Here is a 115,343-nt window from a genome sequence, read left to right as displayed (position 1 = left end):
GAACGACACCGTGCTGGATGGTCGTGACGTGACCAAAACCAACACTACCGATGTAGCGACCTTCAAGTCTGTTAACTTCGGTCCACTGGGTTACATTCACAACGGTAAAATCGACTATCAGCGTACTCCGGCGCGTAAGCACACCAGCGATACGCCGTTTGATGTCTCTAAGCTGAATGAACTGCCGAAAGTTGGTATCGTTTATAACTATGCTAACGCATCCGATCTTCCGGCAAAAGCACTGGTAGATGCGGGCTATGACGGCATCGTTAGCGCCGGTGTGGGTAACGGTAACCTGTATAAAACCGTATTCGACACCCTGGCAACCGCGGCGAAAAACGGCACTGCGGTAGTGCGTTCTTCTCGCGTACCGACGGGCGCAACCACTCAGGATGCCGAAGTGGATGATGCGAAATACGGTTTCGTCGCCTCTGGTACGCTGAACCCGCAAAAAGCGCGCGTTCTGCTGCAACTGGCGCTGACGCAAACTAAAGATCCACAGCAGATCCAGCAGATTTTCAATCAGTACTAATCGCCTCGCCCCGGTATCGTGCCGGGGCTTTCTCACTTCAGACTCACGTCCATTGTCAATCATAATTATCATGATGATAATCACGGGAATAAATTATTCCACACGAGACTTTCACTGTGAAAAAACAATGGATTGTAGGTACGGCGTTGTTTGTGTTGATGTCAGGTTATGGCTGGGCCGATGGTGAACCGCCAACTGAAAATGTCTTAAAAGATCAATTCAAAAAGCAATATCACGGCATTCTCAAACTGGATGCCATCAATTTAAAAAACCTTGATGCGAAGGGGAATCAGGCCACCTGGTCTGCGGAAGGTGATGTCTCTTCTAACGATGATCTCTATACCTGGATCGGTCAGTTGGCAGATTATCAACTTCTGGAACAGACCTGGGTGAAAGATAAACCCGTAAAATTCTCAGCGATGTTAACCAGTAAAGGAACGCCCGCGTCTGGCTGGACGGTGAATTTTTACTCTTTTCAGGCAGCAGCCAGCGATAGTGGGCGGTTTGTTGATGATATCAAAACGAATAATAAGTACCTGATTGTGAATAGCGAAGATTTCAATTATCGCTTTAGTCAGCTTGAGTCAGCGCTGAATGTGCAGATGAATTCGATTTCGGGGCTGGAAAAGGAAGTGAAAGAGCTTGATAAGCAAATGGTTGCGGCACAGAAAGCGGCGAATGCTTATTGGGGAAAAGGGGCAGATGGCAAGCAAATGACTCGTGAAGACGCTTTTAAAAAAATACACCAGCAACGGGATGCGTTTAATAAACAGAATGATAGCGAGGTGTTCGCGGCTAAATATGACAAAGAGGTCTATCAACCGGCGATTGCGGCATGTCATAAACAGAGTGAAGAGTGTTATGAAGTGCCGATTCAGCAGAAACGGGATTTTGATATCAACGAGCAGCGGCGACAGACTTTTCTGCAATCACAAAAACTCAGCCGTAAATTGCAGGATGACTGGATAAAGCTTGAAAAAGGGCAATATCCGTTAACGATGAAAGTTTCGGAAATAAACAGTAAAAAAGTCGCGATTTTGATGAAGATTGACGATATCAACCAGGCTAATGAACGCTGGAAAAAAGATACCGAACAACTGCGGCGTAATGGGGTGATTAAGTAATTTTTGCGATGATGCATGGCTTGTAGCCGGATGTGGCGTTTACGCCGCATCCGGCAGAACAAGTTTACTCGGCCAGAAACAGTTCCAGCAGTGAATTTAAAAACAACTTCCCATGTTCCGTTATCTGCCAGTAATCCGCACATTCGGTGAGATAACCCTGAGCGATAGCCTCGTCTAACTGAGAGCGAATCACTTCTTCGCAAAGGCCGGTATACTGGCTAAACTCCACGCGTGGCGCGGCCTCCAGCAAACGGAAGCGATTCATAAAGAACTCGAACGGCTTATCAGCGGCTTCTACATCACGCTGGCTTTCCAGATAACGCCCCTGCATAAAACCACGCGGGTGACGCGTTTTGGTGGTACGCAGAATGCGCCCGTCCGGGAAGGTCACTTTGCCATGCGCGCCGCAGCCGATGCCGAGGTAGTCACCAAATCGCCAGTAGTTGAGATTGTGTTGGCATTGATAACCCGGTTTGGCGTAAGCGGAGGTTTCATATTGCTGATAACCCGCTGCGGTTAATAACTGATGCCCCTGTTCGAAAATATCCCACAGTGCGTCGTCGTCCGGTAGCACCGGTGGCCGCGAACCAAACAACGTATTGGGTTCGATGGTCAACTGATACCAGGAAAGATGCGGCGGATTCAGTTCAATGGCCTGTCGCAGATCGCCAAGCGCCTCTTCCAGTGATTGATCAGGCAACCCGTGCATCAAATCAAGGTTAAAACTACGCAGCCCCAGCCCGCTTGCCAGATTCGCTGCCCGTTTCGCTTCTTGCGGGCCATGAATGCGTCCAAGTCGTTTCAGCTTTTCTTCGCTAAAACTCTGCACACCAATAGAGATGCGGTTCACACCGGCACGCTGATAATCAACAAAGCGATCGGCTTCTACCGTACCAGGATTCGCTTCCATAGTAATTTCTGCATCCGCTGCCAGCGGCAAACGCGCACGCACGCTGTCCAGCAGCGTTTGCATCGCCGGGCCAGAAAGCAGGCTCGGCGTACCACCGCCAATAAATATTGTCTGCACTTCACGACTCTGAGCATAAGCCACATCATTGTCCAGATCGTTAAGCAGATGCTGAACATAATCGTCGTGCGGCACTTCTCCTTTCAACGCGTGAGAGTTGAAATCGCAGTACGGGCATTTCTGCACACACCACGGGATGTGAATGTAGAGACTGAGCGGCGGTAACTTAACCATTACGTAGCGCGTCCAGCAGCAGTTTCAACGCCTGACCACGGTGGGAAATGGCACTCTTCTCTTCGCGAGTCAGTTCGGCAGCGGTTTTGCCTTCAGAAGGCACGAAGAAAATCGGATCATAACCAAAGCCACCAGTACCAGCAGGTTCACGGGTAATCACGCCAGGCCAGCAACCGTGGCACACCAGCGGAGTCGGATCTTCCGCATGACGCAGATACACCAGCACGCAGTGGAAACGTGCCTGGCGTTGGTCGTCCGGTACGTCTTTCAGGGTTTCCAGCAGTTTTTGCAGATTCTTTTGATCGGTTGCGTCTTCACCGGAATAACGAGCGGAGTAAATCCCCGGCGCTCCGCCAAGCGCATCAACCGCCAGACCGGAATCGTCGGCAATCGCCGGTAAACCGGTCGCTTTGGCCGCGTGGCGCGCTTTCAGGATCGCGTTTTCGATAAAGGTCAGGCCGGTCTCTTCGGCGGAATCGACGCCAAGTTCCGTTTGGGCCACGATATCAAGACCGAAGTCGCTAAGCAGCGACGCCAGCTCACGCACTTTACCGGCATTGCCGGTTGCGAGGACAACTTTTTGCATAGGATACCTAATTAATTAACGCCGCGATTTCTGGCGGGATTTGTTGCGGATTAATGATTTTAATTTGTTTGTGGCGGCCAAGTTCGCCTTTTTCAATCACCACCTGGCTTTTCGCGACCCGGAACTGCTTACCGAGAAACTTCACCAGATGGTTGTTGGCCTGGCCGTCGACCGGCGGTGCGGTAATGGCGACTTTTACTTCGTCGCCATGTAAACCGACAATAGAATCACGGCTGGCTTTCGGCTGGATATAAAGCCGTAATACCAGACCGTCATCGTTTACTGTTACGGCACTCATAACGCCATCCACAGCCCCGGCAGCAGCATGTTTCCGGTTGCCTGTAATACTTCTGCGACACCCATATTGATGACATACAGCAGCAGTACGAGGATCATTGGTGAGAAATCAATCCCTCCCATTGCCGGTAGCAGGCGGCGAATCGGACGCAGTAGCGGATCGGCAAGCTGGATCAGCACATATTCAATTGGGCTGCGACCCTGACTTACCCAGCTCATTATCGCCATCACCAGCAGTACCCAGAAGATCAGCAGGCCGATAGTTTTCAGCAGAATCAGCAAACCGGCAATCCAGATGATCGGCAGGAAGGTTACGACTTTGAACAGGACGATGGCTTTGATGAAACTCAAAATGTACGCCACCAGCAGTGAGGCGCTGTCAATCGGCCCCATTGCCGGAATAACGCGGCGCAGTGGCCCGATAATCGGCTGCGTCACCTTCACCACAAACTGTGAGAAGGGGTTATAAAAATCACAATGAGCCCACTGCATCCAGATGCGTAATAACAGCACCATGGTATACAGCTCAATGACCGTTGAAAGCAGGAAAGTCAACGTATTCATGGCGTTCCTTTAATTCCTTATTTTTTAGAGTAATCACGTGCACCAAAGATAGCAGTGCCGATGCGAACCATCGTGCTACCTGCCGCAATGGCGGCTTCCATATCATCTGACATCCCCAGAGAGAGGGTGTCGACATGCGGGTAGCGCGTTTTCAGTCCGGCAAATGCTACAGCCATTTGGCGTGCAACTTCAAACTGCCTTACATATTCTGACTCTGGCGCGGGGATCGCCATTAGCCCGCGCAGGCGTAAACGCGGTAGTTCTGCGACCGCTGCTGCCAGCTCGTCCAGCTCTGCCAGTTGAATGCCTGACTTACTGTTTTCATCGCTAATGTTGATTTGAATCAGTACGTTAAGAGGGGGAAGTTCTGCCGGACGCTGATCGTTAAGACGGGTGGCGATACGCAAACGGTCGATGGTATGACACCAGTCGAAATGCTCTGCCACCAGGCGGCTTTTATTAGACTGCAACGGGCCAATAAAATGCCACTCTAATCCTGTTACGCCCAGTTCCTGAAAGTGGCGAATTTTATCTACCCCTTCCTGAACATAGTTTTCACCAAATTGACGCTGCCCGGCGTCGATGGCTTCTGCGATGGCGCTCGCAGGTTTTGTTTTACTGACTGCAAGCAGCGTAATTTCTTCTGGAGAACGGCCGCAACGCGTTGCAGCCGTTGAGATTTTGTCCCGAACCTGTGCCAGGTTATGCGCAATATCGTTCATTTTCCGAGGATCTTAGTATGAATATGGAAGAAATTGTGACCCTTAGTGTAAAGCATAACGTCTCGGATCTACACCTGTGCAGCGCCTGGCCAGCACGATGGCGCATTCGAGGGAGAATGGAGGTCGCGCCGTTTGACGCGCCAGACGTCGAAGAGTTGTTGCGGGAGTGGCTGGATGACGATCAACGGGCGATATTGCTTGAGAATGGCCAGCTTGATTTTGCGGTATCGCTGGCTGAAAAGCAGCGGCTACGAGGCAGTGCGTTTGCGCAGCGGCAAGGCATTTCTCTGGCGTTACGGTTGTTACCTGCGCATTGCCCGCAGCTCGAACAACTTGGCGCGCCGCCGGTATTGCCGGAATTACTCAATAGCGAGAATGGCCTGATTCTGGTGACGGGAGCGACGGGGAGCGGCAAATCGACCGCACTGGCGGCGATGGTTGGTTATCTCAATCAACATGCCGATGCGCATATTCTGACGCTGGAAGATCCTGTTGAATATCTCTATGCCAGCCAGCGATGCTTGATCCAGCAGCGAGAGATTGGTTTGCACTGTATGACGTTTGCATCGGGATTACGTGCGGCATTGCGGGAAGATCCCGATGTGATATTGCTCGGAGAGCTGCGTGATAGCGAGACAATCCGTCTGGCGCTGACGGCGGCAGAAACCGGGCATCTGGTGCTGGCAACCTTACATACGCGCGGTGCAGCGCAGGCGGTCGAGCGGCTGGTAGATTCATTTCCGGCACAGGAAAAAGATCCCGTGCGTAATCAACTGGCCGGTAGTTTGCGGGCGGTGTTGTCACAAAAGCTGGAAGTGGATAAGCAGGAAGGGCGCGTGGCGCTGTTTGAATTGTTGATTAACACGCCAGCGGTGGGGAATTTGATACGCGAAGGGAAAACCCACCAGTTGCCACATGTTATTCAAACCGGGCAGCAGGTGGGGATGTTAACTTTTCAGCAGAGTTATCAGCAGCGGGTGAAAGAAGGGCGCTTGTGAGGCTAAAGCGGCTGATTAGCATCGTAAATATGCCTGATGCGACGCTGACGCGTCTTATCAGACCTACAATCGCTGCCAAATGTAGGCCGGATAAGGCGTTTACGCCGCATCCGGCAAGACGGACGATGACGCTATCTACAATTTGCCAGGCTTGCAAATCGCCTTAATATCCCTGCTCAAAATAACTTTCGAGAATGATAACCGCAGAGGCAGAGTCGACTTTGCCTTTGTTGAGCGCCCGATAACCGCCCTGTTCAAACAGGCCGGAACGCGCTTCCACGGTGCTAAGACGTTCGTCATGTAGCTTTACTTCAACACCGAAACGACCATGAATACGGTTGGCGAATTTACGCGCCCGGGCGGTTAGCGGTTGTTCGGTGCCGTCCATGTTCAGCGGCAAACCGACGATGATTTCGTCTGGCTGCCACTCTTTCAACAAACGCTCGATAATATTCCAGTCCGGCGTACCGTCCTGCGCTTTAATCGCAGGCAAAGGGCGAGCGGTGCCAGTAATGCGTTGACCAACCGCTACGCCAATGCTTTTGGTGCCGAAGTCGAAGGCAAGTAAAGTCCCGCTCATCAGGCGTGTCCCGCCACATCAGGCATGGTAAGAATATCAACACCAATCAGCCTTGCCGCATCGCGCCAGCGGTCGGCTATCGGTGTTTTGAACAGAATATTCAGATCTGCCGGAGCGGTTAGCCAGGCGTTGTCGAGAATTTCTTGTTCCAGTTGGCCTTTATCCCAGGAGGAGTAACCCAACGCAACCATCACGTCAGAGGGTTGTTTATCGGTGCCGAGCGTTTCCAGCACATCACGGGAAGTGGTCATCACCGTGTTGTCTGAAATGCGAATACTGGAAGTAAAATTTGATGGTGGAGTATGCAAAATAAACCCACGATCTTCAGCCAGTGGGCCACCGAGCATAACAGGCTTGTCCAGACGGATTGACTCATCACGCGGCTCCGGCGTGATCTTTAATTTTTCCAGAATCCCTTCAATTTTAAGATTTTCCAGAGGCTTGTTAATGATAATCCCCATTGCACCCTCTGGATTATGTTCGCAAATGTAGACCACCGAACGACGGAAAATCGGATCCTGGAGAGCAGGCATGGCAATAAGAAAGTGATGCTGTAAATTCATTGTCAGAGGTTCTGTTTCCTGGTTCAAAAAAGCAACAGCGCCCAGTATGCGTGGAAAGACGGGCGCTGTCACTCATAGTCTCAACGAGATCCCTCTCGTTAAGCTGGGTTATCGTTGCTGTAAACGTGCTTCGATGGCATCCATTAGCATTCCGGTGATCGAGACCGGAAACTCTGCTTCAATCTCACGAATACAGGTTGGGCTGGTGACGTTAATTTCAGTCAGGCGGTCTCCGATAATATCCAGGCCAACAAAAATTAGCCCTTTTTCTTTCAGCGTCGGCCCTACCTGGCGGGCGATTTTCCAGTCACTTTCAGTTAGCGGACGAGGTTCGCCGCGACCACCGGCAGCCAGATTGCCACGGGTTTCGCCACCCTGCGGAATACGCGCCAGGCAGTACGGTACGGGCTCGCCATCCACCACCAGAACGCGTTTGTCGCCATCTTTAATGGCAGGCAGGTAATTTTGCGCCATACAGTAGCGAGTACCGTGCTCAGTCAGGGTTTCGGCAATCACGCCGAGGTTCGGATCGCCTTCTTTCACGCGGAAAATCGACGCGCCACCCATGCCGTCCAGCGGTTTAAGGATAATGTCAGTGTGCTTTTCCCAGAACGCTTTCAACTGTGCTTTATTACGCGTGACCAGCGTTTCTGGTGTTAAGTCAGAGAACCAGGCGGTAAACAGTTTTTCGTTACAGTCGCGCAGGCTCTGTGGCTTGTTAACGATCAACGTTCCTTTCTCTTCAGCACGTTCCAGAATATAAGTGGCGTAGATAAACTCGGTATCAAACGGCGGATCTTTACGCATCAGGATCACGTCGAGATCGGCCAGTTGCAGATCCTGCTCACCCGTGAACTCGTACCATTTATCGTAGTTCTGTTCGACGCTCAAAGTAAGGGTACGAGCGCGAGCCTCACCATTGATCAAATAGAGATCGCCCATCTCCATATAGTGAAGTTCGTAACCACGACGTTGTGCTTCCAGCAACATAGCGAAACTGGAATCTTTCTTGATGTTGATGCTTGCGATGGGGTCCATCACGATGCCGAGCTTGATCATTATTTTTCTCCGTTAGCCCAGATCACCAAAACGTACTTGTAGCGCAGTTATGGCGGTGAGCGCAGTTGTCTCTGTACGCAAAACGCGAGGTCCCAGCAGGATATCAGTAAATTGATAGCGGGCAGTCATGGCAATTTCATCTGCTGATAATCCGCCTTCCGGGCCAATCAGCAGGCGGATGCGTTCGACCGGCAACGGCAGCGTGTTAATGCTGTTACTGGCGCGCGGGTGAAGATTCAGTTTCAGTCCTTCATCTTGCTCTGCACACCAGGCTTCCAGATCCATTGCAGGACGGATCTCCGGCACCCGGTTACGACCACACTGCTCGCAGGCGGCAATCGCAATTTTCTGCCACTGCTGGAGCTTCTTGTTCAGACGTTCGCTATCCAGTTTAACGCCGCAGCGTTCAGAAAAAAGTGGCGTAATGAGGCTTACTCCAAGTTCGATCGATTTCTGGATAGTGAATTCCATTTTTTCACCGCGTGACATTACCTGACCGAGATGAATATGCAGAGGCGATTCACGATCGTCGAGCTGACCTTCCAGCACGTTAACTTCCACGCTTTTTTTGCTGGCGCTGGTAATCTCTGCGTCAAAGACCTGGTTGCTACCGTCAAATAACTGTAACGCCTGACCAGGCCCCATACGCAGTACACGACCGATATGGTTAGCGGCATCTTCGCAAAGTGCAATGTGCGAGTTGCTGATTAATGGTTCAGGATGATAAATGCGGGGGATACGCATGGTTAAAAATCCGCGTCGTCTCCCCACGCAGTTGCCTGCGTGGGGTAGGGGTTTAACAAAAAGAATCCCGCTAGTGTAGGTTAGCTCTTTTGCGCCTGGCAAGCGCGTTGCACATACGGGTTATGATTGCCTTGCACCTTTGCAATGCGTTCGTCGCGCTCGCACTCCCAATCGGTGACCGGATACATCTTGTTCCAGGCGTTAAACAGTTGCGTTTGCTGGCGTGAGAGTGTCAGGTTGTACTGGTCACGCATATAGAAATAAGTTCTGGCAATGATGCCTCGCGTATGAGCTGGTGGTTCCGCCACTTTTTCTTTGAAATCCACCTTCATGGCGCACTGTCCATACTGACCCTCGCCACCATTCCACTGACTGTACATAAAGTTGCCGCGATCGCCGTTCACTTCGCCTATCGAGGGCTGCAGGTTATGCATATCGCTTTCCATTTTGCGATAAACCGGATCTTTGGCGCAGTTTTTACGTCCGCCGTCTTGCCAGCATTGACGCTGGTGGCCGAACTGCCAGGCGGGAACCACGTGTTCCCACTCCACACGACTGGCGCGATTTTCATTTTTGCGTACCTGATATCCGCATGACTCCAGATCCACAACGCCTTTTTTACCCTGCCAGTTGATTTTACAGCCGCAGTAAAATGTTCCCGGTGCGTCAGCATAGACTTTTACTGCCGCATTTTTCGCCTGGGAAAAACTATTGATGCCTTCGGCCAATACCTGGCCGGAAAATGCTGCGCTCAGTATCACCGCAGCAACAGACAAATAACGGTACATCATTTACTCCGTGTTAAAACGAGCCAGCAACGTAGCGAAAGTTGTTTTACTATGCAATCAGCCAGATCAGGAAAGTTCCTGATAGTTCAGGTGGTTATTTCGCAACCAGTTGTTCGCCGCAATGAACGCAGCGATAGACGGCCTCTCCACGCACCACACGGTTATGGCGGCGCACGGTAAGCTGATGCTCCTGGCATTTACAGCGGTAGGGGAAGGTGTTGCGGCGTACGGATTGTAGCTCAAATTGATGCGTGCGGCGGGCGGGAACACCCAGCACACTTTCCATCATCCATTTCCACTCTTTGCCATGCGGTGCCACGCGACCAAAGTGTTTCCACACCAGTAAATGCGCCAGCTCGTGCGGTATGACTTCTTCTATAAAAGCTTCGCTGTTTTCCATCAACAGCACCGGATTGAGACGAATTTCATAGCTGTCCAGCCAGGCAGTACCGGCGGATGTACCACGCTGGGTGTAAGCGATTTTTGGCTCCGGGTAATTACGCTCCAGCTTCAGGTTGGCCTGGGCGAGTTTTTCCCGCAGACGACGCATAACGGCCTGTTGGATGGCGATAGGGAGACGGGGCGTTTTCATAGCGGCTGAGGATAAAGCGAAGAAAAGATGACTGCAAGAGGTGGCTTCCTCCGCGACGGGAGGAAGCCAGAGACGATTAATCGTGAGCGCCGATTTCGCGCAGTTTACGACCCTTCATCAGATTACGTTCAATGTGTTCCAGCGAAACGTGTTTGGTTTCCGGTACCAGCCACAATGTCAGCAGGATAAACAACACGTTCAGAGCCGCATACACCCAGAAGGTGTTGGCGTTGCCCAGCGTGTTGAGCATAGTCAGGAACGTTGCGCCGACGATCATGTTGGCAATCCAGTTGGTGGCGGTGGAGCAGGTGATGCCAAAATCGCGGCCTTTCAGCGGCTGAATTTCAGAACACAGTACCCAAATCAACGGACCTGCGCTCATGGCAAAACCGACAATAAACATCAGCAGCATGGCAATGGCAAAATACTGCGCCGACGGTGAGTGGATACCGATATGCATCATCGTACCCAGTATGCCCATGCCAGCAGCCATTACCATGAAGCCCAGCGTCAGCGTCGGTTTCCGTCCCCAGCGGTCAACCAGACCAATAGCGATAAAGGTGGCGAGTACGTTGGTCAGACCAACGATCACTGTCCCCCACATTTGCTCGGTAGTATTGGTATAACCCGCCAGTTCGAAGATTTTGGGCGCGTAATACATGATGACGTTCATCCCGGTGAATTGCTGCATCACCTGTAACAGCACGCCAAGGAATACCGCACGACGGAAGTTGCTGTTTTCTTTAAACAGTGCCCAACCGCTCTGTTTGACCTGCAAACTTTCACGGATTTCATCCAGTTCGCGTTTCGCTTCCGCGCTGGTGTCGCGCAGGCGCAGCAGCACGCGTTCGGCATCAACAAAACGGTGTTTGGCGGCAAACCAACGTGGGCTGTCTGGCAGGAAGAAAACACCAATCAGTAGCAGAATTGCCGGGATGATAATCACACCCAGCATCCAGCGCCATGCGCCGGTGTAGCTGAAGGCGGTATCAGAAAGATAAGCGCCGAGAATGCCGATGGTAATCATCAACTGATACATCGAGATCATACTGCCACGAATTTTCTCTGGCGCAATTTCGGAGAGGTATAGTGGCGCGGTATAGGAAGCAACACCCACCGCCAGACCCAGCAGAACGCGAGAAAGAATCAGTACTTCAACGTTTGGCGCTGCGGCTGAGAACAGCGAACCAGCAACAAACAGAATAGCGCCGATCATCAGGCTCTTTTTACGTCCGAGTTTAAAAGAGAGCCAGCCGCTACCCACCGCACCGACTGCCGCACCAAACATCATGGAGCTTACGACCCATTCTTGCGTGTGCGAGGTAATCTGGAATTCATCTGCAATAAACGGCAGTGCGCCAGCAATTACACCGATATCTAGGCCAAAGAGTAATCCCGCCAGAGCGGCAAGGAAGCAGACGAAAAACGTCATTGCCTTGTTTGACCGCCCCTGTTTTTTAGCGTCAGGCATGATGCCCTCCAATATGTTATTTTTTATTGTGAATTAAGATAGGTGAGTACGACGCAAAAAGATGTGAAGCATGTCACATCAGTGTAATCGATTACACTAACATTTATAGTGGTTATAATTTAAGTACATGAAAAAAATTGAGTTATAACATCATAGATTAAGCGAAGTTATCTGCAATTAAGACTTTGCTGAAAAGAAATGTAACAATCATGAAAACTGAATAATATGATGAAAATATTATAAATACTGGGTTGGTGTGGTTGGTGTAATCGGTTTCAGTTGTTGTGATGAACTACGGATAAACGTGTTCAGCAACGGAATGTTGCTATCGTGTGGGCGGCTTTTGCCGGATGCGGCGTGAACGTTTTAGCCAGCCTACATGTAGCAATGGTTGTAGGCCTGGTAAGCGTAGCGCATTGGGCATTTTTTAGAAAAGAAAAAGGCCAGTGCGAGGCTGGCCTTAGAAAGTGGGGATGAAAGATTATTTCAGACCGGCGGCATCGCGCAGTAGCTGCGCTTTGTCGGTTTTTTCCCACGGGAAATGCTCGCGACCAAAGTGACCATATGCAGCGGTATCTTTATAGATTGGGTGCAGCAGATCCAGCATCTTAATCAGACCGTATGGACGCAGGTCGAAGAACTCGCGCACCAGCAGGGTCAGTTGTTCAGTAGGGACTTTCTCAGTACCGAAAGTTTCTACCATGATGGAAGTCGGTTCAGCCACGCCGATCGCGTAGGAAACCTGAATTTCACAACGGTCAGCCAGACCCGCTGCCACGATGTTTTTCGCAACATAGCGTGCTGCGTAAGCTGCGGAACGGTCCACTTTGGATGGATCTTTACCAGAAAACGCGCCGCCACCGTGACGAGCCATGCCGCCGTAGGTATCAACGATAATTTTACGCCCCGTCAGACCGCAGTCACCCATCGGGCCGCCGATAACAAAACGTCCGGTCGGGTTGATGAAGAATTTGGTTGCGGAAGTCAGCCATTCTGCTGGCAGGATCGGCTTAATGATCTCTTCCATTACCGCTTCTTGCAGGGATTTCTGATCGATATCTTCAGAGTGCTGGGTGGAAAGCACTACTGCATCGATGCCAACGATTTTGCCGTCGTCATACTGGAAAGTAACCTGGCTTTTTGCGTCCGGGCGCAGCCACGGCAGAGTGCCGTTTTTACGCACTTCAGCTTGACGTTGTACCAGACGGTGTGCATAGGTGATTGGCGCTGGCATCAGCACATCGGTTTCGTTGGTGGCATAGCCAAACATCAGACCCTGGTCGCCAGCGCCTTGTTCCAGCGGATCAGCACGATCAACGCCCTGGTTAATGTCAGGGGACTGTTTGCCGATAGCGCTCAGAACCGCACAAGAGTTAGCGTCAAAGCCCATGTCGGAATGCACATAGCCAATTTCGCGAACGGTGTTACGGGTGATCTCTTCAATGTCCACCCAGGCGCTGGTGGTGATTTCACCGCCAACTAAAACCATGCCGGTTTTTACGTAGGTTTCGCAAGCAACACGTGCTTTCGGATCCTGTTCGAGGATCGCATCTAAAACGGCATCAGAGATTTGGTCAGCAATTTTGTCAGGATGCCCTTCAGAGACGGACTCGGACGTAAAAAGGTGTTTTGCCATATTTAATATCACCTAAAGAGAATTTAGTTAGCTCAAACTGTTGTGTGGATTTTCTGTGGTAGTGGCTCCTTCCACGACTCTGCAGGTTAAAAACACTGGCAGTCTGAGTGTTAATCAGTATGGATGGATTAACATCTGGATGGCTATTTTAGGTCAAGACGTCATCCGATTTCCACTTTTTTTTGAAGCGTATCTCATTCCGTTAAAAACGTAGCTGGAAATTTTTCCTGACAATGCTGGCATTCTGTGTATTTATCTTTTGCAATTTTCTGCCATTGTGGGGTATAAAACGCGGCGCGCGGCTTAAATAAAAAGCACACGACGTTCCTTTCGTGTTGCCACTTCCAGCCGGGTTGAAATCAGTGTTTTAGCTTGTTGGTTCGTCTTCGCAGGCGGCCGTGGAGGTGATACGAAATAATGAATCGTTGTCTGCTGCTTAATCTGTCGCACCGTTCTGGTGTAGATTCGTTCCCCGCACTCTGCATCTCTGCATTGCATACCTGCCGATGTTATACCCATCTCGGCGCTTCTCAGGATTCAAGAGCTGGCAACAGTTACTGATGACTGAACAAGGGCGCTCTTGTAAATACAAGAGTTTTCTCGTGGTTTCGCCGGACTGTCACACTTACGTTCGGTTATGTGCTTAATAATGTTATGAAAAAGAAACCGGTTGCGCAGTCGGAGCGTCAGCATACGCTGCTGGAAAATCCGTGTGCTTATGGGTTGTTATCGCAGTTTCAGGCTGCGATAGTGGTTAACTGTTTTACACTTAATAAAATAATTTGAGGTTCGCTATGTCTGACGACATGTCTATGAGTTTGCCTTCGTCAGCGGGCGAACACGGTGTACTACGCTCCATGCAGGAGGTTGCAATGAGCTCCCAGGAAGCCAGCAAGATGCTGCGTACTTACAATATTGCCTGGTGGGGCAATAACTACTATGACGTTAACGAGCTGGGTCACATTAGCGTGTGCCCTGACCCGGACGTCCCGGAAGCTCGCGTTGATCTCGCGCAGTTAGTGAAGACCCGCGAAGCGCAGGGCCAGCGCCTGCCTGCACTGTTCTGCTTTCCGCAGATCCTGCAGCACCGTTTGCGTTCTATTAACGCCGCGTTTAAACGTGCGCGGGAATCCTATGGCTATAACGGTGACTACTTCCTCGTTTACCCGATCAAGGTTAACCAGCACCGCCGCGTGATTGAGTCCCTGATTCATTCTGGTGAACCGCTGGGGCTGGAAGCAGGTTCAAAAGCTGAGTTGATGGCGGTGCTGGCGCATGCTGGCATGACCCGCAGCGTCATCGTCTGTAACGGCTATAAAGACCGCGAATATATCCGCCTGGCGCTGATTGGCGAGAAGATGGGCCATAAGGTTTATCTGGTTATCGAGAAGATGTCTGAAATCGCCATTGTGCTGGATGAAGCGGAACGTCTGAACGTGATCCCTCGTCTTGGTGTACGTGCGCGTCTGGCCTCGCAGGGGTCTGGTAAATGGCAGTCTTCCGGTGGTGAAAAATCGAAGTTCGGTCTGGCGGCAACCCAGGTACTGCAACTGGTTGAGACACTGCGTGAAGCCGGACGTCTCGATAGCCTGCAACTGCTGCACTTCCACCTCGGTTCGCAGATGGCGAATATTCGCGATATCGCGACAGGCGTTCGTGAATCTGCGCGCTTCTATGTTGAGCTGCATAAGCTGGGCGTCAACATTCAGTGCTTTGACGTTGGCGGTGGTCTGGGCGTGGATTATGAAGGCACCCGTTCGCAATCCGATTGTTCGGTGAACTACGGCCTCAATGAATACGCTAATAACATTATCTGGGCAATTGGCGATGCCTGTGAAGAGAATGGTCTGCCACATCCGACGGTGATCACCGAATCGGGTCGTGCGGTGACTGCGCATCACACTGTGCTGGTTTCCAATATTATCGGTGTGGAACGTAACGAATACACCGTTCCAACCGCACCAGCAGAGGATGCGCCGCGCGCACTGCAAAGCATGTGGGAAACCTGGCAGGAGATGCACGAACCGGGAACTCGCCGCTCTCTGCGTGAATGGCTGCATGATAGCCAGATGGATCTGCACGATATCCATATTGGTTATTCTTCTGGCACTTACAATCTGCAAGAACGTGCATGGGCAGAACAGCTCTATTTGAGCATGTGTCATGAAGTGCAGAAGCAACTGGATCCGCAAAACCGCGCCCATCGCCCGATTATCGACGAATTACAGGAGCGTATGGCGGACAAAATGTACGTCAACTTCTCGCTATTCCAGTCGATGCCGGATGCATGGGGTATCGACCAGTTGTTCCCGGTTCTGCCGCTGGAAGGGCTGGATCAAGTGCCGGAACGCCGCGCTGTGCTGCTGGATATCACCTGTGACTCTGATGGAGCCATCGACCACTATATCGATGGTGACGGCATTGCTACGACAATGCCAATGCCGGAGTACGATCCGGAGAATCCGCCGATGCTCGGTTTCTTTATGGTCGGTGCCTATCAGGAGATCCTCGGCAACATGCACAATCTGTTTGGTGATACCGAAGCGGTTGACGTGTTCGTCTTCCCTGACGGCAGCGTAGAAGTGGAGCTGTCTGACGAGGGCGATACCGTTGCGGATATGCTGCAATATGTGCAGCTCGATCCAAAAACGTTGTTAACCCAGTTCCGTGACCAGGTGAAGAAAACCGATCTTGATGCCGAACTGCAACAACAGTTCCTTGAAGAGTTCGAGGCAGGTTTGTACGGTTATACCTACCTTGAAGATGAATAATTAAGATTATTCTGCTGGCGGACCGATTTAATTGATTAATTCGGCCCGCTTTTTATTTATATATTCTTAAAAATAATCTGGTTACTTTCCTTCTAATATAATCTCCCTACAATCGCTGCATTAATTAAATGCAGAGGGATCGGTTATGAAAAAATGGAAAGTACGCGTTGCGCTGGTGGGATTGTTCGTACTGCTTGCAGGTTGTTCCAGTAATGCGCAGTATAATAGTAGTGCATCTGGCAATGTCGGCACTGCCTGGGGCGGGGATGTGCACTCAACGGTTCAAGGCGTATCTGCTGAACGCGCCTGGCGCGATCCGGCAGAGATGATCGTTATTAGTTATTCGACTAACATTCCTTCCGGATACGACCGCGTTTATAGCATTCGGATTAACGAACTGGAATATGCTATTCGCGATGCTAATTTTAATTCGCTTCCTATTACTCGGGTATATGATTCATCGAATAATAAACCTCGATATATTGTTCATGCCAGAGTGGGAATGAATTATCAATTATATGTTCGTAACTATAGCCGTAACACTAACTATGAGATCGTTGCCACAGTTGATGGGCTGGATGTTCTGAACGGCAAGCAAGGTTCGCTGAATAACAATGGCTATATTGTGAATGCCGGTGATTCGTTAGCGATTAAAGGTTTCCGTAAAGATAAACATACCGAAGCTGCTTTTCAGTTTGCCAACGTTGCTGATTCCTACGCCGCCAATTCGGCGCAAGGCGATGTACGTAACACAGGGGTGATTGGTTTTGCCGCTTTTGAATTACAAGGCTCAGCGAAAAATGCGCTACCGCCGTGCTCTGGACAAGCCTTTCCGGCAGACAACAATGGCTATGCTCCACCACCGTGTCGTAAATAGCAACCCCGCTTGATGCTTCACCCATTTAGGGCGATAATTAGCACAAACTTGTGTTTCGCAAATCCAACCCTTCCTCGTCGGGCCTAACGACGCGGAAGGGTTTTTTTATATCGACTTTGTAAAAGGAGTCCATCCATGAGCACCTTAGGTCATCAATACGATAACTCACTGGTTTCCAACGCCTTTGGTTTTTTACGCCTGCCGATGAACTTCCAGCCGTATGACAGCGATGCTGACTGGGTAATTACCGGCGTGCCGTTCGATATGGCTACTTCTGGTCGTGCGGGGGGGCGTCACGGTCCGGCAGCTATTCGCCAGGTTTCGACTAATCTGGCCTGGGAACACAACCGCTTCCCGTGGAATTTCGACATGCGTGAACGTCTGAATGTCGTCGACTGTGGTGATCTGGTATATGCCTTCGGTGATGCCCGTGAAATGAGCGAGAAACTGCAGGCGCACGCTGAGAAGTTGCTGGCTGCCGGTAAGCGTATGCTCTCCTTCGGTGGTGACCACTTTGTTACGCTGCCGCTGCTGCGTGCTCATGCTAAACATTTTGGCAAAATGGCGCTGGTACACTTTGACGCCCACACCGATACCTACGCGAACGGTTGTGAGTTTGACCACGGCACTATGTTTTATACCGCGCCGAAAGAAGGTCTGATTGACCCGAATCATTCCGTGCAAATTGGTATTCGTACTGAGTTCGATAAAGACAACGGCTTTACCGTGCTGGACGCCTGCCAGGTGAACGATCGCAGCGTGGATGACGTTATCGCCCAGGTGAAGCAGATTGTTGGTGATATGCCGGTCTACCTGACTTTTGATATCGATTGCCTGGATCCTGCGTTTGCGCCGGGAACGGGTACGCCGGTAATTGGCGGCCTGACCTCCGATCGCGCCATTAAACTGGTACGCGGCCTGAAAGATCTCAACATCGTTGGGATGGACGTAGTGGAAGTGGCTCCGGCATACGATCAGTCGGAAATCACTGCTCTGGCAGCGGCAACGCTGGCGCTGGAGATGCTGTATATTCAGGCAGCGAAAAAGGGCGAGTAAGCGCCGGATGTGATGCCATCCGTAGGCCGGATAAGATGCGCCAGCATCGCATCCGGCGATGTGCTCTGGCCATATATGTCAGATGCGGCCTAAACGCCTTATCTGACCTACGTTCGGCACCACCAGGTCTTACTTAACCCCATCAGCGCTCATACGGTCGCGAATATGCTGGGCGCGCTCCGCGGATGCTGGATGGTCGTCAAACATTGAGCTTTGACGGCCTTCTTCCAGCTTCGCCAGTTTTTCAAAGCTGGTGGCAAGGCCTGCCGGACTGATGCCGCGTTGGCGCAGCAAGTCATAGGAGTAATCGTCCGCCTCAGCTTCCTGACGCTGGGAGAATTGCGAATTGACTAATTTCTCGCCCAGATCGCCTAGTTGTGATTGAGATAAACTACCGACAATCCCGCCCGCCGATGCCGCAGCTACTCGCACTGCGTTTGTTCCAAGCGCGACCTGCATCCCTTTCTTCACATGGCCTAACGCCACGTGTCCCATTTCGTGACCGATCACCGCTTCGACTTCGTTATCAGTCATCATATCCATCAGTCCGCTATAAACACGGATGCAGCCGTTGGCCATCGCAAAGGCGTTCACATCCTTTGCCATATACACTTTGTAATTTACCGGCTGACCGTTGATATTGTTGCCCAGCGCGTTGGCAATAGTGGCCAGACGTTTAGCATATTCGCTACTGGCTGGCGCAATCGTCGCCTTACTGTCCATCTCCTGACATGCCTGATCGCTCAGGGCTTTGACCTGCGCATCACTCAGAGTGTAAGCCTGAAAAGCTTCCGCTCCTGATGAGAGCAGCCCACTGGAGTCCATATTCTGGCAACCGGTCAATACCGTTGCCACGCTCATTGCTATCAATAAGGCGCGAATTTTCATGTTTTCTCTTCCGCACAAAGTCAGGATTATTCTAAAAATGCGCCGTTTGCAGGTGAATCGACGCTCAGTCTAAGTATAAGGAAAAGCGCAGCGGACGGGCGAGCAGATTGCGCAACATGCGAGCATGATCCAGAGATTTCTGAACCGGCAAAAGGATGTTCCATGTACATGACGCGTGGCTTGCGGTAAATTGTTGGCAAATTTTCCGGCGTAGCCCAAAACGCGCTGTCGTCAAGTCGTTAAGGGCGTGCCCTTCATCATCCGATCTGGAGTCAAAATGTCCTCACGTAAAGAGCTTGCCAATGCTATTCGTGCGCTGAGCATGGACGCAGTACAGAAAGCCAAATCCGGTCACCCGGGCGCCCCGATGGGTATGGCTGACATTGCCGAAGTCCTGTGGCGTGATTTCCTGAAACACAACCCGCAGAATCCGTCCTGGGCTGACCGTGACCGCTTCGTGCTGTCCAACGGCCACGGCTCCATGCTGATCTACAGCCTGCTGCACCTCACTGGTTATGATCTGCCAATGGAAGAGCTGAAGAACTTCCGTCAGTTGCACTCCAAAACTCCGGGCCACCCGGAAGTGGGTTACACCGCAGGTGTAGAAACCACCACCGGTCCGTTGGGTCAGGGTATTGCTAACGCAGTCGGTATGGCGATTGCAGAAAAAACGCTGGCGGCGCAGTTTAACCGTCCAGGTCACGACATTGTCGACCACTACACCTACGCCTTCATGGGCGACGGCTGCATGATGGAAGGCATTTCCCACGAGGTTTGCTCTCTGGCAGGTACGCTGAAGCTGGGTAAACTGATTGCGTTCTACGATGACAACGGTATCTCTATCGATGGCCATGTTGAAGGCTGGTTCACCGATGACACTGCAATGCGTTTCGAAGCTTACGGCTGGCACGTAATCCGCGGTATTGACGGTCACGACGCTGCCGCTATTAAACGCGCAGTAGAAGAAGCGCGTGCAGTGACTGACAAACCGTCTCTGCTGATGTGCAAGACTATCATTGGTTTCGGTTCCCCGAACAAAGCCGGTACGCATGACTCCCACGGCGCGCCGCTGGGCGATGCGGAAATTGCACTGACTCGTGAGCAGCTAGGCTGGAAATACGCGCCGTTCGAAATCCCGTCTGAAATCTATGCTCAGTGGGATGCGAAAGAAGCCGGTCAGGCGAAAGAGTCTGCATGGAACGAGAAGTTTGCGGCTTACGCGAAAGCTTACCCGCAAGAAGCGGCTGAATTTACCCGTCGTATGAAAGGTGAAATGCCGTCTGACTTCGACGCGAAAGCGAAAGAGTTCATTGCTAAACTGCAGGCTAATCCGGCTAAAATTGCCAGCCGTAAAGCGTCTCAGAATGCCATCGAAGCATTCGGTCCGCTGTTGCCGGAATTCCTCGGCGGCTCCGCTGACCTGGCTCCGTCTAACCTGACCCTGTGGTCTGGCTCTAAGGCAATCAACGAAGATGCTGCCGGTAACTACATCCATTATGGTGTTCGCGAATTTGGTATGACCGCGATTGCCAACGGTATCTCCCTGCACGGTGGCTTCTTGCCGTACACCTCCACCTTCCTGATGTTCGTGGAATACGCACGTAACGCTGTACGTATGGCTGCACTGATGAAACAGCGTCAGGTGATGGTTTATACCCACGACTCCATCGGTCTGGGCGAAGACGGCCCGACTCACCAGCCGGTTGAGCAGGTTGCTTCTCTGCGCGTGACCCCGAACATGTCTACATGGCGTCCGTGTGACCAGGTTGAATCCGCCGTTGCGTGGAAATATGGCGTTGAGCGTCAGGACGGCCCGACCGCGCTGATCCTCTCCCGTCAGAACCTGGCGCAGCAGGAACGTACGGAAGAGCAACTGGCAAACATCGCGCGCGGTGGTTACGTGCTGAAAGATTGTGCCGGTCAACCGGAACTGATCTTCATCGCCACCGGTTCTGAAGTCGAGCTGGCGGTTGCAGCATACGAAAAACTGACTGCTGAAGGCGTGAAAGCGCGCGTAGTTTCCATGCCGTCTACCGACGTGTTCGACAAACAGGACGCGGCTTACCGTGAATCCGTACTGCCGAAAGCCGTCACCGCACGCGTTGCAGTGGAAGCAGGTATTGCTGACTACTGGTACAAGTATGTTGGCCTGAACGGTGCTATCGTCGGTATGACCACCTTTGGTGAATCTGCTCCGGCAGAGCAACTGTTCGAAGAGTTCGGCTTCACCGTTGAAAACGTGGTAGCGAAAGCGAAAGAACTGCTGTAATTAACACTATGGTGTGTGAAGAGCCGCAAATGCGGCTCTTTTTTATTTGGTTGAGATAAACGGAACGGTACTGCCAGGGATCATGGTATCGGGCAGTTTTCCGTCCCAGCGTTCGGCAGTGGTAAGGGCAACAAGCCCTGGGTTATCTCGCAGAGCTTCACCGCGCAGGCGGATAGCTTCTGCTTCAGCCCCACTTTTTAAACGAATAGTTTCTGCTTCTGCCGCGCCTCTTACGCGAATCGTCTCTGCTTCTGCTTTGGCTGCCGCCAGTTTACTGTCTGCTTCTGCCTGCGCCTGAGTTACCGCAATTTGTGCCTGGATTTTCTCTGTTTCCAGATTTTGTTTCCGTGTGGCAATGGCGACTTCCGCTTTCATACGATCTTCAATTGATTTTTCATAAGCGTCCGAAAAATCAATATTTTCAATCTGGACCCCGTCAATCACCACCGGACCAACAACGGCTTTGCGCATTGCATTTTGCAGATCCTGAACCAGTTTCGTGCGATCCTGTACAGCGCTGATGGCCGTATATTGACCGAAAACGTTCTCCAGTTGGGTTGGCAACTGGCGAACAATCAGGCGATCTTTTAATGCTTCAATGGTGTTGTAGGTGGTATAAACCGCGCCTGCTTCCGAAGGCTTAATATGGAAACTGACTGACACAGTCATTTGTGCGGGTTGCTGGTCGCGGCTGTATGCCTGTAATCCCTGATAGACAACAGCCTGATTACGCGTGGAAATTTTCTCTACGCTTTCCATAAACGGGATCTTAAAACCCAGCCCCGGATCGGCAACTTTTACTATTTTTCCATAGCGCAACAAAATACCACGTTCACCTTCATTCACGGTGTAATACGACAGAAATGGCAGCACAATAACGGCAAGCACGCCAATGGCGATGGCAAGCGATTTTTGTGGGCGGAATGAGGTTATTGAAACAGGTGCTTTCATGTGAGTCTTCCTTGAGTGAAGTGTGGAAATATGTCACATGAGGTGAGAAGAAAACAGCCAACAGTCGAGAATTCAGAATCTATAAAGGGGGAATGGCGGAAAACCAACGAATGAAATAAGTATGTTTTCGAACATTCAATAAATAAATGGTGATATGCATCACGAATGTAATAACGTATAAAATATCTATTATGTGACATACACAGCAAATATATAGTTGACTTACGTAAAATTATTTTTATGTCATTGTTATTTAATGCTTTGCTATTTTAGCTCGTGGAGTTTGTGTTTTCACGTGCACAATTGCTTTCATTAAGTCGCACGAGTATTTTATTTTTACCGCCGGACAGTACCCTAAAAATAAAATAAGGATAATTTATGCGGCTTATTGATTATTTCCCGGAATCATCAATCTCAGTTATATCTTCAGCAAAAGACTGGCAGGATGTTATCGATTTTTCGATGGCGTCATTGTTAGCAAAAAATTATATCAACGAGAATTACATTCAGTCTATTAAAGACTCAACTACCCGCAACGGGCCTTATTATATTCTCGCGCCGGGCGTAGCAATGCCCCATGCACGACCGGAATGTGGGGCGCTTAAAACCGGGATGTCACTGACATTACTCGAACAGCCAGTTTGTTTCCCCGGAAGTGATGAACCGATCAAATTACTCATCGGGCTTTCTGCTGCCGATGCTGATTCGCACATTGGTGCTATTCAGGCGTTAAGTGAATTACTGTGCGAAGAAGAAATACTCGAACAACTATTAACAGCAACATCAAAAAAACAATTAGCGGACATTATCAGCCGCGGATAATTACTCTCTCCTCTACAGGATAACATTATGGAAAACAAGTCTGCTCGTGCAAAGGTCCAGGCTTTTGGTGGCTTTTTGACTGCAATGGTCATCCCCAATATCGGTGCTTTCATTGCCTGGGGTTTTATTACTGCTTTATTTATTCCTACGGGTTGGATGCCTAACGAACACTTCGCCAAAATTGTTGGCCCCATGATTACCTATTTATTGCCCGTGATGATTGGTTCTACCGGTGGTCATCTGGTCGGCGGTAAACGCGGTGCGGTCATGGGGGGAATAGGGACGATTGGTGTGATCGTCGGTGCGGATATTCCGATGTTTCTCGGTTCGATGATCATGGGGCCGTTAGGTGGTCTGGTCATAAAATATGTCGATAAAGCACTGGAAAAACGCATACCTGCTGGTTTTGAGATGGTTATCAATAACTTCTCATTAGGTATTGCCGGGATGATCCTCTGCCTGTTGGGCTTTGAAGTCATCGGTCCGGCAGTGTTAATTGCCAATACTTTCGTCAAAGAGTGTATTGAGGCGCTGGTACATGCGGGTTATCTACCTCTGCTGTCAGTCATCAATGAACCGGCAAAAGTGCTTTTCCTTAATAATGCGATCGATCAGGGCGTCTATTACCCGTTGGGAATGCAGCAGGCATCGGTTAACGGTAAATCTATCTTCTTTATGGTGGCGTCCAATCCTGGGCCGGGTTTAGGCTTGCTGCTGGCATTCACTCTGTTTGGTAAAGGGATGAGCAAACGCTCTGCGCCTGGTGCGATGATTATTCACTTCCTCGGTGGCATCCACGAGCTGTATTTTCCGTATGTATTGATGAAGCCGTTGACCATTATCGCCATGATTGCAGGCGGTATGTCTGGCACCTGGATGTTCAATTTGCTGGATGGCGGCCTGGTGGCAGGTCCTAGCCCGGGTTCTATTTTTGCTTATCTGGCACTGACGCCGAAAGGCTCGTTCCTGGCGACAATTGCCGGTGTTACGGTCGGTACTCTGGTGTCCTTTGTCATCACATCCCTGATACTGAAGATGGAAAAAACGGTGGAAACGGAGAGCGAAGATGAGTTCACCGAGTCAGCCAATGCGGTAAAAGCTATGAAGCAGGAAGGTGCATTTTCATTAAGTCGTGTGGAACGTATTGCCTTTGTTTGTGATGCGGGAATGGGCTCCAGCGCAATGGGGGCAACCACCTTCCGCAAACGTCTGGAAAAAGCCGGACTGACCATTGAAGTAAAACATTACGCCATAGAAAACGTGCCTTCGGATGCTGATATCGTCGTCACTCACGCCAGTCTGGAAGGACGAGTGAAACGTGTGACGGATAAACCGCTGATATTGATTAATAACTACATTGGCGATCCAAAACTCGACACTTTATTTAATCAATTAACCGCCGAACATAAAAACTGATTGCAGAGGTAAAAATGAAAACCAAAGTTGCTGCTATTTATGGCAAGCGGGATATCCGTCTGCGTGAATTTGAGTTACCCGAAATTACTGATAATGAACTGCTGGTCAGTGTAATTTCTGATAGTGTTTGTTTATCCACCTGGAAAGCGGCGTTGCTTGGTAGCGAACATAAACGGGTGCCGGACGATTTAGAAAATCACCCGGCGATCACCGGGCATGAATGTGCCGGAGTCATTGTTGAAGTGGGTAAAAATCTTACCGACAAATATAAAAAAGGTCAGCGATTTGTTTTACAGCCTGCGATGGGGTTACCCAGCGGATATTCTGCGGGATACAGCTACGAATATTTTGGTGGTAATGCCACCTATATGATTATTCCTGAAATCGCGATTAATTTAGGCTGCGTATTACCGTATCACGGCTCTTATTTTGCTGCGGCGTCGCTGGCGGAGCCGATGTGCTGCATTATTGGCGCTTATCATGCTAATTATCACACTACGCAATATGTTTATGAGCATCGAATGGGCGTCAAATCTGGCGGCAATATTGCGCTACTGGCGTGTGCTGGCCCGATGGGAATTGGCGCTATCGATTACGCCATTAACGGCGGCATTCAACCATCACGGGTGGTAGTGGTCGACATCGATGAAAAACGGCTGGCACAAGTACAGAAGCTGCTGCCGGTGGAGATGGCGGCCAGCAAAGGGATTGAGCTGGTATACGTGAATACCAAAGGGATGAGCGATCCGGTACAGATGCTGCGGTCGCTGACAGGAGATGTCGGGTTCGATGATGTTTTTGTCTATGCGGCGGTGCCTTCGGTCGTTGAGATGGCTGATGAATTGCTGGCGGAAGATGGTTGTCTGAACTTCTTTGCCGGGCCAACGGATAAAAACTTCAAAGTGCCGTTTAACTTTTACAACGTGCATTACAACAGCACTCACGTCGTTGGGACGTCCGGTGGTTCTACGGATGATATGAAAGAGGCGATTGCCCTTAGCGCCACGGGGCAGTTGCAGCCGTCGTTTATGGTGACCCATATCGGTGGCCTGGATGCGGTGCCAGAAACCGTACTCAATTTGCCGGATATTCCCGGCGGCAAAAAACTCATTTATAACGGCGTCACCATGCCGCTGACCGCCATTGCCGATTTTGCCGAAAAAGGGAAAACAGATCCGCTGTTTAAAGAGTTGGCGCGACGGGTTGAGGAAACGCACGGCATCTGGAATGAACAGGCCGAGAAATATCTGCTGGCACAATTTGGCGTTGATATCGGGGAGGCCGCGCAATGATGTCCCTTGCGTGGCCATTATTTCGCGTTACGGAACAGGCCGCGTTGGCTGCCTGGCCGCAAACCGGATGTGGCGACAAAAATAAAATTGATGGCCTGGCGGTTACCGCGATGCGTCAGGCATTAAACGACGTCGCTTTTCGTGGGAGAGTGGTTATCGGTGAGGGGGAAATTGACCATGCGCCGATGCTGTGGATTGGCGAAGAGGTTGGTAAAGGTGATGGGCCAGAAGTCGATATCGCGGTTGATCCGATTGAAGGCACCCGGATGGTGGCGATGGGGCAGAGTAATGCCCTGGCGGTAATGGCCTTCGCCCCACGAGATAGCCTGTTACACGCGCCCGATATGTATATGAAAAAACTGGTCGTTAACCGACTGGCTGCAGGAGTGATTAATCTGTCTTTGCCCCTGACGGATAACTTGCGCAATGTGGCAAAAGCATTGGGCAAACCATTGGATCGATTACGCATGGTTACGCTGGATAAACCCCGTCTTCATGCCGCGATTGAAGAAGCGACGCAACTGGGCGTGAAAGTATTCGCCCTGCCGGATGGCGATGTTGCTGCCAGTGTGCTGACTTGCTGGCAGGATAATCCTTACGACGTGATGTACACCATCGGTGGTGCGCCAGAAGGCGTTATTTCTGCCTGTGCAGTCAAAGCGTTAGGTGGAGATATGCAGGCAGAGCTTATTGATTTTTGTCAGGCCAAAGGTGATTACACGGAAAATCGGCAGATTGCACAACAGGAGCGCCAGCGTTGCAAGGAAATGGGGGTTGAGGTCAACCGTGTGTACTCGCTCGACGAACTGGTGAGAGATAAAAATATCCTCTTTAGCGCCACGGGTGTGACGGGCGGAGAGCTGGTGAACGGTATACAACAGACGGCGAATGGGGTGCGGACGCAGACATTACTGATCGGTGGCGCAGACCAAACGTGTAATATAATAGACTCCCTGCATTGATGGTGATCTATCGGAAGACGAATGGCGACGCTGACAGAAGATGATGTGCTTGAGCAACTGGATGCACAGGACAATTTATTGTCATTTATGAAAACTGCGCATGCCATTTTGCTCCAGGGGATACGCCAGTTTCTGCCGTCGCTGTTTGTCGATAACGATGAAGAGATCGTGGAATATGCAGTGAAGCCGTTGCTCGCCCAAAGCGGCCCGCTTGACGATATTGATGTTGCGCTGCGTTTGATTTATGCGCTGGGGAAAATGGATAAATGGCTGTACGCCGATATTACGCACTTTTCTCAATTCTGGCATTACCTGAACGAGCAGAATGAAACGCCCGGATTTGTCGATGACATTACCTGGGATTTTATCAGCAACGTTAATAGCATAACCCGTAATACTTCCCTCTATGATGCGTTGAAAGCGATGAAGTTCGCTGATTTCGCGGTCTGGTCAGAGGCGCGTTTTAGCGGAATGGTCAAAACGGCGCTGACGCTGGCAGTAACGACAACTTTAAAGGAATTAACGCCGTGAAAATCGAACTGACGGTGAATGGACTAAAGGTACAGGCGCAGTACTCTGATGATGAAATTGAAAATGTACATAAACCGCTACTGCGTATGCTGGCGGCCTTACAGGCGGTAAACCCGCAGCGGCGTACGGTGGTATTTCTGAGTGCTCCACCAGGGACGGGTAAATCTACCTTAACTACCTTCTGGGAATATCTCGCACAACAAGATCCCGAATTACCCGCTATTCAGACGCTCCCGATGGATGGTTTTCACCATTACAACATCTGGCTGGATGAGCATCAGCTTCGCCCTTATAAAGGCGCGCCGCAAACGTTTGACGTGGCGAAACTGGCGGAAAATCTGCGTCAGGCCGTGCAAGGCGACTGTACGTGGCCGCAGTATGATCGACAAAAACATGATCCGGTAGAAGATGCGTTGCACGTTACCGCGCCGCTGGTCATCGTCGAAGGAAACTGGCTATTGCTGGATGACGAGCAGTGGCGCACGTTAGCGCAATTTTGTGATTTCTCGATATTTATCAACGCGCCCGCATCTGTGTTACGGGAACGACTGGTGGGGCGCAAGTTGGCGGGGGGATTATCGCAGGCAGATGCTGAAGCTTTTTATGAACGTACCGACGGGCCGAATGTTCGTCGGGTGCTGGAACAGAGTCGGCCTGCAAATTTGACCTTAATGATGACGCCTAACGGTGAATACTGTCTGGCAGATTGACCTCCCTCACTACACCACCTTCCAGTCGCATGACGCGAGAAAAATGACGCCGGGTAAATGCGGCGTCATGACTGATTGCCACCACACTCGTGCCACGAAGGCGGCACTTTTCCAGCCAACTTTCAAATACTGCCAGCCATTGGGCATCAAAATCCCGGCTCGGTTCGTCAAGTAATAACAGCGGCGGGGCGAGAGCTTCCAGGCAGGCGACGGCCACCATCCGTCGCTGGGCGCTATGCAGATCTAACGGATGAGCGCTGGCAACATCTGTTAACTGACAGCATTGCAGGACAGCGTCGGTGCGTTGAGCAATTTCATCAGTTGGGCATTTTTGCAGTTTCAAACCAAATGCGATCTCTTCCGCGACGGTACTGTGAAATAACTGGTTTTCCGCTTCCTGAAACAGCACACCAATGTTTGCCGCGCGTTGGCGGTTCTTGAGTGTATGTAGCGCCAGATGTTGCAACATTACCGTGCCGGACGAAGGGGGTAGAAGACCCGCCATGATACGCAACAGGGTCGATTTTCCCGCGCCATTGTCGCCGGTCAGCGCCAGCCATTCACCTTTTTTGAGTTGTAGAGAAATGTTGCAAAGACAATACGTTGCTGCGTCAGGCCAGCGATAAGTTACCTGATTTAACGTTAACATAATGGCTGGAGTGCTCCGTTTTGCAGTTGCCACGCTTGCTGGCAGTAGTTCAGGAAAGGTGTTTGATGGCGTTCAAAAAGAATAATCAGCGAATCACGTTTCAACGCCCAGTGTTGTAAGCGCTGCAACAGCATTTCGCTGGCCTGCGACGTCAGTCGGCTAAAGGCTTCGTCGAGAATTAAAATCTTAGGTAGCATCGCGATAGCACAAGCGATGACCACGCGTTGGGTTTCCCCGCCGGAGAGTGTTGCCGGATGGCGATGACGCAATGGCTGGCACCCGGTCAGAGTCAGAGCGGCGTCAATACGCGCCATAATCTCTGCTTCAGCAAGACACAGATTTTCTGGCCCAAACGCGACTTCTTCTTCCACGTTGAAGGTACAGCCAGAAAGCTGCAAGTAGGGGGATTGCTGGACGAGTTGAATGGTCGCAGATTGTTCGTTGAGTGAGCGTTGCCCAATGGGCGTATCGAGGAGCATTCCCGTACCTGCTATGTCACCCGGCAAGAAGTCGGGATACCACCCCGCCATCAGTTGCGCCAGCGTGCTTTTGCCACTGCCGTTGTCCCCAAAGATGGCGATCATCCCTGGTTCGTCATAGTAAAAGTCATAACAGAACGGAGGAATTGTTGAGTGTGTCGGGCAATAGCGAAACTGTTCTAACGTAACCATATCCACGCTCCGAATTCTGCCAGCATCAGCAAGATCATGGTGTAACGCGCCACTTTTTCCAGGTTACTGTCAGGTGGTGCCCACAGCGTAGTGCGCCGGTTGTGGAGTCGAAATGCCCGCATATCCAGCGCCGCGCCGCGGATCGCCAGATCGTTAAGCGCATTATGAGTTAGCGGAATAATTAACGCGGGCATCGCACGTAAACGTTGATACCAGCCTTCATCCAGCGGCACGCCGCGAGCGCGTTGTGCTTCATAAATAATCGCTAATTGTCGTTTTAACTGCTCAACGACCAATAACGGCCCGGCAAACAGATAAGCGACGCCCGGCGGCAGGCGAGAAGCAAACAAAGCGCGGATAAAACCTTGCACGGGGACGAATTGCATCCACAACTGTGAAGTTGAGACAATAGCCAGAATACGCAACCAGAGCGTAATGGCATGTGCCCACCGTTCTGGAGAGCGTGGCGCGTCACTTATCCATTCTGTCAGCCAGCCACCGTGCACCAGCCACAGACCGACGCCCAGCGAAAACATCAGCCAGGTGACATATTTTGCCCGCCGCCGCGTGGCCTTTAGCGCGATAAGGCAGAAAAAGGTCGCCGCGCTATAGATCGGCAAAATGCTCTGCGCGGGCAGGATAAGCGTGGTGCAGGCAGCCAGCGCCCACAACGTTAATGAGGTAAACGGATGCATTTAGCGCACGGCGGCCATCATTGGAAAATGGCGTGTGGTGCGAATCGGTAGTTGTCGCAGTAAAAGCCAGACAATCACCGCCGTGAGAATTTTATCGACCAGGTTAGCGCCTATCACCGTAATCGCCACTGATTCCACCAGGTTTTGCCCCATTGAATGTATCCAGGCGACGAACAAATCCGCTCCGCTACCGGTTACTCCGCCAAACAAGGCTGTACGCAGCGGCACGGCAACAATTGTCACCGCAAGAGTAATAATCACCCCGCTGACAATGACTTTCGGCAGAGTACGGAACCAACCCGCTCGCGCCAGCCAACCCGCGACCAGACCGATGACCATCGCCACGGGGGCAAAAGCGGCGGCGATCGGGTCAGTCAGTAACCCCCAGAGTAAATTGGTCAGTAAGCCGGTCAGCATACCGATCACTGGACCAAGCAGTACCGCGCTAATAAGCGTGCCGATGGAGTCGAGAAAAATAGGCAATTTGACTATGCTGGCCAGTTGACCGCCGATCATATTGATGGCGATAGAGATAACGATCAGCACCAAAGCCTGACTGGAAAAGTGGCGACGCGCCATAAGAAAACCTCTCTAAAGGGTGTTATTTAACAGGGGAAATATGCAACTCGTCGTAACCAGAAAGCGCGCAAGGCTGGCGACTGAATGCCAGTTCTTCCAGGCTACCGATCACCAGTTCAAGGGTGGTGCGCACGGTACAGCCAGGCATCATATGACCGCCGAGCATTGCGCCGTGTGGGTCTGAAATGCAGAGATGAAGATGTTCACCTGTCTGTTCCAGTGTGCCGTTCAGTGCGATTACTTCAAACTTACCGCGAAGATGAGTGGTGTTTTCTTGCCCGGCATAGCGTAAGGCGACGTCAGTCAGACTGCCGGTACAACCCGCAATCCACGCGGCGTGAAGTTGTTGCTGTCGCGCGAAGGTGCGTAATTGAGAGAAAACTTCCTGATCGGGAAGCAGGCGCAGCGCGTAAAAGCGCGCAGTTGAAGAATAAAGGTGGGGCAATGTCATCATTGAAGTACTCCGAAACTCGGACGTATTGCGGATGATATCGACGCGACATCAGTCATATTCTGATATAAATCAGGGTTTATGACGGCACAGCGAAAAGATTTTGCTACGCTTATTCGTGATTCTGCAAAGTGGAATAATTCCTGGCATACCATGGCCAAAAACGTGACGTAAGTCAGATAATTGTCTTCTTTGACTGGACAATCATTCCTTTTATTCCGCGTTTCGCTTATCCTAGCTGAAGCGTTTCAGTCGATTAAATGTTCGACAATTAACCAATCAGTCGCAATTTGCGACAGGTAAGGTTTTCCCGAACGATTTGCTGGACTACTCTGTCTGGCAAATTTGCTTTGAGAAAGCCTTGCAGGAGACCTATGACCGTACGCGTAGCGATAAATGGCTTCGGTCGCATCGGGCGTAATGTGGTTCGTGCTGTGTATGAATCCGGACGCCGGGCGGAAATCACCGTGGTGGCAATCAACGAACTGGCGGATGCTGCGGGCATGGCGCATTTGTTGAAATATGACACCAGTCATGGCCGTTTTGCATGGGAAGTGCGTCAGGAACGCGATCAACTTTTTGTTGGTGATGACGCCATCCGCGTATTGCATGAACGTTCACTGCAATCGCTCCCCTGGCGTGAACTTGGCGTCGATGTGGTGCTCGATTGCACCGGCGTGTATGGCACCCGCGAGCATGGCGAAGCGCATATTGCCGCCGGGGCCCAAAAAGTGCTCTTTTCACATCCTGGCAGCAACGATCTCGACGCAACTATTGTTTATGGCGTCAATCAGGATCAACTTCGCGCGGAACACCGCATTGTTTCTAACGCTTCCTGTACCACGAATTGCATAATTCCCGTCATCAAATTGTTAGATGATGCGTACGGCATTGAGTCCGGCACTGTGACCACAATTCACTCCACCATGCACGATCAGCAGGTTATTGATGCGTACCATCCCGACCTGCGCCGCACTCGGGCCGCCAGTCAGTCGATCATCCCGGTCGATACTAAACTGGCCGCCGGTATCACGCGTTTTTTCCCGCAGTTTAACGATCGCTTTGAAGCGATTGCGGTACGTGTGCCAACCATTAATGTGACGGCAATCGACCTGAGCGTGACGGTGAAGAAACCTGTAAAAGCCAATGAAGTCAACCAGTTGTTGCAAAAGGCAGCACAAGGTGCATTTCATGGTATAGTTGACTATACGGAATTGCCGTTGGTCTCTGTAGATTTTAACCACGACCCGCACAGTGCCATTGTCGATGGCACCCAAACCCGGGTCAGTGGCGCACACCTGATCAAAACGTTGGTCTGGTGCGATAACGAATGGGGCTTTGCTAACCGAATGATCGACACGACGTTAGCGATGGCCGCTGTTGCTTTCAGGTAAGACGCAAGCAGCGTCTGCAAAACTTTTAGAATCAACGAGAGGATTCACCATGTCTGTAATTAAGATGACCGATCTGGATCTTGCTGGGAAACGTGTATTTATCCGTGCGGATCTGAACGTACCAGTAAAAGACGGGAAAGTAACCAGCGACGCACGTATCCGTGCTTCTCTGCCGACCATTGAACTGGCCCTGAAACAAGGCGCGAAAGTGATGGTAACTTCCCACCTGGGTCGTCCTACCGAAGGCGAGTACAACGAAGAATTCTCTCTGCTGCCGGTTGTTAACTACCTGAAAGACAAACTGTCTAACCCGGTTCGTCTGGTTAAAGATTACCTCGACGGCGTTGACGTTGCTGAAGGTGAACTGGTTGTTCTGGAAAACGTTCGCTTCAACAAAGGCGAGAAGAAAGACGACGAAACCCTGTCCAAAAAATATGCTGCACTGTGTGACGTATTCGTAATGGACGCATTCGGTACTGCTCACCGCGCGCAGGCTTCTACTCATGGTATCGGTAAATTTGCTGACGTTGCGTGCGCAGGCCCGCTGCTGGCGGCTGAACTTGACGCGCTGGGTAAAGCACTGAAAGAACCTGCTCGTCCGATGGTGGCTATCGTTGGTGGTTCTAAAGTTTCTACCAAACTGACCGTTCTGGATTCCCTGTCTAAAATCGCTGACCAGTTGATCGTTGGTGGTGGTATCGCAAACACCTTTATCGCGGCACAAGGCCACGATGTAGGTAAATCTCTGTACGAAGCAGACCTGGTTGACGAAGCAAAACGTCTGCTGACCACCTGCAACATCCCGGTTCCGTCTGATGTTCGCGTAGCAACTGAGTTCTCTGAAACTGCTCCGGCTACCCTGAAATCTGTTAACGACGTGAAAGCTGACGAGCAGATCCTGGATATCGGTGATGCTTCCGCACAGGAACTGGCTGAAATCCTGAAGAATGCGAAAACTATTCTGTGGAACGGCCCGGTTGGCGTGTTCGAATTCCCGAACTTCCGCAAAGGTACTGAAATCGTGGCTAACGCTATCGCAGATAGCGAAGCGTTCTCCATCGCTGGCGGCGGCGACACTCTGGCAGCAATCGACCTGTTCGGCATTGCTGACAAAATCTCCTACATCTCCACTGGTGGCGGCGCATTCCTTGAATTCGTAGAAGGTAAAGTACTGCCTGCAGTAGCGATGCTCGAAGAGCGCGCTAAGAAGTAAAAAATCACAGGGCAGGGAAACCTGCCCTTGTTTCAGCGCGCTCATGTAGCACGCACTTTTTCTCAAGCCCGACGATACAGGACAAAGAAACATGTCTAAGATTTTTGATTTCGTAAAACCTGGCGTAATCACTGGTGATGACGTACAGAAAGTTTTCCAGGTAGCAAAAGAAAATAACTTCGCACTGCCAGCAGTAAACTGCGTCGGTACTGACTCCATCAACGCCGTACTGGAAACCGCTGCTAAAGTTAAAGCGCCGGTTATCGTTCAGTTCTCCAACGGCGGTGCTTCCTTTATCGCTGGTAAAGGCGTGAAATCTGATGTTCCGCAGGGGGCTGCAATCCTGGGCGCTATCTCTGGTGCGCATCACGTACACCAGATGGCTGAACACTACGGTGTTCCTGTAATCCTGCACACTGACCACTGCGCGAAGAAACTGCTGCCGTGGATTGACGGTCTGCTGGACGCAGGTGAAAAACACTTCGCAGCTACCGGTAAGCCGCTGTTCTCTTCTCATATGATCGACCTGTCTGAAGAATCTCTGCAAGAGAACATCGAAATCTGCTCTAAATACCTGGAGCGCATGTCCAAAATCGGTATGACTCTGGAAATCGAACTGGGTTGCACTGGTGGTGAAGAAGACGGTGTGGACAACAGCCACATGGACGCTTCTGCACTGTACACCCAGCCGGAAGACGTTGATTACGCATACACCGAGCTGAGCAAAATCAGCCCGCGTTTCACCATCGCGGCTTCCTTCGGTAACGTACACGGCGTTTACAAGCCGGGTAACGTGGTTCTGACCCCGACTATCCTGCGTGATTCTCAGGAATATGTTTCTAAGAAACACAACCTGCCGCACAACAGCCTGAACTTCGTATTCCACGGCGGTTCCGGTTCTACTGCTCAGGAAATCAAAGACTCCGTAAGCTACGGCGTAGTGAAAATGAACATCGATACCGATACCCAATGGGCAACCTGGGAAGGTGTTCTGAACTACTACAAAGAAAACGAAGCTTACCTGCAGGGTCAATTGGGCAACCCGAAAGGCGAAGATCAGCCGAACAAGAAATACTACGATCCGCGCGTATGGCTGCGTGCTGGTCAGACTTCGATGATCGCTCGTCTGGAAAAAGCATTCCAGGAACTGAACGCAATCGACGTTCTGTAAGATATTCCTTTCTGCTTATCTCAAGGCCCGCTCTGCGGGTCTTTTTTTCGCCAAAAGCAAAATTGCCTGATGCGCTACGCTTATCAGGCCTACACGCATCCTGCAATATATTGAATTTGCAGGTTTTTGTTGGCCGGGTAAGGCGTTCACGCCGCATCCGGCATGACAAAGCGCACATTGTCATATGTCTGAGCCCCACTCTGCGGGGCTTTTTTTCGCCAAAAGCAAGGTGATGTACTTAAGAAATTTGTGATCTATTTGGCAAAATTATACTTTATTGTTTACCCTTGTCAGACTGCCCGTCATAAGGCGGCGGAGTGTATTTCTCCATTTTGAGTCAGTTGAAAAGGAATATTGAATGGAAGATTTGAATGTTGTCGATAGCATACACGGTGCAGGTTCCTGGTTGGTGAATAATCAGGCGCTGTTGCTGAGTTATGCTGTAAACATCGTGGCGGCTCTCGCGATTATCATCATTGGTTTGATTGTCGCGCGGATGATTTCCAATGCGGTGAATCGCCTGATGATCTCCCGTAAAATTGATGCCACCGTTGCTGATTTTCTTTCTGCATTAGTCCGTTACGCAGTTATTGCCTTTACGCTAATTGCTGCACTGGGTCGCGTGGGCGTACAAACCGCATCGGTTATCGCCGTACTGGGTGCCGCAGGTTTAGCTGTAGGTTTGGCGTTGCAGGGTTCGCTGTCTAACCTGGCCGCTGGCGTGTTGCTGGTAATGTTCCGCCCGTTCCGTGCCGGTGAATATGTTGACCTCGGCGGTGTTGCCGGTACTGTGCAGAGCGTGCAGATTTTCTCTACGACTATGCGCACCGCAGACGGTAAAATTATCGTTATTCCGAACGGTAAAATTATTGCCGGTAATATTATTAACTTCTCTCGCGAGCCGGCGCGCCGTAACGAATTTATCATTGGCGTGGCGTATGATTCTGATATCGATCAGGTTAAGCAGATCCTGACTGATATTATTCAGTCCGAAGATCGTATTTTAAAAGATCGTGAAATTACCGTGCGCCTGCATGAACTTGGCGCATCCTCGGTTAATTTTATCGTTCGTGCCTGGAGCAACAGCGGTGATCTGCAAAACGTGTACTGGGACGTGCTGGAACGTATTAAACGCGAGTTTGATGCTGCTGGTATCAGCTTCCCATATCCGCAAATGGATGTGAACTTCAAGCGGGTGAAAGAGAATAAAGAGAGCGATGCGGTAACGCGTTAATCATGTAAAGCGCCCATAAGATTCATGGGCGCACTAACAATTCAATGGATTGTTCTATCAAGAAGATTGGCAACTTTTTGCATCACTTCCCTGGCATTGTCTATACCTTCAGCTTTCTGCTTTGCTACCCACTGAGCTTGTTCTTGCTGATAACCAATCGCTTTCCGCCAGGCCTCCAGTTCTGCTTTTGTCAGATAGCGAACATGTGTGCCTTCCTGTTCAAGCGTTTTTACCATGTTGATCAGATTGTTATCTAATGCCTGGCCCAGCGCCTTCTGGGTTGTAATAGCAGCTCGCTGAATCGCCTCGCGATCTTGAGTACTGAGGCTTTCCCAGGTGTGTTTATTCATCGTCAAAAGATAAACATGGCCGAGCCAGAGCGAAGGAGAGAGCAACACATTCGGCGCAGCACGTTCAGCATGGATGTCATACCCGCTATCGAGATTGACCATTAAGCCATCGAGTTTCCCGTCGCGGAGTGCTGTCGTAATTTGCTCATTCCACGGTAAGGTTACGGTTTTTGCTCCTGTATTAACTAAATAAGCCCGATGCCAGAAACTGGCTGTTCGCCAGGAAGTTCCCTGAAGAGCGGTTAATTTCATAATGGGTTTGGTAGAAAAAAAGCCTACCGGATAGCCAAGTAAAAATTGTAAGTTCACGACATTGTTACGCTCAATTTCAGCGTTAAGTTCGGGAATTTCTGCATATACGCGACGAAAGAATTCTACCTGACTGGCTCCATGCTCCGGGCCAATAGCAAAGCTCTTGAATATTTGATGAAGCGGTAATTGTTTCGCTGTGTATTCTGGCACCACTATACCCATATCAGCTTTGCTGCCATCACTTATCGTCGCCAGTGCGTCATAGCTGATGGCGATTTCACCGTTCCAGTGAGGTTCAATTTTCAAACGTCCTTGTGACTCTTTTCCAATTTCTGCAAATAATACCTCTTTAATGAGTTGTGTACGCATTCCACCATAAGGTTCATGATCGGTATAGCGAAGTATTTTTTCAGCAGCAATGTTGGGGAAAGATACCAGAAGTAACCCTGATATCAGAGAAAATAAAAAGTGTTTGAATGTCATATCAGTTCCTTCTGTAATTTTGTTGGTCGTCGTTAATATTAAAAGCAGTGAACTTTAACAACTAAAATCAAACTTCATATTTTTAAAGTCCAGCCAGGCATTACCTGTGCCAAAATTATACCCGTCGAAATACTCTTCAAACTCAATATAATAAGGCGACATTCCGTCTGGTATAGGCTGCACGAGCGCCATCGAACCACCGAGATGATCGGGCAGATGTGCGCTATGCCACTGGAGAGGTTCACATTTGCTCTTTCCCTCTGCATCTTTAGAAAAATAATGAATGGACTGATATTCCGTATCATTTCTTTCTGAGGGGCTAATTCCCGCATTAGGATCAAAAGCGCGCGGCTCGCATGAAATCGCCAGATTGAACGCCAGCGACTGCTCAGGAATGGTGCCCAATTTACGGTAAATAAAATTGCTTTCAGGCGTATCTTTTGGTCTGACGTTAGCCTGAAAATAACTAAATGCACTGCCAATAGTCATCCATTCTGGCGTATCTTGCTGGTCGCGATAGTGGTCAGGTATAAGTTCAGGTGGCTCGCAAAATGGGCCGTTGAACTCGTACTGGGTTAGTAAAATTACCGCATAAGAACAACCTAATATATCTGCCATCCGAAATAGCCGTGGATGTCGTTGCTTTTCTGCCAGCCAAAAAACATAAAGATTTGGATCTTCTGGGGGCGTGCAGGATTCAAAATTTTCAAACACATCTAATATTTCTTCTGTACACGGAGTTCCGCCATCGTTGTGTTCTGGCGCAACTGCAAAGAAAGATAACGCGGCAACCTCTGGTCCATAAATCCGATAGTCCTCTGGCAATAGTAGGGTAAATCCATGATTCAATGGGAAACCATTATTTGGATCCAGCGGCCACTGTTCGGGTGTTATGCCTGGTGGTAGTCCAAAGCACCAACCTTGTTGTCGCGGCATATTTTCGCGAATAGGGTAGGGGAGCAGAGTGAGATCATATGATTGCATTGTGTTAGTCCTTTACAACGCGAGCAGGGAAGCGAGCCATAACGTCGTTTACGCCATGGGGAATGTTGAGATTGTTATTCTAAAATCAGTCACCGAGTAGAATTATTTAAATTAATATTAAAATTATTTCTATGCTATTAGAATTATCAATTTTATCTAATAACAATCCCGCGCTATAGTCTCTGCATCAGGTAATTAACTCGGAATTTTTAACGTGTTTTCTTATTATTTTCAAGGTCTTGCGCTTGGTGCGGCTATGATCCTGCCGCTCGGTCCGCAAAATGCTTTTGTGATGAATCAGGGCATTCGCCGTCAGTACCACATAATGATTGCCTTACTTTGTGCAATCAGCGATTTAGTCCTGATTTGCGCCGGGATTTTTGGCGGTAGCGCGTTACTGATGCAGTCTCCGTGGTTATTGGCATTAGTGACCTGGGGTGGTGTTGCCTTTTTGTTGTGGTATGGCTTTGGCGCTTTTAAAACTGCGATGGGCAGTAATATTGAACTGGCGAGTGCCGAAGTGATGAAACAGGGGCGATGGAAAATTATCGCCACCATGCTGGCGGTGACCTGGCTGAATCCGCATGTCTATCTGGATACCTTTGTGGTACTGGGCAGCCTGGGCGGTCAACTTGATCCTGACCCAAAACGTTGGTTTGCATTCGGGACGATTAGCGCCTCTTTCCTGTGGTTTTTTGGCCTGGCGTTATTAGCCGCCTGGCTGGCACCGCGTTTGCGTACCGCCAAAGCGCAGCGCATTATCAATTTCGTGGTGGGCTGCGTGATGTGGTTTATCGCTCTACAACTGGCGAAAGAGGGGATTGCCCATGCACAAGCCTTGTTCAGTTAGGTGCTATCTGATGGAAAATTAAAACAGAGACGCTAAGCTTGCCTCCAGAGGTCCTGAATTTTGGGCAAGTCAATTAACACGGAGAGACTAACGTGAAGTTCAAAGTTATCGCCCTGGCGGCATTGATGGGTTTCAGCGGAATGGCAGTACAGGCCAATGAACTACCGGATGGTCCGCATATTGTCACTTCAGGAACAGCAAGCGTGGATGCGGTGCCAGACATTGCCACCCTTGCGATTGAAGTCAACGTGGCAGCGAAGGATGCCGCGACCGCCAAGAAGCAGGCGGATGAGCGTGTGGCGCAATATATCTCTTTCCTTGAACTCAATCAGATCGCGAAAAAAGATATCAGCTCTGCAAATTTACGCACCCAGCCTGATTACGATTACCAGGATGGTAAAAGTATTCTGAAAGGCTACCGGGCGGTGAGAACGGTGGAAGTAACGCTTCGTCAGTTAGACAAACTGAATTCTTTGCTGGATGGCGCGCTGAAGGCCGGGCTTAACGAAATTCGTTCTGTTTCCTTGGGTGTGGCGCAACCTGATGCCTATAAAGATAAAGCGCGTAAGGCGGCGATTGATAATGCGATTCATCAGGCACAGGAGCTGGCGAACGGCTTTAATCGCAAGTTGGGTCCGGTATATAGCGTGCGCTACCATGTTTCCAACTATCAGCCCAGCCCGATGGTTCGAATGATGAAAGCTGATGCCGCGCCGGTTTCCACTCAGGAAACTTACGAGCAGGCTGCTATTCAGTTTGATGATCAGGTTGATGTGGTCTTCCAGTTAGAACCTGTTGATCAGCAACCTGCAAAAACACCTACCGCACAATAATACTTTTAGCCCGACGCCTTTGTCGGGCTAATGTCTTCACCTGATATCGCCTCCTTTTTCTGTAATTTTCTGTAAAACCATGATGCAATCACCTATCTTTGCACGCGATTTCATCAAAGATTGAATAACTGAAACGGTTAAGCGGACAGTGATGTTTGGGGAGAGGGTATGGATATTTTTATTTCAAAAAAGATGCGCAATTTTATTTTATTAGCGCAAACTAATAATATTGCCCGGGCAGCAGAAAAAATACATATGACGGCGTCGCCGTTCGGCAAAAGTATTGCCGCGCTGGAGGAGCAAATTGGTTATACATTGTTTACCCGTAAAGATAACAATATTAGTCTTAATAAAGCTGGACAGGAACTTTATCAAAAACTTTTTCCGGTTTACCAACGAATTTCTGCTATTGATAATGAAATTCATAATTCCGGGCGTCGTTCTCGTGAAATTGTAATTGGTATAGATAATACCTATCTGACGATTATTTTTGATCAGCTAATCAGCCTTGGTGATAAATATGAAGGGGTGACAGCCCAGCCGGTTGAGTTTAGCGAAAATGGGGTTATTGATAATCTCTTCCACCACCAGTTTGATTTTATTATCTCTCCGCAGCATGTCTCCGGGCGTGTAAAGGGGTTGGAGAGCCTGACTATCAGCGAACTTTCGCCGCTGCGACTGGGGTTTCTCGTTTCTCGCCGTTTTGAAGAACGCCAGGAGCAGGAGTTATTACAGGAGCTGCCGTGGTTACAGATGCGCTTTCAGAACCGCGCTAACTATGAAGCGATGATTGATGCGAACATGCGTCCTTGTGGGATTAATCCAACAATCATTTATCGTCCCTACAGTTTTATGGCCAAAATAAGCGCCGTTGAGCGCGGACATTTCCTGACAGTCATTCCACATTTTGCCTGGCGGCTGGTGAACCCGGCAACGCTGAAATATTTTGATGCGCCGCATACGCCAATGTATATGCAGGAATACCTCTATTCACTGAAAAACCATCGCTATACCGCCACGATGCTACAGCAAATTTCTGAAGATCGTGACGGTACGAGCAATTAACTCAGCATCGAGCCAGTTTCGATCAAGTTACGATGCAGATCGAAAACGTGGCTAAGATCGTGGTGAATATGCCCACCAGGTGCATTTTCCAGATAGTGATGCAGATAGTCACGGTACATGGGATGGGCACAGTTATCGATGATAGCGCGTGCGCGCTGAAGTGGGGAGAGGCCGCGCAGGTCGGCAATCCCTTGTTCAGTGATGATCACTTTCACGCTGTGTTCGCTGTGATCGACATGGCTACACATTGGCACGATAGTTGATATCTTGCCTTCTTTGGTGATCGACGGTGCCATAAAGATCGACAGGTAAGCATTGCGTTCAAAATCGCCGCTGCCGCCGATACCGTTCATCAAATTAACTCCGGCAACATGCGTTGAGTTGGCATGTCCGTAAATATCAAACTCCAGACCCACGTTCAGAGCGATAACACCAAGGCGGCGGATAATTTCCGGGTTATTGGAAATCTCCTGCGGACGTAACACAATGCGGCTGGAGAAGTAGTCCATATTGTCGTAAATCTTACGCAGTGAATCGGCAGAGATTGTCAGACTGGAGGCGCTGGCACCGGTGATTTTGCCGGTTTCCAGAAGATGAACCACCGATTCCTGTAGCACTTCCGAATACATCATAAACGGTGGAATATCCGGGTTATCTCCGAGACGTGCCATTACCGCATTATTGATGTTGCCAACCCCACTTTGCAATGGCAAAAACTCCGGTGGAATACGCCCCTGTGCCATTTCACGTAACAGAAAGGTGACTACATTGTCAGCGATTTGCTGGCACATGGGATTTTGCTTATCCAGGATATTACCTGCATCAGGTAAGTTGGTTTCCACGACCGCAACAATCTTTTTCGGATCAATGTGCACATAACGAGTACCGACGCGATCCATTGCATGGAAGATCGAAACGCTATTGCGCCGCGGTGGTGCTCCTGGAATCACAATATCTGCCAGTTCCGCAACGCGCGGATCGTGATAGTGATTGAGTTCAATGATCACTTTCTTTGCCTGCAGTAACCAGGTCGGCGCGTTACCGATCCCACTGGTCAACCAGACACGTCCATCCGGTGCGATCTCTGAAGCTTCAATTACCGCAACATCAATGTCACCGAAGAAGCCGTAGTTGACCATTTGCGCTACTTCGCTCAAATGTAGATCAACAAAACTGACCGCACCCTGATTGATCTTTTTGCGTAATCCAGATGATGTTTGATACGGAGCGCGCCACGAAACAGCGTCAGCTTCAGAGAGTACATCATCGGCGGCGGCGCTAATTGACGCTCCGGTTAGCAGGCGAATTTGGTACGGTTTTTTCGCCTCATGCTGTTCATTGGCACGACGGGCAATAGCAGCAGGCAGGGCTTTAGGTGAACCCGCAGGGGTAAAGCCGCTGAATGCCACCATATCGTTGTGTCGGATAATTTCCGCCGCTTCATCGGCGGTCATCCTTGCCCAGGTCATACTCATCCTTTACTCCTTTGTTCGCAGATCATTAATGACCGACGAAATTAGGTTTACGTTTTTCCAGGAAGGCGTTCATACCTTCCTGATAATCCTCGCTGTCATAAACCTCCCGGCGCATCCCCTGAATACGTTCAAACTCATCTGAATTCATGGTGTGTGCTTCGCCCAACACGCGCAGTTCTTCTTTGATTACCGCAATCGCCAGCGGTGCTTTTTCGGAAATGTGGTGAGCCATTTGTAAGGTGAAATCTTCCAGCTCGTTGATGTCAACAACGTGGTTGAGAATGCCAACAGCCAGCGCGCGTTGGGCTGTGATTGGCGAAGCGGTAAAAATCAGCTCTTTGACAATGTGGAAACCCGCGTCACGGGTCAGGTTGTGAATGCCGACCAGGTTATATGGGACGCCGAGGTTAACTGGCGTCATTGAGAAGGTGGAGGTGCTGGCGGCGATGATCAGATCGGAACTCATGATCATTTCAAATGCGCCTCCCCAGACGCTCCCTTCAACCATCGAAATTACCGGTTTGGGGCATTTTTGGATCATGCGGGTGATTTGGCGTAGCGGATCATCGTAGGAGAGTGGATCGCGGCCGCCTGATGGCAGTTCATGAATATCGTGACCTGCGGAGAACACTTTGGAACCACTCGGGGCACGCAGAATGATACAACGGATTTCCGGACGGTTGAGATCGCTTAATGCCTGGAGCAGGTCATCAATAAAGACTTTACTTAATGCATTGAGTTTGCGGCCATAGTTAAACTCAATTACCGCAACTTTGTTGATGGTGACAACATTAACATACTGGTAAGACATAAAAATTCCTTTAATCAAAATATTGAGTCTGGATAAATTCACTGAGTTGCCGCAGGGCGGTGCGCGGCGAAAGCGTGTTGTTTTTGACTGCTAATAGCGTCTGGCGGTAATAGCGATCGAAATCTTCATTAGCGAACAGGTGGTGCAGCACTTCTTCCTCGGTTTGCTTACGCAGCCATTCCACCGATTGTTGCTGCCGCATCAGGGGCAAACGACCGCTGGCGGTAAGCGCGGTTTTGAAATCGATAATCGCGTGCCAAATCTCATCGATACCGCATTTTTCCAGTGCGCTACAGGTGAGGACTCGTGGTTGCCATTCTTCATATTTGCGACGCAGAATATGTAGGGCGCTTTCGTACATATGGCGGGCAATGGCGACATTCGTGTGGTTATCGCCATCGTCTTTGTTGATGACAACCAGATCTGCCACCTCCATTAGCCCCTTTTTAATGCCCTGGAGATCATCACCACCACCGGCAATTTGTAGTGAGATAAAACAGTCGACCATGCGGGCTACTTCCGTTTCCGACTGTCCGACGCCGACGGTTTCAACGATCACCACGTCATAACCCGCCGCTTCGCATAACAGCATTAACTCCCGTGCTCGTTGGCTGGCACCGCCCAGATGACCAGATGACGGAACCGGGCGAATAAACGCCGCATCGGCACGAGCCAGTTCGGTCATACGTGTCTTGTCACCAAGGATGCTGCCACCGGTTACCGGGCTGCTGGGATCAACGGCAATCACCGCGACCTTCAACCCCTGGCGAATTAGCTGCATGCCGAAGACTTCAAGAAAGGTACTTTTCCCCGCGCCGGGTGTACCGGTAACGCCCAGCCGCAGCGCATTTCCACAGAATGGCATGATGGCATCGAGCAACAGGTTACTTAGCGCCTGATGACGCGGATGGCGGCTTTCTACCAGCGTCATGGCTTGGGCAAGTGTGGCTCGTTCACCCTCACGTAAGCGGCGAATGTTGTCTGCTAGTGTGGTTTCGTTAATCATGATGCTGGCTAATTCGGTTCAGCACATCACGTACACTGTCGAGCATGGGAGTACCCGGGCCATAAATCGCCGCCACGCCACGCTCTTGCAGGAAGGCATAATCTTGCGGTGGAATAACGCCGCCAGCGACTACACAGATATCTTCGCGCCCCCATTTTTTAAGGGCTTCGACCAGTTCCGGGATCAGCGTTTTGTGTCCAGCCGCGAGAGAGGATGCGCCCACCACATGAACGTCGTTTTCTACCGCCAGTCTGGAGATCTCTTCTGGCGTCGAGAACATCGGGCTGAGATCAACGTCAAAACCCAGATCGGAATAGGCGCTGGCAATGACTTTCGCTCCGCGATCGTGCCCATCCTGACCCATTTTTGCGATCAGAATACGTGGGCGACGACCATTGTTGGCGAGGAACAGCTCCGTTTGCGCAACAATGGCATCAAATTCGCAGGCTGATTTTTCCGACTGGTGATAACTTTGCGCAATCACGCCGGTAACACACTGACTCGGCACCAGATAACGGTCAAAAGCGGCCTCCAGTGCATCGGAAATCTCACCCAATGTCGCGCGAACGCGTGCTGCATTAACAGCGGCAGCCAGCAGGTTTTCGTTTTGCAGCGCAGCGTTAGTCAGGGCGTTCAGCGCGGCGGTTACGGCTGCATCATCACGGGTGGCACGAATGCGTTCCAGCGAAGCAATTTGCTCGTTACGAACCATCACATTGTCGATCTCCAGTACATCGGTTTTGTCTTCGTGATCCCGTTTGTACTTGTTCACGCCAACTATCACCCGTTTGCCCTGGTCGATCAGCGATTGTTCACGCGCAGATGCTTCTTCGATCATTCGTTTTGGCAAGCCCGCTTCGATCGCTTTCGCCATGCCACCTGCTTCGTCGATCTGATCAATGATGGCTCTGGCCTGTTTCACGATCTGATCAGTTAGTGACTCAACGTAATAAGAACCGGCTAGCGGATCGACGGTGCGGCAGAGTTCTGACTCTTCCTGAATAATGATCTGAGTGTTGCGGGCAATACGTGCCGAGAAATCGGTCGGCAGACCAAGAGCTTCATCAAAAGCGTTGGTATGCAGCGACTGAGTACCGCCCAGAGTCGCGGCCAGTGCCTCAATGGTGGTGCGGATAACGTTGTTATAGGGATCTTGCTCGGTGAGACTCCAGCCGGAGGTTTGACAATGGGTACGCAGCGCCAGTGATTTCGGATCTTTGGCTCCAAATCCGCTTACCGCTTCGCTCCAGAGATAACGTGCGGCACGCAGCATGGCGATGTTCATAAACAGATCCATGCCAATACCGAAGAAGAACGACAGACGTGGGGCAAAGTCGTCAATTTTCAGACCAGCAGAGAGTGCAGCTTTGATGTATTCAATCCCATCAGCCAGGGTGAATGCCACCTGCTGCACGCAATTTGCACCCGCTTCGCCCATGTGGTAGCCGCTAATACTGATGGTATTAAAGCGCGGCATATTGCCGGAACACCAGGCGATGATATCAGCGATAATGCGCATAGACGGTTTCGGCGGGTAAATATAGGTATTGCGGCAGAGGTACTCTTTCAGGATGTCGTTCTGGATGGTGCCAGTAAGTTTATCGGGGGGAACTCCTTGCTCTTCAGCGGCCACGATATAAAACGCCAGTACTGGCAGGACTGCGCCGTTCATGGTCATTGACACCGACATTTTATCCAGTGGAATTTGGTCGAACAGCACCTTCATATCTTCTACGGTGTCTATAGCAACGCCCGCTTTTCCGACATCGCCAGCAACACGCGGATTGTCGGAGTCGTAACCGCGGTGGGTGGCGAGGTCAAAGGCAACGGAAAGACCTTTTTGCCCGGCCGCGAGGTTACGGCGATAAAAGGCGTTAGACTCTTTGGCCGTTGAGAAACCGGCATATTGGCGGATGGTCCATGGCTGGGCTGTGTACATGGTGGCGCGGGGACCACGAACGTAGGGCGGCAAGCCAGGAAGGGTGCCTGTCACTTCCAGATTGTTGAGATCGACTTCGGTATACAGCGGCTTGATGGCGATCCCTTCCGCCGTTTGCCGTACCAGTGAGTCGACGGTTTTTTCCCGACGGCTCAACTCCTTGTTGGCAAGCTGTTGCCACTCCTGCACGTTTGACATTATTTGCTCCATAAAGCGCAATAAAAATAGGGGATTTGCGCTTACGGTGAGCTTTTTAAACGGGTTTGTCGCCAGCAAAAAAAATGCATTGAGGCGTCGTTTTTTGCCGTGTGAGATTTGTCTCTTTTGTGACGTTGTTCAAAGAAGGTAAAAAGAAAGAAGGAAAATGCCTGATATGTGCTATCAGGCATTAATTGATTGATTAATCCTGACGAAGTACTTTGTGACCATAGTCGAGCAAAGCATCAGTGACTTTACGCATCATGCGGCTTTCTGGGGCAAAGCGATGCCAGTAGAGCATTCGCCGTTGAAACAGCCCCGGTGTCAGGTCTATCAACTCGCCGCTAGCCAGTTCTTTCTCAATTTGTAGGTGTGGGATCATACAGCAGGTTGTTCCCTGGCGAGCGAGTTGAACGAAGGCTTCTGACGAGTTAACGATATGGCACGGTACGCTACCTGGCGGCAGATCGAAGTTTTGCTGCAAAAATGCCTGGTGCATATCGTCAAGATGGTCAAACGCCACCACCGGTGCCTTGAGCAGCGCGGAGCGGCTTACTCCGTTGGGGAAGTATTTCTCAGCAAACGGTTTGGAGCTGACGAACAGATAGTCAAGCGCGCCAAGTTTATCGACAAGACAGCTTGGTAGCGCCTGATGTTGAATACTCACCGCGCCGACCACTTCGCCACGACGCAGGCGCTCCTGGGTACGGGTTTCATCTTCCACCTGTAAATTCAGACGGATAGGAGAGTCAGCCAGCACAGGAGCGAGCGCCGGAAGCAGCCAGGTTGCCAGACTGTCGGCGTTGACTGCAAGCGAAAGCAGTAGCGGGGTTGAACCGGTTTGTTCATCGCCCAGCCACTCCTCTTCCAGCAACTCAACCTGGCGAAGCAGTGCCAGCAGTTTTTGCCCTTGCTCAGTAGGCCGCGGCGGGACAGTGCGCACCAGTAACGGCTGCCCGAACATATTTTCTAGCTGCTTAATGCGCTGTGAGACGGCTGATTGCGTAATGCACAATTTCTGTGCCGCACGCTCAAATCCTCGTTCACGTATCACCGCATCCAGTGCCTGTAATGTCCTGTAGTCCGGGCGTTTCATTGCTTTAACCTACTCCTCAAATTTTCTTATGCCGAACTATGACATAATTTTGCTTTGGGTACAGAGCATTTAGCGTATGAAAAAGTAGCTATAATGGAAATTTTGGGTGGCGTTACCGTGTCTTTTTGTCTTTGTGGAGACCCGGGAAAAGTTCTGTAGAGCTTCACTTTTATCGGTGCAGCTTCAGATATGCACGCTGGTTGATAAAAGGGGTCACCCGATGCCTGCTGATATCCAGGCTTGCAGGGACGAAAGAGAATTCCCCCTATTGCCTGTTATTCATGGATGAGTTAGTCGCACGACTTGCTGACGGGGTCTGAACCGCGTTTTTTGTATATAATGCGTGTGAAATTTCATACCACAGGCGAAACGATCATGACGCAGGATGAATTGAAAAAAGCAGTAGGATGGGCGGCACTTCAGTATGTTCAGCCCGGGACCATTGTTGGTGTAGGTACAGGTTCCACCGCCGCACACTTTATTGATGCACTCGGCACGATGAAAGGTCAGATTGAAGGGGCAGTTTCCAGCTCCGATGCATCCACTGAAAAACTGAAAAGCCTTGGCATTCACGTTTTTGACCTCAATGAAGTGGACAGCCTTGGAATTTACGTCGACGGAGCAGATGAAATCAACGGCCATATGCAGATGATCAAAGGTGGCGGCGCGGCGCTGACCCGTGAAAAAATCATCGCTTCAGTCGCGAAGAAGTTTATCTGTATTGCAGATGCTTCCAAGCAGGTCGATATTCTGGGTAAATTCCCACTGCCGGTAGAAGTTATCCCGATGGCGCGTAGTGCAGTAGCTCGTCAGTTGGTGAAATTAGGCGGCCGTCCGGAATACCGTCAGGGCGTGGTGACTGATAACGGCAACGTGATCCTCGACGTTCACGGCATGGAAATTCTTGACCCGGTGGCGATGGAAAACGCAATTAACGCTATCCCTGGCGTGGTTACTGTTGGTCTGTTTGCCAACCGTGGTGCGGATGTCGCGCTGATTGGCACACCTGACGGCGTCAAAACCATTGTGAAATGATCTGACGGGGGAGTTCTCTCCCCCGTTAAAAATTTTTTTCATTGTTAAATTTGGTGACATCTGTCACGTTTTTAACCCTCTGTTACCTAACGCTCTAAACAAAGTCTTATCTCCAGCATTTTCTTCTGTTAATCAACCTTGTGTGATATTTCCTCAACATCGCGACGCAAACGTTCATATTGCCGCAATATTATTTTTTGATATGTTGAAAGGCGGATGTAAATCCACACACAACATTTCAAAGACAGGATTGGGTAAATGGCAAAGGTATCGCTGGAGAAAGACAAGATTAAGTTTCTGCTGGTAGAAGGCGTGCACCAAAAGGCGCTGGAAAGCCTTCGCGCGGCGGGTTACACCAACATCGAATTTCACAAAGGCGCGCTGGATGATGAACAATTAAAAGAATCCATCCGCGATGCCCACTTCATCGGCCTGCGATCCCGTACCCATCTGACAGAAGACGTGATCAATGCCGCAGAAAAGCTGGTCGCTATTGGTTGTTTCTGCATAGGCACAAACCAGGTTGATTTAAATGCTGCGGCAAAACGTGGGATCCCGGTATTTAACGCACCGTTTTCGAATACGCGTTCCGTTGCTGAGCTGGTGATTGGCGAACTTTTGCTGCTATTGCGCGGAGTGCCGGAGGCCAACGCTAAAGCGCACCGTGGCGTGTGGAACAAACTGGCGGCGGGTTCTTTTGAAGCTCGCGGCAAAAAGCTGGGTATCATTGGCTATGGTCATATTGGTACGCAGCTTGGCATTCTCGCGGAGTCGCTGGGGATGTATGTTTACTTCTATGATATTGAAAACAAACTGCCACTGGGCAACGCGACTCAAGTGCAACATCTTTCCGACCTGCTGAATATGAGCGACGTGGTAAGTCTGCATGTGCCAGAAAATCCGTCCACCAAAAATATGATGGGCGCGAAAGAGATTGCGCTGATGAAGCCCGGTTCGCTACTGATTAACGCCTCGCGCGGTACTGTAGTCGATATTCCGGCACTGTGTGACGCGCTGGCGAGCAAACACCTTGCTGGTGCGGCAATTGACGTATTCCCGACGGAACCGGCGACCAACAGTGATCCGTTTACCTCTCCGCTGTGCGAATTCGACAACGTCCTGCTGACGCCACACATTGGCGGTTCGACTCAGGAAGCGCAGGAGAATATCGGCCTGGAAGTTGCAGGAAAATTGATCAAGTACTCTGACAATGGCTCCACGCTTTCTGCGGTGAACTTCCCGGAAGTATCGCTGCCGTTGCACGGTGGTCGTCGTCTGATGCACATCCATGAAAACCGTCCGGGCGTGCTGACTGCGCTGAACAAAATATTTGCCGAGCAGGGCGTTAACATCGCCGCGCAGTACCTGCAAACGTCTGCTCAGATGGGCTACGTAGTTATTGATATTGAAGCCGATGAAGACGTTGCCGAAAAAGCATTGCAGGCCATGAAAGCTATTCCTGGCACCATTCGCGCCCGTTTGCTGTACTGATTCCCCTTCTCTGACAAACAACGGGCAGGTCGCTGACTTGCCCGTTTTTTTGTCCCTTTTCCCCATGCTTCTCACCACATTTGCAGGGTTGTGCAATCGCCTTTGTGAGCCTGCTCGAAGAAAGAAATCAAAGCCAGATCAATACGTTGTGTTTACTCGAAGAAGATTTACGATGGCGGTGCAGCATGGCGCTGTAACGGTAAAGCCCTCACCGAAGCGAGGGCTTAAAGGAGAAGGGGTATGATGTGACTTGTCATCATACTGATTGTACTGTTACTGATAAATTTGCCAGCTTATTAACAGTCAGTCTCAGGACCCTTACTCACTAAATTAGGTTAAAAAATAAACGATGTCAATCAGGGCGATGCAGGTGTGTCGTTTTGAGCCAATATAAATCTATATAAACAGTATCAGTCGTATTCTGGGGCGCTGGGGAAAAGTACTATATATGATCTATTCACATAATGAATATAGGTAAATTACATATATCAGAATATGTGATTTCAATCGCACATTTCATCACAATTGTGGACAACTTGCTGCCGAAAATTTGTGAGCAAATAATCTTGTGGTTTTTTAAATGAGATTTATTATTCCGTTATTACGATTTAATGGGGTGTTATTATGAAAGGAATTAATCAGAATTTTACTAATGTCATTAGATTCACGGATGACCTGGTTTTTCTTCGCCAGCGTTTTATCGACTCTGATGATTTCTTTCATACTGTAAATGAAAAACTTCTGGCTGCTAATTTGGTAACAATTGACTTTCTTCAGAATATTCGTTTGCGAGAGAGAGAATATCCTACCGGATTGGCGTTGGAATCGTTTTCAATTGCTATTCCTCATACAGATATTAAATTTATAAAAGAACCATTTGTCGCTTTTTATCAACTTGCCGAAGAGATGCCATGGAATGAAATGGGGGCAGACGAAAATAAACTTAAAATCAAATTTATTATATTGTTAGGACTGGTAGATACTTCCAGTCATATTGATTTTCTACAAAATCTGATCACCTTATTTTCAACTGAGAATCATGCAGATTGGTTAAGCAAAACCCAAAGTAGCCATGACGCTACTAATTACCTTAATAAATACATTTAATTAAATTATAAGGAATTATCATGAAAAAGATTGTTGTAGCCTGTGGTAGTGGCGTAGCAACTTCACAAACAGTAGCAAGTAAAGTGGGACGTTTGTTAAAAGAAAAAGGATTTGAAGATATCAGAATTGAGGTTGTCGATCTCAAATCTCTGGATAATCATCTCCGGGATTCTGTTGCTTATGTGGCGATTACAAAAATAGATAAGGAATATCCGATCCCTGTTATAAACGGCATCGCGTTTTTAACAGGGATCGGTATGGAACAAGAATTACAAAAAATTATTAATCTTTGCCAATAGACAATTATCACGTCTACAAGGAATAAATACTATGGATTTTCTTGCGCAAATAATTAATTACATCCTGAATTTAGGGGCTCCGGTTTTCGTGCCATTTATTATGCTGTTAGCTGGGCTTTGTGTCAAAATGCGTTTTAAAGAAGCCTGTTCGGCTGCAATAACACTTGGTGTGGCTTTTGTGGGCATGAGTATGCTTATCGGCTTTATGGTTGGAGCCATCGGTGTTGCTGCTGAAGCAATGATGAAACGAACAGGACTTGAACTTAGCATCATTGATGGTGGCTGGACCACAATGGCAAATATTTCATGGGCCTGGCCATATGCGTTTTTAATGTTCCCATTGCAGATTGGCATCAATATCCTGATGCTGATGTTAAAAAAGACCGATACTTTCAATGCAGATTTATGGAATGTCTGGGGGAAAATATTTACCGCATTTATCGTTATGGGGACGGTAACGCCACTGTTTGGCTCAACCTGGGCATTAGTGATAGCATTTATCATCGCCTCTTTGCAAATTATCCTCGAACTAAAGTCTGGTGACTTACACCAGTATCGTATCGAGAAAATGACCGGGATCCCGGGAATTACCTGCACGCACCGGATGATGTTTCTCGGTGCTATTTATTATCCCTTTGATGTGTTGTTACGCAAAATTCCTTTGTTGAATAAACCAATGGATGCGGCAACGTTACGTAAGAAAGTCGGGATCTTTGCGGAAAACCATGTTATTGGTTTCATCCTCGGGATACTTTTTGGCATCGTAGCGGGTTACGATGTGGCGAAAACCTTGATGTTGGGAATACAGGCGGCTACGGCGTTACATCTATTTCCTGTCATTTCGAAGTTTTTTATGCAGGCACTATCGCCACTCTCTGAAGCGATTAGTGATTACATGAATAAACGGTTTTCAGGACGTAAGCTCTTTGTTGGTATTGACTGGCCATTTCTTGGCGGGGCGAGTGAAATTTGGTTTGTTATTATTGTCGCAATTCCTCTTACCTTGCTCTGGGCTATAATCTTACCGGGGAATAAAATTCTTCCTTTTGCCGGCATTATTAACATAGTGTTAGTGGTTCCGGCCTATCTGTTAACGCAGGGTAATACTTTACGAATGGTCATTCTTAGTTTTATTGGTATTCCATTCTTTTTATTTGTGGGGACTGAGTTTGCACCCATAATTACTGAGCTGGGGAATGTGACCAAAGCGATAGACATTCCTGTAGGTAAGCTCATATCAAATAGCTGTATTGATGCACCAGTGTTTACCTATGCGTTTTCTCATTTATTTCAGTTTATGCAAGGGAATTTTGTTCCATTAGTAATGGCAATAATCTGGAGTATTGGCTTTTACTTTTATTGTCGAGAGTTATCACAGGACGCGAAACAAGTAGAGTAAAAATCCTAACCCGCAATACTTATAATAAAGAGGTTGTTACTATGATTGATAACCGTATTTATGCAGTGCTGAATGCCATAGTACGTGAACCTCTTATTACCAGTGGAGAGTTGTGTAAGAAATTTGTATTAACCAGGAAACAACTCAGTTATACATTGCTTAAAATAAATGACTATCTGGCGACGAAAGAACTTTTGCCAATTTCCCGTCAACGCAGCGGTGGTTTCAGTGTTGATGCTAATGTATTAGCACTTTTTTACAGCGATATTGAATATCAGCTTAACGAGCGTTATGTCTATAGCGAAAAAGAGCGACATTATATTATACTGTTTTTATTATTGTGTCGTAATGAGAGAATTAAACTTTTTCACTTTACTCAAACATTACGTGTAAGCCAGAATACTATTCTTAATGATATTAAGAAAATTAATTCAATAACTGATCGCTACGAAGTTCTGATCGTTTATGAAAGGAGGCAGGGCTATTTTATTGAGGGCAGTGAAATCCAAAAAAGATACTTATTACTGGAGGTTGTGACTTATTGTCTTTCCAGACCATTTTTTGAGGATTTCACTGTAGAAATTACTAAAAATGTTGAACTGCACCGGAGAGTGTTTGCTGATGCACTGACCTTAATTGAACATGAGTTTAAAATATTTCTGACCGATGAGAAAATCCAGCAACTGACTTTATACATGAGTCTGGTCATGCTACGAATTAGTGCCGGGAAAATTCTACATGCTTTGCCAGAACATCTCCATGAGGTCTACCGGACTCGTGAGTTTTTAATTATAGGTGAGATTTTAAATAAAGTAGGTATTAACCAGGTTTCTGAACAATCATTTTTAACGGCGATAATTCGTAGTGCAAATATTCAGACAATTTCAGATCGTTATTTTAATCTTGAGCCATTATTGCTAGAAGGGATAGTTGCTGTTGTTAATAATTTTGAGAAATTATGCTGTATTGCCTTTCGTGACAAGGATGAGTTGATTAACAAAATCTATCAACACTGGAAGCCAGCTTATTATCGCATTATTTATAATTTTACTTATGATTCTGGAGTTTATGAATTAATTGCTCAGGAGTTTAACTATCTTCATCAACTTGTCATTCGCTCAATTAGCCCGCTGGAGAGTTTGCTGCAGCAAGGACTACCGGAAGAGGAAGTTGCCTCATTGACGGTAATATTTGGGGGATGGTTAACGCGTGAGGGGTTGCTGCATAAGGTTAAAGTGAAAAAGTCTGGAGTTGTGGTGAGCTCAGGTAATGTCACGGTTTCTACATGGATTTTCTTGACGTTACAATCGCTGCTGCCTGAAATCTACTTTCAGGATATCTTGTCATTTCGCGAGTATGAAAAATATACTAAAGAGCATGACGTTATTTTTAGCACCAGCCTTTTTTCGACCCATCGCCCTTTGTTGCTAATTAATTTACCTTTTGATAATGGACAAAAAATACGCTACGCGGTCAGGCTCTTTCGTTATTGGGATATCAGGATAATGAATCTGTACAGGTTGAGAATGTTTTAGCTATCGTTGAACGGTATGGCACTATCCAACAACGAAAGGATCTTCGGACTGCTCTTGAAGATTACCTCTATAGCCATTCAAGACCCGTTAACAATTTAGTGGCAGCCCATCCGTTACCCTCTTTGGGCAGCTTGCTGCAGAAAGATTTTATCACTCTTGAGATGGATATACCAAAGACATGGCAAGAAGTTATTCATCAGGCAGCATTACCATTACTGAAAAATGGTGTAATCGAGTCATGTTATATATCTGCGATTATTAATAAGATTATTAACGAGCGGCCATATATTATGTTAGGGGAAGGGGTGATAATTGCTCATGCCGGAGTTGATGAAGGCGTTAATAAAATTGGCTTTTCATTATATCGATTACCACATCCGGTTCTGATAAATGATTATATATATGCAGATATTATCATTACATGTGCAACCCATAATACGCAGGGGCATTTAAAAGCTTTATCGCAGTTAAATAATTATCTTGAAGAATGCAATGGCGCAAAATTTATTCGTGACGCAGTAGATAAAGAAGTGATCATACGAGCGTTACAATACTACTCGTAATCAACAGAAGGAACGTTATTATGTTAGAAATACTAAAGCAGCAAGTTGTAGAAATGGCAAAAACGACCCAACAGTGGGGGATGTGTAAGCACAAAGCCGGGAATACCAGTGTCCGGGATCCAGAAACGGGGCTTATCTGTGTTACACCAACCACCGTTGACAAAAATGAATTAACCGTTCGGGATATCGTTGTCCTTTCTCCAGAGGGAGAAATTGTCGAAAACCTTTCCGGGCTGCGACCCACCAGTGAATGTATGATGCACCTACAGGCCTACCGGACACGGCAGGATATTCACGCTGTTTGTCATACGCATTCACGTTTTGCTTCCATTTTTGCAGTACTGGAAAAAAGTATCCCCGCGGTTATTTATGAATGTGCAATTTTAAATCTGCAACAGGGGATTGTACCCGTTGCACCATTTGCATTACCTGGTACTCAAGAGCTGGCATTAAGTATCATTGAGCCCCTACAACAAGCCGATGCTATTTTATTAGGTCGCCATGGAGCGATGACCGTTGATGTGTCGTCTTATGATGCTGTATTAAAATCCGCCTACCTGGAAGAACTGGCTGAAATTTATTATCACACACTACTGGTAAATGGTCTGCAGGAACCGAAAGTATTTAGTGGTGAGGAACTGGCATGCTGGTCGTATCCACAGGTTATTAGATGAGCCACTATTAGCTATAGAGAAATTAGGTGGCCTATGATTAAAGAAATAGTGTGGGTGACAAACAAAACGGGGCTTCATGCCCGACCTGCAAGTGTACTAGCGAAAACTATAAGACAATTTCAATGTGTGACAACCTTAAACTATAAGGGAAAAAATATCAAACCACACAGTGCGATGGCGTTATTAACGGCAGGTATCAAAGCTAACTCTCAAGTTGAACTGATTTGTGAAGGTGTTGATGAACAGCAAGCAATTTCGGAGTTGAAAAGATTATTTGCTATTGGTTTTGGTCATGATTAAACGAAAAATTTATTAATCCATTTATAACACAACATCCGTTGAATAAGGAAATCATTGTGACAAACAGAATCGTACTTAATCCCATTGCCTATTTTGGTAATGGGGCGATAAAACGCATCCTTGATGAAGTAAAAAAACGAAAATTAACAAAAGCATTTATTGTAACGGACTCAGAGATTGTCCGGTGCGGTGTAAACGAAAAAATAACTAACTTATTAAAGCACAACGATCTCACTTACACAGTATTCGATGGCGTTGAAGCGAATCCAACAATAGAAAATGTACAAGCTGGCGTCAGGGCGTTTAAGTGCAGTAATGCAGATTATTTGATTGCGGTAGGGGGCGGTTCTTCAATCGATACGGCTAAAGCAATTGGAATAATTATTGCTAATCCTGGTTTTGCCGATGTTCGTTCTCTGGAAGGGGGCGCAGCCACAGAGAACCCTGCGATACCGACTATTGCTGTTCCAACTACAGCGGGGACTGCGGCAGAAGTGACCATTAACTATGTCATCACAGATGTGGAGAATAGGCGCAAATTTGTTTGTTACGATCCACATTCTGTACCAGTGGCTTCAATTATTGATGCAGACATGATGTCTTCTATGCCGCCATCATTAAAAGCGGCAACCGGGATTGATGCACTCACACATGCGATTGAAGGTTACACCACTCTCGGCGCATGGACGTTGACAGATATGTTCCATATACAAGCGATTGGACTCATTGCCGATGCGCTAAGAGCTTCCGTGGCAGGAGATACACAGGCGAGCGAAGATATGGCGCTGGGACAATACATTGCCGGGATGGGCTTTTCAAATGTTGGGTTGGGGTTGGTGCACGGCATGGCGCACCCGTTGAGTGCATTTTACGGTACGCCTCATGGCGTGGCGAATGCTGTTTTGCTACCGTCTATCATGGAGTGGAATGCGGAATTTACCGAGGAGAAATATCGCAATATAGCGGCAGCGTTTGATATACCGCAAGCGTATACCATGCCATTATCCGAAGCGCGTAGAGAGGCAGTGAACGCGGTTCGAAGACTTAATCAGGATATCGGTATTCCATCACGCTTACGCGAAATTGGGATGAAAGAAGAGGATGTGATGGCTTTAGCGACTGCCGCTATGGCTGACATTTGTACAGGGGGCAATCCTCGGCCTGTAACCTTGACGGATATCCAGCAGCTTTATCGTCAAATGTATTAATTACTCTATGGGAGTGTGTCGTCCTCACCACTCCCAGACTTTTGACGGTGTAACCACCGCAGGTAGCGGAATATCCCACTCTTCGACAGGAAGTTTTTCTACTAACTGACAATCATGTGCATAACCAACTGGCTGCATTTTATAGTGCTGCCAGTTTTGCAATGTCCGATCATAAAAACCGCCACCCATTCCCAGGCGTTGACCGTTCTTATCAAAGGCTACCAGCGGCGTTATGAGGACATCTAATTGGGAAAGGGGAAGTACATCGCGCACGTCCAGTTTCGGCTCGTGGATTTTTAATCTGTTCACCACCAGTTCACTTTGCGGATGGTAATTCAGGAACAGTAAGTTACCGACACTAAAGGGATGCAAAACTGGAAGATATACGCGCTTACCGGCATGCCAGAGCTGTTCTATGAGCGGTTGGGTGTCGAGTTCGCCATCAAATGAGAGAAAAACGGCAACCGTATGCGCCATTACAACAGGGAGGTAGTTCATCATCCGGGTTGCGGCCTGCTGACCCATTTCGCGTTGTTGCTCCGGCGTTAAGGCACGACGGCGATGCCGAATCATTTTACGGATTTCTTGTCGGGATAATGTAAGTGGAAGTTCTGGTAGTTGTGTCATGGCTGGTGCCAGATAAGAAGGGAATCTCCGAGATGCCGCCGCAGGCTGTAACCCTTGAACCCTTGGTTCAAGGTGAATGTGTCGTCGCAGTTTTAAGGCTTCTCGGACGAACCGAGCATGCTCACCAACCACGGAGCGCCACATTCTTGTGGTATGAAATATCGGCTCAGGGGACTGGCCCGCTTGCGAACATCTCAGAGAAATTTTGTCTTCACGTTTACTCTACCACAGTAAACCGAAAAGTGTCATTCAAAGTTTTGGTTCGTTTTTTCGGTGATGCGACCTTGTTCAAGTAACGCTTGTTCTATGGTCTGTTGCAGCATCCGAATACGCTGTTCCATACTTGCCGCGTAGTCACGAGTCTTCGCTTTTTCTTGCGCTAACTCATAGCTGATGTTCAATGCAGCAATGAAAACCAACTGTTCTGTATTTGTGACTCTAGTGCGTTCTTTCAGATCTTGCAACCGTTGGTTCAGATCGTCCGCAGCCTGATTCAACGCATCCCTTTGGTCAGGCGGGCAGTTCACACGCAGTGAACGGCCAAAAATTTGGATATCGACGGGTTGTGCAGACATGCCACCTTCCTGCTGATTGACTGCGCTGCCTTCGCCTTCAGACCTTTGGTCTGCGAAGGGGCGAAACTATAGCTACCCTGGTGCAATGAGACAAGCCCTTTTCTGGTTCACCAGGGTCCAAAGTGATAGCATATCATGAATCTTCCTCCCTTTGATGTCGAATGCTTATGTCTATACAGAACGAAATGCCTGGTTACAACGAGATGAACCAGTATCTGAACCAACAAGGGACAGGTCTGACCCCTGCTGAAATGCATGGTTTAATCAGCGGGATGCTTTGCGGTGGCAATGATGACAGCTCATGGCTACCGCTGCTTCATGACCTGACGAACGAAGGCATGGCTTTCGGTCATGAGCTGGCACAGGCATTGCGTAAAATGCACTCTGCTACCAGCGATGCCCTGCAAGATGACGGCTTCCTTTTTCAGCTTTATCTGCCTGATGGCGATGATGTCAGCGTTTTCGATCGCGCTGATGCACTGGCAGGCTGGGTAAATCACTTCCTGCTTGGTCTTGGCGTCACACAACCGAAGCTCGACAAAGTGACCGGTGAAACCGGTGAAGCTATTGACGATTTGCGTAACATTGCACAACTGGGCTACGACGAAGACGAAGATCAGGAAGAGCTGGAAATGTCCCTCGAAGAGATCATTGAATACGTTCGTGTTGCTGCGCTGTTATGTCACGACACCTTTACCCATCCGCAACCGACCGCGCCAGAAGTACAAAAGCCGACTCTACACTAAAAACAAAAAACGTAAGGAGAGTGTTATGAGTGAGATATCTCAGCAAGAATTTCAGCGCCGCCGCCAGGCTTTACTGGCGCAAATGCAACCTGCCAGCGCCGCGCTGATTTTCGCAGCGCCAGAAGTGACCCGTAGCGCCGACAGCGAATATCCCTATCGTCAAAACAGCGACTTCTGGTACTTCACTGGCTTTAATGAGCCAGAAGCAGTGCTGGTGCTGATTAAAAGCGATGACACTCATAACCACAGCGTTCTGTTTAACCGCGTTCGCGACCTGACGGCAGAGATCTGGTTTGGCCGTCGCCTGGGGCAAGATGCCGCACCGGAAAAACTAGGCGTTGACCGCGCACTGGCGTTCAGCGAAATCAATCAGCAACTTTATCAACTACTTAACGGTCTGGATGTGGTTTACCATGCCCAGGGCGAATATGCGTATGCTGATGAAATAGTGAACAGTGCACTGGAAAAACTGCGTAAAGGCTCGCGGCAAAATCTCACCGCTCCGGCAACGATGATCGACTGGCGCCCTGTTGTTCATGAAATGCGCCTGTTCAAATCGCCAGAAGAGATTGCCGTACTTCGCCGCGCTGGTGAAATCACCGCACTGGCGCACACTCGGGCGATGGAAAAATGCCGTCCAGGAATGTTTGAGTACCATCTGGAAGGCGAAATTCACCACGAATTTAACCGCCACGGCGCACGTTATCCTTCCTACAACACCATTGTCGGCAGCGGTGAAAATGGCTGCATTTTGCATTACACCGAAAACGAGTGTGAACTGCGCGACGGCGACCTGGTGTTGATTGACGCGGGGTGTGAATATAAAGGTTACGCTGGCGATATTACCCGCACCTTCCCGGTCAATGGCAAATTCACTCAGGCACAGCGTGAAATCTACGACATTGTGCTGGAGTCTCTTGAAACCAGTTTGCGCCTGTATCGTCCGGGAACCTCCATTCAGGAAGTCACGGGTGAAGTGGTGCGTATCATGATTAGCGGCCTGGTAAAACTGGGGATCCTGAAAGGTGACGTCGATGAACTGATCGCCCAAAATGCCCATCGTCCTTTCTTTATGCATGGCCTTAGCCACTGGTTAGGTCTGGATGTTCATGATGTGGGTGTTTATGGTCAGGATCGCTCGCGCATTCTTGAACCGGGTATGGCTTTGACCGTAGAGCCGGGGCTGTATATCGCGCCGGATGCAGATGTGCCGGAACAATATCGCGGTATCGGCATTCGTATTGAAGACGATATTGTGATTACTGAAACCGGTAACGAAAACCTCACCGCCAGCGTGGTGAAAAAGCCGGAAGAAATCGAAGCATTGATGGCGGCCGCGAGAAAGCAATGAGCGTAATCATCGTCGGTGGCGGCATGGCTGGCGCGACGCTGGCGCTGGCTATTTCCCGGTTAAGTCACGGGGCGCTGCCGGTACATCTGATTGAAGCGACTGCACCGGAATCACATGTTCATCCTGGCTTTGATGGCCGAGCTATTGCGCTGGCGGCGGGCACCTGCCAGCAACTGGCGCGCATCGGCGTCTGGCAATCTCTGGCTGATTGCGCAACTGCCATCACCACTGTTCATGTCAGCGATTGCGGTCATGCTGGATTCGTCACCCTCGCCGCAGAAGATTATCAACTGGCGGCACTGGGGCAGGTTGTTGAGTTGCACAATGTCGGGCAACGGCTGTTTACATTGTTGCGCAAAGCGCCTGGCGTGACGCTGCACTGTCCGGATCGCGTTGCTAACGTTTCTCGTACTCAGGATAACGTTGCCGTAACGCTGGAGAGTGGCGAGACGCTGACGGGGCGTGTGCTGGTTGCGGCTGATGGTACGCATTCAGCATTAGCGACCACCTGCGGCGTTGACTGGCAGCAAGAGCCTTACGAACAACTGGCAGTGATTGCTAATGTTGCTACCTCTGTTGCGCATGAAGGCCGTGCTTTTGAGCGCTTTACGCAATATGGCCCGCTGGCGATGTTGCCGATGTCTGGCGGACGTTGTTCGCTGGTCTGGTGTCACCCGCTGGAACGGGGCGATGAGGTCATGGCGTGGAGCGACGAGACGTTTTGCCGTGAACTCCAGTCCGCTTTTGGCTGGCGTCTGGGGCAAATTACCCACGCCGGTAAACGCAGTGCTTATCCGCTGGCGTTAACCCGCGCCGCTAAACCCATTACCCATCGCACCGTGCTGGTGGGTAATGCAGCGCAAACCCTGCATCCGATTGCCGGACAAGGATTTAACCTCGGTATGCGTGATGTTATGAGCCTTGCAGAAACCCTGACTCAGGCGCAAGAACGTGGTGAAGACATTGGTGATTACGGCGTATTGTGCCGCTACCAGCAGCGTCGGCAGAGCGATCGCGAAGCGACTATCGGCGTTACGGACAGTCTGGTGCATCTTTTTGCCAACCGTTGGGTGCCGCTGGTTGTCGGGCGCAACCTCGGGCTGATGGCGATGGAATTATTCACTCCGGCACGCGATGTGCTGACGCAGCGCACCCTCGGTTGGGTGGCGCGTTGAAGGCGGTTTTAAGGAATAAACAATGCAAAGTGTTGATGTAGCCATTGTTGGCGGCGGCATGGTGGGGCTGGCGGTTGCCTGCGGCTTACAGGGGAGCGGCTTACGCGTCGCCGTACTGGAACAGCGTGTACCGGAACCTCTGGCGGCGGATGCACCACCACAACTGCGCGTTTCGGCTATCAATGCCGCCAGCGAAAAATTACTTACCCGTCTTGGCATCTGGCAGGACATTCTCTCCCGTAGAGCCAGTTGCTATCACGGTATGGAAGTGTGGGATAAAGACAGTTTTGGTCACATCTCTTTTGACGATCAAAGCATGGGCTATAGCCATCTTGGGCATATTGTTGAAAACGCAGTGATTCACTACGCGCTGTGGAACAAAGCGCAACAGTCGTCAGATATCACCCTGTTTGCCCCTGCAGAATTACAGCAAGTCGCCTGGGGGGAAAACGAAACCTTCCTGACGCTGAAAGACGGCAGCATGTTAACGGCGCGTCTGGTGATTGGCGCGGACGGGGCAAATTCCTGGTTGCGCAACAAAGCCGATATCCCGCTGACTTTCTGGGATTATCAGCATCACGCGCTGGTAGCGACCATTCGTACTGAAGAACCACATGAAGCGGTGGCGCGCCAGGTTTTCCACGGTGAAGGCATTCTGGCTTTTTTGCCGCTGAGCGATCCGCATCTTTGCTCGATTGTCTGGTCATTACCTCCTCAGGAGGCGCAGCGGATGCAGCAGGCGAGCGAAGATGAATTTAATCGCGCATTAAATATCGCTTTTGATAATCGCCTGGGCTTATGCAAGGTTGAGAGCGAGCGTCAGGTGTTCCCGTTGACGGGGCGTTATGCCCGCCAGTTTGCCGCTCACCGTCTGGCGTTGGTGGGCGACGCCGCACATACCATTCACCCGCTGGCGGGGCAGGGGGTGAATCTCGGCTTTATGGATGCCGCAGAGCTGATTGCCGAACTGAAACGTCTGCACCGTCAGGGCAAAGACATCGGGCAGTACATTTACTTGCGTCGCTATGAACGCAGCCGCAAGCACAGTGCGGCGCTGATGCTGGCAAGTATGCAAGGATTCCGCGATCTCTTTTCCGGAGCTAATCCGGCGAAAAAACTGCTGCGCGATATTGGTTTGAAACTGGCCGACACGCTGCCTGGCGTTAAGCCGCAGCTTATTCGTCAGGCAATGGGGTTAAATGATTTGCCTGAATGGTTGCGTTAAAAAGTTCTCCTCTGTTGTTTATTTGATACCCATCACACTTTAATCTCCCGGTTTTTCTGTCGGGAGATTTTCCTCATTTGAAATAAACTAATTTCACCTTCAATTTCGCATTATATTTTCTAATGTTACGATTTTTTGATTTAGTGATTTTTGACATATTTTCAGTTCTTAATATTGCTTTATCCAAATTCAATTTCTTAATGCATTGTATTTATATAAAAATAAAATCAATTTTTGGTTTTTTATTCTGTTGAGATTTTTTCGTTTTTTAACCATAAGCTAATGTGATGATCAATTTTACCTTATGGTTAACCGTCTATTTCGGTGGTAAGTTCAGAGAAAAGAGAACGATTGCGTTGGGGACCGGGAGTGGCTCCGATGCTGGGTTTCGTGGTGATAATTTCACTGTGAAAAAGTTGTCAGCCCCGCTTATTCAATGAGGACAAGATGGCACAACAGACTCCTTTGTACGAACAACACACGCTTTGCGGCGCACGCATGGTGGATTTCCATGGCTGGATGATGCCGCTGCATTACGGTTCGCAAATCGACGAACATCATGCGGTACGAACCGATGCCGGAATGTTTGATGTGTCGCATATGACCATCGTCGATCTCCGCGGCAGCCGCACCCGGGAGTTTCTGCGTTATCTGCTGGCGAACGATGTGGCGAAGCTCACCAAAAGTGGCAAAGCGCTCTACTCCGGGATGTTGAATGCCTCTGGCGGAGTGATAGATGACCTGATCGTTTACTACTTCACTGAAGATTTCTTCCGCCTCGTTGTTAACTCCGCCACCCGCGAAAAAGACCTCTCCTGGATAACCCAACACGCTGAACCCTTCGGCATTGAAATTACCGTTCGTGATGATCTTTCCATGATTGCCGTACAAGGGCCGAATGCTCAGGTAAAAGCTGCCACACTGTTTAATGACGCCCAGCGTCAGGCGGTGGAAGGCATGAAGCCGTTCTTTGGCGTGCAGGCGGGCGATCTGTTTATTGCCACCACCGGTTATACCGGCGAAGCGGGCTATGAAATTGCGCTGCCAAATGAAAAAGCAGCAGATTTCTGGCGTGCGCTGGTGGAAGCGGGCGTTAAGCCATGCGGTCTGGGTGCGCGTGATACGCTGCGTCTGGAAGCGGGCATGAATCTTTATGGTCAGGAGATGGACGAAACCATCTCGCCGCTGGCAGCCAACATGGGCTGGACCATCGCCTGGGAACCGACTGACCGTGACTTCATCGGTCGTGAAGCCCTGGAAGTGCAGCGTGAACATGGCACAGAGAAACTGGTTGGTCTGGTGATGACCGAAAAAGGTGTGCTGCGTAATGAACTGCCGGTGCGTTTTACCGACGCGCAGGGTAATCAGCATGAAGGCATTATTACCAGCGGGACTTTCTCCCCAACGCTGGGTTACAGCATTGCGCTGGCGCGTGTGCCGGAAGGCATTGGCGAAACGGCGATTGTGCAAATTCGCAACCGTGAAATGCCGGTAAAAGTGACTAAACCTGTTTTTGTGCGTAACGGCAAAGCCGTCGCGTGATTTACTTTTTTGGAGATTGATTGATGAGCAACGTACCAGCAGAACTGAAATACAGCAAAGAACACGAATGGCTGCGTAAAGAAGCTGACGGCACTTACACCGTTGGCATCACCGAGCATGCTCAGGAACTGTTAGGCGATATGGTGTTTGTTGACCTGCCGGAAGTGGGCGCAACGGTAAGCGCGGGCGATGACTGCGCGGTTGCCGAATCAGTAAAAGCGGCGTCAGACATTTATGCGCCAGTAAGCGGTGAAATCGTAGCGGTGAACGACGCACTGAGCGACTCCCCGGAACTGGTAAACAGCGAGCCATACACTGGCGGCTGGATCTTTAAAATCAAAGCCAGCGATGAAAGCGAACAGGAATCACTGCTGGACGCCACCGCATACGAAGCATTGTTAGAAGACGAGTAACGGCTTTATCCCTCTTCTTTGGGAGAGGGGCAGGGTGAGGAAAATTTACGCCTCACCCTTACTCTCTTCGCAAGAAGGGAGGTTCACAATTCACTGCACGTTTCAGGAACCATCGCTCATGACACAGACGTTAAGCCAGCTTGAAAACAGCGGCGCTTTTATTGAACGCCATATCGGACCGGACGCCGCGCAACAGCAAGAAATGCTGAATGCCGTTGGCGCACAATCGTTAAACGCGCTGATCGGCCAGATTGTGCCGAAAGATATTCAGCTTGCGACCCCGCCGCAGGTTGGCGCACCGGCGACCGAATACGCCGCGCTGGCGGAACTCAAGGCTATTGCCAGTCGCAATAAACGCTTCACGTCTTACATCGGCATGGGTTACACCGCCGTGCAGTTGCCGCCGGTTATTCTGCGCAACATGCTGGAAAATCCGGGCTGGTATACCGCGTATACCCCGTATCAGCCTGAAGTCTCCCAGGGCCGCCTCGAAGCCCTGCTCAACTTCCAGCAGGTAACGTTGGATCTGACCGGGCTGGATATGGCTTCGGCGTCTCTGCTGGACGAAGCTACTGCTGCCGCTGAAGCAATGGCGATGGCTAAACGCGTCAGCAAACTGAAAAATGCCAATCGCTTCTTCGTTGCTTCTGACGTTCATCCGCAAACGCTGGATGTGGTTCGCACCCGTGCAGAAACCTTTGGTTTTGAAGTGATTGTCGATGACGCGCAAAAAGTGCTCGATCATCAGGAAGTGTTCGGCGTGCTGTTACAGCAGGTTGGCACTACCGGTGAAATCCACGATTACACAACGCTTATCAGCGAACTGAAATCACGCAAAATTGTGGTCAGTGTTGCCGCTGACATTATGGCACTGGTGCTGCTTACTGCACCGGGCAAACAGGGCGCGGATATTGTCTTTGGTTCGGCGCAACGCTTCGGTGTGCCGATGGGCTACGGTGGCCCGCACGCGGCCTTCTTTGCGGCGAAAGATGAATATAAACGTTCTATGCCGGGCCGTATTATTGGTGTATCGAAAGATGCCGCGGGCAATACCGCGCTGCGCATGGCGATGCAGACTCGCGAACAACATATTCGCCGCGAGAAAGCGAACTCCAACATTTGTACTTCCCAGGTACTGCTGGCAAACATCGCCAGCCTGTATGCCGTTTATCACGGTCCGGTTGGCCTGAAACGCATCGCTAACCGCATTCATCGTCTGACCGATATTCTGGCTGCTGGCCTGCAACAAAAAGGTCTGAAGCTGCGCCATGCGTACTATTTCGACACGTTGTGTGTAGACGTAGCCGACAAAGCAGGCGTGCTGGCGCGTGCCGAAGCGGCTGAAATCAACCTGCGTAGCGACATTCTGAACGCCGTGGGGATCACCCTTGATGAAACCACGACGCGTGAAAACGTGATGCAGCTTTTCAGCGTGCTGCTGGGCGATAATCACGGGCTGGATATCGACACGCTGGACAAAGACGTGGCTCACGACAGCCGCTCTATCCAGCCTGCAATGTTGCGCGACGATGAAATCCTGACGCACCCGGTATTTAATCGCTACCACAGCGAAACCGAAATGATGCGCTATATGCATTCGCTGGAGCGTAAAGATCTGGCGCTGAATCAGGCGATGATCCCGCTGGGTTCCTGCACCATGAAACTGAACGCCGCCGCCGAGATGATCCCGATCACCTGGCCGGAGTTTGCTGAACTGCACCCATTCTGCCCACCGGAGCAGGCCGAAGGTTATCAACAGATGATTGCGCAACTGGCTGACTGGCTGGTCAAACTGACTGGTTATGACACCGTCTGTATGCAGCCGAACTCCGGTGCTCAGGGTGAATACGCGGGCCTGCTGGCGATTCGTCATTACCATGAAAGCCGCAACGAAGGGCATCGTGATATCTGCCTGATCCCGGCATCTGCCCACGGGACTAACCCAGCTTCTGCGCATATGGCGGGAATGCAGGTGGTGGTCGTGGCATGTGATAAAAACGGCAATATCGATTTGACTGACCTGCGCGCGAAAGCGGAACAGGCTGGCGATAATCTCTCCTGCATCATGGTGACTTATCCATCCACCCACGGTGTGTACGAAGAAACAATCCGTGAAGTGTGTGAAATCGTGCATCAGTTTGGCGGTCAGGTTTACCTTGATGGCGCAAACATGAACGCCCAGGTCGGCATCACTTCACCGGGCTTTATTGGTGCGGACGTTTCGCACCTCAACCTGCATAAAACTTTCTGTATTCCGCACGGCGGTGGCGGCCCGGGTATGGGGCCGATCGGTGTGAAATCGCATCTGGCACCGTTTGTGCCGGGTCATAGCGTGGTACAAATCGAAGGCATGTTAACCCGTCAGGGCGCGGTTTCTGCGGCACCGTTCGGTAGTGCATCCATTCTGCCAATCAGTTGGATGTACATTCGCATGATGGGCGCAGAAGGGCTTAAAAAAGCAAGCCAGGTAGCAATTCTTAACGCCAACTATATTGCCAGCCGCCTGCAGGATGCCTTCCCGGTGCTGTATACCGGTCGCGATGGTCGCGTGGCGCACGAATGTATTCTCGATATTCGTCCGCTGAAAGAAGAAACCGGCATCAGCGAGCTGGATATAGCCAAACGTCTGATCGACTACGGTTTCCACGCGCCGACAATGTCATTCCCGGTTGCGGGGACGCTGATGGTGGAACCGACTGAATCCGAAAGCAAAGTGGAGCTGGATCGCTTTATTGACGCGATGCTGGCTATCCGTGCGGAAATTGACCAGGTGAAAGCCGGAGTCTGGCCGCTGGAAGATAACCCGTTGGTAAACGCGCCGCACATTCAGAACGAACTGGTTGCTGAGTGGGGGCATCCGTACAGCCGTGAAATTGCGGTGTTCCCGGCAGGCGTGGCAGACAAATACTGGCCGACGGTGAAACGTCTGGACGATGTTTACGGCGACCGTAACCTGTTCTGTTCCTGCGTACCGATTAGCGAATACCAGTAATTAACTGATTTGACTATCTTCTAAAGGCGCTTCGGCGCCTTTTTAGTTTGTTAATAAGGTGCGCTTTGTGTGTCGGATGAAGCGTAAATACAAAATCCTGGAGTTCAATATATGACAGGAGCTCCAGGCCTGATGAGCGGGGCGCATCAGGCACATCGGCTAATTAAAGTTTCTCGCCGTTGCTGGCGATCACCTCTTTGTACCAGTTAAAGCTCTTCTTACGTGAACGCGACATATCACCAGTACCGTCGTCATGCTTATTCACATAGATAAAACCGTAGCGTTTGCTGTACTGCCCGGTGGTGAATGATACGCAGTCGATGCAGCCCCACGGCGTGTAGCCCATCAGATCGACGCCATCGTAAGTCACCGCTTTTTTCATCTCTTCAATGTGGGCGCGCAGGTAATCAATGCGGTAGTCATCGTTGATGCTGCCGTCCTCTTCTACTTTATCGTAAGCGCCAAAACCGTTTTCGACGATAAATAGAGGCTTCTGATAACGCTCATACAGTTCGCAGAGCGCGTAACGCAGACCCACCGGATCAATCTGCCAGCCCCAGTCAGAGGCTTTCACATATGGGTTCGGCACGCTGCCTTCGAAACCAGAAATCGCATCACCGGTGCCGCCTTCGGCTTTTACCGCGTTGGTCATGTAATAGCTGAAGCCGAGATAATCGCAGGTGCCTTCGCGCAGTACATTCAGATCGCCATCTTCCATTTTGATGTTAAATCCGCGACGCTCCCACTCGTTCAACACATAGGACGGGTAATAGCCGCGCAGTTGCACATCGGTAAAGACATAACGTTCGCGCATCGATTCCTGGGCGAACATCACATCGTCCGGGTTACAGGAGTAAGGATAAAGTGGCACCATTGCCAGCATACAACCGACTTTCATCTCCGGGTTGATGCGACGTGCCGCTTTCACCGCCAGGGCGCTGGCAACAAACTGATGATGCAGCACCTGGTACATCGTCTCTTCTGGATTTTCATGTTCGGTATAAACCACGCCAGAGCAGCAATAGCCAAACAGCGGTGCGCGCCAGTTACGCTGGTTGTTAATCTCGTTGAAGGTCATCCAGTATTTGACTTTGTGCTTATAGCGTTCAAACACCACTTCAGCAAAACGTACAAAGAAATCAACCACCTTACGGTTGGTCCAACTGCCGTATTGCTGCACCAGATGTAGCGGCATTTCAAAGTGAGAAAGGGTGATCACCGGTTCAATGTTGTATTTCAGCAGTTCATCGAACAGGGCGTCGTAAAACTTCAGCCCTTCTTCATTAGGCTGGGCTTCATCGCCTTTCGGGAAAATGCGCGTCCAGGCGATGGAAGTACGAAAACATTTGAAGCCCATTTCGGCAAACAGCTTGATGTCTTCCTTATAGTGACCATAAAAATCTACCGCTTCATGGTTCGGATAGTATTTGCCTGGCAAGACTTCTTTGGTGATTTCGCGCGGTACGCCGTGTGCGCCGCCGGTCAGAACGTCACAAATGCTTGGCCCTTTGCCGCCTTTGTTCCAGCCGCCTTCGACCTGATGGGCGGCAACTGCGCCGCCCCATAAGAAATCTTTCGGTAAGGTGAGTTTTTTCACTATCATAGGCTCCAAATGAGTCAATTCTTACAGGAAATATTACCATGCAGCCAAACGACATCACTTTTTTTCAACGTTTCCAGGATGACATTCTGGCTGGGCGTAAAACCATCACCATCCGTGACGAATCTGAATCGCACTTTAAAACGGGCGATGTACTTCGCGTCGGGCGCTTTGAAGATGATGGCTATTTTTGCACTATTGAAGTCACCGCAACTTCAACAGTGACGCTGGATACTCTCACAGAAAAACATGCGCAACAGGAAAATATGACTCTGGCTGAACTGAAAAAGGTCATTGCTGACATCTATCCCGGTCAGACGCAGTTTTATGTAATTGAATTTAAATGCCTTTAAGTTGAACTAACGCCTGTTAGCTGAAACTTTATATTTAATTTCATGATTTTTCGGAGATTACTCTCAAATCAGAATTTATTTTAGCTAACAGGTGTTCACTGGAACTATTCTCAGTTACGCTGGAGTTGCAATCACGCGCGTGGACGTTCTCCGGAGTAAGTTATGGTTCAGAAGCCCCTCTCTAAACAGGGATATTCGCTGGCAGAGGAAATTGCCAATAGTGTCAGTCATGGTATCGGACTGGTGTTTGGCATTGTCGGGCTGGTGTTACTACTGGTTCAGGCTGTTGATCTCAACGCCAGCGCCACGGCGATAACCAGTTATAGCCTCTATGGCGGTAGTATGATCCTGCTGTTTCTGGCCTCGACGCTGTATCACGCTATTCCCCATCAACGGGCAAAAATGTGGCTGAAGAAATTTGACCACTGCGCCATTTATCTGTTGATTGCCGGAACTTACACACCTTTTTTGCTGGTGGGGCTGGATTCACCGCTGGCGCGCGGGCTGATGATTGTTATCTGGAGCATGGCGCTGCTGGGGATTCTGTTCAAGCTGACCATCGCGCACCGATTTAAAATATTATCGCTGGTGACCTATCTGGCTATGGGCTGGTTGTCGCTGGTGGTTATTTATGAAATGGCAGTGAAGCTCGCGGCGGGCAGCGTTACCTTACTGGCGGTAGGCGGCGTGGTTTACTCGCTTGGCGTAATTTTCTACGTCTGCAAACGCATCCCATACAACCATGCCATCTGGCACGGATTTGTGCTCGGCGGCAGCGTGTGCCATTTCCTGGCGATCTATTTGTATATTGGGCAGGCGTAATTGGCGCACAACCGCCGGATACGGCGGTTGTGCGCCTTATCCGGCTTACGGGTAGCGTGCCCATTGTGAAAACAGATACCCACTCCCATGCCTGATAAGACGTGTCAGCGCCGCATCAGGCAATAGATGCCAGGAGCGATACAGAGATTTACTCTTCCAGCGAATAAGGTAGCGGCTCGATATGCAGCGTATTCGCATCGTCACGAACGCGGAAGATGCTGTCCGGCTCCATATCGTTATTCATGACTACCTGAACCACGACATGACCATCGTCCAGTTTTACCGCCGCCAGTACGGTTCCGGTACGACGCCAGTTCTCGCCCATTTTCAGTTCTAAGTCTTCACCCACTTCCGGCACACGACTGGCACTACCCGCCAGCAACCAGAGTGCACGTTTGTTGGCCCCGCGGAATTTAGCTCGTGCCACCATCTCTTGTCCGGTGTAGCAACCCTTCTTAAAGCTGATCCCACCCAGCGCCTGAATATTCGTCGCTTGTGGGATAAACTGCCCACTGTTGGCCGCGTCAATCACCGGGAAACCCGCTTCAATATTCAACGCCAGCCACTGTTGGCTATTGTTCAACTCCGCTTCACCGCGAAGTTTATCGGTCAGCATATTGGCGGTGGCTTCATCGGTGACGATCAGAAAACGCTCTGCCGGATGTTCAAACCAAAGTAGGGTTGTCGCGCCTTCTCTGACTACCTGTTTTTCCTGAGTCGGCAGCTCACTGAAAAGATTCGCTAACGCGGCGCGCGCCTGGAACCCGGCAACACCGAGCAGTACACGTTCATCGTCCGGGACGATAGTCACTTTAGAGAAGACCGCATATTTTTTCAGTTCGGTAAGCTGGTTGTCGCGCACGCTGCGACGTTCAATCCAGGCAAAACCGTCGCCGTCGCGGAACAGACGTAAATTGCTCCACATCTTACCTTTGGCATCGCAGTGCGCGGCAAGCAGATGCTGGTCTTCGGTCATCTGGCTGACATCTGCCGTTACCTGGCCCTGCATATATTTTTCGCTATCTGCGCCGGTAATGGTGGCAAGCGCCCAATCATCAAGCGTCATCAACGTCAGCGGTAAACGGGCAGAAGCCGTGGGCTGACGGGGAGGAAAAGGTGTAAAAGCCATAATGGAGTCCTGTTTTACAAACGGCGTAATTAATGACTAATGGTAAAAGAGCTATGGGGCATTGCAAGTGCTTTCACTACGCGATCCGTGCCTTCTGATTCGCTTTGCGAGATGACTTCCAAAAAAATGAAGCCATTGAATTGTTGTGGATTAATTTCGCGATCGCGATTGTGTTTACCGATATTCCCGCAAAAGAAGTCGAAAAACACGTTACAATATCCTGGTACTGGATTTTCGTGAGACAGGAAGAAAATGGATATTAACAACAAAGCCCGCATTCATTGGGCATGCCGCCGCGGTATGCGTGAACTCGATATTTCAATCATGCCGTTTTTCGAACATGAGTACGACAGCTTAAGCGATGACGAAAAACGCATCTTTATTCGTCTGCTGGAATGCGACGATCCGGACCTGTTCAACTGGCTGATGAATCATGGTAAACCTGCCGATGCAGAACTGGAAATGATGGTCAGACTCATTCAGACACGGAACCGGGATCGTGGTCCTGTGGCAATCTGAATTACGCGTCTCCTGGCGCGCGCAGTGGCTTTCCCTGCTGATTCATGGGCTGGTTGCCGCAGTTATTTTACTCATGCCATGGCCACTTAGTTACACCCCGCTATGGCTGGTGTTGCTTTCGCTGGTGGTGTTTGATTGCGTTCGCAGCCAGCGACGCATTAATTCCCGTCAGGGAGAGATTCGCCTGCTGATGGATGGGCGTTTACGTTGGCAAGGACAGGAATGGAGCATCGTCAAAACGCCGTGGATGATTAAAAGCGGCATGATGTTACGTTTACGTTCTGATAGCGGCAAACGTCAGCATTTGTGGCTGGCAGCAGACAGCATGGACGAAGCCGAATGGCGTGATTTACGGCGAATTTTGTTACAGCAAGAGATACGATGACGGCGAAGCAAATACGCTAAGCCGTCAGGGAAATCAGGCGTAGTGTTCCGCCATTTCATTAAGAATTTGCTCGCACCAGCTCTGAATACGCTCATCGCTGAGGTCATACTGGTTGGTTTCATCCAGCGCCAGGCCGACAAACAGTTGTCCGTCAGCAATAACGGGTTTCGGGCTGGTGAATTCATATCCTTCCGTTGGCCAGTAACCGACGAACTTCACGCCTTTGGTTGAGAGTTTGTCATGCAGCATTCCGAGCGCATCGAGGAACCACTCGCCATACCCGAGTTGATCGCCCAGCCCATATAGCGCAACAATTTTACCTTCGAGGTTCAGGTCGTCGAGCTGATCCCAGACGGCCTCCCAATCCTCCTGGATTTCACCAAAATCCCAGGTCGGAATTCCCAGAATGAGCACATCGTATTGCTCCATTAATTTAGGGGAGTCGTCCTTGAGGTTATGTAAGGTCACCAGTTCTGGACCGATAATATCGCGGATTTTTTCCGCCGCCATTTCGGTGTAACAGGTGCTGGAACCGTAAAAAAGACCCATATTCATAACGTAAGCTTCTCGATTCTGCTGTGGCTTTTGCGGCTAGTGTATCAGAATCGTTTTAGTCACGGCACAATAAGGCATAATGCATCAAACGAGAAATGTAAGGGGCGCAAGTGAAACAAGATTTGGCACGCATCGAGCAATTTCTTGATGCCCTGTGGCTGGAAAAAAATCTGGCAGAAAATACGTTGAACGCATATCGCCGCGATCTGTCAATGATGGTGGAGTGGTTGCATCATCGTGGGCTAACGCTGGCAACGGCGCAAAGTGGTGACTTACAGGCATTATTGGCAGAACGGCTGGAGGGCGGGTATAAAGCCACCAGTTCAGCCCGTTTATTGAGTGCGGTGCGCCGATTGTTCCAGTATCTTTACCGCGAAAAGTTTCGTGAAGACGATCCCAGTGCGCATCTTGCTTCACCGAAATTACCCCAGCGCTTACCGAAAGATTTAAGTGAAGCGCAGGTCGAAAGGTTATTGCAGGCACCGCTGGTGGATCAGCCACTGGAACTGCGTGACAAAGCGATGCTCGAAGTGTTGTATGCTACCGGGTTGCGCGTTTCTGAACTTGTCGGTCTGACGATGAGTGATATCAGCTTGCGTCAGGGGGTGGTGCGGGTAATAGGTAAAGGCAACAAAGAGCGACTGGTGCCGTTAGGTGAAGAGGCGGTCTACTGGCTGGAAACCTATCTGGAACATGGGCGACCGTGGTTGTTAAACGGTGTGTCGATTGACGTACTGTTTCCCAGCCAGCGCGCGCAGCAAATGACGCGGCAGACTTTCTGGCATCGCATTAAACACTATGCTGTGCTGGCGGGGATCGACAGCGAAAAGTTATCGCCGCACGTGTTGCGTCACGCCTTTGCCACCCATTTGTTAAATCATGGTGCGGATTTACGTGTGGTGCAGATGTTGCTGGGTCACAGTGATCTCTCCACGACTCAAATTTATACGCATGTCGCCACTGAGCGTCTGCGGCAACTTCATCAACAGCATCACCCGCGGGCGTGATAGCTGAAAAGAACAGGATGATTTATGAAGAAAGGTTTTATGTTGTTTACTTTGTTGGCGACGTTTTCTGGCTTTGTTCAGGCGGATGACGCGGCAATACAACAAACGTTAGCTAAAATGGGCATCAAAAGCAGCGATATTCAGCCCGCGCCCGTTGCTGGTATGAAAACAGTGCTAACTAACAGCGGCGTGCTGTATATCACCGATGACGGTAAACACATCATTCAGGGGCCAATGTATGATGTTAGCGGCGTGGCACCGGTCAACGTCACCAACCAGATGCTGTTAAAGCAACTGAATGCGCTGGAAAAAGAGATGATTATCTACAAAGCGCCGCAAGAAAAGCACGTCATCACCGTGTTTACCGACATTACCTGCGGTTACTGCCACAAACTGCATGAGCAGATGGCTGACTACAACGCGCTGGGGATCACCGTGCGTTATCTCGCGTTCCCGCGTCAGGGGCTGGAAAGCCAGGCGGAGCAACAAATGAAAGCCATTTGGTGTGCAAAAGATAAAAACAAAGCCTTTGATGACGTAATGGCAGGCAAAGCCGTTACTCCGGCAAGTTGCGATATCGATATTGCCGACCATTACGCACTTGGCGTACAGCTTGGTGTTAGTGGTACTCCGGCGGTTGTGCTGAATAACGGTACTCTGGTGCCGGGCTACCAGCCGCCGAAAGAGATGAAAGCATTCCTCGACGAACATCAAAAAATGACCAGCGGTAAATAATTCGCGTGAAACAACAGATACAACTTCGTCGTCGTGAAGTCGACGAAACGGCAGACTTGCCCGCTGACCTGCCCCCCTTGCTGCGCCGTTTATACGCCAGTCGGGGCGTGCGCAGCGCGCAGGAACTGGAGCGCAGTGTTAAAGGTATGTTGCCCTGGCAGCAACTGAGCGGTGTCGAAAAGGCTGTTGAGATCCTTTACAACGCTTTTCGTGAAGGAACGCGGATTATTGTGGTCGGGGATTTCGACGCCGACGGAGCCACCAGCACAGCCCTTAGCGTGCTGGCGATGCGTTCTCTCGGCTGTGACAACATCGACTATCTGGTGCCAAACCGTTTTGAAGACGGTTATGGTTTAAGTCCGGAAGTGGTCGATCAAGCTTATGCGCGTGGTGCGCAGTTGATTGTAACGGTTGATAACGGTATTTCTTCCCACGCAGGTGTTGAACACGCTCGCTCGCTGGGCATTCCGGTTATTGTTACCGATCACCATTTACCCGGCGAAACGTTACCCGCGGCGGAAGCCATTATTAATCCCAATTTGCGTGACTGCGAGTTCCCGTCAAAATCACTGGCAGGCGTTGGTGTGGCCTTTTATCTGATGCTGGCGTTACGCACCTTTTTGCGTGATCAGGGATGGTTTGATGAGCGTGGCATCGCAATCCCCAATTTGGCGGAATTGCTGGATCTGGTCGCTCTGGGGACTGTGGCGGATGTTGTGCCACTGGACGCCAATAACCGCATCCTGACCTGGCAAGGGATGAGCCGTATTCGTGCCGGGAAGTGCCGACCGGGGATTAAAGCTCTGCTGGAAGTGGCAAATCGCGATCCGCAAAAACTCGCTGCCAGCGATTTAGGTTTTGCGCTGGGGCCGCGTCTCAATGCTGCCGGGCGACTGGATGATATGTCCGTTGGCGTGGCGTTGCTGCTTTGCGACAACATCGGTGAAGCGCGCGTTCTGGCCAATGAGCTTGATGCGTTAAACCAGACACGTAAAGAGATCGAACAGGGAATGCAGGTCGAAGCATTGACCCTGTGTGAGCAACTGGAGCGTAGTCGCGATACACTGCCCGGCGGGCTGGCAATGTATCACCCTGAATGGCATCAGGGCGTCGTTGGTATTCTGGCTTCGCGCATCAAAGAGCGTTTTCATCGTCCGGTTATCGCCTTTGCGCCTGCAGGTGATGGTACGCTGAAAGGTTCCGGTCGCTCCATTCAGGGACTGCATATGCGCGATGCGCTGGAGCGGTTAGACACGCTCTACCCTGGCATGATGCTCAAGTTTGGCGGTCATGCGATGGCGGCAGGATTGTCGCTGGAAGAGGATAAATTTGAACTCTTTCAGCAACGCTTTGGCGAGCTGGTTACCGAGTGGCTTGATCCTTCTTTATTGCAAGGCGAAGTTGTGTCAGACGGCCCGTTAAGTGCAGCGGAGATGACAATGGAAGTCGCGCAACTGCTGCGTGATGCCGGTCCGTGGGGGCAGATGTTCCCGGAACCGCTGTTTGACGGCCATTTCCGCCTGCTGCAACAGCGCCTGGTGGGGGAGCGCCATCTGAAGGTTATGGTTGAACCGGTCGGCGGCGGCCCGCTACTGGATGGTATTGCGTTTAACGTTGATACGGCTCTTTGGCCAGATAACGGCGTGCGCGAAGTGCAACTGGCTTACAAACTGGATATCAACGAGTTTCGCGGCAACCGCAATCTACAGATTATCATCGACAATATCTGGCCAATTTAGCGTCATCTTCTCTATAAAAAAGAGTGTGGATTGGGTACAATCCCGCTCTTATCACCGCATTTTGACTAGCTCAATAAAAGAAATCAGACCATGTTTGAAATTAATCCGGTAAAGAATCGCATTCAGGACCTCACGGAACGCTCCGACGTTCTTAGGGGGTATCTTTGACTACGACGCCAAGAAAGAGCGTCTGGAAGAAGTAAACGCCGAGCTGGAACAGCCGGATGTCTGGAACGAGCCTGAGCGTGCGCAGGCGCTGGGTAAAGAGCGTTCCTCCCTCGAGGCTGTTGTCGATACTCTCGACCAAATGAAACAAGGGCTGGAAGATGTTTCCGGTCTGCTGGAACTGGCAGTAGAAGCCGACGACGAAGAAACCTTTAACGAAGCCGTTGCTGAACTCGACGCCCTGGAAGAAAAACTGGCGCAACTTGAGTTCCGCCGCATGTTCTCCGGCGAATATGACAGCGCCGATTGCTACCTCGATATCCAGGCGGGCTCCGGCGGTACAGAAGCGCAGGATTGGGCGAGCATGCTTGAGCGTATGTATCTGCGCTGGGCAGAATCACGTGGTTTTAAAACTGAAATTATCGAAGAGTCGGAAGGTGAAGTGGCGGGTATTAAATCCGTGACTATCAAGATCTCCGGTGATTACGCTTACGGTTGGCTGCGCACAGAAACCGGCGTTCACCGTCTGGTGCGTAAGAGCCCGTTTGACTCCGGTGGCCGTCGCCACACGTCCTTTAGTTCCGCATTTGTTTATCCAGAAGTAGATGACGATATCGATATCGAAATCAACCCAGCGGATCTGCGCATTGATGTTTATCGCGCATCCGGTGCGGGCGGTCAGCACGTTAACCGTACCGAATCTGCGGTGCGTATTACCCACATCCCGACAGGGATTGTGACTCAGTGCCAGAACGACCGTTCCCAGCACAAGAACAAAGACCAGGCCATGAAGCAGATGAAAGCGAAGCTTTATGAGCTGGAGATGCAGAAGAAGAACGCTGAGAAACAGGCGATGGAAGACAATAAATCTGACATCGGCTGGGGCAGCCAGATTCGTTCTTATGTCCTTGATGACTCCCGCATTAAAGATCTGCGCACCGGGGTGGAAACCCGCAATACGCAGGCAGTGCTGGATGGCAGCCTGGATCAATTTATCGAAGCAAGTTTGAAAGCTGGGTTATAAGGAACCAACATGTCTGAACAACACGTACAAGGCACTGACGCGGTAACCGATCTTAACAATGAACTGAAAACCCGTCGCGAAAAGCTGGCGAACCTGCGTGAGCAGGGGGTTGCTTTTCCGAACGATTTTCGTCGCGACCATACTTCTGACCAACTGCATACAGACTTCGACGGCAAAGAGAACGAAGAGCTGGAGGAGTTGAACATCGAAGTGGCTGTTGCTGGTCGCATGATGACTCGTCGAATCATGGGTAAAGCCTCCTTCGTTACCCTGCAGGACGTCGGTGGCCGCATTCAGTTATATGTCGCTCGTGATGATCTGCCGGAAGGCGTTTATAACGATCAATTTAAGAAATGGGATCTTGGCGATATTATCGGCGCAAAAGGTAAGCTGTTTAAAACCAAGACCGGCGAACTGTCGATCCACTGCACCGAGCTGCGTCTGCTGACCAAAGCACTGCGTCCACTGCCGGACAAATTCCACGGTTTGCAGGATCAGGAAGCGCGTTATCGTCAGCGTTATCTGGACCTCATCTCTAACGATGAATCCCGCAACACCTTTAAAGTTCGCTCGCAGATCCTTGCTGGCATCCGTCAGTTCATGGTGAACCGCGGCTTTATGGAAGTTGAAACCCCGATGATGCAGGTGATCCCTGGCGGTGCGGCAGCGCGTCCGTTTATTACCCATCACAATGCGCTGGATCTCGACATGTACCTGCGTATTGCGCCGGAACTGTACCTCAAGCGTCTGGTGGTTGGTGGCTTTGAACGTGTGTTCGAAATCAACCGTAACTTCCGTAACGAAGGTATTTCCGTGCGTCATAACCCAGAGTTCACCATGATGGAACTCTATATGGCTTACGCGGATTACAAAGATCTGATTGAACTGACCGAATCGCTGTTCCGCACTCTGGCGCAGGATATTCTCGGTAAGACTGAAGTGACTTACGGTGATGTGAAGCTGGACTTCGGTAAGCCGTTCGAAAAACTGACCATGCGTGAAGCGATTAAGAAATATCGTCCGGAAACTGATATGGCGGATCTGGATAACTTCGACTCTGCGAAGGCGATTGCTGAATCTCTCGGCATTCACGTGGAGAAGAGCTGGGGTCTGGGTCGTATCGTCACTGAGATCTTCGACGAAGTGGCAGAAGCGAATCTGATTCAACCGACCTTCATTACTGAATATCCGGCAGAAGTTTCTCCGTTGGCGCGCCGTAACGACGTCAACCCGGAAATCACCGATCGCTTTGAGTTCTTCATTGGTGGTCGTGAAATCGGTAACGGCTTTAGCGAACTGAATGATGCTGAAGATCAGGCACAGCGTTTCCTCGATCAGGTTGCAGCAAAAGATGCAGGCGACGATGAAGCAATGTTCTACGATGAAGATTACGTTACTGCACTGGAACATGGTCTGCCGCCGACAGCAGGTCTGGGAATTGGTATCGACCGTATGGTTATGCTGTTCACCAACAGCCACACTATCCGTGACGTGATTCTGTTCCCGGCGATGCGTCCGGTAAAATAAGCCTTACGCGTAAGCACACAGCCCCGGCATTTGTCGGGGTTTTTTATTTTTGTTGCGCGAAGGCTGACAACATTTTTCTGGCTTCGCTGTTTGTCGCCTGCATGACCATCCACGGACTGAACGCCCACGGTGTGGCATCAATACTGCGTAATACTTCCGCTAAATCACACCATTGATAATCGATCACTTCATCATCGTTGAGCTGTAACGTACTGGTAATTCGTGCGGCAAATACCGGACATACTTCATTTTCGACAATGCCATTCGGGTCAGTGGCGCGATAGTGGAAGTCTGGATAAACCGGTTCGGGTGGTGTTATTTCTACGCCCAGTTCATAGCGGCAACGGCGGATCACCGCCTCTTCATTGCTTTCACCCAGTTGCGGATGACCGCATACCGAGTTGGTCCACACACCTGGCCACGCTTTTTTGTTTAGTGCACGGCGAGTAACCAGCAATTGTCCTTTGGCGTTAAATAGCCAACAGGAGAACGCGAGATGTAAGGGGGTATCAGCCGTGTGTGCAGCATATTTTTCCAGTGTTCCCGAAGGGACTCCCTGTGTATTCAGTAAAATGACGTGTTCCGTTGGCATAATTTCTCACATGTAATTCTAATCATTCGTCATTATAGATAACTAAAATGTTAAATGATTAACCAAGTGAGTGTTATCGGCAACCGCCCGTTTTGAGCGGATGCCGACAGAGGAATGTCAGCTAAAAAAGCAGCATCATATATTTGAAGCGACTTTCAATAGCCATTGCAACACAGTCAGAAATGACAGGAATGGAGATCATAAAGAGCAATAACAGGCTGAATATAGCGCGCATTACAAGATTCATATTATTCACCATGCTCATTTTTCTTCAGCTTGCGCATCAGAAGCCACATGCGTACTGTCCTGACTTTTAAATCTTTATCAGAGACAGATTCTTTCACCAAATCGGCATGATGCTGATAGCCATTAAAGAAAACGTTCAGCACAACAGCGCTAAGGGTTGCCAACATAATGCCGCTATGCAGCAATGGTTGTAGTACGGCTGGTAACTTAGAAAAGAAATCGTGAGAAAGCGTTGGGGTCATGCCCACGCCAAGGCTGATTGCCACAATATAGAGGTTGTAACGGTTGGTGGTGTAGTTACAACGCGACAGAATACGGATCCCTGTCGCCAGCACCATGCCGAACATGACAAGCCCTGCGCCACCAAGTACAAATTGCGGAATGGAAGCTACCAACACTGCCATTTTGGGCACCATACCGAACAGAATAAGAATGATCCCGGAAGAGATACACACCCAGCGACTGTGAACGCGTGTTACGCTGACCAGACCGACGTTCTGCGAAAATGAGGTATGCGGGAAGCTGTTAAATGTACCGCCAATCATTGTTCCGACACCATCTACGCGCAGCCCGCGAATAATGTCTTGTGAAGAAAGTTTTCGACCAACAATTTCCCCCAAAGCCAGGAACATCCCCATCGACTCAATAAATACGATGATTAACACGGCGGTCATGGTCAGAATGGAAACAGGATCGAAAACTGGCATACCAAACGACATTGGCGTGACAATGGCAAACCACGATGCATCATATAATCCGGACAGATTTACTTCGTTCATCATCCATGAAAGGAAGAAGCCAAATACAATCCCCAGTAATACGGCGACGTTGGACATAAATCCTTTCGCATAGCGAGTAATGAGCAAGATAAAAATTAAGACTGCGAAAGAGATGCCTAAATAAACGGGATTGCCATATTGCGGATTGCCCTTACCACCAGCAGCCCAGTCAATACCAACCTGAATAATACTCAGCCCGATAGAGGTAATAACTACACCGGTAACCAGCGGTGGGAACAAAGGCATTAAGCGACCAATAAGTGGTGCTAATAATGTTGTGATAAACCCTGCTGCGATAGTCGCGCCAAAAATCCCCAGCAGGCCGATATCGGGGTTCATCCCAATGGCAATCATTGGCGTTACAGCCGCAAAGGTCACCGACATAATCACCGGCAGGCGGATCCCCATAAAGCGGCCGACACCGATACATTGCAATAACGTGACGATCCCGCAGCAAAAGAGATCCGAGCTAATAAGCATTGCTATTGCTTCTTTGGAGAGGCCGAGTCTGTCACCAATCATCAGTGGTACAGCGACCGCGCCTGCGTACATAACAAGGACGTGTTGCAGACCGAGTATGATCAACTTTCCTGGTGATAATATACGGTCAACCTCATCAGTGGGGCAGTCTTGCCCTGAAGATGAGGGTAATTGGGAATCTATGGCGCTCATCAGTCATTCTCCTTTCGCTCGCCAGAGTAAAAAGCAACCGTTTACGTTAATAAAACTGTCTAATGACATGCTCGTGGGATGCCAGTTTTAGCGATGAGAGGGAGTTATAGAATGGAAATGCGGAGGCAATCACATAATCGCGGTTAAACCGAAAAAGTGAGAAAATAAATGGGCAGTGAAATTATCTCTAATTTTCTCATATTGATATTTCTTTAATCATTCTGGCATGTCGGACTCTCGCATTTAATGTTTTTGAGTCGGATACTTCTGTTTTTTGTAATGATGTTTAATGAATGAAAGCAGCATATATTGGGGGGCAATAATTTGATCTCAGTAGCAAAATGATTATTAAATCGGGCATGTTCTATAATATATGCCCGTTTATTGCATCGCGACATTTGAGAAGACATAACTCATCAAATGAAAGGGATGCAAATGAATAAGTTTATCGCTGCTGATGCTGCGGAATGTATAGGCTGCCATGCCTGTGAAATTGCCTGTGCGGTGGCACACAATCAAGAACTCTGGCCGCTGAGTCATCGTGACTTTCGACCCCGTATCCACGTTGTTGGGAAAGGGCTGGCGGCTAATCCGGTGGCCTGCCATCATTGCAACAATGCTCCCTGCGTTACGGCTTGTCCGGTAAACGCTCTGACTTTTCAGCCCGATAGCGTACAACTGGACGAACAAAAATGTATTGGTTGTAAAAGATGCGCAATCGCTTGCCCCTTTGGGGTCATTGAGATGGCCGATACTATTGCGCAGAAATGTGACCTTTGTAACCAGCGCAGTTCCGGCACGCAAGCTTGTATTGAGAGTTGCCCAACACAGGCGTTACGGCTGATGGATGATAAAGGGTTACAGCAGATAAAAATGACCCGCCAACGCAAAACGGCACAAGGAAAAGCGTCAGAGGGAACTCCTCCATCCCGCCACGCGGCGTTGCTCCCTGTTAACCCACGCAAAGGCGCAGATAAAATTCCAGCGAATGAGCGGAAAAAACATTTTGGCGAAATTTATTGCGGGCTGGATCATCAACAAGCGGCTTATGAAAGCGAGCGATGTGTTTATTGTGCCGGGAAAGCCAACTGTAACTGGTTTTGCCCACTGCATAATGCGATTCCCGACTATGTTCATCTGGTACAGGAAGGGAAGATTATTGAAGCGGCAGAACTCTGTCACCAGACCAGCTCCTTACCAGAAATTTGCGGCCGGGTATGTCCACAGGACAGGCTTTGTGAAGGCGCATGTACGTTAAAAGATCACTCTGGCGCTGTATCGATCGGGAATCTGGAACGCTACATCACCGATACCGCGCTGGCGATGGGCTGGCGTCCCGATGTCAGCCTGGTTGCTCCCCGCGTGGAAAAAGTGGCGGTGATTGGCGCAGGGCCAGCGGGGCTGGGGTGTGCTGATATTCTGGCACGCGCGGGCGTTCACGTTGATGTCTTTGATCGTCATCCAGAAATTGGCGGTATGCTAACGTTTGGCATTCCTCCGTTCAAGCTCGATAAAAGGGTATTAAGCCAGCGGCGTGAGATATTCACCGCAATGGGAATCGACTTTCATCTCAACTGTGAAATCGGCCGCGATATCTCTTTCAACGAATTAACGGTGGAATATGACGCAGTTTTCCTCGGTGTGGGGACTTACGGGATGATGCGTGCAGATCTGCCGCATGAAGACGCTCCTGGTGTCATTCAGGCGCTACCGTTCCTGACCGCCCATACCCGCCAGCTTATGGGATTGCCGGAGTCTGGAGAGTATCCGCTGACGGAAGTTGAAGGTAAGCGAGTCGTGGTATTGGGCGGGGGCGATACGACTATGGATTGTTTGCGTACTTCCATCCGTCTGAATGCCGCCAGTGTGACCTGTGCTTATCGTCGTGATGAAGTCAGTATGCCGGGTTCTCGCAAAGAGGTGGTCAACGCGCGCGAGGAAGGCGTTGAGTTTCAGTTCAATGTTCAGCCGCAATATATCGCCTGTGATGACGATGGGCGTTTAACTGCGGTGGGTCTGATTCGTACTGCAATGGGGGAGCCTGGGCCAGATGGTCGCCGTCGTCCACGTCCGGTGGCAGGGTCGGAGTTTGAGCTGCCCGCCGATGTTCTGATTATGGCCTTTGGTTTCCAGGCACATGCGATGCCGTGGTTGCAGGGCAGCGGAATTAAACTTGATAAATGGGGCCTGATTAAAACCGGCGACGCGGGATACTTATCTACTCAGACGCATCTGAAAAAAGTCTTTGCGGGTGGTGATGCCGTTCACGGCGCGGATCTGGTTGTTACTGCAATGGCCGCAGGAAGGCAGGCGGCGCGCGATATGTTAACTCTGTTTGATACAAAGGTATCGTGATGAAATCGTTAATTATCGTTAATCCGGCTGACTGTATTGGCTGCCGTACCTGTGAAGTTGCCTGTGTAGTCGCTCATCCGTCTGAACAGGAGTTGAATGCCGATGTCTTTTTACCCCGGCTGAAGGTACAGCGGCTGGACAGCATTAGTACGCCAGTGATGTGCCACCAGTGCGAAAACGCTCCTTGTGTTGGCGCTTGTCCCGTGCAGGCGTTGAGCATAGGGGAGCTGATGGTGCAGGCAAACTCTGCCCGCTGCATTGGTTGTCAGAGTTGTGTTAGTGCATGCCCATTTGGGATGATCACTATTCAGTCGTTGTCCGGTCATACCCGGCAACAAATCGTGAAATGTGATCTCTGTGAACAGCGGGAAGAGGGGCCAGCCTGCGTTGAATCTTGCCCGACGCAGGCTTTGCAGTTGCTGACCGAGAGAGAGCTCAAGCGAGTTCGCCAGCAGCGTATTGCAGCCAGCGGTGCGAATCCTCTTTGATAAAAACCTCCGCGCTGAAAGGCGCGGAGAATCGTTTAGATTGCCCAACCACCCGCGTAAAACGCGACCAGCGCGGCGGTAATGATAACAGTGCCGATATTCAGCTTGTGCCATTCGCGAGCAAAGACGCGACCTACGACCAGCGTCACAAACCCCAGCATAATACCGGTGACGATATTACAAGTCAGGACGATGAATACCGCGCAAACCAGCCCTGCCATTGCATCAATAAAGTCATTGAAGTCCAGCTTTGAGACGTTGCTCAACATCAGTAGCCCAACGTACATCAGCGCGGGGGCGGTGGCATAACCGGGGATCAGAAACGACAGCGGAGATAAAAACAGAATCAACAGAAACAGAACGCCAACCACGGTTGCGGTTAAACCGGTTTTACCCCCGGCTGCGGTCCCGGCCGCTGATTCGATATAAACTGCCGCAGGTGCTGCACCCACCAAACCGGAGAATATTGAACTTACCGAGTCACTGGTCAGGGCTTTGCCCCCGTTGATAATCTGGTTGTCTTTATCCAGCAGATTCGCCTGGCCGGCTACGGCACGGATGGTGCCAGTGGCGTCAAACACGGCGGTCATCACCAGCGCCAGTACACTCGGAAGTACGGTTGGCTGGAGCGCGCCCATAATATCCAGACTGAAAATCAGAGACTTACCATCTTCGCCAGTCAGGCTCGGCATTGCCACCAGACCGTGGTATTTCACCGCCGGATCAAAGATTAAGCCGATGATCGAGATGGCGATAATAACCAACAAGATCCCGCCTGGTATGCGGCATTTTTCCAGACCGAAAATCACCGCTAATCCCAGCAAGCTCATCAGCACCGGGAAGGAGGTAAACGCGCCGAGCGCAACCGGTAAGCCTTCAATCGGGTTTTTGATAACCATACCAACACCGTTAGCGGCAATCAGTAGCAGGAAAAGACCAATACCGATACCTGTACCGTGTGCAATACCCATCGGTAAATTACGCAAGATCCAGGTACGAATACCTGTTACGGAGATGGCGGTGAATATCAACCCCATCAGAAAGACCGCACCCAGTGCTACCGGAACGCTAATTTGTTGCCCGAGCACCAGACTGAATGCGGTAAATGCCGTTAAGGAAATGGCGCAACCAATCGCCATTGGCAGGTTAGCCCATAACCCCATCAGCAGGGAGCCAAAGCCTGCGACCAGACAGGTGGCAACAAAGACCGCTGCGGGAGGAAAACCTGCTTTACCCAGCATTCCTGGCACTACGATAACGGAGTAAACCATCGCCAGGAATGTGGTCAGGCCTGCCAGAACTTCCTGGCGAACGGTACTGCCACGAGCGGTAATTTTAAAATAATTATCCAGGGCGCCCTGTGGCTTTGATGCGTCCGGTGTTTGTAGGATGTCTCCAGACATAATGATGTCCTCACGAGGTTTATTATTAGTTACGTTCGTACACCAGACGACCATCAACGTAGGTGCGGTAGATCGAACGATCATCGCCCAGCGTCATCATCACGAACAATTTATCGACTAAAGATACAGAGTTGTCATAGCGCAGTTGCTGTAGCGGTGTGGCAGTGGGTTCCATCACCACAAAATCAGCCTCTTTGCCTGGTAAAAAATTGCCAATCAGGTTGTCAAGGCCCAGAGATTTCGCGCCGCCGAGCGTGGCAAGGTAAAACGCTTCATAGGCTGAGAGACGATAGCCCTGTAATTGCAACACTTTGTAGGCTTCGTTCAGTGTTTGCAGCATGTTGAAGGTGGTTCCGGCACCGATATCGGTTCCCATGCCCACTTTGACTTTCTTCTGCCATGCTTTTTGCAGATTGAATAAGCCGCTACCGAGATAAAGGTTGGAGGTCGGACAGAAAGCGATGCTGGATTGAGTTTCGCTAAGGCGATCCCACTCTTTTTCTTCCAGATGGACGCAGTGAGCAAAGACGCAGTTTTTACCGGTCAGACCGTACTGGTGGTAAACATCCAGATAACCATCATGTTCAGGATAAAGTGATTTCACCCAGGCAATTTCATCTTTGTTTTCACAGAGATGGGTATGTACCCACGTATCGGGGTACTCTTTTTTCAGGCGTTGCGCCATTGCCATCTGTTCGGGCGATGAAGTGGGGGCGAAGCGTGGCGTAATGGCGTACAACAGACGACCATTTTTGTGCCAGCGTTTGATCAGCTCTTTGCTTTGCAGGTAGCTGCTTTCGGCGGTATCAAGCAGATAATCCGGCGCGTTGCGATCCATCATCACCTTACCGGCAATCATGCGCATATTGATATGACTGGCGGCTTCAAACAGTGCATCAACGGATTGCGGATGAACCGTACCAAACACCAGTGCCGTGGTTGTGCCGTTACGTAAAAGTTGCTTGATGAAGAACGCCGACATTTCACGGGCGTACTCTAAATCCTCATAGCGACGTTCAGTAGGGAAGGTGTGTTTATTCAACCATTCCAGCAATTGTTCGCCATAGGCACCGACCATTTCACTTTGCGGGTAATGGATATGCGTATCGACAAAGCCCGGTACTATCAGTTTGCCGCGATAGTCGCGAACGCGAATGGTGTCAGGAATTTGATGCTTGCCGTCTTCCCATTCGCCAAACCATTCCACCTTCCCCTGTTTAATGAGTAATAAACCGTCCTCAATAAAACGCAGCGCAGAGGCAATCTCTTCCGGGTTATCGACTGTACGGGTGACATCAATAAAACTGCCTCGTACTGCTTTTAACGTGTGTTCTCCTGACATCATTGACTCCTTTATTGTTAATCCATCTCTTCCGCTGAGGTAATACCCGGCAGAACGCTTTCCTGTCGGTAGCCACCAGGGAGGATAATATTTAATAAAATCGCAGTTAACCCGCCTGCACAAATAGGGTTTTCAACTAATACATAAATTGAGGCAGGTAATATTTTAAAAATTTCGGGGTCGTAGGAGACGCCAAGCCCTAAACCTAAAGAAGTGGCGACAATAAGTGTTTCACGGCGTTTTAATCCGTTGGTGATAATAATGCGGATACCGGCGATGGCAATCATGGAAAACATCAGCGTCATTGCCCCACCCAGAACTGCTGAGGGAATGGTAGTGAAGAAGCCGCCGATCATCGGAAATAACCCGAGGATAACCAACATTACCGCGATGGTTCGCCCGACATAACGTGAGGCGACGCCGGTCATCTGAATAACACCGTTATTTTGCGCAAAGGTAGTTAATGGTAATGAGCCGACTGCGGAGGCGATAACAGAAACCAGACCATCAGCCAACACGCCGCCTTTCAGACGTGATTGATATTCTTCCCCCTGAATGGGTCGGCGGGAAACCATTGCCGTGGCGGTGATATCGCCTACTGCTTCCAGTACGCTAAGTAGATAAATCGTGCCGACCACCAGGAACTGATGAAAGTTGAAACTAAATCCGTATTTGAAGGGATGCGGGACGGTGATTAACGGCAGATTGCGCATACTGCTGAAATCTACCATTCCCAGGCATAAGGATGCGATATAGCCGACACATAGCCCAATGGCGATCCCGCCCATGCGTAACAACGGACTGCGGCAGCAGTTAAAGCCGATCACCACAATCAGAACCAATAATCCAACGCCGAGGTGTTCGTAATTGCCGAACGTACCGCTGCTTTTGGCTGCAAATCCACCACCAAAATCAATAATGCCGACTTTAATCAGACTTAAGCCGATCATCAGCACCACAATACCGCTGACGGTGGGGGAGATAACCCGACGTAAATAGGGCAGGATAAAAGAAGAACCGACAACCAGAAATGCGCCAACGAAGGAGACGCCGAGTAGCGACGACATGATTAATTCTTCGTGAAAACCGTCACTTTTCATGCTGCTGCCTAGCGCAATCATGACCGTAACAAATGAAAAATTAACGGATTGAATTGAGAGCAAACCGGAACCCACAATACCGTAACGGTTTACCTGTAACCAGGTGCCAATGCCAGAGGCAATCATCGCCATAGAAACCAGATAGGCGGTCGTTTCTGCAGAAAGCTGTAAAGCCGCACCAACAATTAATGCGGGGGTCACCATCGGAACAAAAATTGCCAACAGATGGGTAATGGCACCAACAATAGCCTGATGAAAGGGAGGGCGATCCTCCAGTTCAAATATAAGGTCGGAGCCTGCATGGTTTATATCAGACATCCCTTCACTCCTTTTAAAGTAAATTTGATCATCTGAATCAGTAAAATAAATACCCACGAATTTGGGGCGCAGGACGCCTTGAGAACGGCTTATCTCATTTTCGCAGTTACTAATTAGTTATCTTTAATACAAGGGAAACAGGCCGCCGAAGCGGCCATTAATTACTTATATTTTTTTCAGCGCGGTAAGTATTTTCTCCGGTGTGAAATGCCATTCGCGTAGCCAGATGCCGCAGGCATCGTGAATTGCGGTGGCAATTGCTGGTGCTGCACCATTTACGCCAATTTCTGAGATCGATTTTGCTCCGAATGGACCGACTTTATCGTCGCTCGGCACCAACACGGCACGGAAATCACGCGGGATGTCACCAATTTTGGGAGCACCGTAGCTACGTAAATCACGTGTTAACGGGTGTCCTTCGGCGTCATAAATGATTTCTTCGCTCATACTGTGTCCGATAGCACGCAGGGTAGCCCCATAGATCTGTCCCAACGCTAACTCTGGGTTAACTGGCGTACCGCAATCCAGCAATGCGTAGAATTTGTCCAGGCGGATTTCACCGGTACGCGTGTTGACGGCAACTTCAGCAAAGTTTGCGCCATACGGAAAGGCGAAATCAGGCGTGATGTAGCAGGCTGTTCCCACCAGCGAACCAAAACCAGTACCGGTTTCGCCTTTATGGGCAATATCCCCGAAACTGACTTCGCCTTTCTTGCCACGAACGACACCTGGCGTTGCCAGTTGGACATCTTCCAGTGGTTCATCAAGCATTTGTGCGCCATGAAAGAGAATTTTCTCGCGCAGATTTTCTGCCGCCATACGCGCCGCGTTGCCTGAGAAGCAAGTACCAGACGAGGCATAAGCGCCTTTGTCAAACAATGCATGGTCAGTATCACCGGAGATAACATGCACATCCTGAGGTGGACAGTGCAGCACTTCTGCTGCCAGTTTTGTCACTACGGTATCCAGGCCGGTTCCGATATCAGCACCACCAGAATGGACAATAAAGGTGCCATCAGATTCCAGTTTGATCATGCAGTTAGCCTGATCGATATCCGGGATCCCCGATTTCTGCATGATAATGGCGACGCCACGACCTGTGCGCCAGTCACCTTCCTGTGATTTCGGTGAAGACCATTGGATCATTTCACGACCCTGACGCAGGATCTCTTCCAATGCGCAACTGGCAGCAGAAGGAACGGAGGTTGGCGCTTTACCTTCACCAATCGCACCGAGGATCTTCAGCTCTTGCCCTTCATGTACCCGGTTACGTTCGATAATTTCCAGTTGATCAATCTGTAATTGTTCAGCAAGTTCTGCTAACGCCATGGTGATAGCAAAGTTACCTTTTGGCGCGCCATAGCCCTGATAAGCACCATTTGGACAAATGTTGCTGTAGTAGGTGGTGACCTGAAAATCGACGTTATCGCACGGGTACAGCGGCAACGACAGCGCCGGTCCGTTACACGGTACGGTGAGTGAGTGGTTGCCATAAGGGCCCGTGTTGGCGCGGAAATCCATTTTCACTGCCGTCAGGCGACCATCTTTTTTTGCCCCCAGTTTGACAGTGACTTTCGCGACGTGACGAGAGGTGTTAGCAATAAACTCTTCTTCACGGGTGTAGTGGAACAGTACCGGACGCCCGGTCACACAGGTTGCCCAGGCGCACACTTCCTCCAGCAGGATGTCCTGTTTGGAGCCGAAACCGCCGCCCACGCGTTCTTTAATGACATGAACTTTATGCTGTTTCATACCAACGAGACGCGCTACCTGACGGCGCAGGTGCCACGGTACTTGGGTGGAGGCGTGGATCACCAGCCGATCGCCATCCATACGGGTAAAGCAGATATGTGTTTCAGTCGGGCATTGTTGTGCCTGAGTTGAATTATAGGTTCGCTCAATGATCACATCAGCATCAGCGAAGCCTTTGTCCATATCACCGATATGACCATGAATGCTGGCGGCAATATTTTTACGTGGGCGAGAACCGATAGGGAAGTTAATGATCATATGCTCGCCGCGCTGGGCCGCGTGGCTATTGTCTTCTTCCAGCGTCTCTGGCGCACCAGCGACGTACACCACCGGTTCATCGTGAACGACAGGGGCATCTTCCGCCATTGCTTCGTCAATCGACATTACCGGTTTAAGCACTTCATATTCAACGTCAATGAGCTTCAGTGCTTCGAGCGCAATTTCTTCACTTTCGGCAACGATCGCAGCAACGCGATCGCCAACGTGACGCATTTTTTTGCCGAACATGCGACGGTCGAGCGGTGAAGGTTCTGGCGCGCTTTGACCACCAGGAGTGTAGTAAATATCCGGGCAGTTGAGATGAGTGATAACGTGAACGACGCCCGGTAAGGCTTCGGCTTTGCTGACATCCAGATGAGTAATCAGTGCGTGAGCATGTGGGCTGCGTAACATTTTAATGACGCAGGCGTCAGCCGTTACGCGGTCTTCAACATAGCAGGGTTTCGCCTGCACCATTTTAGCAGCATCGGTTTTGGGGTAGTGCTTGCCAATAACTTCAAGGTCGTTACGGAAAGTGGGGGCGATGTCAATCGTGGCACGCGGGTTATTTTTACGCGCAATAGCCAGTTCAATGACTTGATAGTATTGCTGCCAACCCGCATCGCGGCTGAACAGACCAGAAAGCGCGTCGTCGATCTCTTCGCGGGTTGGCTCGGCAATGCGATCGAGTAGATCGGTAATAATCAAAGATGCTGCCGGATCGTTATAACCGGACTGCACCACGCCAACATCAACCATTGCCTGTTGAACCAGGCTTAATTCGTTCCATTTGCCTAAGGATTCTGCGGTGCGAATGTTTGCTTTTTCTAACTGTGCTGCAATCAGCAAGGAGGCATTAACGATGTTGCCGTTAAAAAGAATCGCATCAGAACCGGCGAAACCGAAACCATCATCACTGTTGCGCACGGAGTGCATACCCATACCAAACAACAGCTTTTGCACGTTTTCGCCAGGATTAACGGTTAGCCCCTGGGGTGCGCCATTTAAAGTAAAGTGGATGATCATACGGCTTCCTCCCCAGCCTGTTGGCAGTCGGCATAAAGGTCGGCCACCAGAACTCCCGTGATATAGCGTTTATACGCTACGCTCCCCCGCAAATCTTCCTGGGGGAAAATGGCGTTGGCGACGGCCTGTTCAAGTGCATTGCCTTCCAGGTTTTGTTTTTCGACATCGTGCAGGCGCAGGGCTTTACTGGCAACGCCATCCAGCGCAATTCGCAGTCCGTCGTGGTCAGTTAATGCAACGGCTGCAGTCACCACTGTTAACCCCGCCCGGGAACGGCTAATTTTACGGGTCGCACAGGTGCGATACGGATCTTTAATGATGATTTCGGTTAGCAGGCGATCGCCCGGATCGGCCAGATAGCTCTCAATCGACAACGTTTCGCCATTGCCAAAGACCAGTTCTGCATCCAGTGCTAACAGAACCGGAAGAAGAACGGACTCTTCCTGCCGGGCCGCTATTTCGCCGCCGATAGTCGACTGATTTCGTACATGACGAGAGTAGACAAAGCCGAGAGCTTCACGCAGTGCCACTGGAATAAATCGCGCATCGCGCAGTGGTTGTAAGCGCGACATTGCGCCAATACGCAGTGCGCCGTTATCCCAGTCAATCCAGTCCAGTTCCAGATCCTGCAAGGAAATAGCAATTTTTTTATTGGTACGGGTTGGCGTGGCGTTGAGTTTGCTGCCCCCGGCAAACCAGACGGCTTCATCCTGGTAGCGGCGCTTCAGTTCCAGCGCCTGTTCTACAGAGTCGGGCCTGAAAAATTGTTCAATCATCTTCTTTCCTTATTTAACCCTCTTCCCTGAAGGAAGAGGGTATAGGTCATTTATGCCAGCGCATCCATCCGACGCCACATACTGGCGGCGGCTTTTCTGGCTTGCGCATAAATGGAATCGCAATCGAAGTTAAACTGACGATCTTCGTAGACCATCACGCCGTTAACCATCACGCTGTTAACGCTGCCTGAACCCATACCGAAGGCGATGTGGCCTGCAATATTGTCTGCCAGCAGCGGCGTTGGCGAGTTGTAATCGCAAATGGTTAAATCTGCTTTATAACCGGCTTCCAGAAGGCCAAATTTCGCACCAAAGTTGCGGCTCATCAGTTCGTTGCCGTTAGTCAGCGCTCTGGCAAAACTGTCTGGCCACAGTGGGCCACCAGAGTCACGATGTTTAAAGAAGGCGAATTTCATCTCTTCAAACATGTCTGAACCGATGCCGTCAGTTCCCAGTGCCAGATTGCGAATGTCGCTAAGATGATGGTTGTAACCAACATGGTTGTTCATGTTTGAACGGGCGTTATGTACCAGGAACGCGTCACGTTGGTTAAGCAGGGCAATATCCTCTTTCGACAGATACAGTCCATGAGCGACCAGCGTTTTGCTATCGATGAGATCGAATTGCGCCAGGCGTGCCAGCAGATCTTTTCCGTACCTGTGGTGACTGTAAGAAACGTCGTAAAGGTCTTCCGCAGCGTGTATGTGTAAACCACGGCCTGTGGCTTTCACTGCTTCGCGCAGCATTTCCAGACCAACATCTGGCACGGTAAACGGCGCGTGAGCACCGATATGCGCTTCTACCAGATACGGCTCGCTTGCCGCTTTCTTCGCGTCGTCAATCTGACGGGCGAAACGGATGTTTTCCTCTACCCCATCCTGCAACTCTTTAATACCGTTATTACGATCTGTTGTTTCAAAACAGGTCATCGCACGTAGACCAACTTTTAGAAATGCGTTGCGCAACGTCGAGAGCGATCCGCCGATATAAGCCGGAGAGGCATGGTGATCGATAACCGATGTACATCCGCTCTTAATCGCTTCCAGTGAACAAATCAGCCCGCTGTAATAGAGCGACTCTTCATCAAGGGCGCGATCGAGTCGCCACCAGAGATTTTTTAGCGTTGAGATGAAGTCCGGGCAGGGGGCAATATTCGCCATAATTCCGCGGGAAAGCCCCGAGTAAAAATGGTTGTGCGAGCATACGATCCCTGGCATCACAATCCGGCCATGCATCTCTTTGTAGCTGGCTTCAGGGTAGCGGTGTGTCAGGGCGTTGCCGATAGCGATAATGCCATCATTTTCGATGGCGATATCGACGCCTTCCTGCACTTTCGCCGGGTGTAGCTGTACTGCAGTGACATTCTTAAGAATCAACATGATTACACCTCCACGCGGCCCAGCAGATAATGATGATGCTGGTGAATATGGCTGATAATGCGGCACATATCGTTCAGCTCTGGCGGTACGTTGTTGAACTGGCCTTCGCTATTAATGTTCAACACCCAGCTTTGGTTATTCAGACGTACGCTTACCCGATCATCTTCCACCAGGAAGCCAGGGTTGCTGCTGTTATCAAAGTCTTGCGACAGACTGAAGACGGTGATTTTGTCTTTGTACGGTTTACCGTTCCATGGACAGAACTGAGCACAGTTACCGCATTCGTTGCAGTAGGCATCAAGGTGCAGCGTCTGGAAACGGTTCTGGAAGCCTGGAACCGCAATTGAGATGTTGGCGCGGTTCGGGCAGACATCCACACACTTGCTGCAAACGTAGTTACATTCAAGGCAGCGCGCGGATTCCTGAGCGACAAATGCGTCACGATCATCGCTGTTCACCAGGGTGACAGAGATGTCGCCTTTACGTTGGTAGATTTCTGCCGGGTTAACGTTGTTCCAGTATTTATCGCGCTGGTGGGAACGGATATTTTCCCGGCTAAGGATGGCATCGGCTGCCCGACGAGCGGTGCTGACAGCGGCAACGATCGAGGACGGCCCGCGTTGTACGTCACCGATCATAAAGACGTCAGTCAGACGGGTTTCGCCGTTATGGTCGACGTCAGGCCAGCCGTTTTTGTCCAGTGGCACACCCATCGCATTCAGGGCTTCGGTATCCTGCTGTTCGCCAATGGCAGTAATCAGGCTGTCTACATGCAGCGTTACCGTTTCGTTGGTTTCAACCGGACGGCGGCGACCTTTCTCATCAGGTTCGCCAAGTGACATGACGCGCAATGTTAAGGTGCCATCAGCATCGAAACGTTGCGGATTGTTCAGGAAACGGAACTCCACGCCATCGTGCAACGCTTCTTCATACTCTTCGCGCCACGCGGGCATCTCTTGCAGTGAACGACGGTAAACCACAGTTGCTTTTTCTACGCCCGGAACGCGTAACGCTGCTCGCGCGCAGTCCATTGCGGTGTTGCCCGCACCGACAACCACTACATGTTTGCCAAGGTTGAGCGCCGTACCTTTATTGTACTCGCGCAGGAAGGGGAGTGATTTCCAGATATTCTGGTTGTCGCCCGCCAGTTTCACACCGCTGTTTTTATCGGTGCCGGTAGCAATCAGAACGTAGTGGTAGCCCTGATTCTTTAACTGCTCGACGGTCAGTTCCGGTGAGCAGCCATACTCAAATTTCACACCGTGATCGGCAACAAAATCGATATCGTGCTGAATTAACTCTGCCGGAATACGGAACTGAGGAATGATATTTTTCACCACGCCGCCTGCGTTGGCTTCGCGTTCAAATAACGTAACCGGATGACCCGCTCTGGCAAGGAAGTAACCGGCAGCCAGACCTGCTGGACCCGCGCCAATCACGGCAACCGGATGGCGTGAACCGGAACCGGCAGGTTTGTGCCAGCGTTGCTTATACTCATCCCAGCCTTTTTCCAGGGCGACTTTTTTCAGTTCGCGGATATTCAGTGCGCTGTCGTAATCGAGGCGGGTACAGTTGTACTGGCACTGATGATCGCAAATGTGGCCGGTAATGGCGGGCAGCGCATTACGTTGGTAGATGAGTTCCAGCGCATCGGCATAGCGATGTTCGCCCAACAGTCGAATGTATTCCGGAATATCTTGTTTGATGGCACAGGCAGTGACACATGGAGCAACGTAGCAATCGGTCAGCGGTAGATCTTCTGCCACTTCAATACGCTCTTCTGGCTTCCAGTGTTTTTGAGTGTATTCCATGGTTAATGCATCTGCTGCCAGCTTGCTCAGTCGTTCAACGTCAACGTGGTTAAGCCCCCAGGCGTCTGACCCTTCCAGTTCGCGCATACAGGCGCTTAAACGCAGATAGCCGCCAGGTTTCAGCAGGTCGGTTGCCATAGTGATCGGGCGAATACCGGTATCGAAAATATCGCGGATCGTCAGTTGGCTCGCACCACCGGAGTAAGAAATTGGCAGTTTGCCGTCAAAGGCACGAGACAGAACGGCTGCAACATTGATAGAGAGTGGGAACAGCGCGCGACCCGACATATACATCTCTTCACCAGGCAGTGCGCCTTTATTGTTGATGGTGCCGAGGGTGTTAGTCAGTTTGACGCCAAAGCCGAGTGATTTCTCTTTTGCCAGCGCCATCAGGCGTTCCAGCATTTCCAGTGCCTGCGCCAGCTTGAGGTCATGATCAAATGATTCTTCTTTTAAGCCGATGTAATCGAAGCCGCAGCCATCGAGAATCTCGCGAACACGAGCGTAACCTAATAAAGTTGGGTTGAGTTTTACAAAGGTATTCAGCTCTTTTTCTTCCAGCATGTAGCGGCAAATGGCTTCGATTTCATGCGGAGGGCAACCGTGCATGGTGGAGAGAGTAACGCCTTGTACCATGCTGGTGGGGATGCGTGCCGGTAATGCCTGTAAATGTTCGCGTTTATCCTGCAAATCGTGACGAGCCAAAAACGCGTCATCCTGAAGCAGTTTATTAAGCGTATCGCGGTATTGAGCGAATTTCGGATGGTCAGATGCGTCCATCATATTATCGATGAACTGCTGCATTGGCGGCTGCTTAATACCGTCGAGGTTGTAACCGACGCTCATATTAAAGATGAACGACTTGCCTGATTCTGAAGGCTGGAACAGGGCTTCAAGCAGATGCAAGGCAAACCAGGCTTTAAGGTATTCATCCCACGCTTTAAGCAGAGTGAATTCGGTAGACCATTCGGTGTTAAAACACTCGTCTTCGGCATCGATACAGGGTTTTTCCAGCTCCAGACGGTCAAGAATTTGTACAGTTTTTAGTTCGATGAATCGTCCGCCGGTCAGCCAGGAGGTGACGATGTTTTGCGCGAGCTGTGTGTGCGGTCCGGCGGCTGGGCCGACGGGGGTAGCACAGGTTTCACCGAAGACGCTAACAGATTTACCTTTTACGGGTGAGTAAAACTGTTGTTCGGGAATACCAAAGATTGAGCGTTGTTGTTGGTACTCATCAAATATGCGCGTCAAAAGTTCCTCAAACGGAATGGGACGCATAATATCCCCCATAACCCTCTCCTTAGCTTATACAGATATCATTGAGTGACCGGTATTGATAAATCCGGTGGTTTAAGGGGATAGAGCAACAATCGCACCACTCTTGCCCGGTTTGCCCGGAAATATAAAAAAATGTGAAGCGCCTCGAAACTTAATGGTTTTTTGTGAATGATCTCACAGGTGCCAAATGAGAATTAAAATCACTCCTGAACGTTATTATTCTTATGGCTTTTATCATCTTTTCTCATTTCTCAAAAACAGTGGTTCCTTATCATTATGATAAAGGAGTGGAGGGTGGGTTAAATATTTGAACGCAATCGTTTAGCTTGATTTTCTAAAATTAAGTATGCCATTTTTGCGCATTAATAAAGTCATCCGGAGTATCAATATCTAAAATTATTTCTTCATTTTCCATCTCGACGGAATAATGTTCACCCATGCGTAATGCCTGACGCATATTGATTACATTGGGGCGTTGTATTGCCTGCATCAGGCTCGATTTTGAGATTAAAATGGGATGGCCAGGGATACCATTGTGTAGCGGGAGTATTGCGCCGCTGTTACGTAACTGCCAGATTTTTAGGAAAATATCTCTATTTAGAGTTGGCATGTCACCATGAGTAATAAAGCAATGCTCTGTTTGCACTTCGTGGGCCGCTGCCTTCACCGAGGTCAGTAAACCCTGCTCATAATCTGGATTATAAATAAGAGTAATATTGGCAGTATGTGCGTAGCGATGATGCAGTTCATTGGCGCGAAAACCTGTGACTAAAATAATTCGGCTACAAAACTGCAACGCATTTTTGATACTTGCATCAAGAATTGTTCCTTGCTGCCAGGGTAACATCATTTTCCATTGTCCCATTCTTGATGATAATCCGGCAGCGGTAATTATACAGTCGATAGCTGGCATAGTCGTTCCATTATTTATATTGGGTAATAACGTCTGGAGATTACGTTACTTCCTGGTTAATGAATTTGTGGGGTTAATTTATCCCTGAGAGGACTATAAAGATTTGTGAAAAGTATAATTGACCCATCAGCGTTATTCATTGACTTAGACGTGCAGAAACGTCCTGCTGTGATTTCAGTTGTTGGCGCAGGGGGGAAAACCAGTCTGCTTTTTTGGCTGGCAGAGGTACTCCGGGCTAGTGGCAGACGTGTGTTAATTACTACGACTACGCATATGTTTATGCCAGTTTCTCATTGGCCTGTAGTTTTTTGCCGTGATCCTGCAACACTTCCTCATGCGTCTCTCACATCCCCCATTTTATTTTGTTTTCATCGTTGGAAAGCGATACAGGGGAAAGCACAGGGATTTTCGCCAGATGCCATTGATGCACTGGCGCAACGGTCGGAATGTGACGTAATTCTCATTGAGGCTGATGGCTCGCGTGGAATGCCGTTAAAAGCGCCGGATGAGCACGAACCTTGCATACCACGAAGCAGTTGTTGCGTGATTGCTGTGATGGGGGGGCATGTTTTAGGCGCAAAAGTTGGCGCGGAAAATGTCCATCGCTGGCCGCAGTTTGCCGACATTACTGGCCTGACGCCGGGGGCGACCTTGCAACTTAGCGATCTTGTTGCCCTGGTTCGCCATCCGCAAGGTGCGTTTAAAAACGTGCCATCAGGGTGTCGGCGGGTCTGGTTTATTAACCGTTTTTCTCAATGTGAGAATGCGATTGCGCAAAGCGAACTACTCAAACCACTGCAACACCACGACGTAGAGGCAATCTGGCTGGGCGATATACAAGAGTATCCTGCAATCGCGCGCAGATTTGTGAATTAGCGACCTGGGTATTCCGGGTTACTGAAAGGATATCGATTGAGGTTGGTATGAATATTTTCACAGAGGCTGCAAAACTCGAAGATCAAAATTGTCCGTTTGCTATGGCGCAAATTGTGGATAGCCGAGGCTCTACTCCCCGCCATTCTGCACAAATGTTAGTGCGTGCCGATGGTTCCATCGTTGGTACGATTGGTGGAGGAATGGTTGAGCGTAAGGTGATTGAAGAGTCGCTACAGGCATTGCAGGAACGTAAGCCGCGATTATTTCATGGACGAATGGCCCGTAACGGCGCGGATGCCGTCGGGTCAGACTGTGGAGGCGCAATGTCAGTGTTTATCAGCGTGCATGGTATGCGGCCACGTCTGGTGTTGATCGGCGCGGGGCATGTTAACCGGGCGATTGCCCAGAGTGCTGCGCTATTAGGGTTTGATATTGCTGTTGCCGATATTTATCGCGAAAGCCTCAATCCTGAACTTTTCCCGCCAGCAACCACGCTTCTACATGCCGATTCGTTTGGTGCAGCGGTAGAGGCGCTGGAAATTCGACCTGATAATTTTGTTCTCATTGCCACGAATAATCAGGATCGTGAAGCTCTCGATAAACTCATTGAACAGCCCATTGCATGGTTGGGGTTACTGGCAAGTCGCCGCAAGGTTCAGCTTTTCCTGCGTCAATTGCGTGAGAAAGGCGTGGCTGAAGAGCATATTGCCCGTTTACATGCACCGGTTGGTTATAACATTGGTGCGGAAACGCCGCAGGAGATCGCCATCAGCGTGTTGGCAGAAATATTACAGGTGAAAAATAACGCGCCGGGCGGGTTGATGATGAAACCTTCGCATCCTTCCGGGCATCAACTGGTGGTGATTCGTGGCGCGGGAGACATTGCCAGTGGAGTGGCGTTACGTCTGTATCATGCGGGTTTTAAAGTGATCATGCTGGAAGTTGAAAAGCCGACGGTGATTCGTTGTACCGTAGCGTTTGCCCAGGCCGTGTTCGACGGTGAAATGACAGTTGAAGGTGTTACTGCTCATTTGGCTTCGATCCCTGCGGAGGCGATGAAACTGACTGAGCGAGGATATATCCCGGTAATGGTGGACCCTTCCTGTTCGCTGCTTGATGAACTGAAACCGCTGTGCGTGGTAGATGCCATTCTGGCGAAACAGAATTTGGGTACGCGTGTGGACATGGCACCGGTAACAATTGCGCTCGGGCCTGGTTTTACCGCAGGAAAAGATTGCCATGCGGTTATTGAAACAAACCGTGGGCACTGGCTGGGACAGGTGATCTACTCCGGTTGTGCGCAGGAGAATACCGGTGTTCCAGGTAATATTATGGGGCATACCACCCGGCGGGTTATTCGCGCTCCGGCGGCGGGTATCATGCGCTCGAATGTGAAATTAGGCGATCTGGTAGAAGAGGGTGATGTTATTGCCTGTGTTGGCGATCATGAAATTAAAGCGCCGTTGGCCGGTATGGTGAGAGGCTTGCTGAACGATGGGCTGGCTGTCGTCGGCGGTTTTAAAATCGGTGATATCGACCCTCGTGGCGAAACGGCTGATTTCACCAGCGTTTCTGATAAAGCCCGGGCGATTGGTGGTGGTGTACTTGAGGCGTTAATGATGTTGATGCACCAGGGCGTTAAAGCGACGAAAGAAGTACTGGAAGTGGCTTAAATGAAAACGGCCGGATGGCATCGCCACCCGGCCTTTAACTTACTGGCAAATCACCGTTCCGGTTTTACCTTCAATCCCTTCTTTCGCTTTGCTTAACACGGTAATCAGCGCTTCGCGGCCTGCGCGAGAGCGAGCAAATGACGCGGCGGCTTCCACTTTCGGCAGCATCGAACCTTTAGCAAAATGCCCCTCATCAATAAAGCGTTCTGCATCGGCCAATGACAGGCGGTCGAGCCACTGTTCATTCTCTTTACCAAAATTAATTGCTACTTTCTCTACCGCAGTAAGAATGATCAGCATATCGGCATCGATCATTTCTGCTAAACGGGCGCTGGCCCAGTCTTTATCGATAACCGCGCTGGCACCGCGCAGATGGTTACCTTCACGAATCACCGGAATACCGCCACCGCCAACGGTGATTACGACCTGGCCGGAATCTACCAGAGCTTTTACCGTCTCTTTTTCAATAATATCAACTGGTTTTGGCGAAGCGACGACACGACGATAGCCACGACCCGCATCTTCTTTCAGGGTGTAACCCTGTTTTGTCAGTTGTTCTGCTTCCTGCTCGGTAAAGAATGAGCCGATCGGTTTGGTCGGATTGAGGAATGCCGGATCGTTAGCGTCGACTTCAACTTGGGTAACCAGCGTTGCAACGGGTTTATTAATGCCACGAGAAAGCAGTTCTTCCCGTAAGGCGTTTTGCAGATCGTAACCAATATATCCCTGGCTTAAGGCGACACAGACAGACATCGGCAGCATAGGCGAATGCGCTTCCGTTTTTGCGGCAGCTTCGAATGCCTGGTTAATCATGCCCACCTGTGGCCCATTACCATGAGTGACGATAACTTCATGCCCTTGGGCAATTAAATCAACAATTGCCTGAGACGTAATTTTTACCGCTTTCATTTGTCCGGCCAGATCATCGCCCAGCGCATTCCCGCCTAGGGCGAGAACAATTTTCTTACTCATTTTTCCTCACTCATCATTCTTGATTGTGTATAGATCCCTGGCAGTGGTTAGAACACGGGAGGGACAAACGGTTTGCGTCGCAGGAAACGTCCCCGTCCGGCTTTGCCTGTAAAGGTGCCGTCACAGAAAATCGTTTCACCACGGGATAGGGTTCTGACAATTGCACCCTGGCAGGTAAAGCCCTCCCAGGGCGAGTAGTCAGCATTGTCGTGGAGATGGCGATGCTGAATTTGCTGGCTCTGATGTGGATCTATAATCACTACGTCACCATCTGAACCGGGCGCTAATGTTCCTTTTTGTGGCCACAGGCCAAACAGTCTGGCGGGCATTGCACTGGTTAATTCAACAAAACGCTCCGGTGTGATACGCCCGGTCATTACGCCGCTGGAGAACAGCAACTGCATACGATTCTCCACACCGGGAAGGCCATTTGGGCAACGGCTGAAATCACCTTTGGAAATCTGCTGGCGCTGGGCCATTGAGAAGGTGCAGTGATCGGTCGCCACCACGTCAATCGCACCATCGCTGATGCCGCACCACAGCTTGTCCTGCTCGCGAACGTTGCGCAGCGGTGGGCTAAGAATAAATTTCATGCCGTCTTCTGCGTCATAACTACGTTCGTCGAGCAGAAGATATTGCGGACAAGTTTCAACCCAGACAGGCTGGCGGTTCGCGCGGGCAAGGCGCAGATAATCCAGGCCTAAGCCGTTAGACAGGTGGACGATATAGAGCGGTACGTTACCGGCAAGTTTTGCCAGGTTGATCATTCGGGCGATGGCTTCCGCTTCGCACTCCAGCGGTCGACTCAATGCGTGATAGCGCGGCGCGGTTAGCCCGGCAGCGATAAACTCCGCCCGCTTACTGGCGATAGCAGCATCATTTTCCGGGTGTACGGTGGTTAGCGCGCCGGACTCATGCAAACGGCGTAACGCCTGTAACACTTCGTCATCGTTGAGTTTGTATTGATAGGTTAAATAGAGTTTAAAACTAGTCAGCCCTTCTTCGACCATCATCGGAATTTCATCGAGGATAGCGTGATTGATATGCTGGATAACACCGTGAAAGCTGTAGTCGATGACCGCTTTATGGGCGGCATAACCACGATAAACTTCCAGTTGATGGCGTAACCGGCAGCCGTTTGGGCCAAATCCCATATGGTCAATAATGGTTGTTGTACCGCCACACGCAGCCGCGCGGGTGCCGGTAAAAAAATCATCACAACTGCGCGCAATGCCGACATCAATATTAAAATGCGTATGGACATCCACGCCGCCTGGGAAAACGTAACAGCCAGTGGCATCAATTTCTTCATAAGGGAGCTGCGGCGAAATATCGTTACCTAACTGGCGAACAATCCCGCTTTCAATCAGCAAATCCTGCTTTGCTTGCCCATCAGCGTTAACAACAGTGCCGTTTTTGATCAATACACGCATAGCAAACTCCAGAAACCCTCCGGCGAACCGGAGGGGAATAAGTGATGAATAATTATTCGGTTGCCAGCCAGCTTAATGGGATTGCCGCATACATAGCGGCACAGGTTACCAGGTGAGATTTCCAGGTTTTTTCGTTTGGCGCGTGCGCTTCAGGTTCTTTACCGGGGCCAAAGCCGATAACCGGAATACCGTGACGGCCCATGATGGAGACGCCGTTAGTTGAGAATGTCCACTTATCAACGACCGGTGCTTTGCCGAACAGCCCTTCGTAGGCATTCACTAGCGCTTTAACGGTGAAGTGATCTTCTTCTACTTTCCAGGTCGGGAAGTAGCATTCGGTTGGGTAAACCAGACCAGTCCAGGACGGACGGTCGTAGTTGTACATAGAAACGACTGCGTTGGCTTTCTGTACCGCAGGCAGCGCGCGGATTTCTTCCAGTGCACCTTCCCATGTTTCGCCCCAGGTCAGACGACGGTCAATAGAAACTGCGCAACTGTCTGCGACAGCGCAACGACTTGGGGAGGTAAAGAAGATTTCGGAAACGGTCAGCGTACCTTTACCGAGAAATTCGTCATAGCCCAGACGTTGGGACAGTTCTTGTAATTCGCCAAGAATTGGGCCCATTTTGAAAATGGCGTTATCTCCGCGTTCTGGTGCAGAACCGTGGCAGCTAACACCCTGAACATCAACACGAATTTCCATACGACCGCGCTGACCACGGTAGACCTGGCAGTCGGTCGGTTCAGTACTGACCACAAATTCCGGACGAATACCGGATTGTTCAATAATGTACTGCCAGCACAGACCGTCGCAGTCTTCTTCCTGCACTGTCCCCGTTACCAGCAGGGTGTATTCATCTTCCAGCCCCAGATCTTTGATGATTTTACCGGCATAAACCATAGACGCCATGCCGCCTTCCTGGTCAGAAGTACCGCGACCGCCGATCAGTTCATCAGTTTCCATACCTTCGTACGGGTCGAATTCCCAGTTTTTGATGTTGCCAATACCGACGGTGTCGATGTGAGCATCCATTGCAACCAGACGCGGGCCGTGGCCGATATAACCGAGAACGTTGCCCATCGGGTCGATTTCAACTTTATCGAAACCTACTTTTTCCATCTCTTCTTTAATACGATGCACTACGCGTTTTTCATCGCAACTTTCGCTGGGAATCGCAACCATATCGCGCAGGAAGCGGGTCATGTCTGCCTGGTAATCTTTTGCTTTTTCAAGAATCAGTTTGAATGGAATATTCTTAGCCATTATTTTTCTCCAGATTTTTGACTCCCCGTTTGGCGGGGAGCTATTTCCAATAGGGTGATTATGGTGCTACAGAGTGTTTGCCTTCCCAGACAACTTCGCGGTAGTGCTTCACGTCAGTGTCGCCTTCAGTGCTGATAACCAGCACCACGGCATCTTTGTTCAGCGCCAGTTTTTCCATCAGACTTTGACGTTGCGGGTGATAATGAACAGCCGCAAGAACGCCTAAACCGACAGCGCCAGATTCACCGGAGATGATGCGCGGATCGTTGCCGTAGGGATTACCCAGCACGCGCATACCTAATGCGGCAACGCTGTCCTGGCAGGAGATGAATTGGGTGGCACAGTTACGTAAGATTTCCCAACCCAGCGGATTCGGTTCGCCGCAGGCCAGGCCCGCCATGATGGTGGCCATATCGCCGCCAACGTTAACGATGTCGCCTTTGACGCCAGAGCGATAAATACAGTCAGCTTTGTCAGGTTCAACAATGATGCTGTGCAGATTTTGAGGACTATAGACATCCACCAGATATCCCAGCACGCCGCCGGCCATTGCGCCGACGCCAGCCTGCAGCAGGACGTGAGTTGGCGTAACGCCCATTTCACGCATTTGCTCAACAGCCTCATCCGCTAATGTGGCGTAGCCCTGCATGATCCAGGTTGGGATTTTGGTATAGCCTTCCCAGGCGGTATCTTGTACGACTTCCCAGCCGTGTTGCTGAGCGTGTTGCATAGTCAGGCGGACGGTATCGTCATAATTCATGTCGGTGACGATGCACTCGGCGCCGAGGTTCAGAATGGCGTCTACACGCTCCTGAGCAGAACCTTTCGGCATGTAAATCACCGCGTTTTGACCGAGTTGTTGAGCAGCCCAGGCAACACCGCGCCCGTGGTTGCCGTCGGTGGTGGTGGCGAAGGTCATCTTTTCGCCAATGGCATTTTTCAGATGCTCAAATGACAGTGTTTCGATATCCAGATGATATTTTTCGCACAGTAACTGAGCGATAGCGTACGCACCGCCGAGCATTTTGAAGGCGTTCAGACCGAAGCGTTTTGATTCGTCCTTAACGAGAATTTTCTTTACACCAAAAAGAGTTGCGAGATCGTCCAGCGCACAAAGCGGTGTTGGGCGATAGCCAGCAATTTTCTGGTGAAACTGGCGCGCCAGTTTTGCCTGGTTTTGCGAAAAGAGCGGTGATGTTTCGCCGTTGAAAAATTTGTTATCGACGATATCAACCTTCAATGAGAAAACGGACATATCCTATCCTTTTGGCCTCTGGAAATAGAGAGCCGACCTGCCGATCGGCTCGAGGGGTTATTTCACGCGTTCTTGCGCTTCTTTCAGCAGTTGTTCGAGCAGTGCACCAGGTTTGGAATATTTACGGGAAAGGATCATCGCGGCGATGATATAGGGTTTCCAACTGGCTTCTTTGTAGGTAGCGATACGGTATTTTTCGAATACGCCTTCCGTGACTTCACCTTCTTTGCAGGATACGCCGCTAATATCGGCTGGCAGACAGTGCATATACAGGGCTTCACCGTCGCGGGTGAGTTCCATCATCTCTTCAGTGCAATGCCAGTCTTTATGTTGCGCGTTCTGTGCCAGGCACTGTTTTTCCAGTGCTTTTAAGCCTTCGTGATCGTTCGCGCGCAGCAGTTCAGTTCGCTCTTCCATCACTTTATAAGGTGCCCATGACTTCGGATAAACGATGTCTGCGTCTTTGAATGCTTCTTCCATGCTGGTGACCTGACGGAAGCTACCGCCGGATGCTTTAGCGTTGTTTTTAGCCACTTCAACGACATCCGGAATCAGGTCATAGCCTTCCGGATGAGCCAGGGTGACATCCATACCGAAGCGAGTCATCAGGCCGATAATGCCTTGCGGTACAGAGAGCGGTTTACCGTAGCTTGGGGAATACGCCCAGGTCATGGCGATTTTTTTACCTTTCAGGTTTTCCAGTGAACCAAAGTGTTCACGTAACCATGCCAGGTCGGCCATAGACTGAGTCGGGTGGTCGATATCGCATTGCAGGTTAACTAAAGCCGGACGTTGCGGCAGTACGCCCTGTTTGTAGCCGTCGTCAAGCGCGGCTCCCACTTCACGCATATAGGCGTTGCCTGCCCCCAGATACATATCGTCACGAATACCGATAGCATCGGCACAGAAGGAGATCATATTGGCCGTTTCACGAACGGTTTCGCCGTGCGCAATTTGTGATTTACCTTCATCAAGATCTTGCTGCGCCAGGCCGAGCAGATTAAGCGCGGAAGCATAAGAAAAACGGGTGCGGGTAGAGTTGTCGCGGAATACGGAAATACCTAATCCACTATTAAAGACTTTGGTCGAGATGTTTTCAGCACGCAGTGCTTTTAACGCTGCGGCAACGTCCAGTACTTGTTTCAGTTCATCTGGCGTCTGTTCCCACGTTAACAAAAAATCTTTCTCGTGAAGGTGAGAGGTCAGCGAATTGATATCCTTAATCAGCTCATTAACAGTTTTCATCATAAAGTCCCGATAGTGGAATGACAGGCAAAGTGGTTTATTTCACTGTGACATGCCAATGTGATTGGTGTTTTCACAGCTATACCAGGAACTAACAATAAACATGCCAGAATTATCTGCATGGTTATGAAATGCTAATTTAACGAATAATGTGTGGGTTTGATCACAAATTATTGATGTGCTATGGAACATCAAAATATACGGAAACGATTGGCTTTTTTTATGCAGTTATTTATTTGCTGCTAAGCATCAGAAATAAGATAAAGAGGCAGGTAAATCGTCGTCAGTTTGATAAATGCACTCCCGTAATTCTCATATTGATATAGAAATGTGATATTACTTCCATAATTTCATTAGAAAATGATAAAAATCCTATGTTTTTAGCAAAGCTATATTTGTCTGAGTTAATATCGTCATGACCTGTGAACCATCAACGTCTTCAATGATCGACTTTTAAGTGATTCTGGAAGGTAAAGCTATGGAGCTTGTTTCTACGCAGTCAGTATTGATGCAAATTCAACCAACAATTCAGCGTTTTGCCAGAATGCTAGCCAGCGTTTTGCAGCTTGAGGTTGAGATCGTTGATGAAAACTTGTGCCGCGTCGCTGGAACTGGCGCATATGGGAAATTTCTTGGTCGCCAGTTGAGTGGCAACTCGCGCTTGCTCCGCTATGTCCTCGAAACCAAAACCGAAAAGGTTGTGACACAATCTCGCTTCGATCCCCTTTGTGAAGGTTGCGACAGTAAAGAGAGTTGTCGTGAAAAGGCATTTCTGGGCACGCCTGTTATTCTACAGGAACGCTGTGTCGGGGTAATAAGTTTGATTGCTGTTACTCATGAGCAACAAGAACATATCAGTGATAATTTACGCGAATTTTCAGATTACGTTCGCCATATATCGACTATTTTTGTTTCAAAGCTTCTGGAAGATCAGGGGCCAGGAGATAATATAAGTAAAATATTCGCTACCATGATTGATAATATGGATCAGGGAGTATTAGTTATTGATGAAGACAATCGTGTTCAGTTTGTTAACCAGACTGCATTAAAAACTCTCGGTGTTGCTCAAAATAATATGGTTGGGAAACCTGTTCGTTTCAGGCCATTAACATTTGAGAGTAATTTTACTCATGGCCATATGCAGCATATCGTTTCGTGGGATGATAAAAGTGAATTGATAATTGGTCAGTTGCATAACATACAGGGCCGACAGTTATTTTTAATGGCATTTCACCAATCTCATACCAGTTTTTCCGTGGCGAATGCCTCTGATGAACCGCATATTGAACAATTAGTTGGCGAATGCCGGGTTATGCGGCAATTAAAACGACTCATTAGCCGCATTGCGCCTAGCCCATCCAGTGTTATGGTCGTTGGTGAAAGTGGCACCGGGAAAGAAGTGGTGGCTCGCGCAATCCATAAGCTGAGTGGACGGCGGAACAAACCATTTATTGCTATCAACTGTGCGGCGATTCCGGAGCAGCTTCTGGAGAGTGAGCTGTTCGGTTATGTTAAAGGCGCATTTACTGGCGCTTCAGCCAACGGCAAAATAGGGTTGATTCAGGCGGCGAATACAGGCACGTTGTTTCTTGATGAAATTGGCGATATGCCATTGATGTTGCAGGCTAAATTACTGCGAGCTATTGAGGCGCGTGAAATCCTGCCGATTGGTGCCAGTAGTCCAATACAGGTCGACATCCGCATCATTTCTGCAACCAACCAGAATTTAGCCCAGTTCATTGCCGAAGGTAAATTTCGCGAAGATCTCTTCTACCGACTCAATGTCATTCCTTTAACTTTGCCACCGCTGCGTGAACGTCAGGAAGATATTGAACTGCTGGTGCATTACTTTTTACATCTACATACCCGTCGTTTGGGATCGGTTTACCCAGGTATTGCTCCCGATGTTGTGGAGTTACTGCGTAAGCATTATTGGCCAGGGAACCTGCGAGAGTTAAGCAATCTGATGGAATATCTGGTCAACGTTGTTCCTTCTGGTGAAGTCATTGACAGCACGCTTTTGCCACCCAATCTGGTAAATAACGGTGCGATGGAGCAAAGTGAGATGCCAGAAGCTTGCGAGGCACATTTGGCACTTGATGATACTGGCGGCACGGCGCTGGAGGAGATGGAAAAACAGATGATACGCGAGGCGCTTTCACGTCATAACAGCAAGAAGCAAGTCGCTGATGAACTGGGTATCGGCATTGCTACCCTCTATCGTAAGATTAAAAAATATGAGTTGTTAAGCGTGTAACCACGGTAAATCCGGCCTGAATTCAGGCCGGATTTCGTTTTACTTCGTTTCTTCGCAGTCCAGTACTGTATTCACAATCATCTGATAACCGGTGCAGCGACAGAGATTTCCCGCCAGGCCACGACGAATCTCCGTAATGGTTAATGGTTTCTCTCGTGGTTTCGCCAGCATTGCCGTGGTGGCCATAATCAGCCCTGGCGTACAAAAGCCACACTGCACTGCGCCGGATTTCGCATAAGCCTGTTGAACATGAGAAAGTTTGCCACCTTTTGCTTCGCCTTCCAGCGTGCGGATCTCTTTTCCTTCAGCCCATGCGGCCAGGTATAAACAACTGTCGATTGCCGTTCCGTCAACCAGTACTGTACAGGCACCGCATTCGCCAACGCAGCAACCTTGCTTGACACTAAGCAGTCCTTGTTCGCGGAGCATCTCCGAAAGTGGCATTCCTGGTGCGGCGTGAAGCTGAAAAGGCATACCGTTAATGACACATTCAATGATAATACTTTTGCTGTGATTCATTGCAATGTTCCCCCCGCCGCGGCGACGGCTTCGCTAATGACTTTTTTGGTCATCGTCTGGATGAGATGCAGACGAAACTCTTTACTTGCACGCCAGGAAGAACGCGGGGCGACATCCTGTAGGACTGATTCGCTAATAGCTTCCAGCGTTTGCTGAGTTAATGGCGCGTTTTGTGCAGCCTGTTCAGCATGTTGGCAGCGAATCGGCGTTGGTGCGGCAACACCAAATGCCAGGCGTAATTCACTGAAATTGCCGTTGTCCAGGCGGCAATGAGCAGCGCAACCGATGGTTGAAATATCCATCGCGTCGCGCATGGCATATTTAAAATGCGCGCTACCTGCATGTTCTTTCGGCTGCGGTGGGAAATGAAATGCGACAAGGATTTCATCATGCTCAAGGGAAACCTTGCCCGGCCCGGTATGAAAGCCGTTAATCGGGACGAAGCGAACACCGCGCGGGGAGTGGATCTCCAACTTCGCGTCATATATCAGTGTTGGCGTGGCTGAGTCTGCGCTGGTGGCACCGTTGCAAATATTTCCACCGTAGGTCGCGACGTTACGGATCTGCGGCCCGGCAATTGACGAAGCCGCAGCACATAACGCCGGGAGATGACGCTGGGTTAATAGATTTTCAATTAACTGGGTAAAGGTCGTCGCGGAACCGATTCGTAGCGCGCCATCTTCCGCCAGCGTAATCCCCCGAAGCTCTGCCAGATTGTGGATATCAACAATATGACGGTAACGGTCATTGTGATGGTGGAGCTGAATCAGCACGTCAGTGCCACCGGCGAGCAGTTTGGCCTGCGGATTGTGAGTCAGCAGGTTGATGGCATCGGCAAGGGTGGTTGCGCGATGGTAAGATGCAAAATCAAACATGATGTTATCCTCAAATCAATCCTGCCAGATGGAACTCTTCGTATAACCGTTTTGGCGTCAGCGGCAGGGTATTGATTGCAACACCGGTAGCCATTTTCACCGCGTTACGAATCGCAGCGGCGACAGGAATTATTGGCGGCTCACCCAGTGACTTATGTCCGTATGCGGATTGTGGTTCATTGATTTCGACAAACGCGCTTTCCAGTTGTGGCAGATCCGGCATGGTCGGCATTTTGTAATCCAGCAGATTGGGGTTACGTACCACACCACTTTTCGCATCGATAATCATCTCTTCAAATAACGCCCAGCCAATGCCCATTCCCATTCCGCCGTGTACCTGACCTTCAGCCAGCAGCGGGTTAAGAATATGGCCCGAATCATGGACGTTGAGGATGCGATTGATGGTCACTTTACACAGCGCAATATCAACCGTCAGATCAACAAAAGTACAGCCAAATGCCGGTGGGTTAGTGGTGGTTTTGATCGAGCTTTCAGCAGAAAGTTGCCCGCCGCGCTCAGGATGATAAAAAGCATCCATCGCCAGATCTTTTAACGACAGCAATGGCTCTTCCGGCCTTTTAACCAGCGCGATATGGCCTTTTATCAGTGTCAGATTCATCGCTGACTGATGTAGCATTACAGCGGCATGAGCGATGATTTTCTCTTTCAATAGCAATGCAGCACTGCGTAACGCAGGCGCGGCAACATAGCTCTGGCGTGAAGCAAACGCACCTGGATCGAATGGCGTAATATCGGTATCTTGTGTCGAAATCACGCGGACATCGCTGACCGGAACACCCACGGTTTCAGCCACCATTTGCGAGAACACAGTGTCGGCACCCTGACCGATTTCCGTAGCGCCGCTTTGCACGTTGATAGTTCCATCCTGATTCATCAACAAGCGTGCGCCCGCGATTTCTACACCAACAGGCCAGGTGTTAGAGGTGTAGCTAAAACAGGCAACGCCAACGCCGCGGCGCAAATTGCCTTGCAGGTTCTGGCACTCTGCACGTCGTTTTTCCCATTCAAAGATTTCCCGCCCTTTTTCCAGACACTCAGGTAATCCGGCACTGTAAATGCGTTTTCCAGTGAGTGGATTTGCATCGCCTTCACGGGCGGCATTACGTAAACGAATTTCTACCGGGTCAAGATCTAACGCGGTAGCGGCGTCATCCAGCATTGATTCGACGGCAAAAACGACTTGTGGTGCGCCATAACCACGCATTGCGCCAGCCGAGGGTAGATTGGTATAGCAGGTCTTTGAGCTGTAAGCGTAGGCGCAACGAGGATAAAGATACGCGACTTTGTTACCACCTGCGGAAGCAATGGAATGGCCGTGAGAGGCATAAGCACCCGTGTTGGACAGAACATCCAGACTATAGCCTTTCAGCGTACCATCGTGGTTAACCCCCATTTTCCCGTCAATGGTAAAAGCGTGGCGGGTACGGGTCGCCAGGAAACACTCTTCACGACTAAGGGAAACTTTCACCGGAATACCGCCGAGCTTGCTGGTCAGGAATGCCGCCATTGGCTCCTCCAGCACATCTTGTTTATTACCAAAACCTCCACCGACAAACGGTTTGATTACCCGCACGCATGACCAGGGAATATCCAACGCCTGACCGACAACGCGGCGAACAATGTGCGGGATCTGCGTACTGGAGACGATGGTAATTCGCGCGTCATCCTCCATCCACGCCAGCGATGTCACACTTTCCATGTGGCAATGTTGAATGACGGGGGTCTGATAGTGTCCCTGCACCTGGTAATCGGCGGCATCGATTGTTTGCTGGACATTGCCCGTAGACATCGTGCTTTGCTTAAGCAAATTACCGCGGCTGTGAATTTTAGCGGCGTCTTCTGCAAGTGCCGCTTCTGGTGTGGTGATAACGGGTAATTCTTGCCACTCAATACTGACTAATTGCGCTGCTTTTTCTGCTGTGAGTTCATCTCGGGCCACGACGATGGCAACGGCATCACCATGATGGCGAACATGGCGAGTTAACAGTGCGCGATCGGCGGTATCGCGTTTATTTTCGTCAAGTGTCCAGGCATGCCCTGCCGTGGCGAATGGGATATCCGGTACATCTTCCCAGGTAAAAATAGCCAGTACGCCAGGCAGACTTCTGGCTTGTTCATCATTAATACTTACGGCATAACCATGTGCGATAGGACTACGTACATATTTCGCGTAACACATGCCCGCCATAACATAATCGTCAGTATATCGTGCCCGCCCGGTAACCTTAGCAATGGCATCTACGCGCATACATGATTCACCTGTAGCGGTTGCTTCCCGCGCTTCCATAGAAATCCCCTTGATTTGAACATTTGGTTCTTATGGCAATGATTTAGTCTTTGAAGGCAAGAATTACGCCAGAAACGACTATAAGCATGAGGGGAGGGGGGAAGTGTGATGTTGTTAATAAAACGCCAGGGATAATGTGGTTTTTATCAGCAAAGCAAGAGAGTGCTGTGTATCAATATGAGTGTGATAAAAATCATTGTGATAAATGAATATTAGGAGGCAGTCATGATGCTTTCTTTTTCGTTATGATGTACTAATGGTGGTTATCCTATCCTAATAGATTCATTAACAATTCTTGATTTGTACATCCATTTTCCGAGCAATGGATTGGGTATCTGACAGGTGACTGCTATGATATAGCGTCTTGTTTTTTGAGCGAGGAAAGATTTTGAGCGCAGGACGCCCGAATAAAAAAATGCTGGGTATCGTGATGCTGTTATCGGCTGGACTGCTTCTGGCGGGCTGTTCGGGTAGCAAATCATCAGACACAGGAACGTATTCCGGCTCCGTTTACACCGTGAAACGGGGGGATACGCTTTATCGCATTTCACGCACCACGGGAACAAGCGTAAAAGAACTTGCCCGACTCAACGGCATTTCTCCCCCCTATACCATCGAAGTAGGCCAAAAGTTGAAACTTGGTGGGGCAAAAAGCAACCGCAGTTCGCGGAAATATACCGCCAAATCAACGACGAAAACAGCGTCAGTAACGCCGCCGCCAGTGGTTCCGAAATCTTCATGGCCACCTGTTGGACAACGTTGCTGGTTATGGCCAACGAGTGGAAAAGTTATCATGCCTTACTCAATGGCAGATGGCGGCAATAAAGGGATTGATATTGCTGCAGCGCGCGGGACGCCAATATACGCAGCCGGTGCCGGTAAGGTGGTGTATGTCGGTAACCAATTACGCGGCTACGGTAATCTCATCATGATAAAACACAGTGAAGATTACATCACAGCCTACGCTCATAACGACACGATGCTGGTAAACAATGGGCAAAGCGTTAAGGCTGGGCAAAAGATAGCGACGATGGGCAGTACTGATGCAGAATCCGTGCGGTTACATTTCCAGATTCGTTACCGTGCTACGGCAATTGATCCTTTGCGCTACTTGCCGCCACAGGGCAGCAAACCAAAGTGTTGATGGTGAATTAATCAGCAGTCAGTAGCAAGACACTTGCTAAGAAGAGCGTAAGGTTTATAATGCCTTACGCATCTCAAAGCGGGCGTAGTTCAATGGTAGAACGAGAGCTTCCCAAGCTCTATACGAGGGTTCGATTCCCTTCGCCCGCTCCAGTTTTTTTACGCCCTCATATATTATTTCTTTATAATGCATCAAGCTACCGCATATTGATTATTAAAATCGATAGTATTGTTATAATTTGTCAATTGCCTTAGTTTTTGGATGTTGTTAATAATAGCTAAATGGTGTTCTTTCTCTGTGCCGTGATAAGAGAGTACGCTTTTTTTATTCTGCATTGTAGAGACATATGCATCAATGGATTTTTTTATTACCGCAGTTTTATGTATTTTTGGTTCAAGTAACAGTGATTGTTCTATACAAGAGATTGCATCCTCAATTCTTTCATTATATATGTTTACCAGTGACTTATAGTAGTATAGGGAAGCGACATCTAATATTTTTATTTGTGCATGATCAAAAAAAATACGTGATGTTGTTGCTTGTCCGGAAAGACCAGTTATCAGCCCCATAATTCCTAATATCTTACCATCAAAAATAGCTTTATCTGATACCTTATCTATAAATTCTAATGCCTTTTGAGTAGCATGTTTATGTTCATATATACCATGAAGAGCCAGAGACATATGGCATTCAGCTAACAGACAATAGCATTCATTTATTAATAACTGAGCATTGTATTTTTTTATCAGGTTTTCAAATATAGTTATTGCTTTGACAATGCTTTCTGGTGTGAACTCATTTAGTGCATTTTTCCCAGCAGACATTTCTTTGGATAAAACATGCTCATTAGATGATTCGTTTTGGCTAATCAATCCTGGTGCAGTTTCAGGAGCCTTCATGACCATATACAAGTTACTTATTATAAATTGTGATATTTTTTGTATATCATCAGCCTGAAGATGAGTGCTGGCAACAAGATAAAAACTTTTTGCATCGATCACCTCAACATATAAGCTGTTTGATGTGTCATGTTGGTTAATCCTTCCTGTTATAAAATAATCTGGTTTGAATCTGGCCAGAAAAGCTGTTTGGGATTTATTATCTATACAATACTGGGTTGCAGCCATTGGGTATATATATAGGTTATCGTTTTTTTTATTTGAAATGAACTGTATAAGCTCTTGATTAAGTGTTAATGGATCCTGGTGGCTGTGAGACGTTGTAAATGGGAATAAAGCAATAGTGCTTCCTGCTTCATTATATTGATTTCCTTTTATTTTGAATACTTGTCCACTGAATCGGTAACCTTTTCTATATATGGTTTCTATACAACGGGTATAACCAATTTGTTCAAAAATACATCTTAATGAATATATACAACGTGTAAGGGACTCATCACTTACAATTACATTTTTCCACACGGATTCGATGATCATATCTTTTGATACAACATTGCCAGCAGATTCAAGCAATACAAATAATACACCTAGCTCTTTGGGGGGAATGTAAGATTGCTCATTCCCTTTAGTAAGAATACCATCTTCTGTCAGTATTATCCCATCAGGGAAATGATATGAAAATTTAATTTCTAAATCCATTAGCTAACCTCTGTGAATTTTATGGCTATTTGCGTCCTGCATGAGTAATAGATATGACTGATACTCATATATATTTCATTAAACTGTATATGACTTTGTATATACAAAATTCCCATGACTGTTGGCATTAATTTATGCAGAATTGCTTTGAATGTAATCTGAAATATTCTTAAGTAATGCATGTTAATCATGTATGTGTATAACTAATTGAAATACAT

Annotated in this window: 108 protein-coding genes, 1 tRNA gene, 1 other RNA gene and 1 pseudogene (1 of these 111 running past the window's edge); 57 read left to right on the top strand and 54 right to left on the bottom strand. The window is 49.7% G+C overall.

The genetic code is table 11. The annotated features are described in order from the left end of the window. A protein-coding gene (gene ansB, locus C0K55_RS16380) for an L-asparaginase 2 (RefSeq protein ID WP_000394192.1) crosses the window boundary here: on the top strand, nt 1-532 show its 3' portion. It extends 515 nt beyond the left edge of the window; 532 of the gene's 1,047 nt are visible here — the last part of the coding sequence; its start codon lies off the left edge, out of view; the stop codon is at nt 530-532. Nucleotides 533-648: 116 nt separating this feature from the next. Further along, entirely contained in the window at nt 649-1,656 is a 1,008-nt protein-coding gene (locus C0K55_RS16375) for a DUF1202 family protein (RefSeq protein WP_000745199.1), read from the top strand. A gap of 64 nt (nt 1,657-1,720) precedes the next feature. On the opposite strand, the gene hemW is transcribed toward C0K55_RS16375, so the two are convergent. Genes hemW through yggS form a run of 5 tightly spaced genes read right to left on the bottom strand, consistent with a single transcriptional unit; the run spans nt 1,721 to nt 5,026 of the window. Further along, nucleotides 1,721-2,857, bottom strand: coding sequence for a radical SAM family heme chaperone HemW (gene hemW, locus C0K55_RS16370; RefSeq protein ID WP_105266618.1), 1,137 nt, complete (start codon nt 2,855-2,857; stop codon nt 1,721-1,723). Next, nucleotides 2,850-3,443 carry an XTP/dITP diphosphatase gene (locus C0K55_RS16365; protein WP_001174757.1) on the bottom strand — a complete coding sequence of 198 codons (594 nt, stop codon included), beginning with the start codon at nt 3,441-3,443 and terminating at the stop codon, nt 2,850-2,852. The genes hemW and C0K55_RS16365 overlap by 8 nt, the downstream gene beginning before the upstream one ends. Before the next feature lie 7 nt (nt 3,444-3,450). After that, the gene (yggU, locus tag C0K55_RS16360) at nt 3,451-3,741 is read right to left on the bottom strand and encodes a DUF167 family protein YggU (RefSeq protein WP_001277217.1); all 291 of its coding nucleotides are present in this window, start codon (nt 3,739-3,741) and stop codon (nt 3,451-3,453) included. Then, a complete protein-coding gene (gene yggT, locus C0K55_RS16355; RefSeq protein ID WP_001094831.1) occupies nt 3,738-4,304 on the bottom strand; it encodes an osmotic shock tolerance protein YggT in 567 nt (188 codons plus the stop codon). Before yggT ends, yggU begins: the two co-directional genes overlap by 4 nt. A 17-nt stretch (nt 4,305-4,321) precedes the next feature. Continuing rightward, nucleotides 4,322-5,026 carry a pyridoxal phosphate homeostasis protein gene (gene yggS / locus C0K55_RS16350; protein WP_016262525.1) on the bottom strand — a complete coding sequence of 235 codons (705 nt, stop codon included), beginning with the start codon at nt 5,024-5,026 and terminating at the stop codon, nt 4,322-4,324. 17 nt (nt 5,027-5,043) lie between these two features. On the opposite strand from yggS, the gene C0K55_RS16345 reads away from it, so the two are divergent. Continuing rightward, a complete protein-coding gene (locus C0K55_RS16345; protein ID WP_105266617.1) occupies nt 5,044-6,024 on the top strand; it encodes a PilT/PilU family type 4a pilus ATPase in 981 nt (326 codons plus the stop codon). 163 nt (nt 6,025-6,187) lie between these two features. Here the strand turns inward: C0K55_RS16345 and ruvX are convergent, their stop codons facing one another. From ruvX to metK, 8 genes are all read right to left on the bottom strand, one after another. Beyond that, the gene (gene ruvX, locus C0K55_RS16340) at nt 6,188-6,604 is read right to left on the bottom strand and encodes a Holliday junction resolvase RuvX (protein ID WP_000017106.1); all 417 of its coding nucleotides are present in this window, start codon (nt 6,602-6,604) and stop codon (nt 6,188-6,190) included. Beyond that, nucleotides 6,604-7,167 carry a YqgE/AlgH family protein gene (locus C0K55_RS16335; RefSeq protein ID WP_010378695.1) on the bottom strand — a complete coding sequence of 188 codons (564 nt, stop codon included), beginning with the start codon at nt 7,165-7,167 and terminating at the stop codon, nt 6,604-6,606. The genes ruvX and C0K55_RS16335 overlap by 1 nt, the downstream gene beginning before the upstream one ends. 108 nt (nt 7,168-7,275) lie before the next feature. Beyond that, nucleotides 7,276-8,226 carry a glutathione synthase gene (gshB, locus tag C0K55_RS16330; protein ID WP_105266616.1) on the bottom strand — a complete coding sequence of 317 codons (951 nt, stop codon included), beginning with the start codon at nt 8,224-8,226 and terminating at the stop codon, nt 7,276-7,278. Nucleotides 8,227-8,238: 12 nt separating this feature from the next. Then, the gene (rsmE, locus tag C0K55_RS16325; protein WP_001517055.1) at nt 8,239-8,970 is read right to left on the bottom strand and encodes a 16S rRNA (uracil(1498)-N(3))-methyltransferase; all 732 of its coding nucleotides are present in this window, start codon (nt 8,968-8,970) and stop codon (nt 8,239-8,241) included. An 80-nt stretch (nt 8,971-9,050) separates the two neighbouring features. Further along, a complete protein-coding gene (gene endA / locus C0K55_RS16320) occupies nt 9,051-9,758 on the bottom strand; it encodes a deoxyribonuclease I (RefSeq protein WP_000286521.1) in 708 nt (235 codons plus the stop codon). A 94-nt stretch (nt 9,759-9,852) separates the two neighbouring features. Next, nucleotides 9,853-10,350, bottom strand: coding sequence for a SprT family zinc-dependent metalloprotease (locus C0K55_RS16315; RefSeq protein ID WP_105266615.1), 498 nt, complete (start codon nt 10,348-10,350; stop codon nt 9,853-9,855). A 76-nt stretch (nt 10,351-10,426) separates the two neighbouring features. After that, the gene (galP, locus tag C0K55_RS16310) at nt 10,427-11,821 is read right to left on the bottom strand and encodes a galactose/proton symporter (protein ID WP_105266614.1); all 1,395 of its coding nucleotides are present in this window, start codon (nt 11,819-11,821) and stop codon (nt 10,427-10,429) included. Between the two features lie 481 nt (nt 11,822-12,302). Beyond that, complete coding sequence (metK, locus tag C0K55_RS16305) at nt 12,303-13,457, bottom strand: methionine adenosyltransferase (protein WP_001062125.1); 1,155 nt, start codon at nt 13,455-13,457, stop codon at nt 12,303-12,305. A 55-nt stretch (nt 13,458-13,512) separates the two neighbouring features. Here metK and C0K55_RS26920 point away from each other — a divergent pair. The 6 genes and pseudogenes from C0K55_RS26920 to speB all read left to right on the top strand — a co-directional run bounded on the left by C0K55_RS26920 (nt 13,513) and on the right by speB (nt 18,161). After that, nucleotides 13,513-13,764 (top strand): annotated as a pseudogene (locus C0K55_RS26920) (hypothetical protein). Between the two features lie 110 nt (nt 13,765-13,874). Next, on the top strand, nt 13,875-14,018 hold the full coding sequence (gene yqgG, locus C0K55_RS26915) for a protein YqgG (protein ID WP_269446598.1): 144 nt from the start codon (nt 13,875-13,877) through the stop codon (nt 14,016-14,018). Nucleotides 14,019-14,111: 93 nt separating this feature from the next. Continuing rightward, on the top strand, nt 14,112-14,243 hold the full coding sequence (yqgB, locus tag C0K55_RS16290; RefSeq protein ID WP_001338822.1) for an acid stress response protein YqgB: 132 nt from the start codon (nt 14,112-14,114) through the stop codon (nt 14,241-14,243). An 8-nt stretch (nt 14,244-14,251) separates the two neighbouring features. Beyond that, entirely contained in the window at nt 14,252-16,228 is a 1,977-nt protein-coding gene (gene speA, locus C0K55_RS16285; RefSeq protein ID WP_016249181.1) for a biosynthetic arginine decarboxylase, read from the top strand. Between the two features lie 145 nt (nt 16,229-16,373). After that, complete coding sequence (locus tag C0K55_RS16280) at nt 16,374-17,105, top strand: hypothetical protein (protein WP_000758927.1); 732 nt, start codon at nt 16,374-16,376, stop codon at nt 17,103-17,105. 135 nt (nt 17,106-17,240) lie between these two features. Continuing rightward, entirely contained in the window at nt 17,241-18,161 is a 921-nt protein-coding gene (gene speB, locus C0K55_RS16275; RefSeq protein WP_000105566.1) for an agmatinase, read from the top strand. A 129-nt stretch (nt 18,162-18,290) separates the two neighbouring features. On the opposite strand, the gene loiP is transcribed toward speB, so the two are convergent. After that, nucleotides 18,291-19,049 (bottom strand): metalloprotease LoiP, encoded by a 759-nt coding sequence (gene loiP / locus C0K55_RS16270; protein ID WP_000701822.1) that lies wholly within the window; start codon nt 19,047-19,049, stop codon nt 18,291-18,293. Between the two features lie 277 nt (nt 19,050-19,326). Between loiP and tkt the strand changes: the two genes are divergently transcribed. Further along, nucleotides 19,327-21,318, top strand: a complete 1,992-nt coding sequence (tkt, locus tag C0K55_RS16265) for a transketolase (protein WP_001517051.1) — start codon at nt 19,327-19,329, stop codon at nt 21,316-21,318. Between the two features lie 42 nt (nt 21,319-21,360). Here the strand turns inward: tkt and C0K55_RS16260 are convergent, their stop codons facing one another. Next, complete coding sequence (locus C0K55_RS16260) at nt 21,361-22,269, bottom strand: prohibitin family protein (RefSeq protein ID WP_001517050.1); 909 nt, start codon at nt 22,267-22,269, stop codon at nt 21,361-21,363. 378 nt (nt 22,270-22,647) lie between these two features. Between C0K55_RS16260 and cmtB the strand changes: the two genes are divergently transcribed. The 6 genes from cmtB to C0K55_RS16225 are packed head-to-tail and all read left to right on the top strand — an operon-like array spanning nt 22,648 to nt 28,002. Further along, nucleotides 22,648-23,091 (top strand): PTS mannitol transporter subunit IIA, encoded by a 444-nt coding sequence (gene cmtB / locus C0K55_RS16250; protein ID WP_001236708.1) that lies wholly within the window; start codon nt 22,648-22,650, stop codon nt 23,089-23,091. A 27-nt stretch (nt 23,092-23,118) separates the two neighbouring features. Further along, the gene (gene cmtA / locus C0K55_RS16245; RefSeq protein WP_105266677.1) at nt 23,119-24,507 is read left to right on the top strand and encodes a PTS mannitol transporter subunit IICB; all 1,389 of its coding nucleotides are present in this window, start codon (nt 23,119-23,121) and stop codon (nt 24,505-24,507) included. Nucleotides 24,508-24,521: 14 nt separating this feature from the next. Continuing rightward, nucleotides 24,522-25,799, top strand: coding sequence for a zinc-binding dehydrogenase (locus C0K55_RS16240; RefSeq protein ID WP_016249179.1), 1,278 nt, complete (start codon nt 24,522-24,524; stop codon nt 25,797-25,799). Next, nucleotides 25,796-26,761 carry a class II fructose-bisphosphatase gene (gene glpX, locus C0K55_RS16235; RefSeq protein WP_016249178.1) on the top strand — a complete coding sequence of 322 codons (966 nt, stop codon included), beginning with the start codon at nt 25,796-25,798 and terminating at the stop codon, nt 26,759-26,761. Before C0K55_RS16240 ends, glpX begins: the two co-directional genes overlap by 4 nt. A gap of 21 nt (nt 26,762-26,782) precedes the next feature. Beyond that, complete coding sequence (gene fumE, locus C0K55_RS16230) at nt 26,783-27,292, top strand: fumarase E (RefSeq protein WP_001517047.1); 510 nt, start codon at nt 26,783-26,785, stop codon at nt 27,290-27,292. After that, a complete protein-coding gene (locus C0K55_RS16225; RefSeq protein WP_000687729.1) occupies nt 27,289-28,002 on the top strand; it encodes a nucleoside/nucleotide kinase family protein in 714 nt (237 codons plus the stop codon). The genes fumE and C0K55_RS16225 overlap by 4 nt, the downstream gene beginning before the upstream one ends. Here the strand turns inward: C0K55_RS16225 and C0K55_RS16220 are convergent. The 5 genes from C0K55_RS16220 to C0K55_RS16200 are packed head-to-tail and all read right to left on the bottom strand — an operon-like array spanning nt 27,974 to nt 31,050. Further along, a complete protein-coding gene (locus tag C0K55_RS16220) occupies nt 27,974-28,651 on the bottom strand; it encodes an ABC transporter ATP-binding protein (RefSeq protein ID WP_061090721.1) in 678 nt (225 codons plus the stop codon). The two genes, C0K55_RS16225 and C0K55_RS16220, sit on opposite strands and share 29 nt — an antisense overlap. Further along, on the bottom strand, nt 28,645-29,322 hold the full coding sequence (locus C0K55_RS16215; protein ID WP_016262518.1) for an energy-coupling factor ABC transporter ATP-binding protein: 678 nt from the start codon (nt 29,320-29,322) through the stop codon (nt 28,645-28,647). The genes C0K55_RS16220 and C0K55_RS16215 overlap by 7 nt, the downstream gene beginning before the upstream one ends. Next, nucleotides 29,310-30,017, bottom strand: coding sequence for an energy-coupling factor transporter transmembrane component T (locus C0K55_RS16210; RefSeq protein WP_061090720.1), 708 nt, complete (start codon nt 30,015-30,017; stop codon nt 29,310-29,312). The genes C0K55_RS16215 and C0K55_RS16210 overlap by 13 nt, the downstream gene beginning before the upstream one ends. Continuing rightward, nucleotides 30,018-30,596, bottom strand: coding sequence for an ECF transporter S component (locus tag C0K55_RS16205; RefSeq protein ID WP_000113901.1), 579 nt, complete (start codon nt 30,594-30,596; stop codon nt 30,018-30,020). It lies immediately after the preceding gene. A gap of 22 nt (nt 30,597-30,618) precedes the next feature. Further along, nucleotides 30,619-31,050 carry a PPC domain-containing DNA-binding protein gene (locus C0K55_RS16200; protein WP_000988684.1) on the bottom strand — a complete coding sequence of 144 codons (432 nt, stop codon included), beginning with the start codon at nt 31,048-31,050 and terminating at the stop codon, nt 30,619-30,621. A gap of 371 nt (nt 31,051-31,421) precedes the next feature. Here C0K55_RS16200 and epd point away from each other — a divergent pair, with 371 nt between their 5' ends. The 4 genes from epd to mscS all read left to right on the top strand — a co-directional run bounded on the left by epd (nt 31,422) and on the right by mscS (nt 36,059). Next, entirely contained in the window at nt 31,422-32,441 is a 1,020-nt protein-coding gene (epd, locus tag C0K55_RS16190; RefSeq protein ID WP_105266678.1) for an erythrose-4-phosphate dehydrogenase, read from the top strand. Between the two features lie 49 nt (nt 32,442-32,490). Beyond that, a complete protein-coding gene (gene pgk, locus C0K55_RS16185) occupies nt 32,491-33,654 on the top strand; it encodes a phosphoglycerate kinase (RefSeq protein WP_000111269.1) in 1,164 nt (387 codons plus the stop codon). Between the two features lie 91 nt (nt 33,655-33,745). Further along, nucleotides 33,746-34,825 (top strand): class II fructose-bisphosphate aldolase, encoded by a 1,080-nt coding sequence (gene fbaA, locus C0K55_RS16180; protein WP_000034375.1) that lies wholly within the window; start codon nt 33,746-33,748, stop codon nt 34,823-34,825. 358 nt (nt 34,826-35,183) lie between these two features. After that, entirely contained in the window at nt 35,184-36,059 is an 876-nt protein-coding gene (gene mscS / locus C0K55_RS16175) for a small-conductance mechanosensitive channel MscS (protein ID WP_000389807.1), read from the top strand. Nucleotides 36,060-36,100: 41 nt separating this feature from the next. Here the strand turns inward: mscS and dctP are convergent, their stop codons facing one another. After that, a complete protein-coding gene (gene dctP, locus C0K55_RS16170) occupies nt 36,101-37,144 on the bottom strand; it encodes a TRAP transporter substrate-binding protein DctP (protein WP_105266679.1) in 1,044 nt (347 codons plus the stop codon). 54 nt (nt 37,145-37,198) lie between these two features. After that, nucleotides 37,199-38,128, bottom strand: coding sequence for a hypothetical protein (locus C0K55_RS16165; RefSeq protein WP_105266680.1), 930 nt, complete (start codon nt 38,126-38,128; stop codon nt 37,199-37,201). Between the two features lie 214 nt (nt 38,129-38,342). On the opposite strand from C0K55_RS16165, the gene argO reads away from it, so the two are divergent. The 3 genes from argO to srsR all read left to right on the top strand — a co-directional run bounded on the left by argO (nt 38,343) and on the right by srsR (nt 40,876). Further along, nucleotides 38,343-38,978 carry an arginine exporter ArgO gene (gene argO / locus C0K55_RS16160; protein ID WP_000493344.1) on the top strand — a complete coding sequence of 212 codons (636 nt, stop codon included), beginning with the start codon at nt 38,343-38,345 and terminating at the stop codon, nt 38,976-38,978. Between the two features lie 92 nt (nt 38,979-39,070). Further along, a complete protein-coding gene (locus C0K55_RS16155) occupies nt 39,071-39,811 on the top strand; it encodes an oxidative stress defense protein (protein WP_000669823.1) in 741 nt (246 codons plus the stop codon). Between the two features lie 168 nt (nt 39,812-39,979). Continuing rightward, the gene (gene srsR, locus C0K55_RS16150) at nt 39,980-40,876 is read left to right on the top strand and encodes a LysR family transcriptional regulator SrsR (RefSeq protein WP_105266681.1); all 897 of its coding nucleotides are present in this window, start codon (nt 39,980-39,982) and stop codon (nt 40,874-40,876) included. Here the strand turns inward: srsR and scpC are convergent. From scpC to argP, 5 genes are all read right to left on the bottom strand, one after another. Then, entirely contained in the window at nt 40,873-42,351 is a 1,479-nt protein-coding gene (gene scpC / locus C0K55_RS16145; RefSeq protein WP_105266682.1) for a propionyl-CoA:succinate CoA transferase, read from the bottom strand. The two genes, srsR and scpC, sit on opposite strands and share 4 nt — an antisense overlap. A 25-nt stretch (nt 42,352-42,376) precedes the next feature. After that, a complete protein-coding gene (scpB, locus tag C0K55_RS16140) occupies nt 42,377-43,162 on the bottom strand; it encodes a methylmalonyl-CoA decarboxylase (RefSeq protein ID WP_000122073.1) in 786 nt (261 codons plus the stop codon). 10 nt (nt 43,163-43,172) lie between these two features. After that, nucleotides 43,173-44,168, bottom strand: a complete 996-nt coding sequence (gene meaB, locus C0K55_RS16135) for a methylmalonyl Co-A mutase-associated GTPase MeaB (RefSeq protein ID WP_105266683.1) — start codon at nt 44,166-44,168, stop codon at nt 43,173-43,175. Continuing rightward, the gene (scpA, locus tag C0K55_RS16130) at nt 44,161-46,305 is read right to left on the bottom strand and encodes a methylmalonyl-CoA mutase (RefSeq protein WP_016249171.1); all 2,145 of its coding nucleotides are present in this window, start codon (nt 46,303-46,305) and stop codon (nt 44,161-44,163) included. The genes meaB and scpA overlap by 8 nt, the downstream gene beginning before the upstream one ends. A gap of 202 nt (nt 46,306-46,507) precedes the next feature. Further along, complete coding sequence (argP, locus tag C0K55_RS16125) at nt 46,508-47,401, bottom strand: DNA-binding transcriptional regulator ArgP (protein WP_000828349.1); 894 nt, start codon at nt 47,399-47,401, stop codon at nt 46,508-46,510. A 375-nt stretch (nt 47,402-47,776) separates the two neighbouring features. Here argP and rpiA point away from each other — a divergent pair, with 375 nt between their 5' ends. The 11 genes from rpiA to fucO all read left to right on the top strand — a co-directional run bounded on the left by rpiA (nt 47,777) and on the right by fucO (nt 57,012). Then, nucleotides 47,777-48,436 carry a ribose-5-phosphate isomerase RpiA gene (rpiA, locus tag C0K55_RS16120; RefSeq protein WP_016249170.1) on the top strand — a complete coding sequence of 220 codons (660 nt, stop codon included), beginning with the start codon at nt 47,777-47,779 and terminating at the stop codon, nt 48,434-48,436. Nucleotides 48,437-48,694: 258 nt separating this feature from the next. Beyond that, a complete protein-coding gene (gene serA / locus C0K55_RS16115) occupies nt 48,695-49,927 on the top strand; it encodes a phosphoglycerate dehydrogenase (RefSeq protein WP_001151616.1) in 1,233 nt (410 codons plus the stop codon). Between the two features lie 255 nt (nt 49,928-50,182). Continuing rightward, nucleotides 50,183-50,227 carry a hypothetical protein gene (locus C0K55_RS27170; RefSeq protein ID WP_370567170.1) on the top strand — a complete coding sequence of 15 codons (45 nt, stop codon included), beginning with the start codon at nt 50,183-50,185 and terminating at the stop codon, nt 50,225-50,227. Between the two features lie 324 nt (nt 50,228-50,551). Then, nucleotides 50,552-51,034, top strand: coding sequence for a PTS sugar transporter subunit IIA (locus C0K55_RS16110; RefSeq protein WP_000676303.1), 483 nt, complete (start codon nt 50,552-50,554; stop codon nt 51,032-51,034). Nucleotides 51,035-51,054: 20 nt separating this feature from the next. Then, on the top strand, nt 51,055-51,333 hold the full coding sequence (locus C0K55_RS16105) for a PTS sugar transporter subunit IIB (RefSeq protein ID WP_000725251.1): 279 nt from the start codon (nt 51,055-51,057) through the stop codon (nt 51,331-51,333). 31 nt (nt 51,334-51,364) lie between these two features. Next, nucleotides 51,365-52,732, top strand: coding sequence for a PTS galactitol transporter subunit IIC (locus C0K55_RS16100; RefSeq protein ID WP_000346404.1), 1,368 nt, complete (start codon nt 51,365-51,367; stop codon nt 52,730-52,732). A 41-nt stretch (nt 52,733-52,773) separates the two neighbouring features. After that, the gene (locus tag C0K55_RS16095; RefSeq protein WP_236942232.1) at nt 52,774-54,267 is read left to right on the top strand and encodes a BglG family transcription antiterminator; all 1,494 of its coding nucleotides are present in this window, start codon (nt 52,774-52,776) and stop codon (nt 54,265-54,267) included. Further along, the gene (locus C0K55_RS26640) at nt 54,222-54,830 is read left to right on the top strand and encodes a PTS sugar transporter subunit IIA (RefSeq protein ID WP_236942231.1); all 609 of its coding nucleotides are present in this window, start codon (nt 54,222-54,224) and stop codon (nt 54,828-54,830) included. Before C0K55_RS16095 ends, C0K55_RS26640 begins: the two co-directional genes overlap by 46 nt. A 20-nt stretch (nt 54,831-54,850) precedes the next feature. After that, the gene (locus tag C0K55_RS16090; protein ID WP_000889975.1) at nt 54,851-55,504 is read left to right on the top strand and encodes a class II aldolase/adducin family protein; all 654 of its coding nucleotides are present in this window, start codon (nt 54,851-54,853) and stop codon (nt 55,502-55,504) included. A 33-nt stretch (nt 55,505-55,537) separates the two neighbouring features. After that, nucleotides 55,538-55,804: an HPr family phosphocarrier protein gene (locus C0K55_RS16085; RefSeq protein ID WP_105266932.1), complete on the top strand. Its 267-nt coding sequence runs from the start codon at nt 55,538-55,540 to the stop codon at nt 55,802-55,804. A gap of 56 nt (nt 55,805-55,860) precedes the next feature. Beyond that, nucleotides 55,861-57,012: a lactaldehyde reductase gene (fucO, locus tag C0K55_RS16080; RefSeq protein WP_000184888.1), complete on the top strand. Its 1,152-nt coding sequence runs from the start codon at nt 55,861-55,863 to the stop codon at nt 57,010-57,012. Between the two features lie 24 nt (nt 57,013-57,036). On the opposite strand, the gene C0K55_RS16075 is transcribed toward fucO, so the two are convergent. From C0K55_RS16075 to zapA, 3 genes are all read right to left on the bottom strand, one after another. Beyond that, nucleotides 57,037-57,639, bottom strand: a complete 603-nt coding sequence (locus C0K55_RS16075; RefSeq protein WP_105266931.1) for a 5-formyltetrahydrofolate cyclo-ligase — start codon at nt 57,637-57,639, stop codon at nt 57,037-57,039. 20 nt (nt 57,640-57,659) lie between these two features. Next, a non-coding RNA gene (ssrS, locus tag C0K55_RS16070) (6S RNA) lies at nt 57,660-57,843 on the bottom strand. 41 nt (nt 57,844-57,884) lie between these two features. Then, the gene (gene zapA, locus C0K55_RS16065; protein WP_001276008.1) at nt 57,885-58,214 is read right to left on the bottom strand and encodes a cell division protein ZapA; all 330 of its coding nucleotides are present in this window, start codon (nt 58,212-58,214) and stop codon (nt 57,885-57,887) included. A 167-nt stretch (nt 58,215-58,381) separates the two neighbouring features. On the opposite strand from zapA, the gene ygfB reads away from it, so the two are divergent. From ygfB to ubiI, 4 genes are read left to right on the top strand one after another with little or no spacing between them, the layout of a single operon-like run. Further along, entirely contained in the window at nt 58,382-58,960 is a 579-nt protein-coding gene (gene ygfB, locus C0K55_RS16055; RefSeq protein WP_001517036.1) for a UPF0149 family protein YgfB, read from the top strand. Nucleotides 58,961-58,985: 25 nt separating this feature from the next. Then, nucleotides 58,986-60,311: a Xaa-Pro aminopeptidase gene (gene pepP / locus C0K55_RS16050; RefSeq protein WP_001290085.1), complete on the top strand. Its 1,326-nt coding sequence runs from the start codon at nt 58,986-58,988 to the stop codon at nt 60,309-60,311. Continuing rightward, complete coding sequence (gene ubiH, locus C0K55_RS16045) at nt 60,308-61,486, top strand: 2-octaprenyl-6-methoxyphenyl hydroxylase (RefSeq protein ID WP_016262508.1); 1,179 nt, start codon at nt 60,308-60,310, stop codon at nt 61,484-61,486. The genes pepP and ubiH overlap by 4 nt, the downstream gene beginning before the upstream one ends. Before the next feature lie 22 nt (nt 61,487-61,508). After that, nucleotides 61,509-62,711 (top strand): FAD-dependent 2-octaprenylphenol hydroxylase, encoded by a 1,203-nt coding sequence (gene ubiI, locus C0K55_RS16040; protein ID WP_016249166.1) that lies wholly within the window; start codon nt 61,509-61,511, stop codon nt 62,709-62,711. Between the two features lie 73 nt (nt 62,712-62,784). Here the strand turns inward: ubiI and C0K55_RS25960 are convergent, their stop codons facing one another. After that, nucleotides 62,785-62,868, bottom strand: a complete 84-nt coding sequence (locus C0K55_RS25960; RefSeq protein WP_122983120.1) for a hypothetical protein — start codon at nt 62,866-62,868, stop codon at nt 62,785-62,787. 290 nt (nt 62,869-63,158) lie between these two features. Here C0K55_RS25960 and gcvT point away from each other — a divergent pair, with 290 nt between their 5' ends. The 3 genes from gcvT to gcvP all read left to right on the top strand — a co-directional run bounded on the left by gcvT (nt 63,159) and on the right by gcvP (nt 67,658). Beyond that, nucleotides 63,159-64,253: a glycine cleavage system aminomethyltransferase GcvT gene (gene gcvT / locus C0K55_RS16035; protein ID WP_001517033.1), complete on the top strand. Its 1,095-nt coding sequence runs from the start codon at nt 63,159-63,161 to the stop codon at nt 64,251-64,253. Between the two features lie 23 nt (nt 64,254-64,276). Continuing rightward, nucleotides 64,277-64,666, top strand: a complete 390-nt coding sequence (gene gcvH, locus C0K55_RS16030) for a glycine cleavage system protein GcvH (protein WP_105266595.1) — start codon at nt 64,277-64,279, stop codon at nt 64,664-64,666. Between the two features lie 118 nt (nt 64,667-64,784). Next, on the top strand, nt 64,785-67,658 hold the full coding sequence (gene gcvP, locus C0K55_RS16025; RefSeq protein ID WP_016262506.1) for an aminomethyl-transferring glycine dehydrogenase: 2,874 nt from the start codon (nt 64,785-64,787) through the stop codon (nt 67,656-67,658). 163 nt (nt 67,659-67,821) lie between these two features. On the opposite strand, the gene bglA is transcribed toward gcvP, so the two are convergent. Further along, nucleotides 67,822-69,255, bottom strand: coding sequence for a 6-phospho-beta-glucosidase BglA (gene bglA, locus C0K55_RS16020; protein WP_001517031.1), 1,434 nt, complete (start codon nt 69,253-69,255; stop codon nt 67,822-67,824). 44 nt (nt 69,256-69,299) lie between these two features. On the opposite strand from bglA, the gene yqfB reads away from it, so the two are divergent. After that, complete coding sequence (yqfB, locus tag C0K55_RS16015) at nt 69,300-69,611, top strand: N(4)-acetylcytidine aminohydrolase (protein ID WP_001182960.1); 312 nt, start codon at nt 69,300-69,302, stop codon at nt 69,609-69,611. Between the two features lie 162 nt (nt 69,612-69,773). Further along, complete coding sequence (gene trhA / locus C0K55_RS16010) at nt 69,774-70,433, top strand: PAQR family membrane homeostasis protein TrhA (protein ID WP_001517030.1); 660 nt, start codon at nt 69,774-69,776, stop codon at nt 70,431-70,433. 148 nt (nt 70,434-70,581) lie between these two features. Here trhA and ygfZ read toward each other — a convergent pair whose 3' ends face one another. After that, nucleotides 70,582-71,562: a tRNA-modifying protein YgfZ gene (gene ygfZ, locus C0K55_RS16005; RefSeq protein ID WP_000886070.1), complete on the bottom strand. Its 981-nt coding sequence runs from the start codon at nt 71,560-71,562 to the stop codon at nt 70,582-70,584. 252 nt (nt 71,563-71,814) lie between these two features. On the opposite strand from ygfZ, the gene sdhE reads away from it, so the two are divergent. After that, on the top strand, nt 71,815-72,081 hold the full coding sequence (gene sdhE / locus C0K55_RS15995; RefSeq protein WP_000354045.1) for an FAD assembly factor SdhE: 267 nt from the start codon (nt 71,815-71,817) through the stop codon (nt 72,079-72,081). After that, on the top strand, nt 72,062-72,466 hold the full coding sequence (locus C0K55_RS15990; RefSeq protein ID WP_000244789.1) for a protein YgfX: 405 nt from the start codon (nt 72,062-72,064) through the stop codon (nt 72,464-72,466). Before sdhE ends, C0K55_RS15990 begins: the two co-directional genes overlap by 20 nt. Nucleotides 72,467-72,499: 33 nt before the next feature. Here the strand turns inward: C0K55_RS15990 and fldB are convergent, their stop codons facing one another. Beyond that, complete coding sequence (gene fldB / locus C0K55_RS15985; protein WP_001055874.1) at nt 72,500-73,021, bottom strand: flavodoxin FldB; 522 nt, start codon at nt 73,019-73,021, stop codon at nt 72,500-72,502. A 110-nt stretch (nt 73,022-73,131) separates the two neighbouring features. Between fldB and xerD the strand changes: the two genes are divergently transcribed. The 5 genes from xerD to lysS all read left to right on the top strand — a co-directional run bounded on the left by xerD (nt 73,132) and on the right by lysS (nt 79,218). Beyond that, a complete protein-coding gene (xerD, locus tag C0K55_RS15980) occupies nt 73,132-74,028 on the top strand; it encodes a site-specific tyrosine recombinase XerD (RefSeq protein ID WP_000806649.1) in 897 nt (298 codons plus the stop codon). A gap of 24 nt (nt 74,029-74,052) precedes the next feature. Further along, complete coding sequence (gene dsbC, locus C0K55_RS15975; RefSeq protein ID WP_000715232.1) at nt 74,053-74,763, top strand: bifunctional protein-disulfide isomerase/oxidoreductase DsbC; 711 nt, start codon at nt 74,053-74,055, stop codon at nt 74,761-74,763. A gap of 5 nt (nt 74,764-74,768) precedes the next feature. After that, nucleotides 74,769-76,502, top strand: coding sequence for a single-stranded-DNA-specific exonuclease RecJ (gene recJ, locus C0K55_RS15970; RefSeq protein ID WP_000813173.1), 1,734 nt, complete (start codon nt 74,769-74,771; stop codon nt 76,500-76,502). Nucleotides 76,503-76,592: 90 nt separating this feature from the next. Continuing rightward, a protein-coding gene (gene prfB, locus C0K55_RS15965) for a peptide chain release factor 2 (protein ID WP_098729101.1) occupies nt 76,593-77,691 on the top strand; the annotation gives its coding sequence in 2 pieces (ribosomal slippage) (nt 76,593-76,667 and nt 76,669-77,691; 1,098 coding nt in all). Between the two features lie 9 nt (nt 77,692-77,700). Then, nucleotides 77,701-79,218, top strand: coding sequence for a lysine--tRNA ligase (gene lysS / locus C0K55_RS15960; protein WP_000003094.1), 1,518 nt, complete (start codon nt 77,701-77,703; stop codon nt 79,216-79,218). Between the two features lie 43 nt (nt 79,219-79,261). On the opposite strand, the gene idi is transcribed toward lysS, so the two are convergent. The 3 genes from idi to uacT all read right to left on the bottom strand — a co-directional run bounded on the left by idi (nt 79,262) and on the right by uacT (nt 81,507). Further along, nucleotides 79,262-79,810: an isopentenyl-diphosphate Delta-isomerase gene (idi, locus tag C0K55_RS15955; protein ID WP_016262504.1), complete on the bottom strand. Its 549-nt coding sequence runs from the start codon at nt 79,808-79,810 to the stop codon at nt 79,262-79,264. Between the two features lie 121 nt (nt 79,811-79,931). Then, complete coding sequence (yqfG, locus tag C0K55_RS15950) at nt 79,932-80,057, bottom strand: protein YqfG (RefSeq protein ID WP_010378596.1); 126 nt, start codon at nt 80,055-80,057, stop codon at nt 79,932-79,934. 1 nt (nt 80,058) lies between these two features. Beyond that, the gene (gene uacT, locus C0K55_RS15945; RefSeq protein ID WP_001517024.1) at nt 80,059-81,507 is read right to left on the bottom strand and encodes a urate/proton symporter UacT; all 1,449 of its coding nucleotides are present in this window, start codon (nt 81,505-81,507) and stop codon (nt 80,059-80,061) included. A gap of 435 nt (nt 81,508-81,942) precedes the next feature. Between uacT and ygfT the strand changes: the two genes are divergently transcribed. Further along, a complete protein-coding gene (gene ygfT / locus C0K55_RS15935) occupies nt 81,943-83,862 on the top strand; it encodes a formate-dependent uric acid utilization protein YgfT (protein WP_085449213.1) in 1,920 nt (639 codons plus the stop codon). Next, nucleotides 83,862-84,350, top strand: coding sequence for a 4Fe-4S dicluster domain-containing protein (locus C0K55_RS15930; RefSeq protein WP_001517022.1), 489 nt, complete (start codon nt 83,862-83,864; stop codon nt 84,348-84,350). Before ygfT ends, C0K55_RS15930 begins: the two co-directional genes overlap by 1 nt. A 35-nt stretch (nt 84,351-84,385) precedes the next feature. Here the strand turns inward: C0K55_RS15930 and ghxQ are convergent, their stop codons facing one another. From ghxQ to mocA, 8 genes are all read right to left on the bottom strand, one after another. Continuing rightward, nucleotides 84,386-85,753, bottom strand: coding sequence for a guanine/hypoxanthine transporter GhxQ (gene ghxQ, locus C0K55_RS15925; RefSeq protein WP_000012179.1), 1,368 nt, complete (start codon nt 85,751-85,753; stop codon nt 84,386-84,388). A 25-nt stretch (nt 85,754-85,778) separates the two neighbouring features. Further along, entirely contained in the window at nt 85,779-87,095 is a 1,317-nt protein-coding gene (guaD, locus tag C0K55_RS15920; protein WP_010378591.1) for a guanine deaminase, read from the bottom strand. A 17-nt stretch (nt 87,096-87,112) separates the two neighbouring features. Beyond that, the gene (xanQ, locus tag C0K55_RS15915) at nt 87,113-88,513 is read right to left on the bottom strand and encodes a xanthine/proton symporter XanQ (protein ID WP_001517020.1); all 1,401 of its coding nucleotides are present in this window, start codon (nt 88,511-88,513) and stop codon (nt 87,113-87,115) included. A gap of 165 nt (nt 88,514-88,678) precedes the next feature. Next, nucleotides 88,679-91,549 (bottom strand): molybdopterin-dependent oxidoreductase Mo/Fe-S-binding subunit, encoded by a 2,871-nt coding sequence (locus C0K55_RS15910; protein WP_000583667.1) that lies wholly within the window; start codon nt 91,547-91,549, stop codon nt 88,679-88,681. Then, nucleotides 91,546-92,325 carry a molybdopterin-dependent oxidoreductase FAD-binding subunit gene (gene ygfM / locus C0K55_RS15905; protein ID WP_000572480.1) on the bottom strand — a complete coding sequence of 260 codons (780 nt, stop codon included), beginning with the start codon at nt 92,323-92,325 and terminating at the stop codon, nt 91,546-91,548. Before ygfM ends, C0K55_RS15910 begins: the two co-directional genes overlap by 4 nt. A gap of 50 nt (nt 92,326-92,375) precedes the next feature. Beyond that, nucleotides 92,376-93,704 carry a putative aminohydrolase SsnA gene (gene ssnA, locus C0K55_RS15900; protein ID WP_105266596.1) on the bottom strand — a complete coding sequence of 443 codons (1,329 nt, stop codon included), beginning with the start codon at nt 93,702-93,704 and terminating at the stop codon, nt 92,376-92,378. 2 nt (nt 93,705-93,706) lie between these two features. Beyond that, nucleotides 93,707-96,805, bottom strand: coding sequence for a putative selenate reductase subunit YgfK (gene ygfK / locus C0K55_RS15895; protein WP_000502356.1), 3,099 nt, complete (start codon nt 96,803-96,805; stop codon nt 93,707-93,709). A gap of 328 nt (nt 96,806-97,133) precedes the next feature. Further along, complete coding sequence (gene mocA / locus C0K55_RS15890; RefSeq protein ID WP_001110887.1) at nt 97,134-97,706, bottom strand: molybdenum cofactor cytidylyltransferase; 573 nt, start codon at nt 97,704-97,706, stop codon at nt 97,134-97,136. A 105-nt stretch (nt 97,707-97,811) separates the two neighbouring features. Here mocA and yqeC point away from each other — a divergent pair, with 105 nt between their 5' ends. Both yqeC and yqeB read left to right on the top strand, forming a co-directional pair. Continuing rightward, nucleotides 97,812-98,582: a selenium cofactor biosynthesis protein YqeC gene (yqeC, locus tag C0K55_RS15885; protein ID WP_010378585.1), complete on the top strand. Its 771-nt coding sequence runs from the start codon at nt 97,812-97,814 to the stop codon at nt 98,580-98,582. 47 nt (nt 98,583-98,629) lie between these two features. Then, on the top strand, nt 98,630-100,255 hold the full coding sequence (yqeB, locus tag C0K55_RS15880; RefSeq protein WP_105266597.1) for a selenium-dependent molybdenum cofactor biosynthesis protein YqeB: 1,626 nt from the start codon (nt 98,630-98,632) through the stop codon (nt 100,253-100,255). Between the two features lie 39 nt (nt 100,256-100,294). Here yqeB and arcC read toward each other — a convergent pair whose 3' ends face one another. Genes arcC through ygeW form a run of 5 tightly spaced genes read right to left on the bottom strand, consistent with a single transcriptional unit; the run spans nt 100,295 to nt 106,424 of the window. Further along, nucleotides 100,295-101,227: a carbamate kinase gene (gene arcC / locus C0K55_RS15875; RefSeq protein WP_038355428.1), complete on the bottom strand. Its 933-nt coding sequence runs from the start codon at nt 101,225-101,227 to the stop codon at nt 100,295-100,297. Nucleotides 101,228-101,274: 47 nt separating this feature from the next. Next, nucleotides 101,275-102,660, bottom strand: coding sequence for a D-phenylhydantoinase (gene hyuA / locus C0K55_RS15870; RefSeq protein WP_016249156.1), 1,386 nt, complete (start codon nt 102,658-102,660; stop codon nt 101,275-101,277). Nucleotides 102,661-102,712: 52 nt separating this feature from the next. Beyond that, nucleotides 102,713-103,924 (bottom strand): YgeY family selenium metabolism-linked hydrolase, encoded by a 1,212-nt coding sequence (locus tag C0K55_RS15865; RefSeq protein WP_105266598.1) that lies wholly within the window; start codon nt 103,922-103,924, stop codon nt 102,713-102,715. A gap of 58 nt (nt 103,925-103,982) precedes the next feature. Then, nucleotides 103,983-105,179, bottom strand: a complete 1,197-nt coding sequence (gene dpaL / locus C0K55_RS15860) for a diaminopropionate ammonia-lyase (RefSeq protein ID WP_000110506.1) — start codon at nt 105,177-105,179, stop codon at nt 103,983-103,985. A 57-nt stretch (nt 105,180-105,236) separates the two neighbouring features. Continuing rightward, the gene (ygeW, locus tag C0K55_RS15855; protein WP_001360948.1) at nt 105,237-106,424 is read right to left on the bottom strand and encodes a knotted carbamoyltransferase YgeW; all 1,188 of its coding nucleotides are present in this window, start codon (nt 106,422-106,424) and stop codon (nt 105,237-105,239) included. Nucleotides 106,425-106,902: 478 nt separating this feature from the next. Here ygeW and C0K55_RS15850 point away from each other — a divergent pair, with 478 nt between their 5' ends. Beyond that, nucleotides 106,903-108,681, top strand: a complete 1,779-nt coding sequence (locus C0K55_RS15850; protein ID WP_001517013.1) for a sigma-54 interaction domain-containing protein — start codon at nt 106,903-106,905, stop codon at nt 108,679-108,681. Between the two features lie 39 nt (nt 108,682-108,720). Here the strand turns inward: C0K55_RS15850 and xdhC are convergent, their stop codons facing one another. Genes xdhC through xdhA form a run of 3 tightly spaced genes read right to left on the bottom strand, consistent with a single transcriptional unit; the run spans nt 108,721 to nt 112,383 of the window. Next, nucleotides 108,721-109,200, bottom strand: a complete 480-nt coding sequence (gene xdhC, locus C0K55_RS15845) for a xanthine dehydrogenase iron sulfur-binding subunit XdhC (protein WP_085449209.1) — start codon at nt 109,198-109,200, stop codon at nt 108,721-108,723. After that, a complete protein-coding gene (xdhB, locus tag C0K55_RS15840) occupies nt 109,197-110,075 on the bottom strand; it encodes a xanthine dehydrogenase FAD-binding subunit XdhB (RefSeq protein ID WP_001517012.1) in 879 nt (292 codons plus the stop codon). The genes xdhC and xdhB overlap by 4 nt, the downstream gene beginning before the upstream one ends. A 10-nt stretch (nt 110,076-110,085) precedes the next feature. After that, a complete protein-coding gene (gene xdhA, locus C0K55_RS15835; RefSeq protein WP_000388122.1) occupies nt 110,086-112,383 on the bottom strand; it encodes a xanthine dehydrogenase molybdenum-binding subunit XdhA in 2,298 nt (765 codons plus the stop codon). Nucleotides 112,384-112,771: 388 nt separating this feature from the next. Between xdhA and actS the strand changes: the two genes are divergently transcribed. Both actS and C0K55_RS15825 read left to right on the top strand, forming a co-directional pair. Then, nucleotides 112,772-113,527, top strand: a complete 756-nt coding sequence (gene actS, locus C0K55_RS15830; protein WP_001517011.1) for an amidase activator ActS — start codon at nt 112,772-112,774, stop codon at nt 113,525-113,527. A gap of 78 nt (nt 113,528-113,605) precedes the next feature. Next, a tRNA-Gly gene (locus C0K55_RS15825) sits at nt 113,606-113,679 on the top strand. A 39-nt stretch (nt 113,680-113,718) separates the two neighbouring features. On the opposite strand, the gene C0K55_RS15820 is transcribed toward C0K55_RS15825, so the two are convergent. Next, nucleotides 113,719-115,125 (bottom strand): winged helix-turn-helix domain-containing protein, encoded by a 1,407-nt coding sequence (locus C0K55_RS15820; protein ID WP_105268969.1) that lies wholly within the window; start codon nt 115,123-115,125, stop codon nt 113,719-113,721. Between the last annotated feature and the right edge of the window lie 218 nt (nt 115,126-115,343).

It is taken from the genome of Escherichia sp. MOD1-EC6098 (genome assembly GCF_002965865.1).
Taxonomy (GTDB): domain Bacteria; phylum Pseudomonadota; class Gammaproteobacteria; order Enterobacterales; family Enterobacteriaceae; genus Escherichia; species Escherichia marmotae.
The sequence above is the reverse complement of the archived record's forward strand: the minus strand, read 5'-3'. Positions and strand labels throughout refer to the sequence as shown.

Bases quoted from the DNA above. Each gene is read 5' to 3' on its own strand.
- hemW (WP_105266618.1), bottom strand. From the start codon at position 2,857: ATGGTTAAGTTACCGCCGCTCAGTCTCTACATTCACATCCCGTGGTGT.
- C0K55_RS16365 (WP_001174757.1), bottom strand. From the start codon at position 3,443: ATGCAAAAAGTTGTCCTCGCAACCGGCAATGCCGGTAAAGTGCGTGAG.
- yggU (WP_001277217.1), bottom strand. From the start codon at position 3,741: ATGAGTGCCGTAACAGTAAACGATGACGGTCTGGTATTACGGCTTTAT.
- yggT (WP_001094831.1), bottom strand. From the start codon at position 4,304: ATGAATACGTTGACTTTCCTGCTTTCAACGGTCATTGAGCTGTATACC.
- yggS (WP_016262525.1), bottom strand. From the start codon at position 5,026: ATGAACGATATTGCGCATAACCTGGCACAGGTTCGGGACAAAATCTCA.
- C0K55_RS16345 (WP_105266617.1), top strand. From the start codon at position 5,044: ATGAATATGGAAGAAATTGTGACCCTTAGTGTAAAGCATAACGTCTCG.
- ruvX (WP_000017106.1), bottom strand. From the start codon at position 6,604: ATGAGCGGGACTTTACTTGCCTTCGACTTCGGCACCAAAAGCATTGGC.
- C0K55_RS16335 (WP_010378695.1), bottom strand. From the start codon at position 7,167: ATGAATTTACAGCATCACTTTCTTATTGCCATGCCTGCTCTCCAGGAT.
- gshB (WP_105266616.1), bottom strand. From the start codon at position 8,226: ATGATCAAGCTCGGCATCGTGATGGACCCCATCGCAAGCATCAACATC.
- rsmE (WP_001517055.1), bottom strand. From the start codon at position 8,970: ATGCGTATCCCCCGCATTTATCATCCTGAACCATTAATCAGCAACTCG.
- endA (WP_000286521.1), bottom strand. From the start codon at position 9,758: ATGTACCGTTATTTGTCTGTTGCTGCGGTGATACTGAGCGCAGCATTT.
- C0K55_RS16315 (WP_105266615.1), bottom strand. From the start codon at position 10,350: ATGAAAACGCCCCGTCTCCCTATCGCCATCCAACAGGCCGTTATGCGT.
- galP (WP_105266614.1), bottom strand. From the start codon at position 11,821: ATGCCTGACGCTAAAAAACAGGGGCGGTCAAACAAGGCAATGACGTTT.
- metK (WP_001062125.1), bottom strand. From the start codon at position 13,457: ATGGCAAAACACCTTTTTACGTCCGAGTCCGTCTCTGAAGGGCATCCT.
- yqgG (WP_269446598.1), top strand. From the start codon at position 13,875: ATGAATCGTTGTCTGCTGCTTAATCTGTCGCACCGTTCTGGTGTAGAT.
- yqgB (WP_001338822.1), top strand. From the start codon at position 14,112: ATGAAAAAGAAACCGGTTGCGCAGTCGGAGCGTCAGCATACGCTGCTG.
- speA (WP_016249181.1), top strand. From the start codon at position 14,252: ATGTCTGACGACATGTCTATGAGTTTGCCTTCGTCAGCGGGCGAACAC.
- C0K55_RS16280 (WP_000758927.1), top strand. From the start codon at position 16,374: ATGAAAAAATGGAAAGTACGCGTTGCGCTGGTGGGATTGTTCGTACTG.
- speB (WP_000105566.1), top strand. From the start codon at position 17,241: ATGAGCACCTTAGGTCATCAATACGATAACTCACTGGTTTCCAACGCC.
- loiP (WP_000701822.1), bottom strand. From the start codon at position 19,049: ATGAAAATTCGCGCCTTATTGATAGCAATGAGCGTGGCAACGGTATTG.
- tkt (WP_001517051.1), top strand. From the start codon at position 19,327: ATGTCCTCACGTAAAGAGCTTGCCAATGCTATTCGTGCGCTGAGCATG.
- C0K55_RS16260 (WP_001517050.1), bottom strand. From the start codon at position 22,269: ATGAAAGCACCTGTTTCAATAACCTCATTCCGCCCACAAAAATCGCTT.
- cmtB (WP_001236708.1), top strand. From the start codon at position 22,648: ATGCGGCTTATTGATTATTTCCCGGAATCATCAATCTCAGTTATATCT.
- cmtA (WP_105266677.1), top strand. From the start codon at position 23,119: ATGGAAAACAAGTCTGCTCGTGCAAAGGTCCAGGCTTTTGGTGGCTTT.
- C0K55_RS16240 (WP_016249179.1), top strand. From the start codon at position 24,522: ATGAAAACCAAAGTTGCTGCTATTTATGGCAAGCGGGATATCCGTCTG.
- glpX (WP_016249178.1), top strand. From the start codon at position 25,796: ATGATGTCCCTTGCGTGGCCATTATTTCGCGTTACGGAACAGGCCGCG.
- fumE (WP_001517047.1), top strand. From the start codon at position 26,783: ATGGCGACGCTGACAGAAGATGATGTGCTTGAGCAACTGGATGCACAG.
- C0K55_RS16220 (WP_061090721.1), bottom strand. From the start codon at position 28,651: ATGTTAACGTTAAATCAGGTAACTTATCGCTGGCCTGACGCAGCAACG.
- C0K55_RS16215 (WP_016262518.1), bottom strand. From the start codon at position 29,322: ATGGTTACGTTAGAACAGTTTCGCTATTGCCCGACACACTCAACAATT.
- C0K55_RS16210 (WP_061090720.1), bottom strand. From the start codon at position 30,017: ATGCATCCGTTTACCTCATTAACGTTGTGGGCGCTGGCTGCCTGCACC.
- C0K55_RS16205 (WP_000113901.1), bottom strand. From the start codon at position 30,596: ATGGCGCGTCGCCACTTTTCCAGTCAGGCTTTGGTGCTGATCGTTATC.
- C0K55_RS16200 (WP_000988684.1), bottom strand. From the start codon at position 31,050: ATGATGACATTGCCCCACCTTTATTCTTCAACTGCGCGCTTTTACGCG.
- epd (WP_105266678.1), top strand. From the start codon at position 31,422: ATGACCGTACGCGTAGCGATAAATGGCTTCGGTCGCATCGGGCGTAAT.
- pgk (WP_000111269.1), top strand. From the start codon at position 32,491: ATGTCTGTAATTAAGATGACCGATCTGGATCTTGCTGGGAAACGTGTA.
- fbaA (WP_000034375.1), top strand. From the start codon at position 33,746: ATGTCTAAGATTTTTGATTTCGTAAAACCTGGCGTAATCACTGGTGAT.
- mscS (WP_000389807.1), top strand. From the start codon at position 35,184: ATGGAAGATTTGAATGTTGTCGATAGCATACACGGTGCAGGTTCCTGG.
- dctP (WP_105266679.1), bottom strand. From the start codon at position 37,144: ATGACATTCAAACACTTTTTATTTTCTCTGATATCAGGGTTACTTCTG.
- C0K55_RS16165 (WP_105266680.1), bottom strand. From the start codon at position 38,128: ATGCAATCATATGATCTCACTCTGCTCCCCTACCCTATTCGCGAAAAT.
- srsR (WP_105266681.1), top strand. From the start codon at position 39,980: ATGGATATTTTTATTTCAAAAAAGATGCGCAATTTTATTTTATTAGCG.
- scpC (WP_105266682.1), bottom strand. From the start codon at position 42,351: ATGAGTATGACCTGGGCAAGGATGACCGCCGATGAAGCGGCGGAAATT.
- scpB (WP_000122073.1), bottom strand. From the start codon at position 43,162: ATGTCTTACCAGTATGTTAATGTTGTCACCATCAACAAAGTTGCGGTA.
- meaB (WP_105266683.1), bottom strand. From the start codon at position 44,168: ATGATTAACGAAACCACACTAGCAGACAACATTCGCCGCTTACGTGAG.
- scpA (WP_016249171.1), bottom strand. From the start codon at position 46,305: ATGTCAAACGTGCAGGAGTGGCAACAGCTTGCCAACAAGGAGTTGAGC.
- argP (WP_000828349.1), bottom strand. From the start codon at position 47,401: ATGAAACGCCCGGACTACAGGACATTACAGGCACTGGATGCGGTGATA.
- rpiA (WP_016249170.1), top strand. From the start codon at position 47,777: ATGACGCAGGATGAATTGAAAAAAGCAGTAGGATGGGCGGCACTTCAG.
- serA (WP_001151616.1), top strand. From the start codon at position 48,695: ATGGCAAAGGTATCGCTGGAGAAAGACAAGATTAAGTTTCTGCTGGTA.
- C0K55_RS16110 (WP_000676303.1), top strand. From the start codon at position 50,552: ATGAAAGGAATTAATCAGAATTTTACTAATGTCATTAGATTCACGGAT.
- C0K55_RS16105 (WP_000725251.1), top strand. From the start codon at position 51,055: ATGAAAAAGATTGTTGTAGCCTGTGGTAGTGGCGTAGCAACTTCACAA.
- C0K55_RS16100 (WP_000346404.1), top strand. From the start codon at position 51,365: ATGGATTTTCTTGCGCAAATAATTAATTACATCCTGAATTTAGGGGCT.
- C0K55_RS16095 (WP_236942232.1), top strand. From the start codon at position 52,774: ATGATTGATAACCGTATTTATGCAGTGCTGAATGCCATAGTACGTGAA.
- C0K55_RS16090 (WP_000889975.1), top strand. From the start codon at position 54,851: ATGTTAGAAATACTAAAGCAGCAAGTTGTAGAAATGGCAAAAACGACC.
- C0K55_RS16085 (WP_105266932.1), top strand. From the start codon at position 55,538: ATGATTAAAGAAATAGTGTGGGTGACAAACAAAACGGGGCTTCATGCC.
- C0K55_RS16075 (WP_105266931.1), bottom strand. From the start codon at position 57,639: ATGACACAACTACCAGAACTTCCACTTACATTATCCCGACAAGAAATC.
- zapA (WP_001276008.1), bottom strand. From the start codon at position 58,214: ATGTCTGCACAACCCGTCGATATCCAAATTTTTGGCCGTTCACTGCGT.
- ygfB (WP_001517036.1), top strand. From the start codon at position 58,382: ATGTCTATACAGAACGAAATGCCTGGTTACAACGAGATGAACCAGTAT.
- pepP (WP_001290085.1), top strand. From the start codon at position 58,986: ATGAGTGAGATATCTCAGCAAGAATTTCAGCGCCGCCGCCAGGCTTTA.
- ubiH (WP_016262508.1), top strand. From the start codon at position 60,308: ATGAGCGTAATCATCGTCGGTGGCGGCATGGCTGGCGCGACGCTGGCG.
- ubiI (WP_016249166.1), top strand. From the start codon at position 61,509: ATGCAAAGTGTTGATGTAGCCATTGTTGGCGGCGGCATGGTGGGGCTG.
- C0K55_RS25960 (WP_122983120.1), bottom strand. From the start codon at position 62,868: ATGTCAAAAATCACTAAATCAAAAAATCGTAACATTAGAAAATATAAT.
- gcvT (WP_001517033.1), top strand. From the start codon at position 63,159: ATGGCACAACAGACTCCTTTGTACGAACAACACACGCTTTGCGGCGCA.
- gcvH (WP_105266595.1), top strand. From the start codon at position 64,277: ATGAGCAACGTACCAGCAGAACTGAAATACAGCAAAGAACACGAATGG.
- gcvP (WP_016262506.1), top strand. From the start codon at position 64,785: ATGACACAGACGTTAAGCCAGCTTGAAAACAGCGGCGCTTTTATTGAA.
- yqfB (WP_001182960.1), top strand. From the start codon at position 69,300: ATGCAGCCAAACGACATCACTTTTTTTCAACGTTTCCAGGATGACATT.
- trhA (WP_001517030.1), top strand. From the start codon at position 69,774: ATGGTTCAGAAGCCCCTCTCTAAACAGGGATATTCGCTGGCAGAGGAA.
- ygfZ (WP_000886070.1), bottom strand. From the start codon at position 71,562: ATGGCTTTTACACCTTTTCCTCCCCGTCAGCCCACGGCTTCTGCCCGT.
- sdhE (WP_000354045.1), top strand. From the start codon at position 71,815: ATGGATATTAACAACAAAGCCCGCATTCATTGGGCATGCCGCCGCGGT.
- fldB (WP_001055874.1), bottom strand. From the start codon at position 73,021: ATGAATATGGGTCTTTTTTACGGTTCCAGCACCTGTTACACCGAAATG.
- dsbC (WP_000715232.1), top strand. From the start codon at position 74,053: ATGAAGAAAGGTTTTATGTTGTTTACTTTGTTGGCGACGTTTTCTGGC.
- lysS (WP_000003094.1), top strand. From the start codon at position 77,701: ATGTCTGAACAACACGTACAAGGCACTGACGCGGTAACCGATCTTAAC.
- idi (WP_016262504.1), bottom strand. From the start codon at position 79,810: ATGCCAACGGAACACGTCATTTTACTGAATACACAGGGAGTCCCTTCG.
- yqfG (WP_010378596.1), bottom strand. From the start codon at position 80,057: ATGAATCTTGTAATGCGCGCTATATTCAGCCTGTTATTGCTCTTTATG.
- uacT (WP_001517024.1), bottom strand. From the start codon at position 81,507: ATGAGCGCCATAGATTCCCAATTACCCTCATCTTCAGGGCAAGACTGC.
- ygfT (WP_085449213.1), top strand. From the start codon at position 81,943: ATGAATAAGTTTATCGCTGCTGATGCTGCGGAATGTATAGGCTGCCAT.
- C0K55_RS15930 (WP_001517022.1), top strand. From the start codon at position 83,862: ATGAAATCGTTAATTATCGTTAATCCGGCTGACTGTATTGGCTGCCGT.
- ghxQ (WP_000012179.1), bottom strand. From the start codon at position 85,753: ATGTCTGGAGACATCCTACAAACACCGGACGCATCAAAGCCACAGGGC.
- guaD (WP_010378591.1), bottom strand. From the start codon at position 87,095: ATGTCAGGAGAACACACGTTAAAAGCAGTACGAGGCAGTTTTATTGAT.
- xanQ (WP_001517020.1), bottom strand. From the start codon at position 88,513: ATGTCTGATATAAACCATGCAGGCTCCGACCTTATATTTGAACTGGAG.
- C0K55_RS15910 (WP_000583667.1), bottom strand. From the start codon at position 91,549: ATGATCATCCACTTTACTTTAAATGGCGCACCCCAGGGGCTAACCGTT.
- ygfM (WP_000572480.1), bottom strand. From the start codon at position 92,325: ATGATTGAACAATTTTTCAGGCCCGACTCTGTAGAACAGGCGCTGGAA.
- ssnA (WP_105266596.1), bottom strand. From the start codon at position 93,704: ATGTTGATTCTTAAGAATGTCACTGCAGTACAGCTACACCCGGCGAAA.
- ygfK (WP_000502356.1), bottom strand. From the start codon at position 96,805: ATGGGGGATATTATGCGTCCCATTCCGTTTGAGGAACTTTTGACGCGC.
- mocA (WP_001110887.1), bottom strand. From the start codon at position 97,706: ATGCCAGCTATCGACTGTATAATTACCGCTGCCGGATTATCATCAAGA.
- yqeB (WP_105266597.1), top strand. From the start codon at position 98,630: ATGAATATTTTCACAGAGGCTGCAAAACTCGAAGATCAAAATTGTCCG.
- arcC (WP_038355428.1), bottom strand. From the start codon at position 101,227: ATGAGTAAGAAAATTGTTCTCGCCCTAGGCGGGAATGCGCTGGGCGAT.
- hyuA (WP_016249156.1), bottom strand. From the start codon at position 102,660: ATGCGTGTATTGATCAAAAACGGCACTGTTGTTAACGCTGATGGGCAA.
- C0K55_RS15865 (WP_105266598.1), bottom strand. From the start codon at position 103,924: ATGGCTAAGAATATTCCATTCAAACTGATTCTTGAAAAAGCAAAAGAT.
- dpaL (WP_000110506.1), bottom strand. From the start codon at position 105,179: ATGTCCGTTTTCTCATTGAAGGTTGATATCGTCGATAACAAATTTTTC.
- ygeW (WP_001360948.1), bottom strand. From the start codon at position 106,424: ATGAAAACTGTTAATGAGCTGATTAAGGATATCAATTCGCTGACCTCT.
- C0K55_RS15850 (WP_001517013.1), top strand. From the start codon at position 106,903: ATGGAGCTTGTTTCTACGCAGTCAGTATTGATGCAAATTCAACCAACA.
- xdhC (WP_085449209.1), bottom strand. From the start codon at position 109,200: ATGAATCACAGCAAAAGTATTATCATTGAATGTGTCATTAACGGTATG.
- xdhB (WP_001517012.1), bottom strand. From the start codon at position 110,075: ATGTTTGATTTTGCATCTTACCATCGCGCAACCACCCTTGCCGATGCC.
- xdhA (WP_000388122.1), bottom strand. From the start codon at position 112,383: ATGGAAGCGCGGGAAGCAACCGCTACAGGTGAATCATGTATGCGCGTA.
- C0K55_RS15820 (WP_105268969.1), bottom strand. From the start codon at position 115,125: ATGGATTTAGAAATTAAATTTTCATATCATTTCCCTGATGGGATAATA.